The sequence below is a fragment of the Acetobacter aceti genome, assembly GCF_002005445.1.
Classification (GTDB): Bacteria; Pseudomonadota; Alphaproteobacteria; order Acetobacterales; family Acetobacteraceae; genus Acetobacter; species Acetobacter aceti_B.
The window spans coordinates 980,418-1,095,760 of sequence record NZ_CP014692.1; the positions used below are offsets into that span (position 1 = coordinate 980,418).

General features: G+C 57.9%; 98 protein-coding genes, 1 tRNA gene and 3 pseudogenes (2 of these 102 cut by a window edge). 57 read left to right on the forward strand and 45 right to left on the reverse strand.

The genetic code is table 11. The features are described 5' to 3' along the window. The 15 genes from A0U92_RS04500 to fghA form a co-directional block, all read left to right on the forward strand. Positions 1-182 carry the 3' portion of a RidA family protein gene (locus tag A0U92_RS04500; protein WP_077812187.1) on the forward strand. The gene continues 169 nt to the left of window position 1, outside the view, so 182 of the gene's 351 nt are visible here — the last part of the coding sequence; the start codon falls outside the window, past its left edge; it ends in the stop codon at positions 180-182. Between the two features lie 346 nt (positions 183-528). Further along, the gene (locus tag A0U92_RS04505) at positions 529-1,785 is read left to right on the forward strand and encodes a sarcosine oxidase subunit beta family protein (protein ID WP_077812188.1); all 1,257 of its coding nucleotides are present in this window, start codon (positions 529-531) and stop codon (positions 1,783-1,785) included. 87 nt (positions 1,786-1,872) lie between these two features. Then, positions 1,873-2,178, forward strand: coding sequence for a sarcosine oxidase subunit delta (locus A0U92_RS04510; protein ID WP_077812189.1), 306 nt, complete (start codon positions 1,873-1,875; stop codon positions 2,176-2,178). After that, on the forward strand, positions 2,175-5,195 hold the full coding sequence (locus A0U92_RS04515; RefSeq protein WP_077812190.1) for a sarcosine oxidase subunit alpha family protein: 3,021 nt from the start codon (positions 2,175-2,177) through the stop codon (positions 5,193-5,195). The genes A0U92_RS04510 and A0U92_RS04515 overlap by 4 nt, the downstream gene beginning before the upstream one ends. Next, positions 5,188-5,727 carry a sarcosine oxidase subunit gamma gene (locus tag A0U92_RS04520; RefSeq protein WP_077812191.1) on the forward strand — a complete coding sequence of 180 codons (540 nt, stop codon included), beginning with the start codon at positions 5,188-5,190 and terminating at the stop codon, positions 5,725-5,727. Before A0U92_RS04515 ends, A0U92_RS04520 begins: the two co-directional genes overlap by 8 nt. Before the next feature lie 234 nt (positions 5,728-5,961). Then, positions 5,962-7,332 carry an L-serine ammonia-lyase gene (locus A0U92_RS04525; protein ID WP_077812192.1) on the forward strand — a complete coding sequence of 457 codons (1,371 nt, stop codon included), beginning with the start codon at positions 5,962-5,964 and terminating at the stop codon, positions 7,330-7,332. Positions 7,333-7,535: 203 nt separating this feature from the next. Further along, positions 7,536-8,792 carry an aromatic ring-hydroxylating oxygenase subunit alpha gene (locus tag A0U92_RS04530; protein WP_077812193.1) on the forward strand — a complete coding sequence of 419 codons (1,257 nt, stop codon included), beginning with the start codon at positions 7,536-7,538 and terminating at the stop codon, positions 8,790-8,792. Next, positions 8,789-9,895: an FAD-binding oxidoreductase gene (locus tag A0U92_RS04535; RefSeq protein WP_077812194.1), complete on the forward strand. Its 1,107-nt coding sequence runs from the start codon at positions 8,789-8,791 to the stop codon at positions 9,893-9,895. Before A0U92_RS04530 ends, A0U92_RS04535 begins: the two co-directional genes overlap by 4 nt. Positions 9,896-9,897: 2 nt before the next feature. Then, positions 9,898-10,896, forward strand: coding sequence for a GlxA family transcriptional regulator (locus A0U92_RS04540; protein ID WP_077812195.1), 999 nt, complete (start codon positions 9,898-9,900; stop codon positions 10,894-10,896). Further along, entirely contained in the window at positions 10,893-12,944 is a 2,052-nt protein-coding gene (locus A0U92_RS04545; RefSeq protein ID WP_077812196.1) for an FAD-dependent oxidoreductase, read from the forward strand. The genes A0U92_RS04540 and A0U92_RS04545 overlap by 4 nt, the downstream gene beginning before the upstream one ends. Positions 12,945-12,946: 2 nt before the next feature. Beyond that, positions 12,947-14,842 (forward strand): DUF3483 domain-containing protein, encoded by a 1,896-nt coding sequence (locus tag A0U92_RS04550; RefSeq protein WP_149026376.1) that lies wholly within the window; start codon positions 12,947-12,949, stop codon positions 14,840-14,842. Continuing rightward, a complete protein-coding gene (locus A0U92_RS04555; RefSeq protein ID WP_077812198.1) occupies positions 14,839-16,059 on the forward strand; it encodes an electron transfer flavoprotein subunit alpha/FixB family protein in 1,221 nt (406 codons plus the stop codon). The genes A0U92_RS04550 and A0U92_RS04555 overlap by 4 nt, the downstream gene beginning before the upstream one ends. Further along, a complete protein-coding gene (locus A0U92_RS04560) occupies positions 16,056-16,817 on the forward strand; it encodes an adenine nucleotide alpha hydrolase family protein (protein ID WP_077812199.1) in 762 nt (253 codons plus the stop codon). Before A0U92_RS04555 ends, A0U92_RS04560 begins: the two co-directional genes overlap by 4 nt. 36 nt (positions 16,818-16,853) lie before the next feature. Next, complete coding sequence (locus A0U92_RS04565) at positions 16,854-17,966, forward strand: S-(hydroxymethyl)glutathione dehydrogenase/class III alcohol dehydrogenase (RefSeq protein ID WP_077812200.1); 1,113 nt, start codon at positions 16,854-16,856, stop codon at positions 17,964-17,966. A 10-nt stretch (positions 17,967-17,976) separates the two neighbouring features. Continuing rightward, positions 17,977-18,828, forward strand: coding sequence for an S-formylglutathione hydrolase (gene fghA, locus A0U92_RS04570; RefSeq protein ID WP_077812201.1), 852 nt, complete (start codon positions 17,977-17,979; stop codon positions 18,826-18,828). A 3-nt stretch (positions 18,829-18,831) separates the two neighbouring features. Here the strand turns inward: fghA and A0U92_RS04575 are convergent, their stop codons facing one another. From A0U92_RS04575 to A0U92_RS04590, 4 genes are read right to left on the reverse strand one after another with little or no spacing between them, the layout of a single operon-like run. Next, the gene (locus A0U92_RS04575; RefSeq protein WP_077812202.1) at positions 18,832-19,578 is read right to left on the reverse strand and encodes a pirin family protein; all 747 of its coding nucleotides are present in this window, start codon (positions 19,576-19,578) and stop codon (positions 18,832-18,834) included. After that, positions 19,575-21,116, reverse strand: a complete 1,542-nt coding sequence (locus A0U92_RS04580; RefSeq protein ID WP_408736097.1) for an efflux transporter outer membrane subunit — start codon at positions 21,114-21,116, stop codon at positions 19,575-19,577. Before A0U92_RS04580 ends, A0U92_RS04575 begins: the two co-directional genes overlap by 4 nt. Continuing rightward, positions 21,103-22,179 (reverse strand): HlyD family secretion protein, encoded by a 1,077-nt coding sequence (locus A0U92_RS04585; RefSeq protein ID WP_077812203.1) that lies wholly within the window; start codon positions 22,177-22,179, stop codon positions 21,103-21,105. The genes A0U92_RS04580 and A0U92_RS04585 overlap by 14 nt, the downstream gene beginning before the upstream one ends. 17 nt (positions 22,180-22,196) lie before the next feature. Further along, positions 22,197-23,834, reverse strand: a complete 1,638-nt coding sequence (locus tag A0U92_RS04590; protein ID WP_077814248.1) for an MFS transporter — start codon at positions 23,832-23,834, stop codon at positions 22,197-22,199. A 119-nt stretch (positions 23,835-23,953) separates the two neighbouring features. On the opposite strand from A0U92_RS04590, the gene A0U92_RS04595 reads away from it, so the two are divergent. Continuing rightward, entirely contained in the window at positions 23,954-24,907 is a 954-nt protein-coding gene (locus A0U92_RS04595; protein WP_077812204.1) for a LysR family transcriptional regulator, read from the forward strand. Between the two features lie 148 nt (positions 24,908-25,055). After that, positions 25,056-26,540 (forward strand): Si-specific NAD(P)(+) transhydrogenase, encoded by a 1,485-nt coding sequence (gene sthA / locus A0U92_RS04600; RefSeq protein ID WP_077812205.1) that lies wholly within the window; start codon positions 25,056-25,058, stop codon positions 26,538-26,540. Between the two features lie 323 nt (positions 26,541-26,863). Here sthA and A0U92_RS04605 read toward each other — a convergent pair whose 3' ends face one another. The 7 genes from A0U92_RS04605 to betB all read right to left on the reverse strand — a co-directional run bounded on the left by A0U92_RS04605 (position 26,864) and on the right by betB (position 35,365). Next, positions 26,864-27,952 (reverse strand): GlxA family transcriptional regulator, encoded by a 1,089-nt coding sequence (locus A0U92_RS04605; protein WP_077812206.1) that lies wholly within the window; start codon positions 27,950-27,952, stop codon positions 26,864-26,866. Positions 27,953-28,154: 202 nt separating this feature from the next. Further along, positions 28,155-28,565 (reverse strand): ketosteroid isomerase-related protein, encoded by a 411-nt coding sequence (locus A0U92_RS04610; protein ID WP_077812207.1) that lies wholly within the window; start codon positions 28,563-28,565, stop codon positions 28,155-28,157. A 37-nt stretch (positions 28,566-28,602) separates the two neighbouring features. Beyond that, complete coding sequence (gene glyA / locus A0U92_RS04615; protein WP_077812208.1) at positions 28,603-29,892, reverse strand: serine hydroxymethyltransferase; 1,290 nt, start codon at positions 29,890-29,892, stop codon at positions 28,603-28,605. Between the two features lie 150 nt (positions 29,893-30,042). Beyond that, positions 30,043-30,924 (reverse strand): carbon-nitrogen hydrolase family protein, encoded by an 882-nt coding sequence (locus A0U92_RS04620; RefSeq protein ID WP_077812209.1) that lies wholly within the window; start codon positions 30,922-30,924, stop codon positions 30,043-30,045. Then, on the reverse strand, positions 30,924-31,565 hold the full coding sequence (locus tag A0U92_RS04625) for a GNAT family N-acetyltransferase (RefSeq protein ID WP_077812210.1): 642 nt from the start codon (positions 31,563-31,565) through the stop codon (positions 30,924-30,926). Before A0U92_RS04625 ends, A0U92_RS04620 begins: the two co-directional genes overlap by 1 nt. Positions 31,566-31,598: 33 nt before the next feature. Further along, positions 31,599-33,257, reverse strand: a complete 1,659-nt coding sequence (betA, locus tag A0U92_RS04630) for a choline dehydrogenase (RefSeq protein ID WP_077812211.1) — start codon at positions 33,255-33,257, stop codon at positions 31,599-31,601. 11 nt (positions 33,258-33,268) lie between these two features. Next, complete coding sequence (gene betB / locus A0U92_RS04635) at positions 33,269-35,365, reverse strand: betaine-aldehyde dehydrogenase (RefSeq protein WP_077812212.1); 2,097 nt, start codon at positions 35,363-35,365, stop codon at positions 33,269-33,271. A gap of 501 nt (positions 35,366-35,866) precedes the next feature. On the opposite strand from betB, the gene choW reads away from it, so the two are divergent. The 3 genes from choW to choX all read left to right on the forward strand — a co-directional run bounded on the left by choW (position 35,867) and on the right by choX (position 39,065). Continuing rightward, positions 35,867-36,712, forward strand: a complete 846-nt coding sequence (choW, locus tag A0U92_RS04640; protein WP_077812213.1) for a choline ABC transporter permease subunit — start codon at positions 35,867-35,869, stop codon at positions 36,710-36,712. 13 nt (positions 36,713-36,725) lie between these two features. Then, positions 36,726-37,964, forward strand: coding sequence for a choline ABC transporter ATP-binding protein (choV, locus tag A0U92_RS04645; RefSeq protein ID WP_077812214.1), 1,239 nt, complete (start codon positions 36,726-36,728; stop codon positions 37,962-37,964). A 165-nt stretch (positions 37,965-38,129) separates the two neighbouring features. After that, positions 38,130-39,065, forward strand: a complete 936-nt coding sequence (gene choX, locus A0U92_RS04650; RefSeq protein WP_077812215.1) for a choline ABC transporter substrate-binding protein — start codon at positions 38,130-38,132, stop codon at positions 39,063-39,065. An 81-nt stretch (positions 39,066-39,146) separates the two neighbouring features. Here choX and A0U92_RS04655 read toward each other — a convergent pair whose 3' ends face one another. The 4 genes and pseudogenes from A0U92_RS04655 to A0U92_RS04670 form a co-directional block, all read right to left on the reverse strand. After that, positions 39,147-39,560 (reverse strand): Fur family transcriptional regulator, encoded by a 414-nt coding sequence (locus A0U92_RS04655; protein ID WP_408736098.1) that lies wholly within the window; start codon positions 39,558-39,560, stop codon positions 39,147-39,149. A gap of 150 nt (positions 39,561-39,710) precedes the next feature. Further along, positions 39,711-40,478: a TIGR03915 family putative DNA repair protein gene (locus A0U92_RS04660; protein ID WP_077812216.1), complete on the reverse strand. Its 768-nt coding sequence runs from the start codon at positions 40,476-40,478 to the stop codon at positions 39,711-39,713. After that, entirely contained in the window at positions 40,475-41,707 is a 1,233-nt protein-coding gene (locus A0U92_RS04665; protein ID WP_077812217.1) for a putative DNA modification/repair radical SAM protein, read from the reverse strand. The genes A0U92_RS04660 and A0U92_RS04665 overlap by 4 nt, the downstream gene beginning before the upstream one ends. A 209-nt stretch (positions 41,708-41,916) precedes the next feature. Further along, a pseudogene (locus tag A0U92_RS04670) lies at positions 41,917-42,828 on the reverse strand (TonB-dependent siderophore receptor); the annotation flags it as partial. Positions 42,829-42,886: 58 nt separating this feature from the next. Between A0U92_RS04670 and A0U92_RS04675 the strand changes: the two are divergent. Further along, positions 42,887-43,327: pseudogene (locus A0U92_RS04675) on the forward strand (transposase family protein); the annotation flags it as partial. Here A0U92_RS04675 and A0U92_RS18615 read toward each other — a convergent pair. Continuing rightward, a pseudogene (locus tag A0U92_RS18615) lies at positions 43,326-43,746 on the reverse strand (transposase); the annotation flags it as partial. The pseudogenes A0U92_RS04675 and A0U92_RS18615 sit on opposite strands and share 2 nt — an antisense overlap. A 296-nt stretch (positions 43,747-44,042) precedes the next feature. Here A0U92_RS18615 and A0U92_RS04685 point away from each other — a divergent pair. The 6 genes from A0U92_RS04685 to A0U92_RS04710 all read left to right on the forward strand — a co-directional run bounded on the left by A0U92_RS04685 (position 44,043) and on the right by A0U92_RS04710 (position 51,717). Then, positions 44,043-45,503 (forward strand): amino acid permease, encoded by a 1,461-nt coding sequence (locus tag A0U92_RS04685; protein ID WP_077812218.1) that lies wholly within the window; start codon positions 44,043-44,045, stop codon positions 45,501-45,503. Positions 45,504-45,766: 263 nt separating this feature from the next. Further along, positions 45,767-46,663: a fructose bisphosphate aldolase gene (locus A0U92_RS04690; protein ID WP_077812219.1), complete on the forward strand. Its 897-nt coding sequence runs from the start codon at positions 45,767-45,769 to the stop codon at positions 46,661-46,663. 168 nt (positions 46,664-46,831) lie between these two features. Continuing rightward, positions 46,832-48,514, forward strand: a complete 1,683-nt coding sequence (locus A0U92_RS04695) for an alpha-keto acid decarboxylase family protein (protein WP_077812220.1) — start codon at positions 46,832-46,834, stop codon at positions 48,512-48,514. A 307-nt stretch (positions 48,515-48,821) separates the two neighbouring features. Then, on the forward strand, positions 48,822-49,565 hold the full coding sequence (locus tag A0U92_RS04700) for a (Fe-S)-binding protein (RefSeq protein ID WP_077812221.1): 744 nt from the start codon (positions 48,822-48,824) through the stop codon (positions 49,563-49,565). Positions 49,566-49,660: 95 nt separating this feature from the next. Then, positions 49,661-51,100, forward strand: a complete 1,440-nt coding sequence (locus A0U92_RS04705; protein ID WP_222927868.1) for a lactate utilization protein B — start codon at positions 49,661-49,663, stop codon at positions 51,098-51,100. Next, positions 51,100-51,717 carry a LutC/YkgG family protein gene (locus tag A0U92_RS04710; protein WP_077812223.1) on the forward strand — a complete coding sequence of 206 codons (618 nt, stop codon included), beginning with the start codon at positions 51,100-51,102 and terminating at the stop codon, positions 51,715-51,717. Before A0U92_RS04705 ends, A0U92_RS04710 begins: the two co-directional genes overlap by 1 nt. A 226-nt stretch (positions 51,718-51,943) precedes the next feature. Here the strand turns inward: A0U92_RS04710 and A0U92_RS04715 are convergent, their stop codons facing one another. Together A0U92_RS04715 and A0U92_RS04720 are read right to left on the reverse strand one after the other, a co-directional pair. Beyond that, positions 51,944-52,486: a YceI family protein gene (locus tag A0U92_RS04715; protein ID WP_077812224.1), complete on the reverse strand. Its 543-nt coding sequence runs from the start codon at positions 52,484-52,486 to the stop codon at positions 51,944-51,946. A gap of 60 nt (positions 52,487-52,546) precedes the next feature. Then, on the reverse strand, positions 52,547-53,284 hold the full coding sequence (locus tag A0U92_RS04720) for a hypothetical protein (protein ID WP_149026377.1): 738 nt from the start codon (positions 53,282-53,284) through the stop codon (positions 52,547-52,549). Positions 53,285-53,421: 137 nt separating this feature from the next. Here A0U92_RS04720 and dnaE point away from each other — a divergent pair, with 137 nt between their 5' ends. The 6 genes from dnaE to recO all read left to right on the forward strand — a co-directional run bounded on the left by dnaE (position 53,422) and on the right by recO (position 61,437). Then, positions 53,422-56,841, forward strand: a complete 3,420-nt coding sequence (gene dnaE, locus A0U92_RS04725) for a DNA polymerase III subunit alpha (RefSeq protein WP_077812226.1) — start codon at positions 53,422-53,424, stop codon at positions 56,839-56,841. 80 nt (positions 56,842-56,921) lie between these two features. Beyond that, positions 56,922-57,203, forward strand: coding sequence for a hypothetical protein (locus tag A0U92_RS04730; protein WP_077812227.1), 282 nt, complete (start codon positions 56,922-56,924; stop codon positions 57,201-57,203). 258 nt (positions 57,204-57,461) lie between these two features. After that, entirely contained in the window at positions 57,462-58,553 is a 1,092-nt protein-coding gene (locus A0U92_RS04735; protein ID WP_077814250.1) for an aromatic ring-hydroxylating oxygenase subunit alpha, read from the forward strand. A gap of 284 nt (positions 58,554-58,837) precedes the next feature. Continuing rightward, positions 58,838-59,638, forward strand: coding sequence for a 30S ribosomal protein S2 (gene rpsB / locus A0U92_RS04740; RefSeq protein WP_077812228.1), 801 nt, complete (start codon positions 58,838-58,840; stop codon positions 59,636-59,638). Positions 59,639-59,743: 105 nt separating this feature from the next. Next, entirely contained in the window at positions 59,744-60,649 is a 906-nt protein-coding gene (gene tsf, locus A0U92_RS04745; RefSeq protein ID WP_077812229.1) for a translation elongation factor Ts, read from the forward strand. A gap of 17 nt (positions 60,650-60,666) precedes the next feature. Continuing rightward, positions 60,667-61,437: a DNA repair protein RecO gene (recO, locus tag A0U92_RS04750; RefSeq protein ID WP_077812230.1), complete on the forward strand. Its 771-nt coding sequence runs from the start codon at positions 60,667-60,669 to the stop codon at positions 61,435-61,437. 117 nt (positions 61,438-61,554) lie between these two features. Here recO and A0U92_RS04755 read toward each other — a convergent pair whose 3' ends face one another. Then, the gene (locus A0U92_RS04755; RefSeq protein WP_077812231.1) at positions 61,555-62,322 is read right to left on the reverse strand and encodes a 2-keto-4-pentenoate hydratase; all 768 of its coding nucleotides are present in this window, start codon (positions 62,320-62,322) and stop codon (positions 61,555-61,557) included. 204 nt (positions 62,323-62,526) lie between these two features. Then, positions 62,527-62,979 carry a hypothetical protein gene (locus A0U92_RS04760; RefSeq protein ID WP_077812232.1) on the reverse strand — a complete coding sequence of 151 codons (453 nt, stop codon included), beginning with the start codon at positions 62,977-62,979 and terminating at the stop codon, positions 62,527-62,529. Positions 62,980-63,024: 45 nt separating this feature from the next. Between A0U92_RS04760 and parC the strand changes: the two genes are divergently transcribed. From parC to A0U92_RS04795, 7 genes are all read left to right on the forward strand, one after another. After that, on the forward strand, positions 63,025-65,244 hold the full coding sequence (parC, locus tag A0U92_RS04765; protein ID WP_077812233.1) for a DNA topoisomerase IV subunit A: 2,220 nt from the start codon (positions 63,025-63,027) through the stop codon (positions 65,242-65,244). Positions 65,245-65,328: 84 nt separating this feature from the next. Further along, positions 65,329-67,104 carry a hypothetical protein gene (locus A0U92_RS04770; RefSeq protein ID WP_077812234.1) on the forward strand — a complete coding sequence of 592 codons (1,776 nt, stop codon included), beginning with the start codon at positions 65,329-65,331 and terminating at the stop codon, positions 67,102-67,104. Beyond that, positions 67,101-68,135 (forward strand): hypothetical protein, encoded by a 1,035-nt coding sequence (locus A0U92_RS04775; RefSeq protein ID WP_077812235.1) that lies wholly within the window; start codon positions 67,101-67,103, stop codon positions 68,133-68,135. Before A0U92_RS04770 ends, A0U92_RS04775 begins: the two co-directional genes overlap by 4 nt. After that, positions 68,132-68,746, forward strand: coding sequence for a hypothetical protein (locus A0U92_RS04780; RefSeq protein WP_077812236.1), 615 nt, complete (start codon positions 68,132-68,134; stop codon positions 68,744-68,746). Before A0U92_RS04775 ends, A0U92_RS04780 begins: the two co-directional genes overlap by 4 nt. Then, on the forward strand, positions 68,680-69,930 hold the full coding sequence (locus A0U92_RS04785) for a hypothetical protein (protein ID WP_236748272.1): 1,251 nt from the start codon (positions 68,680-68,682) through the stop codon (positions 69,928-69,930). The genes A0U92_RS04780 and A0U92_RS04785 overlap by 67 nt, the downstream gene beginning before the upstream one ends. Continuing rightward, the gene (locus A0U92_RS04790; protein WP_077812238.1) at positions 69,927-71,558 is read left to right on the forward strand and encodes an NADH-quinone oxidoreductase subunit D-related protein; all 1,632 of its coding nucleotides are present in this window, start codon (positions 69,927-69,929) and stop codon (positions 71,556-71,558) included. The genes A0U92_RS04785 and A0U92_RS04790 overlap by 4 nt, the downstream gene beginning before the upstream one ends. A 55-nt stretch (positions 71,559-71,613) precedes the next feature. Then, positions 71,614-72,102 carry an NADH-quinone oxidoreductase subunit B family protein gene (locus tag A0U92_RS04795; protein ID WP_077814251.1) on the forward strand — a complete coding sequence of 163 codons (489 nt, stop codon included), beginning with the start codon at positions 71,614-71,616 and terminating at the stop codon, positions 72,100-72,102. A gap of 59 nt (positions 72,103-72,161) precedes the next feature. Here A0U92_RS04795 and A0U92_RS04800 read toward each other — a convergent pair whose 3' ends face one another. Together A0U92_RS04800 and A0U92_RS04805 are read right to left on the reverse strand one after the other, a co-directional pair. Continuing rightward, entirely contained in the window at positions 72,162-73,055 is an 894-nt protein-coding gene (locus A0U92_RS04800) for a CDP-alcohol phosphatidyltransferase family protein (RefSeq protein WP_077812239.1), read from the reverse strand. Between the two features lie 48 nt (positions 73,056-73,103). Next, the gene (locus A0U92_RS04805) at positions 73,104-73,799 is read right to left on the reverse strand and encodes a phosphatidylserine decarboxylase (RefSeq protein ID WP_077812240.1); all 696 of its coding nucleotides are present in this window, start codon (positions 73,797-73,799) and stop codon (positions 73,104-73,106) included. Between the two features lie 172 nt (positions 73,800-73,971). Between A0U92_RS04805 and A0U92_RS04810 the strand changes: the two genes are divergently transcribed. Together A0U92_RS04810 and A0U92_RS04815 are read left to right on the forward strand one after the other, a co-directional pair. Continuing rightward, entirely contained in the window at positions 73,972-74,676 is a 705-nt protein-coding gene (locus A0U92_RS04810) for a lysophospholipid acyltransferase family protein (protein ID WP_077814252.1), read from the forward strand. A 329-nt stretch (positions 74,677-75,005) separates the two neighbouring features. After that, a complete protein-coding gene (locus A0U92_RS04815; RefSeq protein WP_236748273.1) occupies positions 75,006-76,178 on the forward strand; it encodes a DUF2125 domain-containing protein in 1,173 nt (390 codons plus the stop codon). A 50-nt stretch (positions 76,179-76,228) separates the two neighbouring features. Here the strand turns inward: A0U92_RS04815 and gloB are convergent, their stop codons facing one another. Beyond that, positions 76,229-76,954, reverse strand: a complete 726-nt coding sequence (gloB, locus tag A0U92_RS04820; RefSeq protein ID WP_077812242.1) for a hydroxyacylglutathione hydrolase — start codon at positions 76,952-76,954, stop codon at positions 76,229-76,231. Between the two features lie 52 nt (positions 76,955-77,006). Here gloB and A0U92_RS04825 point away from each other — a divergent pair, with 52 nt between their 5' ends. Then, positions 77,007-77,720 (forward strand): class I SAM-dependent methyltransferase, encoded by a 714-nt coding sequence (locus tag A0U92_RS04825; RefSeq protein ID WP_236748274.1) that lies wholly within the window; start codon positions 77,007-77,009, stop codon positions 77,718-77,720. Continuing rightward, a complete protein-coding gene (locus tag A0U92_RS04830; RefSeq protein ID WP_077812243.1) occupies positions 77,717-78,229 on the forward strand; it encodes a hypothetical protein in 513 nt (170 codons plus the stop codon). The genes A0U92_RS04825 and A0U92_RS04830 overlap by 4 nt, the downstream gene beginning before the upstream one ends. Before the next feature lie 27 nt (positions 78,230-78,256). Here the strand turns inward: A0U92_RS04830 and A0U92_RS04835 are convergent, their stop codons facing one another. From A0U92_RS04835 to A0U92_RS04845, 3 genes are read right to left on the reverse strand one after another with little or no spacing between them, the layout of a single operon-like run. After that, entirely contained in the window at positions 78,257-78,859 is a 603-nt protein-coding gene (locus A0U92_RS04835) for a YdcF family protein (protein WP_187668868.1), read from the reverse strand. Beyond that, positions 78,856-79,818 (reverse strand): cell division protein FtsX, encoded by a 963-nt coding sequence (locus tag A0U92_RS04840; protein ID WP_077812245.1) that lies wholly within the window; start codon positions 79,816-79,818, stop codon positions 78,856-78,858. The genes A0U92_RS04835 and A0U92_RS04840 overlap by 4 nt, the downstream gene beginning before the upstream one ends. Beyond that, on the reverse strand, positions 79,811-80,485 hold the full coding sequence (locus A0U92_RS04845; RefSeq protein WP_077814253.1) for a cell division ATP-binding protein FtsE: 675 nt from the start codon (positions 80,483-80,485) through the stop codon (positions 79,811-79,813). Before A0U92_RS04845 ends, A0U92_RS04840 begins: the two co-directional genes overlap by 8 nt. Before the next feature lie 224 nt (positions 80,486-80,709). Between A0U92_RS04845 and A0U92_RS04850 the strand changes: the two genes are divergently transcribed. Next, positions 80,710-82,482, forward strand: a complete 1,773-nt coding sequence (locus A0U92_RS04850; protein ID WP_077812246.1) for a zinc-ribbon domain-containing protein — start codon at positions 80,710-80,712, stop codon at positions 82,480-82,482. Between the two features lie 146 nt (positions 82,483-82,628). On the opposite strand, the gene A0U92_RS04855 is transcribed toward A0U92_RS04850, so the two are convergent. From A0U92_RS04855 to rplM, 5 genes are all read right to left on the reverse strand, one after another. After that, complete coding sequence (locus A0U92_RS04855) at positions 82,629-83,036, reverse strand: hypothetical protein (RefSeq protein WP_077812247.1); 408 nt, start codon at positions 83,034-83,036, stop codon at positions 82,629-82,631. A gap of 156 nt (positions 83,037-83,192) precedes the next feature. Next, positions 83,193-83,456, reverse strand: coding sequence for a hypothetical protein (locus A0U92_RS04860; protein ID WP_077812248.1), 264 nt, complete (start codon positions 83,454-83,456; stop codon positions 83,193-83,195). Positions 83,457-83,554: 98 nt separating this feature from the next. Beyond that, positions 83,555-84,751 (reverse strand): BaiN/RdsA family NAD(P)/FAD-dependent oxidoreductase, encoded by a 1,197-nt coding sequence (locus A0U92_RS04865; RefSeq protein ID WP_077812249.1) that lies wholly within the window; start codon positions 84,749-84,751, stop codon positions 83,555-83,557. Between the two features lie 93 nt (positions 84,752-84,844). After that, on the reverse strand, positions 84,845-85,336 hold the full coding sequence (gene rpsI / locus A0U92_RS04870) for a 30S ribosomal protein S9 (RefSeq protein WP_077812250.1): 492 nt from the start codon (positions 85,334-85,336) through the stop codon (positions 84,845-84,847). 5 nt (positions 85,337-85,341) lie between these two features. Beyond that, positions 85,342-85,821 carry a 50S ribosomal protein L13 gene (rplM, locus tag A0U92_RS04875; RefSeq protein ID WP_077812251.1) on the reverse strand — a complete coding sequence of 160 codons (480 nt, stop codon included), beginning with the start codon at positions 85,819-85,821 and terminating at the stop codon, positions 85,342-85,344. A gap of 273 nt (positions 85,822-86,094) precedes the next feature. Here rplM and A0U92_RS04880 point away from each other — a divergent pair, with 273 nt between their 5' ends. Further along, positions 86,095-87,630 (forward strand): 3-demethylubiquinone-9 3-methyltransferase, encoded by a 1,536-nt coding sequence (locus A0U92_RS04880; RefSeq protein WP_077814254.1) that lies wholly within the window; start codon positions 86,095-86,097, stop codon positions 87,628-87,630. 483 nt (positions 87,631-88,113) lie between these two features. Next, on the forward strand, positions 88,114-89,217 hold the full coding sequence (locus A0U92_RS04885) for an AI-2E family transporter (protein WP_236748275.1): 1,104 nt from the start codon (positions 88,114-88,116) through the stop codon (positions 89,215-89,217). Between the two features lie 129 nt (positions 89,218-89,346). Here A0U92_RS04885 and panC read toward each other — a convergent pair whose 3' ends face one another. Beyond that, a complete protein-coding gene (gene panC / locus A0U92_RS04890; protein ID WP_077812253.1) occupies positions 89,347-90,186 on the reverse strand; it encodes a pantoate--beta-alanine ligase in 840 nt (279 codons plus the stop codon). Position 90,187: 1 nt separating this feature from the next. Further along, a complete protein-coding gene (panB, locus tag A0U92_RS04895) occupies positions 90,188-91,033 on the reverse strand; it encodes a 3-methyl-2-oxobutanoate hydroxymethyltransferase (protein WP_077812254.1) in 846 nt (281 codons plus the stop codon). Positions 91,034-91,108: 75 nt separating this feature from the next. On the opposite strand from panB, the gene A0U92_RS04900 reads away from it, so the two are divergent. Continuing rightward, positions 91,109-91,717: a hypothetical protein gene (locus A0U92_RS04900; RefSeq protein ID WP_077812255.1), complete on the forward strand. Its 609-nt coding sequence runs from the start codon at positions 91,109-91,111 to the stop codon at positions 91,715-91,717. Between the two features lie 15 nt (positions 91,718-91,732). Here the strand turns inward: A0U92_RS04900 and A0U92_RS04905 are convergent. The 4 genes from A0U92_RS04905 to A0U92_RS04920 all read right to left on the reverse strand — a co-directional run bounded on the left by A0U92_RS04905 (position 91,733) and on the right by A0U92_RS04920 (position 94,700). Then, positions 91,733-91,807, reverse strand: a tRNA-Thr gene (locus A0U92_RS04905). Between the two features lie 36 nt (positions 91,808-91,843). Further along, positions 91,844-92,971 (reverse strand): anhydro-N-acetylmuramic acid kinase, encoded by a 1,128-nt coding sequence (locus tag A0U92_RS04910; RefSeq protein WP_077812256.1) that lies wholly within the window; start codon positions 92,969-92,971, stop codon positions 91,844-91,846. Between the two features lie 134 nt (positions 92,972-93,105). Further along, entirely contained in the window at positions 93,106-93,918 is an 813-nt protein-coding gene (locus tag A0U92_RS04915; protein WP_077812257.1) for an ABC transporter ATP-binding protein, read from the reverse strand. After that, positions 93,915-94,700 carry an MlaE family ABC transporter permease gene (locus A0U92_RS04920; protein ID WP_077812258.1) on the reverse strand — a complete coding sequence of 262 codons (786 nt, stop codon included), beginning with the start codon at positions 94,698-94,700 and terminating at the stop codon, positions 93,915-93,917. The genes A0U92_RS04915 and A0U92_RS04920 overlap by 4 nt, the downstream gene beginning before the upstream one ends. A 284-nt stretch (positions 94,701-94,984) precedes the next feature. Here A0U92_RS04920 and A0U92_RS04925 point away from each other — a divergent pair, with 284 nt between their 5' ends. Further along, the gene (locus tag A0U92_RS04925) at positions 94,985-96,298 is read left to right on the forward strand and encodes a UDP-glucose dehydrogenase family protein (protein ID WP_077812259.1); all 1,314 of its coding nucleotides are present in this window, start codon (positions 94,985-94,987) and stop codon (positions 96,296-96,298) included. 585 nt (positions 96,299-96,883) lie between these two features. Here the strand turns inward: A0U92_RS04925 and A0U92_RS17685 are convergent. After that, complete coding sequence (locus A0U92_RS17685; RefSeq protein WP_187668870.1) at positions 96,884-97,054, reverse strand: hypothetical protein; 171 nt, start codon at positions 97,052-97,054, stop codon at positions 96,884-96,886. 428 nt (positions 97,055-97,482) lie between these two features. Here A0U92_RS17685 and A0U92_RS04930 point away from each other — a divergent pair, with 428 nt between their 5' ends. From A0U92_RS04930 to arfB, 3 genes are all read left to right on the forward strand, one after another. After that, entirely contained in the window at positions 97,483-98,562 is a 1,080-nt protein-coding gene (locus A0U92_RS04930) for a glycosyltransferase family protein (RefSeq protein ID WP_077812260.1), read from the forward strand. Positions 98,563-98,679: 117 nt separating this feature from the next. Beyond that, a complete protein-coding gene (locus A0U92_RS04935; protein ID WP_077812261.1) occupies positions 98,680-99,066 on the forward strand; it encodes a hypothetical protein in 387 nt (128 codons plus the stop codon). A 62-nt stretch (positions 99,067-99,128) separates the two neighbouring features. After that, positions 99,129-99,551: an alternative ribosome rescue aminoacyl-tRNA hydrolase ArfB gene (gene arfB, locus A0U92_RS04940; protein WP_077814255.1), complete on the forward strand. Its 423-nt coding sequence runs from the start codon at positions 99,129-99,131 to the stop codon at positions 99,549-99,551. A 30-nt stretch (positions 99,552-99,581) separates the two neighbouring features. Here arfB and A0U92_RS04945 read toward each other — a convergent pair whose 3' ends face one another. Next, complete coding sequence (locus A0U92_RS04945; protein WP_077812262.1) at positions 99,582-101,084, reverse strand: purine-cytosine permease family protein; 1,503 nt, start codon at positions 101,082-101,084, stop codon at positions 99,582-99,584. Positions 101,085-101,210: 126 nt separating this feature from the next. Here A0U92_RS04945 and A0U92_RS04950 point away from each other — a divergent pair, with 126 nt between their 5' ends. Continuing rightward, on the forward strand, positions 101,211-102,152 hold the full coding sequence (locus tag A0U92_RS04950) for a LysR family transcriptional regulator (RefSeq protein ID WP_077814256.1): 942 nt from the start codon (positions 101,211-101,213) through the stop codon (positions 102,150-102,152). On the opposite strand, the gene A0U92_RS04955 is transcribed toward A0U92_RS04950, so the two are convergent. Continuing rightward, positions 102,153-104,198: a TonB-dependent receptor plug domain-containing protein gene (locus A0U92_RS04955; RefSeq protein WP_077812263.1), complete on the reverse strand. Its 2,046-nt coding sequence runs from the start codon at positions 104,196-104,198 to the stop codon at positions 102,153-102,155. Positions 104,199-104,376: 178 nt separating this feature from the next. Here A0U92_RS04955 and A0U92_RS04960 point away from each other — a divergent pair, with 178 nt between their 5' ends. Then, the gene (locus tag A0U92_RS04960; protein WP_149026378.1) at positions 104,377-104,688 is read left to right on the forward strand and encodes a hypothetical protein; all 312 of its coding nucleotides are present in this window, start codon (positions 104,377-104,379) and stop codon (positions 104,686-104,688) included. Positions 104,689-104,758: 70 nt separating this feature from the next. On the opposite strand, the gene A0U92_RS04965 is transcribed toward A0U92_RS04960, so the two are convergent. The 5 genes from A0U92_RS04965 to A0U92_RS04985 form a co-directional block, all read right to left on the reverse strand. Further along, entirely contained in the window at positions 104,759-105,520 is a 762-nt protein-coding gene (locus A0U92_RS04965) for a 2OG-Fe dioxygenase family protein (RefSeq protein WP_077812264.1), read from the reverse strand. After that, entirely contained in the window at positions 105,507-108,125 is a 2,619-nt protein-coding gene (locus A0U92_RS04970) for a mechanosensitive ion channel family protein (protein ID WP_077812265.1), read from the reverse strand. Before A0U92_RS04970 ends, A0U92_RS04965 begins: the two co-directional genes overlap by 14 nt. 89 nt (positions 108,126-108,214) lie before the next feature. Continuing rightward, positions 108,215-108,823 carry an RDD family protein gene (locus tag A0U92_RS04975; RefSeq protein WP_077812266.1) on the reverse strand — a complete coding sequence of 203 codons (609 nt, stop codon included), beginning with the start codon at positions 108,821-108,823 and terminating at the stop codon, positions 108,215-108,217. Positions 108,824-108,826: 3 nt separating this feature from the next. Beyond that, entirely contained in the window at positions 108,827-110,062 is a 1,236-nt protein-coding gene (argJ, locus tag A0U92_RS04980) for a bifunctional glutamate N-acetyltransferase/amino-acid acetyltransferase ArgJ (protein WP_077812267.1), read from the reverse strand. A gap of 157 nt (positions 110,063-110,219) precedes the next feature. Beyond that, a complete protein-coding gene (locus A0U92_RS04985) occupies positions 110,220-111,179 on the reverse strand; it encodes a peptidylprolyl isomerase (protein ID WP_077814258.1) in 960 nt (319 codons plus the stop codon). A gap of 258 nt (positions 111,180-111,437) precedes the next feature. Between A0U92_RS04985 and secA the strand changes: the two genes are divergently transcribed. The 3 genes from secA to A0U92_RS05000 form a co-directional block, all read left to right on the forward strand. Further along, positions 111,438-114,158, forward strand: a complete 2,721-nt coding sequence (gene secA, locus A0U92_RS04990) for a preprotein translocase subunit SecA (RefSeq protein ID WP_077812268.1) — start codon at positions 111,438-111,440, stop codon at positions 114,156-114,158. A 168-nt stretch (positions 114,159-114,326) separates the two neighbouring features. Continuing rightward, positions 114,327-115,076, forward strand: a complete 750-nt coding sequence (locus A0U92_RS04995) for a YebC/PmpR family DNA-binding transcriptional regulator (protein WP_077812269.1) — start codon at positions 114,327-114,329, stop codon at positions 115,074-115,076. 66 nt (positions 115,077-115,142) lie between these two features. Continuing rightward, a protein-coding gene (locus A0U92_RS05000) for a glycosyltransferase family 9 protein (protein ID WP_077812270.1) crosses the window boundary here: on the forward strand, positions 115,143-115,343 show its start. Its footprint extends 732 nt past the window's final position; the window shows 201 of its 933 coding nt (coding positions 1-201); it begins with the start codon at positions 115,143-115,145; its stop codon lies beyond the right edge, outside the window.

Sequence of the window (115,343 nt, forward strand, 5' to 3'; positions counted from 1 at the left end):
CGGACAAGACCCGTATCCTGCAGGCCCAGATCTGGCTGAAAGACATCAATGACCGCACAGCGCTGAACGAAGTCTGGAGCGCATGGCTGCCGGAGAACGGTGCTCCGGCCCGCGCCTGCGTGCAGGCTGTCATGGCTGACCCGAAGATGCTCGTTGAGATCATGCTGGTCACCACGAAATAAGAAGTCTCTCCCACCCGCCGGTTTTGTGCGGGTGGGAGGCTTTTTCTGCCGTATTTTGGATAATGTTCCTTATCCGAAGAGAGTTGTCAGGTGGCGCCGCGCCCGTTTCGGGAACTGAGGTTTTTCCGGTCTCGCTATATGTTCCTGTAATCAGAAGCATCATTTTATCAATTTATCTTTTTCGAGAACCTCTGCGGCGAGAGGTTTCTCGGTGCTATTCATTTCGAATGCGAAAAAAATTTTCACTGTGTCGTATTTATTCAAGTTTCCCGTCTGATCCGGAACAGCGATTCCTGCTTTCGGGGCGCATGGTCGTGTCATGAACCTGTTGTGATGCGGGACGGATATGGAACGATTTTCTGCTCTTTCCCTGGCCAGGAAGGCTCTCGGTGGCCATCTGGGCTGGAAGCCGCAATGGCGCTCCGTCGAGCAGCCAAAGAAGGCTTATGATATCATCATTGTCGGCGGCGGCGGCCACGGACTCGGTGCGGCGTATTACCTCGCCAAACAGCATGGGCTGCGCAACATCGCCGTGATTGAGCGTGGCTGGCTGGCGGGTGGCAATACTGCCCGTAACACCACCATCATCCGCTCGAATTACCTGTTCGACGAAAGCTCCTCCTATTATGAGCACTCGCTGAAACTGTGGGAAAATCTCTCGCAGGAACTGAACTATAACGTCATGTTCAGTCAGCGCGGATGCCTGATGGTGGCGCACACCGTACATGACGTGCAGGTGTTCAAGCGCCACGTTCATGCCAATCGCCTGAACGGAATCGACAATGAGTGGCTGTCGGCGGAGGAGGCGAAGGAGTTCTGTCCGCCGCTGAACATCTCGCCGAACATCCGTTATCCGGTCCTTGGCGCTTCGCTCCAGCGTCGCGCCGGCACGGCCCGTCATGACGCCGTGGCGTGGGGCTTCGCCCGCGCCGCCAGTGACATGGGCGTGGACATCATCGAGAATTGCGAAGTGACCGGCATCAATCGTGGTCCGGACGGCGCTGTGACCGGCGTCGAAACCACGAAAGGCACGGTCAACGCGAAGAAGGTCGCTGTCTCGGCGGCGGGTCACAGTTCTGTGGTCATGGCTATGGCGGGCATCCGCGTGCCTCTGCAGAGCAATCCGCTTCAGGCCCTTGTCTCCGAGCCGGTGAAGCCTGCTTTCCCCACCATCGTCATGTCCAACACCATTCACGCCTATATCAGCCAGTCTGACAAAGGCGAGATGGTGATCGGCGCGGGCACGGACTCCTATGTGTCCTATACCCAGCGGGGCGGGCTGCATATTCCGGCCGAGACGCTCGCGGCGATCTGTGAGCTGTTCCCGATGTTCCGCCGTCTGCGCATGATGCGTTCGTGGGGTGGAATCACGGACAACACTCCGGATCGCTCGCCGATCACGGCGAAGACGTCGGTGCCGGGGCTTTACGTCAACTGCGGCTGGGGAACGGGCGGCTTCAAGGCGACGCCGGGTGCGGCGAACCTGTTTGCCTGGACCATCGCGAAGAACGAGCCACATCCGATCAATGCGCCCTTCACCATTGAGCGTTTCCGTGACGGCGTGATGATCGACGAAGCGGCGGCGGCGGCGGTGGCGCACTGATATGGTGTCCCGCCTTATGCTTCATGAACCAACGCCGATAATGGCGCGAGTTTTCACATCCGGTCTGCTCCGAGGAGCGAGTGCATCATGCTGCTGATCCGCTGCCCGTATTGCGGGGAACGAGCCGAAGTCGAATTTTCAAACGGGGGCGAGGCTCATATCGACCGCCCGCTGGATCCCATGAGCCTGACCGATGAGGAATGGGCTCAGTTTCTCTACATGCGCGACAATCCGAAGGGGCTGATCGCCGAGCGGTGGCGTCATGCCCACGGCTGCAACCGCTTCTTCAACGCCATCCGTGACACACGGACGGACCGTTTCGTTGTCACCTATGAAATCGGACAGCCGCGTCCGGAAGTCACTCCGGAACAGGCTGCGGAGGCTGCACGATGAGCCGTTTGTCCCGCGCTTCTGGTCGCATTCCCGGTCGCGGTCGTGTCAATTCGCGTCGCCCGGTGCGCTTCACGTTTGATGGTCGCAGCTTTGAAGGATTCGAGGGCGATACGCTCGCCTCGGCTCTCTTGGCGAACGGCGTTCACCTGATGGGCCGATCCTTCAAATATCACCGTCCGCGTGGCCCGATCTCTGCCGGTTCCGATGAGCCGAACGCCATTGTCGCGATCGGTTCCGGCCCAGCGTTGCAGACACCAAACCTCGTCGCCACGCAGGTCGAAATCTATGACGGCCTGAAGGCGCAGAGCCAGAACCGTTTCCCCTGCCTTCAGTTCGACATGGGGGCGGTGAACAATCTGGCGTCTCCATTGCTGCCGTCGGGATTCTACTACAAGACCTTTATGTGGCCACGGAATTTCTGGACCAAGGTCTATGAACCGGTCATCCGTCGTTCAGCCGGTCTGGGTGTGGCCCCGACCGAACCCGATCCGGATCACTATGCCTTCCAGTACACGTTCTGTGACGTGCTGGTGGCCGGTGGCGGCGTATCCGGTCTGGCGGCAGCTCTTGCAGCGGCGAAGGCCGGTGCGGAAGTGATGATCGCTGACGAGACGGCGGAGTTTGGTGGCAGTCTGCTGTCTGACCGTACGTCCCGCATCGATGGTCTGCCTGTCGCCGAGTGGGTCGAGCGCACGGTCGCCGAACTGAAGAAGCTGCCTAACGTGCGGATGTTTACCCGCACCACGGTCTTCAACTACGGCCCGCATAACATGGTGGCGCTCAACGAGCGTATGACCGATCATCTGGGCGCGCCCAACCCGGCCACGCCGCGCGAGCGTCTGTGGCAGGTGCGCGCGAAGCAGGTGGTTATCGCATCCGGTGCGATCGAGCGTCCGCTGGTGTTCGAGGGCAATGACCGTCCCGGCGTCATGCTCGCTAGTGCGGCTCAGACCTATCTCAACCGGTATGGTGTTGCCTGTGGCCGTAAGGCGGTCATCGCCACGGCGGATGACAGCGCCTATCGCGTGGCGCTCGATCTGCTTGAGGCGGGCGTGAAGATCGCGGCCATCGTCGATATTCGTCCCAAGCCGGACTCCGAACTGTTCCGCAAGGCAAAGGCCGCGGGCGTCACGGTGCTGACCAACAGCACGGTTCAGCGCGCGCACGGTTCGCAGCGTATTCACAGCGTCGAACTCGCTCCGGTTCTGCCGGGCGGCGATGTAGGCGAGGGCAAAAACTACAGTTGCGACCTGCTGCTGATGGCGGGTGGCTGGACGCCGAGTCTGCATCTGTTCTCCCAGTCAAAGGGCAAGGTCATCTACAACGCTGATCTCGACACCTATCTGCCCGGCGAGTCCGCCCAGGCGGAGCGTTCGACCGGGTCCTGCCGGGGGATCTATGACCTTGGCGAAGTGCTGGCCGATGGTCTGAAAGCCGGTGCCGCAGCGGCGAAAGACGCAGGTTTCGAGGGTGAAGTTGATCTTCCCTTGTGGGAAGTGAGCAGTGACGCCATTGGTCGCGGTGGTTTCACCGGCGCTCTGCCTCGTCGTGGCAAAGGTCTGATGGCCATGGCGTTCGTCGATTATCAGAACGACGTGACGGCCAAGGATGTGAAACTGGCCGTGCGCGAGGGCTTCCAGTCGATCGAGCATATCAAGCGCTACACGACGACCGGCATGGCCACCGATCAGGGCAAGACCTCGAACCTCAACGCACTCGGCATCGCCTCCAATGCCCTTGGTCGTCCGAAGCAGCAGATCGGTCTCACCACGTTCCGCGCCCCTTATACGCCTGTCACGTTCGGTGCGTTCAGCGGTCATGAGCGGGGCAATCTGTTCGATCCGGATCGTCGCACGCCGATCGATCCCTGGGCGCGCAGCAAGGGCGCGGTCTTCGAGGATGTCAGCCTGTGGCGTCGCGCCCGCTACTTCCCGCAGCCGGGTGAGGACATGGACGCCGCCGTGGCCCGTGAGTGCCTCGCTGTCCGCAAGAGCGTCGGCATCTTTGACGCCACCACGCTGGGCAAGATCGAGGTCGTCGGACCTGACGCCGCCGAGTTCATGAACCGGATGTATGTCAACGCCTGGACCAAGCTGGGTGTCGGCAAATGCCGTTACGGTCTGATGTGTCGTGAAAACGGCTTCGTCTATGATGACGGTGTCGTCGGTCGCATCGCAACGGACCGCTTCCATGTCACCACCACGACAGGCGGCGCAGCGGGCGTTCTGAACATGATGGAGGATTACCTCCAGACCGAATGGCAGGATCTTGATGTGTGGCTGACTTCCACCTCGGAAGAGTGGGCGGTCATCGCCGTGCAGGGGCCGAAGGCGCGTGAGGTTCTCGCCCCGCTCGTGGACGGTCTCGACATCTCGCACGCCACGATGCCGCATATGAGCGTCGTGGAAGGCACCATCGGCGGTATTCCGATGCGTCTGTTCCGCGTCAGTTTCTCCGGTGAGCTTGGTTTCGAGGTGAACGTGCCGCCAAGCCGTGCGCTGGAAGTGTGGGAACGTATCTGGGAAGCAGGCAAAGCCTACGACATGACGCCTTACGGCACGGAGACGATGCACGTCCTGCGCGCCGAGAAAGGCTACATCATTGTCGGGCAGGAAACTGACGGCACGGCCACCCCGGACGACGCGGGTTGCGGCTGGGCGGTCAGCAAGCTGAAGAAGGACTTCGTGGGCAAGCGCTCGCTGGTTCTTCCGGCGATGCAGGACCCGGACCGCTACCAGCTTGTCGGACTCTACACGCAGGCGCCGCAGGAAGTGCTGGAAGAGGGCGCGCAGCTTGTCGCCAGCCCGGATGAGGTCATCCCGATGAGCAAGATCGGACATGTCACCTCGTCCTACCACAGCGCCACGCTGGGCCGGTCCATCGCGCTCGCCATGGTGTCCGGTGGTCGCGCCCGCATGGGCCAGACCCTCTATGTGCCGATGGAAGACAAGGTGATCCCGGTCACCGTGACCAGCCCGGTGTTTTATGACGCGGAAGGAGCCCGCCTCAATGTCTGACGCACTTGCCCCCAACTCACTGGCTGTCTCCCGCGCCGGGTTCACAGCCACCCCGCTCAAGGGAGGGCGTCGCTTCGCCCTTCAGGGACGGAAAGGCACACTCGAAGGTGCGGCGATGGCTTTCGGTCTGTCCGAAGTCCCGGCGATGCTGAAGTCCGTGACGGTTGGTGACTGTACGTTGCTGCGTCTCGCGCCGCAGGAGCTGTTTATCATTACAGGCGAGGCCGGATTGCCTGAAGCCGTCACGACTTATCTCGGCACGGTGCCGAACAGTCTGGTGGAGGTTTCAGAGCGTCAGATCGGCTGGACGCTGGAAGGTGAAAAGCTGCGCGACACGCTGGCGACATTGAGTCCGCTGGATATGCGGGAGCGGTCCTTCCCGGTCGGGATGGTCACGCGCACGCTGTTTGGCAAGGCGGACGGCATGATCTGGCGTACGGGTGAAAATACGTTTCATCTGGAGGTATGGCGATCCTTTGGACCGTATATGTCATCCATGATGGATGCAGCGGCGCTCGACGCGGCCTGGTAATGTCCTGAAGTTGCCGGTTTTCGAGGATTGTCTGGAAAAGCGTATAATATTGTGGTGTTTCTCTAAGTAAATAATCGAAGCCATGTTCATCTGTTGGAGCGTGGTTTCGAGGTTTATCAAGTCGTTTCACAAGATGCGTTTTGGGCGGGGAACGTTCTTTGCAGGGATGGTCCGCACGGCACTTTCGTCGTCTGTTCTGAACGGACCGCGTAAAAGTATATCGGAAAGTTCGCCATGATCAGTGTTTTTGAAATCTTCAAGATCGGCATTGGACCTTCCTCTTCTCACACGGTCGGTCCAATGAAGGCCGCTGCGGAATTCGTCACTGAACTGGCTATGCTGGCGGATGAGGCGGTTCACCCCCTGCACGTCCGCGCCACGCTTTATGGGTCCCTGGCCTGGACGGGAGTGGGTCATGCTACCGATCGGGCTGTTATTCTCGGCTTGGGCGGACTGCATCCCGATAGGGTCGACCCGGATGAGGCCGAGGCCGTTCTTGCGCGTGCGCGTGAAACGCATGAGCTTGGCCCGCGTGGCTGTATTTTCACCTTCGATCCTGACACGGACATCGTCTTTGACAAGGAAACGATCCCTCCCGTCCATCCGAACACGCTCCAGTTTCTCGCCACGGATGGGGAAGGAAAGGCTGTTCTGATCCGGCGTTACTGCTCGATTGGTGGTGGTTTCGTCGTGCCTGAAGACAAGAACGCGGAGGCAGTGCCACAGAACGTCAATGTGCCGTTCGATTTCCGCAGCGGCGCACAGCTGCTGGCCTGCGCGCGACGCAGTGGCCTCAGTATTCCCGAGATCGTGCTGGCCAATGAGAGCGTCCTGCGTCCCGCGGAAGAGGTTCTGGCCTATGTGGATCGCATCATTGACGTGATGATGGCGTGCATTGACCGTGGGATGATTACGGAGGGAGTGCTGCCCGGTCGTCTCGGCGTGCAGCGGCGCGCACCGGCCATCCGTGATCGTCTGGAGGCAGATCGGTTCCGCAATGTTCGCACGGCCCATGAGATCATGGACTGGGTCAGTCTCTTCGCCATTGCGGTCAATGAAGAGAACGCGGCGGGTGGGCGCATCGTCACCGCTCCGACAAATGGTGCGGCTGGTGTCGTCCCCGCTGTGCTCAGGTATTATCGTGAGTACAGCGCAGGGGCATCACGAGCCGGTGAACGTGATTTTCTGCTGACCGCCGTCGCTATCGGCGGCCTGTTCAAACGGAATGCCTCCATTTCCGGTGCGGAGGTAGGTTGTCAGGGGGAGGTGGGCGTTGCCTGTTCCATGGCGGCGGCGGGTCTGTCCGCTGCTTTGGGAGCCGGCGCGGCACAGGTTGAGAACGCGGCGGAGATCGGAATGGAGCATCACCTCGGCATGACGTGCGACCCTGTGGGGGGGCTGGTGCAGATTCCGTGCATCGAACGTAATGCTTTCGGAGCGATCAAGGCGATCAATGCGGCTTCGCTGGCCATGCGCGGAGATGGTTCGCATCACGTTTCTCTCGATGACGTGATCAAGACAATGTATGAGACCGGAAAAGATATGAGCAGCCGCTACAAGGAGACCTCGCTTGGCGGTCTGGCGGTCCGCTTTCCCGAGTGCTGATTCGTTTCTATTATCATTATGATATAAAACGATAAAATCGTAAGTAAGCCTGTAAGTTGAAGCCCTTTAATCTTTTGGGTTGGACAGTTTCACATCAAAGTCGTTACGATATAAAAATATGTCGTAATTCGGAAATTAAAATTTTCTAAAAGTCGCATACTGAGCGTGTTGAACCAGAGTCGGCTCGGGAAGGAAACACCGTCATGTCCGGTCAAACAGAAGAAATGCTCAAAACACTCCTTGCCCGACGCAAGCCGGGTTTCGCTCTTGAAGCACCGTTCTACACGGATGAGGACATCTTCAATGAAGACATGAAGCATATTTTCGGTCAGCACTGGATTTATGTCGCCGTCGAGCCGGATGTTGCCGAACCTGGTGACGCAATAGTCGTCAATATCGGAAAATCTTCCGTGATCATCACGCGCGACGATGATGATGCGATTCGGGCTTTCCATAATGTCTGCCGTCATCGTGGTGCCAGGATGATTCCCGAAGGCAAGACGATGATCGGAAACATCGTCTGTCCCTATCACTCATGGACCTACGGGATTGATGGCGCGCTGAAATTTGCCGAGCATATGGGGGAAGATTTCGACCCCAAATGTCGTGGCCTGAAAAAGGTGGCGGTGCGTTCTGTTGCCGGGCTGATCTTTATCTGTCTTGCTGAAAACCCGCCGGAAGATATCGAGGACATGGCCCGTGTCATGGAGCCGTATCTTGCGCCGCACGATCTGAAAAACACACGGGTGGCGTTCGAGTCCGATCTCATCGAGAAAGGAAACTGGAAGCTCACTCTGGAAAACAACCGCGAGTGCTATCACTGCGGTCCGAACCACCCTGAACTGACCATTCCGCTTTTTGCCTATGGCTTCGGCTATGCGCCCGGAACGCTGGATGAGGACAGTCAGCGCGACGCACAGCGTTATGCGGAACTGGCCACCACATGCCATGCGCGTTGGGAGGGTGAGGGGCTTCCGTCCCGTGAGGTCGAGCATCTTGATGATATGGTCACGGGTTTCCGGACCGAACGTCTGCCGATCGATCGCTCTGGTGAGAGCCAGACACTGGACACCAAAGCAGCCTGCAGCGTTCCGCTGGGTGATCTGAAGGACAAGGCGATCGGTGGTCTGTCTTTCTGGACGCAGCCGAATTCATGGCATCATTTCATGGGCGATCACATTGTCACCTTCGCCGTGTTTCCGCTGGACGCCAGCACGACGCTGGTGCGTACGAAGTGGCTCGTGCACAAAGATGCGGTCGAAGGCGTTGATTATGATCTGCAACGTCTGACGGAAGTCTGGCAGGCCACGAACCAGCAGGATGCGGATCTTGTCGAGATTTCCCAGCAGGGTGCGACTGATCCCGCCTTCGAGGCCGGACCTTATTCTCCTTATACGGAGGGTCTCGTTGAAAAATTCGCTGCGTGGTACATTGGTCGTATGAAAGCAGCTCTGGCATGACGGTAAACGGCGTGCTTGCGGAATTGAACGGTCTGGCTTCCGCTCCTTTATGGAATCCGGAGCGGGATGAAGTGCTTGTCTGTCGTCAGGTCATCGACGAAACGCACGATGTGAAGACATTCGTGTTTTCCGCTCCACAGGCGCGCCGTTTTTGCTATCTGCCCGGCCAGTTCATGACGTTTTCTCTTCCATGCGGCCCATCGGGAGAGGAGATAAACCGAAGCTATACACTTTCTTCCGCGCCAACCCGACCGGACCGCGTGTCGATTACCGTAAAGCGGGTGGAGAAAGGTCCAGTTTCGAACTGGCTGCACGATACTCTGCAACCGGGGATGGAAGTAAAGGTTGCGGGACCGGCTGGAGAGTTTACCTGCGCTGACAGTTCATCGAAAAAATTTCTTTTTTTGTCAGGGGGAAGCGGGATAACGCCGATGATGTCCATGTCCCGCACGCTGATGGATCTCGGTGGGGAGGCGGATGTGGTGTTTCTCCACAGCGCCCGTAGCCCCGATGATCTGATTTTCGCGCGGGAACTGGCGCTGATGGAGCAGCGCTGGTCCGGCTTTCGCGCTTCCACGGTCTGTGAGAGCGATACGCCCTCCGTTCGCTGGACGGGGCTGCGCGGACGGCTTGTCGCTCCAATGCTGCCATTGATCGCTCCTGATTTTCTGGAGCGCGAAGTCTATGTCTGCGGTCCTGCGCCCTATATGACGGCGGTTCGTACGCTGCTTGCAGACAGCGGTTTCGACATGACCCGCCATCACGAAGAGAGCTTCGATTTCGCCACGCTGATGCAGGGCGAACTTGAAGATGCTTTCGCGGCTCCGGAGCCAGGCGAGACGACATACAAGGTGAACTTTACAAAAAGCCGTCGTGAGATCGAATGCGGCGCGGACACCAATATCCTTTCCGCTGCCCGTGCAGAGGGGATGCGTGTTCCAGCCTCCTGCGGAAAAGGTCTGTGTGGCACCTGCAAGTGCAAGCTTGTGTCAGGTACGGTGGAAATGAAGCACGAGGGCGGTATCCGCCAGCGTGAAGTCGATATGGGCATGATCCTGATCTGCTGTTCAAAGCCCACCAGCGACGTGGTGATCGAACGCTGATCATGTCTGCTTCGCCTGATCTCAGCAGCTTCCGATGCTTCGGTTTCCTGACGCTGTCAGGCTATTCGATGATCGCCGTGAGTAACGCCATTGAGGCGCTGCGGATGGCCAACAGGCTGGCAGGCGAGGAAATCTATATCTGGTCCGTGCTGTCACTGGATGGGGATGCTGTTCTGTCCAGTAACGGTCTCTCGCTCACTCCGACCCACTCCGTAAAGGAAGTGTCCCGCCCGGATGTTGTCTTTGTCTGCGGCGGTGTAGATGTCCGTGCCGCGACAGGCCCGACATTGCTGACATGGCTGCGGCAGCAGGCCCGTCAGGGTGTTGCCCTCGGTGCGCTCTGCACCGGCACGTTCGCTCTTGCGGAAGCGGGGCTGCTTCGGGGCTATCGCAGCGCCATACACTGGGAAAACCTCTCTTCGATCCGCGAGGAATTTCCGGAAATCGACATCACCGACGATCTTTTCGTCATCGATCGCAACCGGTTGACCTGCACGGGCGGTCTCGCGCCACTCGATATGATGCTGAAAATCATCGCTTCCCGTTACGGTATGGCGCGGGTCAATGAAATCTCCACGCAGTTTCTTCTTGACCGCGACCGGTCGGGTGATGAGCGGCAGCCGATACCGGTACCTCCGGGAACACCGGAAGCGATGGCCAGAGCGCTCAGCCTGATCGAGCGGGAGAGTGACAGGCCGCTGCGGATCGAGGAGATCGCCGGGGCCGCCCATCTGTCGGTGCGGCAATTGGAGCGGATTTTTCGTCGCCACGCAGGCGTCACGCCGGCCGCCTATCTCGTCGGAGTGCGTCTGGAACGCGCCCGCCGTCTGCTCCGTCAGACGACGATGTCGGTCACCGATATCGGAACGGCCTGCGGCTTTGTGTCCAGCTCGCATTTCAGTTCAGCCTATCGCAGCCGCTTCGGTTGCCCGCCACGTGACGAACGGCGGCGGAAAGAAGGCTCCCCCAGACAGACTTCAACCATGGATATGTCCGCATGAGCTCCAATATCGAAGCCCTGTTCAAGCCTCTGCGGATCAGAAACATGGTGATCCGCAACCGTGTCATGAGCACGAGCCATGCGCCGGGCTATGGCAAGGACGGCAAGCCGCAGGAGCGCTATCAGCTCTATCACGCCGAGAAGGCGAAGGGCGGCATCGGCCTGACCATGTTCGGAGGCTCGTCTTCGGTCGACCATGACAGTCCGGCCACCCCCTGGAATCAGGTCTCCGTCGTTGATGACAGCGTGATTCCCTTCTTTCAGCAGTTCTCGGACCGCGTGCACGGGCACGGTGCGAAACTGATGATCCAGATCACCCATATGGGGCGGCGCACACGCTGGGACACCGATGCGTGGCTGCCGGTCATAGGCCCATCTCCGCGTCGTGAACCGGCTTCCCGTTCCATGCCGAAGGAAATGGAGATCGAGGATATCCGTCGTGTGGTCAGGTCTTTTGCCGATGCGGCCGTGCGCTGCAAGCAAGGCGGACTGGACGGGCTGGAAATCTCCGGCGCACATGGTCATCTGCTTGACCAGTTCTGGAGCCCGTCCGCCAACGATCGTGTCGATCAGTACGGTGGGTCGCTGGAAAACCGCATGCGGTTCGGCGTTGAGGTGCTCACGGCCATCCGTGAGGCGGTGGGCGAGGATTTTGTCGTCGGCATGCGGATGTCGGGCAACGAGATGCTGCAGAATGGCCTGTCCCAGCAGGATTGTCTGACAATCGCGACCGATTATGCGTCACGCGGGCTGGTGGATTTCGTCAATGTCATCGGTGGGCAGGCCCGTGACGAGATGTCGCACGCCGTCAGCCTGCCGAACATGTCATTCCCGGTTGCGCCGTTTCTGCATCTCGCCAGCGCCATCAAGCGTGAAGCCGATGTACCGGTGTTTCACGCCCAGCGCATCATGGACGTGGCGACGGCAGCCCGCGCCATAGCGGAAGGGCATATCGATATGGTCGCCATGACCCGCGCCCATATCGCGGACCCGCATATCGTGAACAAACTCGCGGCAGGGCGTGCGGACGATATCCGCCAGTGTGTCGGTGCGGGTTACTGCATTGATCGCATCTATGTCGGTGGTGACGCGCTCTGCCTGCAAAACGCCGCGACGGGACGTGAAGCGACCATGCCGCACGACGTTCAGCCGACGACGGGAACGAGGCACAGGGTCGCCATCATCGGTGGCGGTGTGGCCGGACTGGAAGCCGCCCGCGTCTGCGCCCTGCGCGGTCACAGTGTCGTGCTGTTCGAACGTGAGAACGAGACCGGCGGGCAGGTCAATCTTGCCGCGAAAGCGACATGGCGTGAGGCGCTGACAGGGATCGTGCGCTGGCTGGACGGGCAGGTGCGCAAGCTGGGTGTCGATGTGCGCACGGGCGCCGAGGCTACCGCCGAAATGGTGCGTCTGGAAAAACCGGATATTGTCATCGTCGCCACCGGCGGCAGCGCATGGCGGGGCGAGTTTGAAGGCGCTGACCTCATTCACACCACGGTGGATGTGCTATCCGGCGCCGTTAATCCTTCAGGCAGTGTTCTTCTGTTTGACGAAATGGGTCAGCACAATGCCGCTTCCGTGGCGGAGGTCATGGCGACGCGTGGATGCTTTGTGGAAATGGCGACACATGACCGTCTGATCGCGCAGGAAGTTGGCACGACCAACCAGCCGATCCATCTGAGGGAGATGTACAAACTCGGTATCGTCATGTCACCGAACATGGAACTGCGGGAAGTCACCCGGGAAGGCAACCGTCTGGTCGCTGTCCTGCGCAACACCATGACGGACACGGAAGAAGAGCGTCTTGTCGATCATGTCATCGTCGAGTGCGGCACCCTTCCGCGTGACGCGCTCTACATGGAACTGAAGGAAGGCTCCACCAACCACGGGCAGACCGATCTTCCGACGCTTTTGCAGGGACGGACGCAACCCGCCGTCGAGGGACTGAAAAGCGGCGAATACGCCCTGTTCCGCATTGGTGACGCCGTGGCCGGACGCAATATTCATGCGGCGCTTTATGACGCGCTCCGTCTCTGCAAGGATTTCTGAGCGTGGCCGGGAGGACAGGTCTCCTCGCATCCGGACTTGTCTGGGGTATGGCCGCCGCGCTTGCAGCCTCCGCTGTGCCGATGGTCCAGCGTTGGCGTAAAGGCACGTCCAGCCCGAAGGATATGATCCGAGGGCTCGCCGCCGTGCCGCGGCGCTATCTCGTGGACGTCCACCATGCCGTCGAGCGTCGCAAGGGTGCCGCTCCGATGCATGCGCTCGTCGCGGGTGGAACGCTGGCCGGTTCTGCGGCTCTCGCGGCCGGTGTGATTCCCGCGCTGCGTGAAAGCCGCCTCTACTGGTGCGGTGTCGCCGTATTCTTCGTCACGGCCATTGGCGGCACGTATCTGGTATGGAAACGCCGCAATCCGAAGAAGCCGTCCTGGCTCTCGGGAGGCAGGTTCCTGTGGTTGCCCAACGCTCTGCTGGCGTGGAATCTCGGTGGCGCTCTTGTCGCGCTGGTGCATGTCGCCATGCCGGGAAAAACAGGTGTTGCGTTCGTGCCGCTGGCCATGATGGCCGCCGGTGGTGCGGGACTGGTCGTACAGGTGGCGCGCGGTCCGATGCGGCATGCGTTCTCCGGTGTAACATGGCTGGCGGCCCACTCCCGACCGGAACGGTTCGGCGGCGGTCGCAGCACCGATCTGCGACCGCTGGCTCTCGCGGCTCCCACGCTCGGCACGCTTGTTCCCGGCGATTTTGCGTGGAATGTCCTCGCATCTTTCGATGCGTGCATTGAATGTGGACGGTGCGAACAGCATTGTCCCGCCTTCGCCGCCGGGCAGCGACTGAACCCGAAGGCGCTCATTCAGGGGCTGGCGCTGTCCGCCCGTGGTGAGGACGCCAGCGCCTATACCGGCTCGCCCGCGCCGCACGCGCCGCCGACGTCGGGCAAGGGGAGCATGACCGGCGCGATCATCGGCGCGGACGCGATGATCCATCCCGATACGCTGTGGGCCTGCACCACCTGCCGTTCATGCGTCGAGCAATGTCCGATGATGATCGAGCATGTGGACGCCATCGTCGATCTCCGGCGTGGCCAGACGCTGATGCTGGGTGAAGTGCGCCCCGGCGCCGCCGATGCGCTGCGTCGTCTGCGTGACACAGGTGAGTCCGGAGGACGTCCACTTTCCGCCCGTGCGGATGGGCTGGCGGGCGAGAATGTTCCGGTTCTCACCGAAGAGGACGAGACGGACGTGCTGCTGTGGCTCGGTGATGGCGCGTATGAACTGCGCTATGCCCGCACGCTGCGTGCACTCGTGAAGCTGCTGCGTCTGGCGGATGTGAAGTTCGCCATTCTGGGCGAGGCTGAACTGGACTGCGGCGATCTGGCGCGTCGTCTGGGCGATGAGGCGACCTTTCAGGATCTGGCCACGGAAGTGATCGGCACACTGAACAGCCGTCGTTTCCAGCGGATCGTCACCGCCGATCCGCACGCGCTGAACGTGTTGAAGAATGAATATCCGGCGCTCGGCGGCAAGTGGGAAGTGGTGCATCACACGACCTTCCTCGACGAACTGGTGAGTGCGGGTCGTCTGAAACTCAATGCGCGTGATCTGCCGTCCGTCGCCTATCACGATCCCTGCTATCTGGGTCGCTACAATGGCGAATTCGATGCGCCACGTCGCCTGCTGGCCGCAGCCTGCAAGACGACCGTCGAGATGGAGCGTCACGGCAGGCAGTCCATGTGCTGTGGCGGCGGCGGCGGCAATCCGGTCAGCGATGTCGATGCCGAACTGCGTATTCCCGACATCCGGATGGGGCAGGCTACCGAAGTCGGTGCTGCGATTGTCGCGGTCGGATGCCCCGGCTGCACGGCCATGCTGGAGGGTGTGCCGGAGCCGCGTCCCGAGGTGAAGGACATCGCCGAACTCGTGCTGGAAGCGGTGGTGCCCGCATGAGCGCGCTCCGTCTCCGTCGGGATCCGCGTGCCGAACGGGCGGCCCGCCTTGTGCCGGGAAACGGGCGGCTGCGTTATGACATGAGCGCCACGCCGGAGGGGCCGATGACCTCGCCTTCCGGTCGCCTGCGGCGTGATCCGCGTGCGGAGAGGCAGCGGCTTCTGACGACGGGGCGGGATGGGAGAGCGCGTCTGGTGCGGTCTGGTCTTGTCGGCCAGATGGCGGGAAGTGCGACGTCCACTGCGCCTGTCGTGAAGAAAATCCGTGTCGAACAGCCGGAGTTTTTCATCATCGTTGTGCCTGACCTGCCTGAGGGTCGGCTCGACCGGTCGGATCGTCAGGTGCTGGGCGCGGCCCGCAAGCTGGCGGATGCCGGAGGCGGCGCGGTCGTGGTCGTCGGTGAAACTGTCGATGAAGCGTCGCTTGGCGTGGCAGGGGCGGATCGTTTTGTGCCGCTTTCGGGTGAGACCGATCCTGATAGGCGGGTGGCGGAACTCGTCGCCGTGATGGATGCGCTGTCGCCACGTCACGTTCTCCTGGCGGAAAGCGAGGAAGGTGCGGACACGGCGCGGCGTCTTGCGGCCCGCACCGGTCTTGGTCTGCTGCCGGGCGTCGAGGTTCTGGGACCGAAACAGATAATTCGTCCCTGTGGCGCGGGACGTCAGGAATGGGTCGGTGGCCTCGCACCCCTGATGACGCTTGCGCCTGATCGTGTGCCCGCATGGGAAGGCGACGCGCACGAAATCCTGCCACTGGAAGAAACGGTGGAAAAGCCGGGACCGAGGTCTGCGCGCATGACGGTGGGCGCAGTCATTCCCGCCGATCCGGCCACCATGAATCTCGGGGATGCGCCGTTTGTCGTGTCGGCGGGACGGGGTGTGACGGATTTCGCAAGTTTTCGCGCCACTGTGAAAGCTTTGCACGCAACGCCGGGTGCGAGCCGCGTGGTGTGCGACAGTGGCGACATGCCGCGCTCCACGCAGGTTGGTGCGTCCGGCACGATCCTCGACGCGCTGTGCTATGTCGCGCTGGGCATTGCCGGAGCGCCGCAGCATCTTCAGGGACTCGGGCGTGTGGAACATGTCGTGGCGGTCAACACCGATCTTCACGCGGCGATGGTGGCCCGCGCCGGTCTGGCCATCATTGCTGACGCGCAGGTCGTCATGCCCGCGTTGTGTGACGTTCTCGCCGCCGAATATGGGGAGAAAGGCGCATGAAGGCTGTCATTCTTCTGTCCGGCGGGATTGATCCTGTGTCGGGGCGTCCTGCGCCCGTGCCGGGAGAAATCCGCGCCATTGGACTGGCCCGCGCGCTTGGCGTCACACAGATGATCGGCCTGCATGCCGGACCGGCCAGCCCGGTTCTGTCGGAATATGGCGGTTATGGCCTCACGCACATTCTCTGCCTGAAGGGGGGGGAGGCCAATCCTGTTCAGGCTCTGGCCGACGCGGTGAAAACCCATCCCCTGTTTGCTGATGGTGAGCCGGATCTCGTGCTGGCCGCTGCACGCGGTCGCGGTGGTAGTGACACGGGTCTGTTGCCCTATCAGCTTGCGCAGGCTCTTGGATGGCCAATCGCGTCGGATATTGGCGCGACCATGGAGCAACCGACTGTCGGTCAGCTTGCCCTTGCGCAGTTTCGTGCAAGAGGTGCGATCAAGCCTGTATCGGTTGCGCTGCCCTGTGTCGTCACCGTTCCGGAGACCGCCCGTTGCGTTCCCGCTTTCGTGTTTGCCCGTCAGCGGGAAACGTGGGTGGACGAGCAGGTCATTACGGTTCACCCTGCTTCTGCTGAGGAGGCAGGCATGCTTCGTGCCTATCGCAGGCGTCCGAAACTGATTTCGGGCGCATCGAAGGATAGCGGAGGCGGCCAGCTTATGGTCGATCCCGAGCCGTACGAGGCTGCGCGTGCGATTGTCGCGCATCTTCGTGCTCTGGGTGTTCTACCCAATGCCGGTCAGGCTCCCGAAGCCTGATCATTGAAGTAACAGAGAAAGAAAGAGAAAAGCGCAATGGACGTAAGAGCCGCGGTAGCGTTTGAAGCCGGCAAGCCACTGGAGATCGAGACGGTCCAGCTCGAAGGCCCGCGCGAGGGTGAAGTGCTGGTCGAGATCAAGGCGACCGGTCTGTGTCATACGGACAAGTTCACGCTGTCCGGCGCTGATCCGGAAGGTCTGTTTCCCGCCATTCTGGGGCATGAAGGCGCTGGCATCGTCCGTGAAGTCGGCGCAGGCGTGAAGCACCTGAAGCCGGGCGATCATGTCATTCCGCTTTACACGCCGGAATGCCGCGAGTGTAAATCCTGCCTGTCGCAGAAGACCAATCTCTGCACCTCGATCCGTTCGACGCAGGGAAAGGGGCTTATGCCAGACGGCACTTCCCGCTTCTCTTTCAAGGGACAGCCGATCCATCATTACATGGGTTGCTCGACCTTCGCGAACTTCACGGTTCTCCCTGAAATCGCGCTGGCGAAGGTGCGTGAGGACGCGCCGTTCGACAAGATCTGTTACATCGGCTGCGGCGTGACGACCGGCATCGGTGCTGTCCTGTTCACAGCCAAGGTCGAGCCGAACTCCACGGTCGCCGTGTTCGGTCTGGGTGGCATCGGCCTGAACGTGATTCAGGGTGCGAAGATGGTGGGCGCCGAGAAGATCATCGGTGTGGACATCAACCCGGCCCGCGAGGAAATGGCCCGCAAGTTCGGCATGACGCACTTCGTCAATCCGAAGGAACTGCCGGATGGCGATGTCGTTGGTCGCATCATTGAACTGACGGGCGGTGGCGCTGACTACACTTTTGAGTGTGTCGGCAACACCACCCTGATGCGTCAGGCCCTTGAATGCGCCCATCGTGGCTGGGGTGTTTCCACGGTGATCGGCGTTGCCGGCGCCGGGCAGGAGATCAGCACCCGTCCGTTCCAGCTTGTCACGGGCCGTCGCTGGATCGGCTCGGCGTTCGGCGGGGCGCGCGGTCGGACCGATGTGCCGAAAATTGTTGACTGGTACATGGAAAACCGCATCAATATCGATGACCTCATCACGCACAAGCTGCCGCTTGAGAAAATCAACGAAGGCTTCGACATGATGACGCGCGGTGAGAGCATCCGCACTGTCGTCGAATTCTGAGGAGCAGGACATGACCCTGACAACAGCATCCAAACACGTCTGCTGCGGGGGTGAACTCGGTTTCTACACGGTGCAGTCGGAAGCTCTCGGGCTTCCGACCACTTTCGGCGTCTTCATTCCTGAAGGCGCGAGCAAGGAAAAGCCGGTTCCCGTACTGTATCTGCTGGCGGGGCTGACCTGCACGCAGGATACATTCCTGATCAAATCGAACATCGTTCGCTTCGCGGCAAAGCACGGGATCGCTCTGGTGGCGTGCGATACGTCTCCGCGTGGCGCGAATGTGCCGGGTGAGACTGATAGCTGGGATCTGGGTGTAGGTGCGGGTTTCTATCTGGACGCCACGCAGACACCCTGGCGGGCGCATTACCGGATGGGCACGTTCATCAATGAGGAACTGCCGAAACTGATTGCCAGCCAGTTTCCGGTTGATCCGACACGACAGGGTATCTGCGGTCACTCGATGGGTGGTCACGGTGCGCTGGTCCATGCACTCCGTTCGCCTGAGAAATGGAAGTCCGTGTCGGCGTTCGCACCGATCGTGCATCCTGCCGCCGTGCCATGGGGTGAGAAGGCTTTCACCGCCTATCTCGGACCGGACAGGGCGGTATGGGCGAAGCATGACGCCACGCTGCTTCTCAAGGCTGGTCACACGCATCCGACCACGATCCTTGTGGATCAGGGTGATGGGGATCAGTTCCTTGAGCGTGAACTCCAGCCATGGCATCTGGATGAGGCTGCGAAAGCCGCAGGCCAGAAACTGACGCTGCGTCGCCATGCCGGATACGATCATTCCTACTGGTTCATTCAGACCTTTATCGAAGATCACATGGATCACCATGCGAAAATCCTGAAAGGGGCCTGACGTTCAGATCGCAGGAATATCCGTCAGCAACAGGACGGATTTTTCCTGCGCGATGACCGTGAAGGATTCACAGTTTTCAAAAGCGGCTGCATCTCCCTGCAACAGGACGGTGTTGTTGATCGTGACATGCCCCGAGACGACGATCAGATAAAGATCGCGCCCCGGCGTTGTCTGGTAGACAGCGCCTTCATTGGTCGGAAGAGTTGCTCTTAACAGACGGGCGCGGGTTTGCAGGGCAATCGGGGAGCCGTCCGCAACGGTCTCTCCTTCTTCGGGATCATCTTCCGGAAAACCGGAGGCGAGGATACGGAAAGCGCCGTTCTGTGTTTCGGGGAAGGCCCGCCGGACTTCCTGACTCGGCTCACTGTTGTCCTGATCCGGAAGCAGCCAGAACTGCAGGCAGTCCGCAGCATCCTGTTCAGCGCTCCAGTCGAGAGAGACGCATCCCTGGCCGGTGCTGGCAAGGTGCAGATCACCCGGTTTCAGATTTTCAGAAGAAAAATCATCAATTCTGGCGGTCAGTGATCCACGCTCGACCCATGTAAGGATCTCCACGTTGGATTCAGGTCCGGTCTGGTAATGCTCTCCGGAAGGCAGCGTCAGGAGGTTTACGGCCCGCAGACTCCCTTCATGAACATGCGCGGCGTCCCGCCAGTCCGCGAAAGCGAAATGACACCGGAGCGTTATGCCGCCGGAATGTGCTTTGCCTAGCGATTCAGACCGCCGGATCGTCATTCTGACCGCATTCATGAGGGCGTTTTCCTGTTGGCTGACGCCGGGTAGATGGTTTCCCAGCCGCCTCCAAGCGCACGGTAAAGCTGGGTGACAGAGACCGCCACGCGTGCTGTCGCATCAACCAGCGCGCTCTGGGAGGCCAGAAGGGCATTCTGAACGGTCAATACGTTCAGGAAGTCGGATGATCCCTGTACATACTGCGCTCTGGCTGTTTCCACGGCAATCTCGTTTTCGTGAACGGCTTCCGCCAGCCGGTCGCGCTGGTTCTGGGCGGCGGTGAAAGCAGCCATGGCGTCGTCGATTTCCTGCCATGCTTTCAGGGTGGTGCGCTGGAAGAGTGTGGCGGCTTCCTGCTGCTGCGCCTTTCTCAGACGAAGCTGTCCGGTCAGACGGCCGCCTTCAAAGATCGGCAGCGTGGCGGTCGGACCGAAGCCATATTGCCGGGACGCCCACGAGCCCAGTCCGCTGAACTGAAGCGCCTGCACATCCAGACTGCCGGACAGGGTGACACGTGGAAAGAAGTCGGCGATGGCGACGCCAATATTGGCCGTTGCCGCATGCAGACGTTCGGAGGCCATGCGAATATCAGGGCGTCGTTCGGCCAGTTCCGATGGCAGACCCGCCGGCACTTCCTCCGGCACAGGTGGGACAGCGGCAGGCTTGCCCAGTTCCGCATTCAGCGCGCCCGGTTCACGCGCTACAAGGAAACTCAGCGCGTTAAGCAGATGGATTTCCTGACTTTTCAACGGAGACAGGCGGGCTTCAAAACTGTGAAGCTGCCCGGTCGCCTCGGCCACATCCAGCCGGGTCGCCGCACCCTGTTCGAAGCGTAGCGTCGTCAGCTGCGTACTGTGACGGGCGATGTCGATATTGCGGTTCAGGATGCCAATCTGCGACTGGGTGGCGCGGAGGTCGATATAGTCCTGCGCCGTCTCAGCCATCAGCGAAACCAGCACGTCGCGCTGCATCTCCTGAGTGCCGTGCATGGCGGCCGTCGCGGCCTCGACCTGTCTGCGGACATGACCCCAGAGATCGACTTCCCACGAGGCGTTCAGACCGTATTGCGGCAGATTGAAGGACGGATTGCCGATACTGCCGGGGAGCGCAACAGGCCCGAAACCCTGTGTGCCGCTCGCAATGCTTCCGGCCTCTGCCCGCTCCATCGCGCCCATCAGACCGAGGATACCATTCGTGCTGGCGCGTTCGCGGGCATAGGAGCCGTTGGCTTCCATGTGCGGGAACTGCGCGGCGCTGGCGATGCGTCTTTCCGCCGTGCTTTCCGCCAGACGGAATGAGGCGGCTTTCAGGTCGAGGTTCGAGGCCGCGACGTCGTTTTCCAGACGGGTCAGGACCGGGTCGTTGAACAGAGTCCACCAGGCCGGATCGGCGGAGGCTGTCGTGACCCGGCTTTCGGCGACGGGCAACGGAGTACGCCATTTTTCCGGTGTGGCTACCTGCGGCTTGTGAAAGTCCGGTCCGACCGTGCATCCTGCCAGAGCCAGCAAGGCGAGCCCCGAATACAGAGCCTGCCGCAACGGATTAACGCCAGACATAGCGGTTATCTCCGGCATGCGGGCCTTCCGGCTTCGAGGCGGTGTCGATGTTCACCTCCACCGACATGCCGACACGCACCTTGGCGGCAAGCGGCTGGTCGGCGTCGAAGGTCAGCTTGACCGGGATACGCTGCACGACCTTGGTGAAGTTGCCGGTGGCGTTGTCAGGCTGGATCGGCGCGAAGGCCACGCCCGTCGCGGGGGCGAGGGAATCCACATGCGCTTTGAGCGGATGGTTGGGGAACGTATCGACCCAGATGGTCGCGCGCTGCCCGGTCCGGATTTTTGTCAACTGGGTTTCCTGAAAATTCGCCAGCACATAGGCCGCCTGAGTCGGCACCACGGCGAGGATGCCGGTGCCCGGATGGACGTAAGCGCCCACGCGCACGCCACGCTCGCCGACCACGCCGTCAACCGGGGCAGGGATGGTGCAGTAGGACAGGTTCAGTTCGGCCTGTTTCTCATCACCCTGCGCCCGGAGCAGGATGCCCCGCGCCCGCTCAAGCTGACCCTTGAGGACGGCGATCTGCCGGATGGCGGCGTCGACACCCGCCTGATCGCGGGCGATGGCGGCCTGTTCCTCCTTCTCATGCGCTTCGGAAGACTGTTTCTGCTCGACGGTGCCCGCACCGCCAGCCGACAGGTTGCGATAACGGGCGGTATTCTGGCGTGCGAACAGCAGGTTGGCCTGATCAGCGAGAACGGCCGCGCGGGTCTCGGCGATCACGGAGTCCTGCCGCGCCAGTTCTGCTTCCAGATTGGTCACGTCGCCCTGCGCGGCCATCACATTGCCCTTCGCCACGTCGAGGGCGGCGCGGTAGTCATCGTCCTCGATATGGGCCAGTTCCTCGCCCGCGTGGACCTGTTCGTTGTCCTGCGCGATCACGCGGTCGATGCGCCCGGCGACCTTGGGCGCGACAGTCGTGAAGTCGGCGGTCACATAGGCGTCGTTGGTGTACTGGTTGATCCCGTCGCCGTTGACGAGGCGTGCCCCGCCCCATGCGATGCAGGCCAGCACCAGAGCCGCGCATCCGGCATAGAGAAGAGGTTTTTTATAGATCATGACGACTGTTTCCGGATTCAGCGGGCTGGAGCGTTGGGTGAGGGTGCGCGTGGCGGATAGACGCGGTGCGGCAGGAGTAGATTCATGACGGCGTAACCGAGGCAGACCCAGATCAGCACGTAATAGATGTCGTTCAGCGCCAGTACGAGCGCCTGCTCATGCACATAGGTGTGGAAGACCTGAAGCGAATTGCGGGCGACATGGGCGCTGTCCGGCGACGTGACCGAAAGCTGCTGGTTGATCGGGTCACCCATGCCCTGCAGGGCGAGACCGTGCGTGCCGTGGTGATCGAGCAGCATGGTCGAGTGGTACTGCTCGCGGCGACGCGTGGCGGCGGAGAACAGCGCGAAGGCGACGGCGTTGGCCAGTCCCTTGAGCATGTTCACCATGCCGGAGATGAAAGGGCCGTCCGCCGGTCCCATGGCCATCGTCGCCAGCATCAGCGTGGGGATGACGGTCATGGGCTGGCCGAAGACCTGAAGGATCTGCGGCAGGTAGAAATTGTCCCGCACCCAGTCCACCGTCAGCCATGTGCCAAGATATGCGGAGCCCGCGAGGCAGAGCATCCCGCCCGCCAGCACGAAGCGGCAGTCCACCTTGCGGCTGTTACAGATGGCGGCGATCAGCGGCAGCATGATGAGCTGCGGCAGGGCCACGACCAGGGAGACGGGGGCTGCCTGAGTAGGCCGGTAGCCGCGCACGGCTTCCAGATAGGTCGCCGGGATTTCGGCCATGATGGAACAGATGGCGAGGATACCGACCAGCGACAGCAGTGCCGCCTGAATGTTGCGGGATTTCCAGTACTGGACGCGGAAATACGGGCTTGGGTGATACGCCTCGTTGATGACGAACACGATGAAGGCGGCCAGACCCCAGAAGGTCAGGTTGGTGATGATGGGAGAGCGGTACCAGTCCAGCCGGTCGCCCTGATACAGCACGATGACCAGTGAGCAGATGGCGGGCAGGCCGACCAGAATGCCGAACCAGTTGAAGCTTTCGAACCGTTCGAAATGCATCGGGTCTTTCGGCAGGCCGTAGGCCATCATGGCGATGGAGAGCGCCGCCGTGGGGATGATCTCCCAATACAGCCAGCGCCAGCCGACATGCTCGAACAGGAACGCCTCCAGCGGCAGGCCGAGATTCGGGCCGAAGGTCGCGGTCATGGCGTAGCCGCCGATGCCGAACACGCGGAGCGGTGGCGGCAGGTATTTCAGCATGACGGTCATCAGCACCGGCGGCAGGCAGCCGCTCGCGAGTCCCTGAAAGGCGCGCAGGATGCAGAGCGATGTGACGTCCGGCATGAACGGAGCCGGGATGGACAGCAGCGCGAGGATCGCCGTCATGAAGATGGAGAAGCGGTAGATCGAAAATGTCGTGTAGAACCAAGGCGTAAAGGCCATGGCGGCGATGTTGAACGCCTCGTAGATGGCGATGACCCACGTGCCTTCATCGTGACCGATATGCATCGCGCCACGAATGTCAGACAGGCCGATTTCGGTGACATGCTCGTTGAAACCCGCCACATGCACCGCGAGAAGCATGCCGAGGCAGCCGATCACGGTCCGCAGGCCGAACGGCGGGATGTAGGATGGCATCGGCGGTGCGGCGTGGATGATGGGGGCGCCGGTTGCCGGTGCGGGAGTTGCGCTGGTCATGGCAGTGATAATCAGCAGGAATCCGCCGGTGAAAACCCACACTTCGGATAGGTGATGATTCCACTTTATGGAATGGTTAGTGCTGGTCGCTGCGCGGAACGAAGTCTATATCTGGAAGGATGCGAGGTTATGATCTTGATTTGCTACGCTACCTTCAGGTCCTGATCGAGGAGGAAAGCGTCTCTGCCGCCGCACGTCGCCTCAGGGTGAGTGAGCCGGCAATGAGCCGTCATCTGGCCAAGCTGCGCACTGTCTTTTCCGATCCCATCCTTGTTCAGTCCGGACGGCGGATGACGGCGTCTTCCTTCGCCGCGGGTATTCTGGACCGTGTGCAGGAGGTCGTGCGGGCGGCTGACAGCCTGATCGAGACGCAGGTCATGGCCGATCTGGCCAACATGGAGCCGATCTTCACCATTCGCGCCAACGATCTGATCGTCGCCGCGCTCGGCCTGCCTTTGTTGCGCGCGCTGCGTCGGGAATGCCCGAAATGCGAGATCGTCTTCGCGCCGGAAGTTGATGATCCGGCGTCAGATCCCCTGCGCCACGACAGTATCGACCTTTATATTGGCGCGACCGACAGCATGAAGCCCGAAATCCGGAGGCAGACCCTGTTCCGTCACCAGATGTATGGACTCGTCCGGAAAGGCCATCCCATTCTGGCCGAGCCGGTCACGCCGCAGAGCATGGTGCTGTACGACTATATCAGCGTGTCCCGACGGGGCAGGGCGCGCGGTCCGATCGACTGGGCCTTGCGTGACCATTACGGACTGACGCGGCGTATCGTGATGGTGGTGCCGAACTATCATGCCATGGTCGAGAGCATGAAGGATACGGACCTTATCCTGGCGGTGCCTGATATGGTGTTGCAGCATATCTCCATGGACGCACTTGGTCTGGCGGCTTTCGCGTTCCCCCTGTCTCTACCCTATATCGAAGCGTTTCAGGCGTGGCACCCGAGGCGGGATACGGACCCGGTGCATCGGTGGATGCGCGAGACGCTGTTCCGGGTCTCGCGAGGCATTTTCACGAGTGAGTCGTCTGGCGGGCGGGTCAACGGTTTATCGCCCTCCTGAAAACGGTCGGAAGAGCGATTTACAGGGGCGATGACAGAGTGCGTCTCAACCTCTCACGATAACAGCTTACACCATCTGTTGATTTGGTAATGGCAACCCTTCATGCGGGTATACGTCATATTTTGTTAGAAACTTGTGGATAGAGCGAATGGCTGGATCGTTTGATTTTGACCTGATTGTTATCGGCAGCGGTCCTTCAGGTCGGCGTGCCGCCGTGCAGGCCTCTAAATTCGGGCGATCGGTATTGATCATCGACAGGCGCGGGCAGTTGGGCGGTGTTTCCGTCCACACCGGGACCATTCCGTCAAAAACCCTGCGAGAAACGGTGCTCAACCTGACCGGTTGGCGCGAGCGGGGGATTTACGGGATCAACTACCGGGTCAAACAGAACATCGGGGCGCAGGATCTTGGTATGCGCCTCGGCAAAACGCTCCAGGACGAGGTGGATATTCTGGAACATCAGTTTGTTCGGAATGGCATTGTCGTTGCCTATGGTGCCGCCAGATTTGTGGATGCTCATACAGTTGAAATTGAAGATGACGAAAAAAATCACAGAAGAGTGAGCGGTAAAGCGATTGTCGTGGCGGTGGGGTCGGTTCCTCACCGGCCTGAGAATATTCCGTTCGATGGAAAACGTGTCATCGACAGTGATGGCATGGTCAGTCTGGATCGTATCCCGCGTTCACTGACTGTCGTTGGAGCGGGTGTGATCGGCATCGAATACGCCACCATTTTCAGCGCACTGGATGTGCGTGTCACCATTATCGACCAACGGGAACATATTCTGGATTTCATTGATCATGAGGTAGTGGACGAGTTCGTTCACCAGTTACGTGACCAGAGCATCAATTTTCGTCTTGGCAGCGCACTTGAGTCCATTGTGATCGAAGCCGAACAGCCGGTCGCCATTCTGGAAGGAGGGCGACGCGTCCGTGCTGATGTGCTGCTTTATACCGGCGGGCGTCAGGGAGCGACGGGGGACCTCAATCTGGCGGCTGCAGGGCTTGAGGCAGACAGCCGGGGGCGTCTCAAGGTGGACCCCGTTACATTCCAGACCAGCGTGCCCAGCATCTATGCAACAGGAGATGTGATCGGCTTTCCTGCTCTCGCTTCCACGTCCATGGAGCAGGGGCGGATTGCCGCCTGCCACGCCTGTGGACAGTCCGTGCCTCCCGCACCAAAGTTTTTTCCATATGGAATCTACTCCGTTCCTGAAATTTCCATGGTCGGGATGACGGAGGAGGAGGTTCGGAAAAAGAAAATCCCTTACGAAACCGGTATTGCCCGTTTTCGCGAGACGTCCCGTGGCCAGATCATGGGAGAACGGGGCGGTTTCCTTAAAATCATCGTCTGCCTTGAAACTCACAGGCTTCTTGGGGTGCATATTGTCGGAGAGGCCGCAACAGAGTTAATTCATATTGGTCAGGCTGTTCTGAACTTTGATGGAAGTTTCGAGTATTTCATAGAGGCGACCTTCAACTATCCTACCTTTGCCGAAGCTTACAAAAGCGCGGCTCTGGATGTATGGAACCGCATTACGCCCCGTCATGAAGAGGGAGGGGAGGCGCCGCCGGTTTCTCCGGTTGAATCGGCGCCGCGCAGGGTGAAGAAAGTAACGGCGGAGAAGGAGTAGGCCGTGGTTTTATCTGCGAATACAGGAATAACTCCTTATGGTGTCAGCAAGTCATGAAAAAGGCTTTGATGAATATTTTTCGACAAGATCCGAGTGGAGTTTCCTTTTGAATGAAATGAAACCTGACGTTTTTTATTATCGATGTGCGGTTTGAAAGAAACTAGAGCAATTCCACTGAACTCTGACCCAGTGGAATTGCTCTAATTCATTGTTTATCGAGCATATTCACCAGTTCGAATGTGTCTATTCAAACTGGATATGCTCTAGACAGGATTACAAGGAACCGCATGAGAAATTATGGGAAACCATTCTGCTTTCCCATATCAGCCAGATTCAAACAACCTTACGCCCGCCCGTTCACGGGATCTGAGGTCCGTCAGAAGAGGAGAAAGGGAAAGCGGGAACTGTTCGCCGCGCCCTTTCACAGAACTTGGTGAATGACCGAACATGGTCTTGAACTGGCGTGAAAAATGCGCGCAATCGGAAAAGCCTGTTTCGATGGCCACCTGAGTGATCGACATTTCTCCCTGCGAAAGCAGAGACCGGGCGTAGCGCAACCTGATCATCCGGTAGAAAACCGCAGGGCGGATGCCGAGAACCGACTGGAAGAGCCTTTCGAGCTGCCGTGAGGAAATACCAAGCCGTTTTGCAACAAAGCTGATCGGGAGCGGATCGATCATATTCTGTTCCATTTCCATCATGGCGCGTCTGACACGCTGATCGACAACATGCTCAATGTCGTCACTGATCGGCGGATGAGGCTGAAGTGATGGTGTGTCACCACGACGAGGCCGGTCCAGCAGGAGAATATGGCTGGCTTTACGCGCCAGAGGTCTGCTCAGATGCTTTTCGATGAGGTGCAGTGCCAGTTCCGCCGTTCCGCCACCACCAGAGCAGGTGATGCGGTCTCCGTCTACCAGATACATCTGTTCGCTGGTGACGTGGTGATCGGGAAACTCTTCCAGAAAATCCTGACGATGATACCAGCTGACGCAGCATGTCCGCCCGTTCATCACACCGGCTCGGGCCAGTACAAAAGCACCGGTGCAGATACCGATCAGCGGTATGCCGAGGCTGGCGGCTTTCTGTAGATACCGCATGGCCACTTCGTCCACCTGCCGGCGTCCATGCAGCAGTCCGCCAACGACGGCGATATAGTCAAATTCGCTCGGGTTGATCAGGTCTGAAGTCCGGCTGACGGAAATCCCGCAACTGGCGCGAATTGATTCAGGGCGGCTGTTCATGATCTGCCAGCTGCACAGGATAGGACGACTTTTATCCTCTTTGTCGGCAGCAAGGCGAAGATGATCGATAAGCAGGGAGAAGGCCGACAACGTGAAATTCTCTGCCAGAATAATTCCGACACGAAGGCTTGGGGTTTCCGTTGGTAGCGACTGTTTCCGTTGCAACATACTGCACCTCCAGCCGTTCAAAGCCCGGACGACTGATTATCGTCGGTTTATTTGTTTTGACTTTAGAACGAATGAAGGGTCGTCAACAAATGCTTTTTCAAACTGCAGGATATCGCCGGACAGACTTGCGCAAAACCGACAGAGTGCATCTGAACCGCGACACGCATGCTCTTGGCGGAGTGCGTGTCGCCTTCATCTTGTGTCAGGCTGTGACCTGCCGCTCCCATTCCGGGAGATTGTAATAATTGGAGATTCTCGACACCTTCCCGTCACGCACGGAGAAGAATGCTCCGGCTGGCAGAAGATAGGTCTGACCCTTCGCCTCAGGCAGCCCGTCATCTGTCGAGAGATATTCTCCATGTACCATGAACTCTGCGGCGGCGCGCGTGCCGTCCTCGTTCACCATCACCGCGATGTCGGCAATGGTTTCCTTGTAGCAGCGGTCCATGCGCCCCAGAAAAGCGCGGAACGTCTCCTTCCCGACCTCTCTTCCGCCCTGATTGATGTCATGGATGACGTCGTCGGTGAGCAATGCGAGGAAGTCATCGCGGTTTCCGGCGTTGAAAGTTGCGTAGTAGGACTCGATCAGTGTCCGGGTCATAGCCTGTGTCATGGTAGATCCTGAAATCTTGTGAGAAAGCCGATGAGAGTCAATGTTTATAGATTGGGAACTGAGCACAGAGCGCCTTGACGCGTTCGTGGACGGCGTTCTCGACGGCGGCGTCCCCCTCGCCGCCGGACGCGGCCAGCGCGGTCAGAACCTCGTCGATCATCTCGCCCACCTGACGGAACTCGGCCTCGCGGAAACCACGCGCCGTCGCCGCCGGGCTGCCCAGACGGATGCCTGACGTGATCGCAGGTTTCTCCGGGTCGAACGGCACGGCGTTCTTGTTCGCCGTGATGCCCGCGCGCTCCAGAGCCTTCTCCGCGATCTTGCCCGTCACCTTCTTCGGACGCAGATCAACCAGCAGCAGATGGCTGTCCGTGCCGCCGGTCACGAGGTCGAAGCCACGCGCCACCAGCGTCTCGCCCAGCACCTTCGCGTTGGCGGCGACGGCCTTCTGATACTCGGCAAACTCCGGCTTCAGCGCCTCGCCGAACGCGACGGCCTTGGCGGCGATCACGTGCATCAGCGGGCCGCCCTGCAGGCCGGGGAACACGGCGGAGTTGATCTTCTTGGCCAGCGCCTCGTCGTTCGTCAGGATCAGGCCGCCGCGCGGACCGCGCAGGGTCTTGTGCGTCGTGGTCGTGACGATGTCGGCGTGCGGGATCGGGCTCGGATACAGGCCGGCCGCCACCAGACCGGCGAAGTGCGCCATATCGACCATCAGGAAAGCGCCGACCTCGTCAGCGATCCTGCGGAAGCGGGCGAAGTCGATGATCCGCGGATAGGCGGAGCTGCCGGCGACGATCAGCTTCGGCTTGTGCTCGCGGGCGAGGGATTCCATCTCTTCGTAGTCGAGATGGCCGTCCTGCTGGCGCACGCCATACTGCACGGCGTTGAACCATTTGCCGGAATAGTTCGGGGCCGCGCCGTGTGTGAGATGGCCACCGGCGGCGAGGCTCATGCCCAGCACCGTGTCGCCCGGCGCCACGACGGCCATGAAGGCCGCCTGGTTGGCGTTGGCGCCCGAGTGCGGCTGCACGTTGGCGAAGCCCGCGCCGAACATCTTCCTGGCGCGTTCGATGGCCAGCGTCTCGACCTTATCGACCTCGGAGCAGCCGCCATAGTAGCGGCGACCCGGGTAACCCTCGGCGTATTTGTTCGTCAGAACGCTGCCCTGAGCCTGAAGAACAGCCTCCGACACCATGTTCTCCGACGCAATCAGCTCGATCCCGTCGCGCTGACGCTCGAACTCGCTCGCAATCGCCGACGCAACTTCCGCGTCAACAGATGCCAGCGAAGATTGAAAAAAACTCTTCAATGTGTCGGTGCTCATGATCTTTGCCGTACCTTAAAAATGGAGTTCGGAAGTCAGGGAGTGCGATGCCACTCTTTGGCCTGCGTCATTTCATGAAAATATACGAGCATCGAGGGGTTCGAGACTTTTATATTTGCGACGTCTGTTTGCCCGGAAGCGCGGTAATCGTCAGACTTTCGAGAAAGGATTGCTTCCTGCTGGTGGCACGACACTTGGCCAGTCCCGGCAGTTGCGAACCGCCCCGTTTTCCCGCACTTCATCCAGCCTGTCAGGTGTCAGCGTGACAAAGATCCAGCCTCCCTGATCGAGTGCTCCTTCCGCAATGACACCATCATCGGGGAAACCCCGATCGACGGGTCCATAAACACCCGCGCAGCCATGATTCTCGTCCAGCGTGGCCAGCCATGGCGCATCACCAACAGTTGGTGAAACCGCCACGAAGCACTGGTTTTCCAGTGCGCGGGCCTGTGCGGAAATCTTCACGCGGTTGAAACCATGCATGGAATCCGTGCAGGTGGGCACAAGGATCAGCCACGCGCCGGCTTCAACCTGCGACCGCGCCAGCATTGGAAATTCCGAATCATAGCAGACGGAGGTTCCAATAAACCCCCATGGCGTTTCGAACACGCCGGGTGTATCGCCGGCTTTCACACCCCATGATTCGGTTTCGAACCGGGTCATGACGTGCTTGTCCTGAAACGCCACGGAGCCATCAGGTGCGATCAGCGGAGCACGATTCCGCACTCCGGCTGCTTCCGGACGAGGTAATGTGCCCGGCATCAGCCAGACCGAATGCTTTTTCGCGGCCTCACGCATGATGGCGAGAATGGCGTCACTGTGCGCACACATCGCATCCAGTTCGGCGGAGGGATCTGGTTCTTTCGTGACGGCGGCAGCGGCTTCCATGCAGGAATATTCAGGCATCAGCAGGAGGTCGGCCTGCGCAGCGCCTTCGGCCACCAGATGGTCAAGATGGCTGGCATAGTCGTCAAGAGAGCTGATTTTTGCGACTTTCCAGGCGAGAACACCTAGTCGAAGAGGTTTGTTCATCAATCCTCGTCCTGATCATTGTGCAGAAGCGCCGCTGGAATCGGGTCGCCTCTGAGTGATTTGATATGAAAATCGAGAAGATGGTCGCGTTGACCGGGCACACCCGGTTCCTTCCAGTCCAGATGGCAGAAAACACCAGGAAGAGGGGTAAAACCACGTTTCACCCAAAAATTTGCAAGTGATTTTGCATTCTCCGGACGACGGGGATCGGTTTTCCAACGTCGCACAGCACAGAATACCGCAAATGGTGCGTTGCTGGCGGAGCGTGCGTGACGTTCGCGCTCATCGAAAAAACGCACACCGATACCCTGCCCACGATAGGATTCCAGCAGGACGGATTCCCCGAAATAGAAGAAATCGTCTGTGGAAAGACTGCGTTCTTCAAAAGGCGCACGGATGCACGCCATCTCGTCTTTCAGGGGAAGGCAGGTCGAAGCCCCCACGACCCTGTCGCCATCCTTTGCCACGACAACCGCAGTGCCGGGGCTCTGTATGTAGGCGTGCAGATAATTCTCTTCATAGGCAAGATTCCCTTCATAGAGATAAGGCCATTCCCGGAAGATCGTGATCCGCAGGCGTGCGAGATCAGGGACAACTGAGAGAAGGTTTTCTCCGGTAAGGGTTTCAATAGTCACCGACATGACATTCGATTTCCCGTTTCCATTCCCGGCAGATCAGCGCTGCCCGGTTTCCCAGTGTGGCGCGACGTAATACGGCGCATACGATGGTGGCAGCATAGGCCGATTACGGATGTGATCGGCAGCTTTTTCTGCGATCATCGTCGTTGGTGCGTTGAGATTTCCATTGGTAACACATGGCATGACGGAAGAATCCACGACCCGTAGTCCTTCCACGCCGATGACCCGTGTTTCCGGATCGACGACCGCCATCGGATCATCAGAAGCGCCCATCTTGCAGGTGCAGGATGGATGGAGCGCGCTCTCAACTTTCTGACGAATAAACTCGTCAATCTGTTCGTCGGACGTGCAATCCTCGCCAGGTTGCAGTTCATGACCGTGGAAGGGCTGGAACGCCTCCTGATTGAACAGTTCGCGGGTCAGGCGTACGCAGGCGCGCATCTCTTCCCAGTCATCCGGGTGGCTCATATAGTTGAAGAGTATCTTCGGTTTATCCTCAGGATTTGCCGACTTGAGGCGTATATGACCCCGGCTTTTCGAACGCATCGGACCGACATGCGCCTGATAGCCGTGACCGGACGCCAGCCCCTTGCCGTCATAGGTGACAGCCAGCGGCAGGAAGTGAAACTGGATATCAGGGTAGGAGACGCCTGCCTTGCTGCGGATGAAGCCACAGCTTTCAAAATGGTTCGTGGCGCCCAGACCATCTTTCCGTAGAATCCACCGTAGCCCGATCTTCAGTTTCGCCAGCGGGCTCATGGCGGAATAGAGGGTGATAGGCTTCTTGCAGGCGATCTGGAAATAGAATTCGAGATGATCCTGCAAATTCTCGCCCACGCCCGGACGATCGGCGATTACCGGAATCCCGAGTGCTTTCAACTGTTCGGCAGGTCCGATTCCGGAAAGAAGCAGAAGCTGCGGCGAATTGATCGAGCCACCGGAGAGGATCACTTCTTTCCGGACCCGTGCGACACATTCTTTGCCCGCGCGGGTATAAGCAATACCAACAGCCCGCCTGCCTTCAAACAGGATCTTCGTTGCGCGGGCCTGTTGATGCACCTCAAGATTCTTCCGATGCATGACCGGTCGAAGATAGGCATTGGCCGTGTTCCAGCGCCGACCGTCCTTGACGGTCATGCTCATCTTGTCGAAGCCTTCCTGCTGATAGCCGTTATAATCATGCGTGACCGGATAACCGGCCTGATATCCGGCTTTCAGCCACGCAGCATGAAGCGGATTGTCCACAGTGCCATACTGGGTGTGCAGCGGCCCTGTGCGGCCCCGATAGGTGTCATCGCCTTCGGTGCAGGACTCGGCTTTTTTGAAATAGGGCAGAACATCGGCGTAAGACCAGCCGGCAGCGCCTTCCTTCACCCAGTCCTCGAAGTCGAGCGCATTGCCGCGCACATACACCATGCCGTTGATGGAAGAGGAGCCACCAAGCCCCTTGCCGCGCGGCGTGAACATGCGTCGCCCACCAAGATAAGGCTCCGGCTCGCTTTCATAAAACCAGTTGAACCGTTTGGAGTGCATCGGCATCGCCAGCGCTGTCGGCATCTGCACGATGATCGACTTGTCGCTGCCGCCGAACTCCAGCAGCAGCACATTATCCCTGCCGTCTTCCGTCAGGCGGTTGGCCAGAACACATCCGGCAGACCCGGCTCCGACGACGATATAATCAAATTCCCGTTCCATGGCCTGCCTCCTCAATAGGGGGATTCGACATTGCCGAGCGCCACATAGACGCTCTTGATCTGTGTATAATGATCCAGAGCAGCCTGACTGTTTTCACGACCCAGACCGGACTGCTTGTAGCCGCCGAACGGCATTTCGATCGGCGTGATATTGTATTGGTTGATCCAGCATGTGCCTGCTTCCAGGGCTGCGACCACACGGTGGCCACGTGCGAGATTGTTTGTGAACACGCCTGCCGCCAGACCGAACTCTGTCGCATTGGCGCGGGCGATCACTTCATCCTCGTGATGAAAATCGAGAACGGTCATGACGGGACCGAAGATTTCTTCACATGCGATCGTCATATCGTCATGGCAGCCGGTAAAGATGGTCGGCTGCATGAACGCCCCCTTGGCGAAGGGCCCATCGGTCAGACGCTGACCACCAGTCAGAAGTTGCGCCCCTTCGGCAAGGCCATTCTTTACGTACGTCATCACTTTTTCAAGATGCTGCACGCTGATGAGCGCGCCCACATCTGTATCCATCGCCAGTGGATCACCGATTTTCATCGCTTCGACACGCCGCTTCAGTTCGGCAAGGAAGCGGCCGCGGATTCCCGACTGTACGAAAACCCGCGTTCCGTTCGAGCAGATTTCGCCACCCGAGTAGAAGTTGCCGAGCAGTGCGGCGGAAACGGCATTGTCCACGTCAGCATCATCGAAGATGATGAGAGGAGATTTTCCACCGAGTTCCAGTGTGACATATTTCAGAGTATTGGCGGCCTCACGCATGACCGCCTTGCCCGTTGGAACGGACCCTGTGAGGCTGACCTTGCGAATATCAGGATCGGCGCAAAGGCGTCGGCCCACATCCCCGGCACCGTGCAGCACGTTGAAGACACCGTCGGGCACACCTGCCTCACGGTAGATCTCGGCGAGCCGCACCGATGTCAGCGGTGTCATCTCGGAACTCTTGAAGATCATCGCGTTGCCGCAGGCCAGCGCCGGAGCAGACTTCCAGCAGGCGATCTGGATCGGGTAGTTCCATGCGCCGATGCCTGCCGTCACACCAAGGGGTTCGCGGCGCGTATAGGCGAAGGCCTGCTCGCCAAGATCCATCGCCTCACCGTTAATCGTGCAGGCGACGGAGCCGAAATATTCGAGAGCGTCCGCACCAGAGAGAATGTCCACGGCTCTCGTTTCTGCGATCGGTTTGCCAGTGTCGAGCGTCTCGATGTGGGCCAGCATGTCGTTGTCACGGCGGAGAAGGTCAGCAGCCCGGCGCAGGATGCGACCGCGCTCGGTGCCGGTCATCCGCGCCCAGATCTTTTGGCCCCGTTTGGCGCTTTCCACGGCGATCTCATGTTCCCGTTCTCCGGCGCTTTCCACTTGCGCGATGACTTCGCCAGTGGCCGGATTCCGTGTTTCGAACCGTGCGCCTCCACTCGGCGTGGGGCGTCCGTTAATCCAGTTGGCACAGACATCGGTCTGCCTGACGTGAATGGCCAGTGTCGGCTGCTTGGCCTGATGCAGGGCGATCTGACTATCCAGAAAGGCTGTGACCTGGGCCCGGGCGGCGGCACTGTCCGCCTCCTCCCATTCCGACAGGGCTGCCCTCAACCATGTGCCGTCAATCAGAGCCGCTATCGAGGTGGCGAGGGAATGGATATCACGCCCCGGCAGCAGGGCTTTCAGATCATGAGAAAGATTGGACAGCATGCGTTTCTGGTAGATACGCTGAATGCGTTTCAGCGTCGACACATGAGGAACCTGTCCCCAGAAAGATAACCAGGTCGTGCCCTCCGCCTGTCGAAACTGGTCACGACCGAGTAGGGAATCGATCACAGCCTGCAAACGTTCACGCGGGGTGTGGGCCGCCTGAAACCGGCTCATGATTTCGTGACGCAATGATTCTGACAGATGCCAGAAGGCTGTCGCGAGCAGGGTATCCTTGTCGCCAAAATAGTGAACCAGAAGGCTGGGAGAGACTTCGGCGCGCTCAGCGATCCGGGCAAGTGTCGTGCCTACATATCCGTTGTCGGCGAGAACGGAGAGTGTTGCGGAAACGAAATTGCGACGACGTTCATCATCCAGTCGTGCCATCGCGGAAGGGACAGGGGGCTGCATCATGGACTCCGAAGATCTTTGAATGGCCGTTTAATATTGTATTTATGTCGAAATGAAAAAATAATGTCCATGGAAAACAAGCAAAAAATTTAAATTTATTCTTCTCGCCAGGAGAGCAATTTTTTCGAAAAACCAGATGGATTTTATGAAGTGCGTCTCGTTTGATCGTTGATTCAATAGATCTGGACCGGGACCGTCCTGAAAAGACCGTAAGGTGACGAATTTATCCAATGCCGCGTCGGAATAAATCAATTCCTTTCTGTTTCTTGAACGCAATGATAAAAGAGTCAATGAAGCGTAGTCAGTCTGATCGGTTTCAGGTGAAGTGTGTGAAGCCGGTTTTTGTTCTCGGGGCATGAAAAAATTTTATATCCTGAGTCTTTCTGTTACGGTATCGAACTGATGAAGGTGGGGTCCGGATGATGTGGTTCGAAGGATTACCCATTTGTGGCCTTTCGCTCGCCTTGGCCAGGCCTGAAATCTTCGGATTATGAAGCGAGATCAATGAGCAGGCTAGAAGACTGGATCACATCGCATAAAATACCTGTCGGTGAAGTAGCGTCGAATGCTGTCGACTGGATCAGGGATCATTGTCAGGGAGCTTTCGATCTCATCAGTGAGACGATCGGATCCTGTGCCGATGGCTTTACCAATCTTCTTATCGCCATTCCTCCTGTCCTGTTTGTGGCGCTTCTTACAGTTGCTGTCTGGTTCTGGAAACGTGCTATCGGAACCTGCATTCTTGTAGCGCTTGGTTTGCTGTTCATCATTAATCAGGGTTACTGGCAGGAAACGATGGCGACCCTGTCGCTCATCTTTTTTGCGACGATCACATGCATGGTTATCGGCGTGCCGATCGGGATTGCGTCGGCGCACCGGCCTTGGCTTGCGCGTGTTTTGCATCCGGTTCTTGATCTTATGCAGACGCTGCCGACTTTCGTTTATCTGATTCCGACTTTGATCCTTTTTGGTCTGGGAACAGTGCCCGGCACGATCTCCACCGTTGTTTTCGCTATTCCTGCTCCGATCCGTATGACGCAAATGGGGATTTTGTCCGTTCCTAAATCCTTGCTTGAGGCAGGCGATGCTTTTGGCGCCACTCCCAGACAGCGGTTGTGGAAAGTCGAAATGCCGGCGGCTCTCCCCATGATTCGCGAAGGTCTGAGTCAGTGTATCATGCTCAGCCTTTCCATGGTGGTGATAGCAGCGCTTGTCGGTGCGGGCGGACTGGGTGTGCCGGTCGTGCGGGCCCTGAACACGGTTCAGATCGACACCGGATTTGAATCCGGTCTGGCTATTGTGCTGGTCGCCATCATTCTTGACCGACTCTGCCGCAAGAAAACGCACTGAGGAGACAATCAGGATGGAAGCCGTGAGGACAGAATCCGAAGGTAAAACTGCTGCTCTCTCCTTCAGAGATGTAGATATTCTCTTTCATCGCACCAACTCTTCAAGTGCGATTGCGCAGGCCGTCAAACGTCTGGATGAAGGGGGCACCCGCGAGGAGATCGCCGCCGAACTGGGAGTAACTGTGGGCGTTGCAAATGCCAGTCTTGAGATCAGACGTGGCGAGATCAGCGTGCTTATGGGGTTGTCCGGTTCTGGCAAGTCCACATTGCTACGGGCTGCCAACAGGCTGAACAAAGTAACCCGTGGCAGTGTCGAGATTGGAAATGGTACGGCCTTTGTCGATATAGCCAGTTGCGATGATGAGACATTGCGGGATATGCGGCGCACCCGCGTTACCATGGTCTTTCAGCAGTTCGGTCTGTTGCCATGGAGGACAGTGCGTGAAAATGTTTCATTTGGTCTGGAACTTCGCGGTTTTACACCTAATGCACGGCGTCAAATTGCGGAGGAGAAACTGGAACTGGTTGGTCTCACCCGATGGGCCAACTCTTATGTTTCGGAACTCTCGGGTGGTATGCAGCAGCGCGTTGGGCTGGCGCGGGCTTTTGCAACGGATGCCGATATTCTTCTGATGGATGAGCCTTTTTCAGCGCTCGACCCTCTGATACGACGCAAGCTTCAGGATGAACTTCTTGATCTTCAGACCAGGCTTAAAAAAACCATCGTTTTTGTAAGTCATGATATTGATGAAGCGCTCCGGATTGGAAGTAATATCGCGATCATGCGGGAAGGGCGAATTATTCAGGCGGGTCCACCGCAGGAAATTATTTCCTCACCCGTCGATGATTATGTCCGTGATTTTGTAAGGCATATGAATCCGCTGCCGTTGCTGAATGCAGCAAGTGTCATGCGTCTTCTGGATGTTTGTCCCCGGTGGGATAATAATACCATTCAGCTCGATACAGCTGGATATTATGGGTTTAATCCCGTGACTGCCACAGTGTGGGACAAGGCAGGAGCGGAAATTGCTCTGGAATTTCATGAATCCGACGATATCTCAGAATTGCAGGTGATTTCCGGGTGTGTTTATTGTGTGCCTGTTACGGTTTCACTCAACACAGTGGCTCTTCTACGTCAGAAAAGCGGGATGCCTGTGCTGATTTCCGGTGATGGTCAGATTGTAGGATTGTGTGATGACGCAGATATGATTGGCGCTATTACGGGCGTTTCCCGTGCATCGAAAATCAATTGATCTTGATATAATAAGAAAATTTTACTTCTTATCTCAGGAATGGATATTCATCGAACGGTAGCGGCGTCACAACTTAACAAGGTTTAATTATTTCTGTTTCAGAATGTATGGTGGAGCGATCATACTTATGGCAACAGGCAGACAGGAAAAGGGTGAGTAATTGGTATGAAGAAGAAACTTCTTGCAACCATGGTTTTTCTTGGCATGGGACTGCGCGTTCTGCCAGCTCATGCTGCTGAGACTGAAGCCTGTCAGACAGTTCGTATCGGCGATGTGGGCTGGTCGGACGCCACCGTTACTAACGGTATTACAATGAACCTTCTCACCGGGCTGGGTTATAAAACCCGTGAAACGATGGTGACGCTGGCCGTCGCCTATCTTTCGCTTGAAAATCATCAGCTGGACATCTTTATGAGCGACTGGGAGCCTTCCGGCGCTTCCTATGTCGATCCGTATCTGAAGAGAGGCAAGGTTGAGCGGATCACAAAAAATCTTACCGGAGCGCATTATACTCTTGCCGTTCCGGATTATGTCGCAGCGCAGGGGCTGAAGGATTTCAAGGATATCGCTGGCTGGGCTGCAAAGCTCAACAGTACAATTTACGGCATCGAATCAGGCAATGACGGAAACAAGATCATTCTTGACATGATCAAGGCCAATGATTTTGGGCTTGGCAAGTTCCATCTCAACGAAAGTAGTGAACAGGGTATGCTGTCGCAGGTCTCACGCGCCATTCCTGCCCAGAAACCGATTGTATTCCTTGCATGGGAACCGCATCCCATGAACATGAACTTTCATCTCACCTATCTGACAGGTGGAGAAAAGCAGTTTGGTTCGTCAGCAGAAGTCAACACGGTTGTTAGCCGTGGGTATGTGGAAAAATGCCCGAATGTTGGCCATCTGTTGAAGCAACTGACTTTCACCATCTCCGCTGAAAACGAGATGATGAAAACCATTTCTGAAAGTCGCACCAAGCCAGCGCAGGTGACCAAAGACTGGATGAAAGCTCATCCGGAAGCCGTAGAAAAATGGCTTGACGGCGTGACAACGGTTGACGGCAAACCGGGCCTGGCGGCGGTTAAAACCTATCTTGATCAATAAAGCCCATTACAAAAGCCGGGGTATCAGCGCCCCGGCTTTATCGTCTGTATGAGAAACGCAGATTGATTTTGTCCTGCTGAACTACGCGGGAGCCACACATTTCGCACACAGCCCCTCAACCTCGACAGTTGTATGCTGAAGCCGGAAACCTGATTTTTTGGATGCGGCGGCAATTGATGCCAGAATAGTGGGATCTTCAAGTTCCGTGACGCTGGAGCAGTTGCGGCAGATCAGGAACTGGCTGGCATGAACGCAATCAGCATCGTGCTCGTGGCAGGGTGCGCGACCCAATGTGTGCGTGCAGGGCATGAAGGCTGACAGGCGTTCGATCTTGTGGATCAGCCCGAACTCCATCAGGAATTCCAGCGTCCGGTAAACTGTTGGAGGGGCGGCGTTCCCCTGCAACGCCTGCAGGCGCTGCAGGAGGTCATACGCGCCCAGTGGCACATTGGCTTCAAGCATCAATCCAAGAATCTGGCGACGCAAGGCTGTCAATCGAACGTTTCTGCGTACGCAAAGCTCATCCGCGCGCGCAAGAAGCGTCTCTACGGAGGATGAAAACAGGTGTGGTTCGGCGTCAGTTGTCATGGCAAACGACATGGTAGGCTATAACCGATGCGCTGCCCACCCATGCCACGTGCAGTCTTACCATCTCTGGCGGGCGGCCTGAGCCAGCATCTCGGGAATCAGTTCGGTTTCAGGAAGATTTTTCCAGTATTTGGGCGACATCTCGGACCGCATTGCCTTCACCTTGACCCGCGCAGGGTTGAAGATGGAGCGGTAATAGGTTTTCCATAATGCTTCCGCCTCATCCTCAAAGATGGTCCGTGCACAGGTTTCTCTGGTGACGACGCAGGTTTCTCCATCCCACCCGATAGAGCCTTTCGGCGTGAGAATCATCCAGTTCATATCGGTAAAACGTCGAGCAAAAAACGGAGCTGCTTTTTCGAGAATGTGGTGTTCGGGTTCAAACCAGGCGGCGAAATGGCGGGAATTGCTGCCTACCGGAGTTTTTTCCCTGAACCGTACAAACGCTTTCATCTTGTGCACTTCCCGGCTGATCTGGTGAGTCATCCTGCTGGCCATGACGACGTCGGAATCAGTTCCTGTTTTCAGAAGGGCTGGATCTCTCCTGCTGCGCCAGAGGATGCGATAGGCGAGCGAGAACTTTTCAGGATTGGCGTGGCATAAAAGAGTTTCAAGAAAATGTAGACAGTCCTTGCTGATTTTCTGAGAGAAGGAAGTGCTGGTTACAGGCTTCGGATCTGGTTGGGAAAACAGATCGTCCTGTTCGGATGAGCTTCGCCAGACGACATGATCGGGTGAAATCCCGGCTTCCAGAAGCGGTCGGGCATAGAGGCGCCAGAGAGCAAAAGGAGCGGCTTCGGGTAAAGATACGAGATGCTCTTTCACAACAGTGACAATTGTTGGGGTGGTGGAGCAAAGAGAGATTTGAGATTCAGTCGGTCAATCAGTTTGACAGGTCGCCAGTCAGGGGTGGTGATGAAGGGGCGTATTTTTCTCAGACTGACACGTAGCCGCTCCAGATCATCCAGACGGATGGTTTTGTGGCGGCGGGTCGCAAGAAGAATCTTCACGGAACGAGGCCCCAGACCCGGCACACGCAACAGCAGTTCATGTGGAGCCTGATTGATATCGACCGGGAAGGTGGCGCGGTTGTCCAGAGCCCAACTGAGTTTCGGGTCAACTTCCAGATCCAGCATGCCGTCGGGGCGGCTCTCAGTGATTTCCTGAAACTGAAAACCGTAAAAACGAAAGAGCCAGTCAGCCTGATAAAGACGATGCTCACGAAGAAGTGGCGGTTTCTGGATCGGAAGAGCCTGCGAGGCGTGAGGAATAGGACTGAAAGCGGAATAATAAACGCGCTTCAGCCGGTAATCGGAATAGAGCGCGGAACTGCTTGAAAGAATATCCTGATCTGTTGCGGCGTCTGCGCCGACAATCATCTGTGTGCTCTGGCCGCCGGGCGCAAATCGGGGAGGGCGTCGTCCGGCAAGAGTGTTTTCCTTCGTCGCTTCCATTTTTTTGCGGATATGTCCCATGGCGGAACGAATGCCGACAGCATTCTTCTCCGGCGCATATTGGGTCAGCCCGGTTTCGGTGGGCATTTCCACATTGATGGAGAGCCGATCGGCATACAGACCGGCTTCCGCCAGCAGATCGGGTGATGCATCCGGGATGGCTTTCAGGTGAATGTAACCCCGAAATCCCCTGTCAAGACGAAGAACTTTGGCGACGCGCACGAGCTCTTCCATGGTGTAATCGGAAGAGCGGATGATGCCGGAAGACAGAAAGAGTCCTTCGATATAGTTCCGTCGATAAAACTCCATTGTCAGCCAGACGATTTCTTCGACCGAGAAGCGGGCGCGCTCCACACCGGAAGAAACCCGGTTGATGCAGTAGGCGCAGTCGTAGATGCAGAAATTCGTCATCAGGATCTTGAGCAGCGAAACACAGCGGCCATCCGGCGTCCATGAATGACAGATGCCGCTGCGCTCCGTCGATCCCAGCCCTGCTTCTTTAGTTGACCCACGCCGATCCGAGCCGCTCGATGCACAGGATGCATCGTATTTTGCGGCGTCCGACAGAAGGGCGAGTCGTTCCGAGAAAGTGCGTTTCATAGCGTGTTCATGATATGTTCCATTTTGGGACGCGTCAAATATTTCTGATGGACTACGAGAAAGAGTTCTCCGATAAAATATGTATATTTTTTACATATATGAAGAGGTCTGAGAGCTTTGCTTCAAACCCGCAAAGAGTAGCGATCCTTTTGACCATGAGTCGTTAAAACGGGAAGAGAGGTGAACGGTGACTCTTCCCTTGATACGTTTTACCAGGTGTAGCCGATGCTGGCCTGTGCGTTGCGGCGCTCTCCGTAGTAGCAGAATTCCTGCCCGTAAGAGGCATAGGCCAGACAGTTGGCGACAAACCGCTTGTCGAAGATATTGCGAACGCTGGCTGCCGCCATCCATCCGTGCAGGGACGGAGAAAGTTGGGCGAGATCGTAACGCAGGGAGCCATCGAACAGCGCGTATTGTGGAACCCAGACGCTGCCGTATGAGGCTTCGCCGCCATAAGCTTTGGCGGTGTAACGCATGCCGCCGCCAAAGCCGAGGCCTTTGACTGGACCGGAAGGCAGTGTGTAGAACGCAAACAGGGAAGCGTTGCCTTTTCCTGACTGGATCAGTGGTTTTCCCGTTGAATCATTGTGGACTTTCTGCACGCTGATCGCTGCGGTGAGGACAAGGTTCTTGTAAGGTTCGGCATGCGCTTCAAACTCGAAGCCGTCGGAATGGACTTTTCCGCTTTCAGTGTTGAAACCCAGAGCAGAATTTGTCGCCACAAGCACATTGGTCTGTTCGATATGGAAGCCGGCGACGGTGAAAAGGACGGTTGTGCCGGGAATCTGATATTTCAGTCCACCTTCAAGCTGTTTGCCAAGGGACGGGTTAGCCTGACGCATGGTTCTGCCGCCGTCGTTCGAGACAATTCCCGACTGTGGCTGGAAGGACGTGGAATAGCTGATATAGGGAGCAAGTCCGAAATCAAAGTGATAGAGACCTGATGCGCGCCAGGTGATCTGGCTCGGGTCCTGATTACTGTCAGTGTGGGTCAGTGTTTCCATCTGATGGGACCGATACCAGTCATTGCGAATGCTGCCTGTCAGCACCAGACCGCGCCAGCGAATTTCGTCCTGCCCATACACGCCGACCTGATGCGAGTGGGTTTGATAAGCAACGTAGCTGTTTAGTCCCGTGTTTTGATGGTGCATTATTCAGTCAGGAATGGAGGGATGCACTGTGGGACAGATTTTACACGGGAGCGCCCGCACGACAGAGGCGGTCCGTCGAGCGATACACGATAGTCAAGAGAGCCTGAGGGTTCTGGCCAGGCGTTATGGGATCAACCCGAAGACGGTTGCGAAGTGGAAGAAGCGCACTGCGGTCGGTGATTTGCCGACCGGCCCCAAAGACGCGCATTCGACGGTGCTGAGCATTGAGGATGAGGCGATCATCGTTGCTTTCCGCCGTCACACGCTGCTGCCGCTGGACGACTGCCTCTACGCACTCCAGGCGACGATCCCGCACCTGACGCGATCATCCCTGCATCGCTGCCTGCAACGACACGGGATCAGCCGACTACCCGAGGTGACGGGAGACAAAAAACCCAGGCGCAAGTTCAAGGCTTATCCGATTGGCTATTTTCACATTGATATTGCTGAAGTGCAGACTGCGGAGGGTAGCCGGCGTTACGCAGGGTCGCGTCAAACCGATCAAACAGTCTTTCAATCGCACCAGCCTGGATCAGACGCTCACGAAACAGCCAGACCGTTTTGGCATCAGGCACACAATCCGACAGCCCAAGCCCCAGAAAGCGCATGAAGGAGAGACGGTCGTTGATCAGGTATTCTGTCCGCTCATCGGACAGGTTGTTCAACGTCTGGATCACCAGGATTTTGAACATCAGCACCGGATCAAACGGTGGATGCCCGCCTTTGCGCCCGTCTGAATAAGCCAGAGCCTGCTCCAGATCAGGGCCGGAAGACTTCAAAATCCACAGCCCGGGAAAAGGCTTCAAGCTGATCACCAAGACCGCTCAGACGGGCCAGCCGCTCCTCAACATCAAAGAAACCGGGCTGCTTCACCCTCCATCCTCCCATCATCACACCAGCGATGGAATCACAGCCAACAGTTCAGAGCCAGGGGTTCTTCGAACCCTCCAGGTCGGCTTTCCTCTGGAATGCGCGCCGGAGGATTATCGCGGGCTCAGCGGTTTGCTATGCGGGGCATAACACCGGCATAAAGGTATCTCCCCGGTTCGCCATCAATACGGTTTTCTGACAGCCTCTCCTGCCAGCTTCCTGAAACAGTCTGCTGTTTTTTCGATGGACAACATTCCGGGTTCGAACCAATCTGTTCCTGAATGCTCCTGCAGGAGAGACAGGATTGGAATGGAATGACTGAGTCGACGATCAGCCGGAACAGCACCAGTGAAGGCTATAAAAAGACTTTGGGGCGCAGGCAGATGCAGATGATCGCCATTGGCGGTTGTATCGGCACCGGTCTTTTTCTGGGTGCGGGAAATCGTCTTCAGCAGGGAGGTCCCTCGCTAGCCATTGTCTATGCGGTGTGCGGGCTGTTCAGCTTTTTCATTCTGCGGGCTCTTGGTGAACTGACCATGTATAGTCCGAGCAGCGGAAGCTTCGTGTCCCATGCCCGGCAGTTCCTGGGCGACAAGGCGGCCTATGTGGCGGGATGGGTGTCATTCCTTAACTGGGTGATGACCGGAATTGCCGACATCACAGCTGTGGCGCTTTACATGCATTTCTGGGGAGCGTTTGCGTCTCTCCCGCAATGGCTGCTGGCTCTGATTGCTCTGTGCATTGTCACAGGCATGAATATGATCGGCGTCAAATATTTTGGAGAAATGGAATTCTGGTTTTCCATGATCAAGGTGGCCGCTCTGATCGTCTTTCTGATCGCGGGCACGGTCATTCTTGGTTCCGGCATGCCGATAGCAGGTCATGAGACAGGGTTTCACCTCATCGCGGATAATGGTGGTTTCTTCCCGCACGGCATGCTGGCGGCGCTTGCACTGACGCAGGGCGTGGTTTTCGCCTATTCCGGCATTGAACTGATCGGCACGGCGGCGGGGGAATGTGACAATCCCCATGAGATACTGCCGCGAGCCATCAACAGCGTGATCTGGCGTATTGCTGTTTTCTATGTCGGGTCGGTGGTGTTGCTGGTCTGCCTGCTGCCATGGACGGCCTATCAGGCTGGCGAAAGTCCGTTCGTCACATTCTTCAATGCTCTGGGCGTGCCTTACGCAGACAGCGTGATGAATTTCATCGTGCTGACGGCGGCGCTGTCCAGCCTGAATTCCGGTGTTTATTCCACCAGTCGGGTCCTGCGCGCTCTTGCCCTGGGTGGCGCAGCTCCGCGATTCCTGGGGGCCATGAACAGTCACTCCGTGCCCTATGCGGGCATTTTATTGATTGCCGCCTTTTATCTTGTCGGTGTCGTTCTCAATTATATTGTGCCGCAGAGTGTTTTCGAGATTGTTCTCAGTTTTGCGGCAATCGGAATCATCTGCACATGGGGCATCATTATATTGAGCCAGCTCGTCTTCCGCAGGGCTGTCGCTCGTGGAGAAATTGTCGCTCCCACTTTCCGCATGCCGGGCGCGCCGTTCACGTCCTGGCTGACACTGGCTTTTCTGGTGGCTGTCGTTGTGCTGATGGCGTGCGATTATCCCGCCGGGACCATCACCGTTGGAGCGACACCCCTTCTGGCGATTGTTTTTGTGATCGGCTGGTATCTGACACCCAGCAAACCGCCTATGCTGATGCCGGAAACGCCGATGTCTCCAACACTCACCGATATGGTGATGCACGAACGACCGGAAATGCCCTGATAACGCCGCTTTGAGTTTTTTTTAATATTATCTTCTTTGCGGGGGAGGTGGCGCAGGCCACCACTCCGTGTAAATGTCATGCGGTCTGGATTGGGCCACTCGGATTTCAGTCCTTTTGGGTTTCGTCGGTGTGATGCAGGGAACCGGAAGGGTGTGGGGTCGATGTTTCTCCTGTCGCGGCATGGCTCGACTCTGAAAGGCAACATCGGCTGTTCGGGCGTTCCCAGGCACGCACCATACGTTAAGAATAAAGGGTAATAAGAATGTCCAACGACCGTATGAAAAGCCAGATTTCGGAAAAGGGCGGCTTTATCGCGGCACTCGACCAGAGCGGAGGCTCAACGCCGGGCGCTCTGAAAGCTTATGGCATTCCTGAGACGGCCTATTCTTCCGAAGAAGACATGTTCCGTCTTATCCACGACATGCGCGTGCGAATCATCACGGCTCCGAGCTTTTCGGGGGAGAAGGTGATTGGTGCGATCCTGTTCGAACGCACCATGGATGGCCTCGCCAACGGCAAGCCGGTTCCGGCTTATCTGTGGGAGGAGCGTGGCGTCGTTCCGTTCCTGAAGATCGACAAGGGTCTTGAGGACGAAGCCGACGGCGTACGTCTGATGAAGCCGAATCCGGGTCTCGATGGACTGCTGGAACGTGCCGCGAAACTGGGGGTCTACGGCACCAAAGAGCGCTCGGTCATCAATCTGCCGAATCAGGAAGGCATTGCCGCCGTTGTGAAGCAGCAGTTCGAGATTGCTCATCAGGTCGCGTCTCACGGTCTGGTTGCGATCATCGAGCCGGAAGTTCTGGTCAAAAGCCCCGACAAAAAGGGCGCTGAAGCCATCCTGCACGATGAGCTGCTCAAGGCGCTCAACGCCATGCCGGGCGACTACAAGGTCATGCTGAAGGTCACGATTCCCGAGGTTGCCGACCTGTATGAAGATGTTGGCAGGCATCCGCGCGTCGAGCGTGTGGTGGCGCTTTCAGGCGGTTACTCGCTCGATGAGTCCTGTGAGCGTCTGAAGAAGAATCACGGCATGATCGCCAGCTTCTCCCGCGCGCTGCTTGGTGGGCTCCAGGACGGCATGTCCGATGCTGAATTTGACGGCGCACTCGGCAAGACGATCGACAGGATTTATGACGCTTCAGTGAACAAGGTCTGACTGATCCGTCAAATCTGAGGTTTTCCGCCAGACAGCACGATCCATATTTTTTATATATGGATCGTGCTGTTTCCATATAGTGGTCATGAGGTAAGTCCCTCGTCAGAATGCTTTTCAAATGAGGGGTCGGGCATGAAAGCCCGGCAAATCCTGTAGAGGAGCATTTCCATGACCAAGCCATATACTGTTGGCCATTATCTTTCCGAGCGTCTGGGACAGATTGGTCTGAAGGACCATTTCGCGGTTGCGGGTGACTTCAACCTCGTCCTGCTCGACCAGCTGCTCGAAGAAGGCTCTACCAGGCAGCTTTACAGCTGTAACGAGCTGAACTGCGGTTACACGGCTGAAGGTTACGCCCGCGCCAACGGTGCTGCGGCCATGATCGTCACCTTCAATGTCGGTGCTCTTTCAGCCATCAACGCCATAGGCTCCGCCTATGCCGAGAGCCTTCCGGTGATCTTCGTGTCCGGTGGACCCAACACCAACGATCAGGGTTCCGGCCATATTCTCCATCACACGATCGGTAATTCGAACTACGGCTATCAGGCCGAGATCTTCCGTCAGGTCACCTGTGCGACGGAAGTGATCCTGTCCGCCGAGAACGCCCCATCACAGATTGATAACGCCATTCGCACCGCGCTGCGTATGCGCAAGCCCTGCTATATCGAGATCCCCTGCAACCTCGCGTCCGCAGAATGTGTCCGCCCGGGTCCGGTCGGCAGCCTGCTGGCCGAAACGGCGCCGGACAAGGTCAGTCTTGATGCTGCCGTGAAAGCGGCCTGCACATTCATCGAAACACGCAGGAACGTCGTCATCCTCGTTGGCAGCCGCGTCCGCACGCTTGGCTCGCTTGAACCGATCGTGGCGCTTGCGGACCGGATCGGCTGCGCCGTGACGGTCATGAGTGCGGCCAAGAGCTTCTTCCCGGAAGAGCACAAGGCGTTCCGTGGCGTTTACTGGGGTGAAGTCAGCTCTCCCGGTGCCCAGGAACTGGTCGAGAAGGCTGATGGCGTCATCTGCCTCGCCCCGATCTTTAACGACTATGCAACGGTCGGCTGGCAGTCCAAGCCACCCGCATCACAGGCTCTGATCGCTGACCTCGCTGAAGTCACGGTGGACGGCAGGAGCTTCGCCGGTTTCCATCTCGGTGCGTTCATCGCCGCCCTGAGCGAGAAAGCCCCGACCCGTCCGGCCACGGTTGAAAACACGACCTACACACCGGTCAGAATCCCGGAAACCGCCGCGACAGTACCGCTGACCAATGATGAAATGGCGCGTCAGATCAACGCCATGGTGGACAGCACAACCACCATCACGGCCGAGACAGGTGACAGCTGGTTCAACGCTGTCCGTATGCACCTGCCAAACGGCGCGCGCGTCGAGACGGAAATGCAGTGGGGGTCCATCGGCTGGTCGGTGCCTGCGGCTCTCGGTAACGCCATCGGTTCGCCTGACCGTCAGCACATCCTGATGGTCGGTGACGGCTCCTTCCAGCTCACTGCGCAGGAAGTCGCGCAGATGATCCGCTATGAAGTGCCGGTCATCGTGTTCCTGGTGAACAACCGTGGCTATGTCATCGAGATCAAGATCCATGACGGCCCTTACAACTACATCAAGAACTGGGATTATGCCGGTCTCATCAAGGCGTTTAACGCCGAGGACGGTCATGGCCTGGGGCTGCACGCTCACACCGGCGCGGAACTGGCGGAGGCTATCGAGAAGGCCAAGGCCAACAGGAAGGGTCCGACCTTCATCGAGTGTCATATCGCAACCGAGGACTGCACCGACATGCTGGTCCAGTGGGGCAAGAAGGTGGCCAAGGCCAACAGCCGTGCGCCTCAGAAGAGCTGAAGACGATACGTTTTCAGGAAGTCGTTGACTGCATCGCCCCGGCGCTTCCGTCGGGGCGATGTCGTCTGGAGGGCGGTGTCCCGAAACCCTGATCCGCCCCGGTTTACCTGTGGAGGCTCTGGCGTAAAAGTCACGATCGAATCAAATACTGTTTCATTTTCCGGACTGGCGGGTTCTTCTGTCTGAAACAGGCGGATATTTACTCGACAGGAGGATGCGAAAAGAGCATTTCCGGCGTCTGTAATACCTATCTAAGGTGACACCCCTTGCAGAGAAGAGCGGGTTCACCTCTTTGAGGAAGCGTTCCATGCGAGTTGGGTTGTTTGTTCCGTGTTACGTTGATGCGTTTCACCCCGAGGTCGGGCAGGCGACGCTCGAACTGCTGGAGCGCTTCGGGTGTGAGGTTGAGTATCCTTTTGACCAGACCTGCTGCGGTCAGCCGATGACCAATTCGGGCTGCCACAAGGAGTCGAAGGCGACGGAGGAACTCTTTGTCCGCAATTTCAAGGATTATGACTATATCGTCGCGCCGTCCGGCAGTTGTGTGAATCATATCCGCAATAACTTCGACGCTGTCGCGCAGACCGACGATGTGAAGCACGTCCGTGCGCGCACTTACGAACTGGTCGAATTTCTGCATGATGTGCTGAAGGTTGATGGTTTCCCGTGGGCCGAGTTCCCGCACAAGGTCACGCTGCACAATAACTGCAATGCCCTGCGCGGTCTCAACATCGCCAGCATGACCGAACTGCGTGCGGAGAAGTTCTCCAAGCCCCGTGATCTGCTCGGCATGGTGAAGGGGCTTGAACTGGTCGATATCACGCGCCCGGATGAATGCTGCGGCTTTGGCGGCACTTTCTCCGTGTTCGAGGAAGCCACGTCCGCCCGCATGGGGCAGGACAAGGCGCGCGATCAGGCGAAGTCCGGTGCGGAATATGTGACCTCGTCAGACAGTTCCTGCATGATGCATCAGGAAGGCTGCGCCAAACGCCTGGGTCTGCCGACGAAATACATCCACATCTCGCAGATCCTGAACGGGGAACGGGTATGACCATCGACAATCAGGCCGCGCCGACGACACCCGCTGGGCGCACCAGTGATGGCGCGCCCGCCAATCTGACGCATGGAGCCGGCGCGTCCGTCACCATGCCGGCCCGTGGCCCCGAGCCGCAGCCGCGCGGTGCGATCATTCGCGGCAATCGCCCTATCGATCAGCAGGAAGCCGCCCGCCGCTTCATGGATGCGCCTGAACATCTGGCCATGCATGATCAGCGTCTGTGGGATCTGCGCAAGAAGCGCGACGGTCAGAAAGAGATCATCGAGGAGTGGGAAGATCTCCGCCAGCTTGCATCCGACATCAAGACGCACACGCTGACGCATCTCGATACCTATCTTGAGCAGTTCGAGAAGAACGCCATTGCGAACGGTGTCAGGATTCACTGGGCCAAGGATGCCGCCGAGCATAACAGTATCGTTGCCGGAATCCTGCGCTCGAAGAACGCCAGAAGTCTCATCAAGAGCAAATCCATGCTCACCGAGGAATGCGGCTTCCGTGAAGCGATGGCGCATGAGGGGATCACGGTTGTCGAGACCGATCTCGGCGAGCGGATCCAGCAGCTCGACAATGAAAATCCCAGTCATGTCGTGGTGCCTGCCGTTCACAAGCTGCGGACGGATGTGGCGGAAGTCTTTGCAAAAACCATCGGTTCTGACCCGAATAATTCTGATGTCAGTTATCTGACCGAGCAGCAGCGCGAACACACCCGTCCGCTGATCCTGAAAGCGGACGCTGGCATGACGGGCTGCAACTTCGCAGTCGCGGAAACCGGCTCCGTTGTTGTCTGCACCAACGAAGGCAATGCGGACCTTTCGGCCAACACGACCGGCCTGCACATCGTCTCGATGGGTATCGAGAAGATCATCCCGAACCTGAACTCGCTTGCCGTCTTCGTCCGGATGCTGTCCCGCAGCGCCCTGGGTTCCCCGATCACGCAGTATACGTCGCATTTCCGTGGTCCTCGCCGTGGGGCCGAGATGCATATCGTGATCGTCGATAATGGCCGGACGGACCGTCTGGGTCTGGAGAAGTTCTGGACCTCACTGAAATGCATCCGCTGTGGCGCCTGCATGAACACCTGTCCGGTCTTCCGTCGCTCCGGTGGCCTCAGTTATGGTGCGACCTATGCCGGTCCGATCGGGCTGATTATCGATCCGACCTTCAACCGCCACAAATATTCGACGCTGCCGTTCTCTTCGACCATGAATGGAAGCTGCACCAATGTCTGTCCGGTGAAGATCAACATTCACGAGCAGATCGCCGACTGGCGGCAGGTTCTGGCCGAGAATCATGAAATCCCGGCATTCAAGAAGAGCATGATGAAAGCAGCCGGTGCGCTTCTGGCGTCACCAAAGCTGTATCGTGCAAGTCTGCCGATGGCCGACAGCGCCCTGCGCCATCTGCCGCGCTTTGTCCTGTATAACAGGCTGAACACCTGGACGCGCGGTCGTGAAATGCCGCATGTGCCAAAGGAAACATTCCATCAGTGGTACAAGAGAACCCGTGGTGTGGATGGAAAGAAGAAGTGATGAGCAGCACAGACAGTCGCGCGGCGATTTTCGCCGCCATTCGGGCCAATCGTCCGAACATTCAGCCTCCACTGCCGGAGGTGCCGCTGTTCGACGAGAAAGCGCCATCCGATCTTGTGACGGCTTTTTCCGAAATGCTCGTGAAGATGGGCGGAAAGGTGCTTGATCCTCAGGGGCAGGACCCTGTTTCAGCGCTACGCGCCGCGGTGGCGGGGCAGGGGATTATCGCCACATGCGTGCCGGAACTGCATGGGGATGCGTCGCTTCAGATCCGCCAGATTCTGCCTGAGATGGACCCGCATTCTCTCGCCGATGTGGAAATCGGTGTTGTGCGTGCGGCGTTTGGTGTGGCTGAGACAGGCTCGCTTTGCCTCACGGATGACGGGCTGATCGTCAATACAAGTGGCTATCTCCCGCAGCATCTGATCGTTCTGCTTGATCCTTCGCAGATCGTGGCCAATCTGCATAACGCCTATCGACGCCCGGAACTCAGCACGCACAGATACGCTGTTTTCCAGACAGGGCCGTCTGCGACAGCAGATATTGAAGGTGTGCTGATCCACGGTGCGCAGGGTGTACGATCATTGCGGGTTCTGTTCTGCCCGAAGCAGGGCTGAGAAATTGTTGTGGGGAGAAAGCTTCTCTCCTGCTACTCTTTGGTGAATGTGCTGCCGGCTGGCGCAGGATAAATGACGTATCTCCCTGTGCCAGCCGCTCTTGTGTGTAAATTCCCGAACTGTTTTCTGGTCGACGACCAGAACCGCAACGGCATCCGCTTCCGGATACATGCTTGCATTGGATGTCCGCCGCGTCGTCATTGAGCGTTGGTATCTTCTTCAGTCTTTATTTCAGGATGATGATCGCCTCCGTCTGAACGAGTGGATCAACCGTATCCAGCATCGTGCTCATACCCCATTGGCGCTGATCAAAGCTCGCTGTGCTGCTGATCTCTGTCAGTGTGTTACGTGAAAAATGCATCCCGACCCTGAAGGTCAGAGGAAGTGTCTGTCCACGCATGGTGAGTTTTCCGACCAGTAAGGTCTCCAGTTTCCCATTCGCAATTTTTGGCTGACAGTCACCAGCAAAATGCATTGAAGGATGACTGTCGCCATCCAGCATGAGGCCCGACAGCATGGCCGTGCGCAGGACTGCACTGCCGACTTTCAGGGAATGGACATCCATGCTCAGGTCAACGTGGCAGACCTGTGTTTCAGGATCGTAGGAAAGCGCGCCGGAAACCTTCTCGAATGTGCCGTCGACGGATGTCACCAGCGTCTTGGCATGAAGCCGGGATATCGTGTTGGCAGGTGTCAGCGTGACATGCTGTGTGGCCGCGTGCGCCAGGGTTGGCGTAACAAGCAATGCCATGAGAAGTGTGCGTTTCATCAGGGAATCTTCTTCCAGACAAGATTGAAAAGATGGTGTCGTAAAAATTAAACGAGCTTTTCAATGATGCTGGGAGCAGGTTTCAGGTGGAGGTTTCTGCCACATGGTGATCTCGGCCTGACATTTTTCTGCCTTGTCTGGATCTCCCGGTATGACGTCAGAAAAACAGTGCGGATACTGCTTATGCGCCTGCTCGATCCATCCGGCTGAGAAGGCTGCGGTGGCGATTGTAAAGCCCTGTAAGATTGTACAGAATCTCGCAAACCAGAAAATGACTCGAATATGATTCTGGTATCTGCATGCGCAATCGAGAGTCAGAGATGTTATGTTCGCCTGAACCTCTGTCTTTGCTGTATCGGGTTGCGGTTTGTTGTTTTGTATTTTCTTCCAAGTCTTTTGTAGTGATTTAATTGGATTCTGAATATTTATCTGATTGACCGTGTCGGCGGTAATGAATATTTTTGCCACCTCAAATCCGAAGAATATGATGAAGGAAATATTGAATGCCCATGAGAAAAGCGCAAATCCACTGATGTTTTTTGCGATTGAATAGAAGGGTGGAAACAGCGTCGACGGAGCTGTCGTGTAAAATAGCGTACCCATGCCTGCGACAAGAATGCCGGATGTAATGAGTTCGGGCGTTTTCAGGTTGCTGGTCAGTATACTTCTGTTCGTATCCGGGAGCGTCTGTATGTAGCTGTCAGTCAGAGCGCATGCTTCAGGGTAGTCCTTACGACAATCGTTGAGTGTCTTAGTGAGGCTGTTTGCAATAGAACCAAGCGGCTTTTTTCTTTTCATGATTTTTGTCATTCTTGTTTAATGCTTTTTGGTTGATATTGTTGCGATCACTATAGATCAACATTTTTGTGAACGTGGTGAGGGATGTTCAAGGTGCGCCTCCCCCTAATCGCTCTTGGTGTGTTATCCTCCGCTTTATGCCACACGCCGATTTCGTCCATCTCCGCGTTCATTCCGCTTACTCCCTCAGTCAGGGAGCCATCCGAATCCCCGAACTGGTTGCGCTGACCCGCGGCATGGACATGCCTGCCGTCGCCATCACCGACACCGGGAATCTGTTCGGTGGGCTGGAGTTCTCGCAATACTGTGCGGGGAAGGGCGTTCAGCCAATCATTGGCTGTCAGATTGGCCTGCCGCCACGTGATGACCGGCCCGGTGCCCCTTCGGAGCCGATCGTGCTGCTTGCGCGGGATGAGGAAGGGCTGTCGAATCTCCAGTTCCTGTCCTCGGCGGGATTTCTGGAAGGGGACACGACGGACCCCACTGTCACGCTCGATATGCTGTGTGAACGGAGCAAGGGGCTTTTCCTTCTGACAGGGGGCACCCGAGGGCCGCTCTATCAGATGTTGGCCGAAGGGCAGCAGGAACAGGCTGAAGCATGGCTGGCGCAACTGCATGAGGGGTTTGGCGATAATCTGATTGTAGAACTCAATCGTTTCGGTCTGCCGATAGAGGAAGCCGTCGAGCCGGGCGTGCTGGCGCTCGCTGACCGGATGCGTCTGCCGATTGTCGCGACCAACGAGTGTTTCTTTCCGCAGCCCAAGATGCACGAGGCGCATGATGCGCTGATCTGTATCGCGCAGGGGCGGACCATGGCGGAGAAAGACCGCTGGAAAGTCTCGCCCGAATGCTGGTTCAAGCCGCCGGCCGATATGCGAAAACTGTTCGCCGATCTGCCGGATGCCTGTGACAACACGCTGGCGATTGCGAAAAGCTGCGCCATCAAGGTCGAGACGCGCAAGCCGCTTTTGCCGATGTGTCCAAAAGTGCGAGAGGGGCAGACCGAGGACGAAACCGTCCGCGCCATGGCGCGGGAGGGACTGGAGCTACGTCTCTCGGCTATCAGCGCAGATGAGAAAACGGCTTCTGTTTACAGGGAACGTCTGGAGTTCGAGCTTGAGATCATCTCACGTATGGGATTTCCGGGTTACTTCCTGATTGTTGCGGACTTCATCCAGTGGGCGAAGGCCCATGATATTCCGGTTGGGCCGGGTCGTGGTTCCGGTGCAGGCTCGCTGGTGGCGTACGCGCTGACCATCACGGATATCGATCCGCTTCCGTTCAACCTGCTGTTCGAGCGCTTCCTGAATCCGGAACGTGTTTCGATGCCTGACTTCGATATCGATTTCTGTCAGGATCGCCGCGATGAAGTGATCTCCTACGTCCGCCGCGAATATGGCGGCGACCGTGTGGCGCAGATCATTACCTTCGGAAAATTGCAGGCGCGCGCGGCAGTGCGTGACGTCGGTCGTGTGCTTGGTCTGCCTTACGGCATGGTCAATCGTGTCGCGGAACTGATTCCCAACAATCCCGCCAAGCCAACCACCCTGAAGGAAGCCATAGACGGCGAACCCAAACTTCAGGAAATGCGCGATACGGACGAGGCCTTGCGTCGTCTGATGGAAATCGGGCAGCAACTTGAAGGGCTTTACCGTCACGCCTCGACCCATGCGGCTGGCGTGGTGATCGGTGATCGCAAGCTTGTTGAGCTGGTCCCGCTCTATCGCGATCCGAAGAGCGACATGCTCGTCACGCAGTTCAACATGAAATATGTCGAGCAGGCCGGTCTGGTTAAGTTCGACTTCCTCGGCCTGACCACGCTCACCATTCTCCAGCGGGGCGTGCAGTTCCTGAAGGGCCTCGGCATCGAGGTCGATCTCGCGAAAATACCGCTCGACGACAGGCTGACTTACGAAATGCTGTCACGCGGTGATACGGCCGGCGTGTTCCAGTTCGAAGGCGCGGGCATGAGGGATGTCCTCAAGCAGATGCGCCCGACCCGGCTGGAAGACCTCATCGCCGCAGTGGCGCTCTATCGTCCCGGTCCTATGGCCAACATTCCCGATTACTGTCGGCGCAAGCATGGCGAGGCATGGGAACCGCCGCACGAAGAAATCCGCGATATCCTTGAAGAGACCTATGGCATCATGGTCTATCAGGAACAGGTCATGCAGATCGCCCAGAAGATGGCGGGCTACAGCCTCGGTGCGGCTGACCTTCTGCGTCGCGCCATGGGCAAGAAGATCCGTGCGGAGATGGACACACAGCGCGAGATCTTCACCGAAGGCGCGACGGGGCGTGGCATCCCGAAGGACAAGGCTGTCGAGGTCTTTGACCTGATGGCGAAGTTCGCTGACTACGGCTTCAATAAATCCCATGCTGCGGCGTATGCGCTGGTGTCGTATCAGACGGCGTGGATGAAGGCGAACTATCCTGTCTCGTTCCTTGCCGCCTGCATGTCGCTGGCGCGGGAGCGGACGGAAAAGCTGGCGGCCCTGCGGCAGGAGGCTGAGCGTCTGGGTATTCGGGTCTTGCCGCCCAACATCAACAAGTCCGATGCTGACTTCAAGGTTGAGAAGCAGGACGATGGCACGCTCGCCATTCGTTATGCTTTGGCGGCAGTGAAGAAGGTCGGTTTTGTCGCCATGCAGGGACTCATGGAGGCGCGCGGAGGCAAACCGTTCCTTGACCTGGCGGATTTCTCTGCCCGTGTGGATCCGAAAAACCTTAACAAGATGCAGTTGGAAAATCTGGCTCGTGCGGGGGCTTTCGATTCCATGGAACCGAACCGCGCACGCGTGTTCACCGCTATCGAGATGATCCTCAAGCGCGCGCATGCGCGGGTTCAGGAGGTGAACAGCGGACAGGGCGGTCTGTTCGGTGGTCCCGCCGAGCCGGAGCCCCTGCATCTGTCAAAGGAGCAGGACTGGCCTGAGTTTGAAAAACTGTCATACGAAGCGGATGCGATCGGTTTTCATATGACCGGTCACCCGCTTGATTCCTATAAGGCGGTCATGCGCCGGCTGGGTGTTGTGCCCATGTCGCAGCTTCTGCCGACGGCAGAGGGCGGGATCACGCGGGTCAAGATTGCTGGATGTGTGGTGGATCGCAAGGAGCGTCCGACACGGAGCGGCAGCAAGATGGCGTGGCTGCGGCTCTCGGACGCAACTGGTAGTTGTGAGGTGACTCTCTTTTCAGAGGTGCTGGGGCGGGTAAGGGACGTGCTGGTGGCGGGTCGTGCCGTGCTTGTGACAGCCGATCTGAAGCTGGAAGGAGAAGCTCTTCGCATTACGGCGTCCGATCTCGTGGAACTGGAGGACATGGCGTCCCAGACTGGTGGGGAAATGCGGATATGGCTTGAGGACGCTGACGCCGTCAGTGATATTCAGGCGGTTCTGTCCCGGCAGCATGGTGGTAAAGGAAAGGTTGTTCTGCTGCCGCGTATTTCGGATACGCAGGAACTCGAGGTTCGCCTACGCAACGGTTACCGGCTGAGCCCGGTTGTCGGGCAGGCTCTGAAGATGATTTCTGGTATAACGGCTATCGAGATAAGGTGATGCAACTTTAAGTTGTATTTTTATCCAGAAAATGACACAGTGTGAGTCGTAATGAACTAAACTGTCCTCGGAGAAGCAGGATGGATATCTCGACAACTGCTGCCAGCACTGTGCAGGCGACGCTGGCATCTTCAGTTAATGAGGATGCGCCGCGCGGATCATCTGCAAGTAAAACCACGGCCTCAACGCCTTCGGTTTCGACTCTGAATGCGATGCCGGTAATCAATCCGTTATCGCATATTGATCCGGCACTCGGTATCGTGGTGGCCGAGACGTATAATACGACCGGAGTGGTCGTTGATCAGTATCCGACCCGCCATATGATGCTGCAATATTCACTGTATGGTCTGTCTGATGGCTGATTCTGTACTGAACTGACTGTGCATTATATTGATATCACTGTTGAAGCATAATCCAGTTATGCTGGTATGCATATCCATGGCTTGCCTTCTGTCTGGTCGAGGTTGATCCTGTCTCGATGTCATTGCACGTTGCTGAAGGGCGTAAAGCTGAAAATGCTGCGTCTGAAATGGTAGACGTGCGAGTGAGGCGAGGGAATGCAGGGCATGTTGACGCAGCAGGAAAGCCAGGAAAATCAGGCAGCCGAAGTTCAGGGTGACATGGGGCGAGGAACTGCCGCGGTTACGAGTGAGCTTTACGAGCGAACTGGTCCGGATCTCCGGCGCATAAGCCTTAATCCTGATTTCTGGTATCCGGTCGCATGGTCTCACAAGATCAAACCCGGCAAGGCGTTTGCAACGCGTTTCGCAGGCGAGCCGATTGTGATCGTTCGCCCTGATAATGGGGCTCCCATTTACGCACTGGAAGACCGTTGCGCGCACCGGCAGGTTCCCCTCAGTAAAGGCACTGTGGATGGCGATGTGGTGCGGTGCTGTTATCACGGTTGGTCGTTTGACCGAAAAGGTTCATGCGTCACCGTGCCTTACCTCAACAAGCCGGGCGTCGGGCGCGGTGTGAAGACTTATCCGTGTCATGAACGTAGTGGACTGGTCTTCATTTTCCCCGGTGATCCCGAACTGGCGAAGACAGTTCCGGTGCCGATCCCGTGTCAGGCTGACAATCCCGAGTTCAAGACGCGGCATTTCGATCCACTGGTGAACTGTCATTATTCATTCATGCACGAAAACCTGATGGACATGAATCATCAGTTTCTGCACCGCAAGCAGATGGGGCAGATCACGGCCCGTTTCATGGGGCAGAGCAAGGGTGAGAATTTTGTGGAGGCCAGCTACAGTTTCGCCCGGAAAGGGGGAGACCAGCCGCTGGCCGAGCGTCTCATCTTTGGCAGGCATGACAAGACCATCGATATCAAAGACCAGCCGGTCGATGAGATTGTCACCATCCGTACGACATATCCTTATCAGACACTCCAGATCAGAGATAAGGACGGTGACCTCGTCATGGATCTCTGGGTGGCCTATGTGCCGCTGGGCAAGGACGAGACGGCGACGCAGAGTTATGGCCTGCTCTCGGTCAAACGTCCGAAATGGAAGTTCCTGCTTGATCTGGCGTGGCCGGTGCTGGGCATCTTCACCAACCGTATCTTCATGGAAGACAAGGAGATCGTGGAGATGGAGCAGCAGGCTTGGAGGGATCTCGGAGGCGACCATAATGTCGAGGTCTTCCCGGTCGTGCGTAATCTGAGAGAATTGCTGATCCGTTCGGGCGTTCCGCTTCCGACAGAGCGTTGATGCTGGAATCAGGCTTCTGCGGCGCCGAGGTCTGACGCATCGAGAGTCTGTCCGCCTTCATTATGGCGCAGTCAGAAGGGCGGTCCTTCCGGTGGCGATTGGTCCGAAGATGACTGTTCCATTGCAGCCTGTGCTTCGGGGTTGATTTTTTCAGGGGAAATGGTCATACCGCCCCTGCCTGTGTCCAGTGACACGGGACTTCACACGCAGCGTCCGCACTGGTGTCCGTTCTTTCGGATTTGGTGCGCTGCGGAGGAACAACCGGAACGCAAGGATTTTGAATCATGGCGATGCCTGATTTCACACTGCGTCAGCTGCTTGAAGCTGGCGTTCACTTTGGTCACCACACCCGCCGCTGGAACCCGCGCATGGCGCCGTACCTGTTCGGTGTGCGTAACCAGGTTCACATCATCGACCTGCAGCAGACCGTTGTTCTGCTTGACCGCGCGCTGAAGGTCATTCGTGATACGGTCGCGAGCGGTGGCCGTGTTCTGTTCGTCGGCACCAAGCGCGCAGCGTCCGATCAGGTTGCTGAAGCGGCACAGCGTTGCGGTCAGTACTACGTCAATCACCGCTGGCTCGGCGGCATGCTGACCAACTGGAAGACCATCACGGGCTCCATCAAGCGTCTGCGCCAGATCGAAGACATGCTGGATGGTGAGACACAGGGTCTGACGAAAAAGGAAATCCTCGACATCACCCGCGACAAGGAAAAGCTTGAGCGCTCCCTCGGTGGTATCAAGGAAATGGGCGGCCTGCCTGATATCCTGTTCGTCATCGATACAACGAAAGAGAAGCTGGCGATCGAAGAAGCTAACAAGCTTGGCATTCCTGTCGTCGCCGTTCTCGACAGCAATTCGAATCCTGAAGGCGTGACCTATCCGATTCCGGGTAACGATGACGCCATCCGTGCGATCGAGCTGTATTGCAACCTGGTTTCCAGCGCTGTCCTCGACGGTATCTCCGCCGAGATGACCGCTTCCGGCCGTGACTTTGGCGCAGCTGAAGAGCTGCCTGTTTCCGAGGTTGCTGCTGTTGAAGGAACAGCGGAAGCTCCGGCTGCGGTCCCTGCTGAAGCAGGTTGATTGAAGGGCGGGAGTTCGTGGAGCATATCCACAGACTCCGCCGCTGAAAGATTGCAAGCACGTCCCGCATGGTGACGTGCTTGCTGCTATTGTGGAGAAAGAATCATGGCGGAAATCACTGCTGCCCTCGTGAAGGAACTGCGCGAGAAGACCGGTGCAGGCATGATGGACTGCAAAAAGGCGCTCAAGGAAGCTGCCGGTGAAATCGAAGGCGCCATTGACTGGCTGCGCACGAAGGGACTTGCTGCTGCTGCCAAGAAATCCGGTCGCGTAACTGCCGAGGGCCTCGTGGGCGTTGTCTCCGAAGGCAAGCGCGCAGCGATGGTTGAGGTGAATGCCGAGACCGACTTCGTCGCCCGTAACGAAGCATTCCAGGGCTTTGTCGAGGAAGTCGCCAAGGCTGCCCTGACGGCTGGTGAAGATATTGAGAACATCAAGAAGGCAACGGTTGCTTCTGGCCGTACGGTTGCTGACGAGCTGACTCACCTCATCGCCACGATCGGTGAGAATATGTCGATCCGTCGCGCCCGCGTTCTCGAAGTGCCGTCTGGTGTTGTCGCCACCTATATTCACGGTGCTCTGAAGCCGGGTCTCGGCAAGATCGGTGTGCTGGCTGCTATCGAAGCGCCGTCCGAAAGCGATGCCATCATTGCTCTGGGTCGTCAGGTCGGTATGCATGTCGCCGCAACGCGTCCGGCTGCCCTTGATGTGAGCAGCATTGATCCGGAATCTGTCGAGCGTGAGCGCACGGTTCTGAAGGAGCAGGCTCTGGCCTCCGGCAAGCCGGAAGCGATCGTCGAAAAGATGATCGACGGCCGTATCCGCAAGTTCTACGAAGAAGTTGTTCTTCTGGAGCAGGTCTGGGTTCATGACGGCGAGAGCCGCGTGAAAGACGTTCTTTCCAAGGCTGGCGTCAAGCTGGCTGGATTTGATCGTTATCAGCTCGGTGAAGGCATCGAGAAAGAAGAGAATGACTTCGCTGCTGAAGTAGCCAAGGCTGCTGGCAACTAAGATCAGGTCGTTCTGATATGAGCGGGGGCGGGGCATCTCTTGAGTGGGAAGCACCCGCCCTTGTTTTATCTGTGGCGCCGTTTGGAGAAGCCGATGCGCTGGTGCATCTCTTCTCACCGGCTCAGGGTGTCTCGCATGGGCTGGTTAAAGGTGGCCTTGGTCGCCGGAATGCTGCGACGTGGCAGAGTGGCAATCTTGTGCAGGTTCAGTGGCGGGCGCGCATTCCCGGGCAGCTCGGGACTGTAGTCGGTGAACTGGCGGGCCCCAATGCTGCCCGAGCGCTTTCTTCAAGGGCCAGCCTTGCCTGCCTGACCTCTCTGTGTGCTGTTGCAGATAGTGCGCTGGCGGAAGGCGAGCCTTATCCCGGACTGTGTCAGGACAGCGCGCAGGTGCTTGCGATGCTGGGTACGCAGGATCCCGAAACGGAAATTTCGACTCTCATCCGTTGGGAAACGGTCCTGCTGCGGGATCTTGGTTTTGCACTGGATCTGTTCTGTTGCGCTGTGACTGGACGGACGGACAGCCTGATTTATGTTTCGCCACGCACGGGACGCGCTGTGTCTGAGGAGGGAGCCGGAGAATGGGCTTCCCGTCTGCTGCCCTTGCCCGGATTTCTGCTTGATGACGCCGACTGTGGCACACCGGAGGACTGGCGGGATGGTCTGCGGCTGACGGGACATTTTCTGTCACGCGACGTCTTTGGTCCTCTTCATCGTTCACTGCCTGCAGCAAGAATCAGGCTGACAGATGTTGTGCAGTCTTTTGTGGTTGGTCCGGGTAGCTACTGATTTCAGCCAGAGTTCAGCACTCAGTGGCAAAAGATTCTTTCCGAATGCCGGATAGTGTACTTAAGCTTGGTCAGATTTTGTTGCGTTGAAAGATGCATAACTGGCGGACCTGCAGCATTATTCCAGAAAAGCAGTCACGGTGCCGAGTGTATTAAACTGCACGCTTACATGCGTCCGGTGCGGCACAAAAAATGCGCCTGACAGCGAACCTGTTGTTACAACTGTGCCCGCCTCGATAGGCAGTCCACGTTTGCTGGCATGATTGGCCAGCCAGACCAGCAACCGCGTCAGATCGTTTACCGCGTTTCCGCCAACTTTTTCGGAGACGCGGTGATGATCGATTCTCATCACGAACTTTTCCTGAGCTGGATCGAAATTCCGCCAGTCTGAATAAGCCGGGCCGAGAATAAGCGCGCCGTGATTCTGCTGATCGGCCATATGCGTCAGGCGCGACTGACAGCCCGGTTCGATAAACCGTGTGTCCACGACCTCAATGGCTGGATGCACGCTTCCAACAGCCGACAGAATAGCGTCTGCGGACAGATCCGGACCGACGGCCTTGTCGAAGCGGTAGGCGATTTCCGCTTCCACCCCGCGATGGTTAAAAAAATCCGCAGGCAGAATGACACCATCACTGAACAATGTTTCAGCGTGTAGCGGGGCGGCAGACGGTTCTGAAACGGAGCTTGAGGCTCCGACTTTCCAGCCGCGAACGGGACCGCCCAGAGATGCGAGATGATTCTGTACCTCATAAGCGGCCTCTTCGGAATCGGGGAGCAAATGAGGGGGCAGCGATATGATAGGAGGCGCATCGCCCTGACGGACGACATGCAGGGTACGCGCCAGTATAAGAGAACTGGTCGGGCTACTGTGGTTTTCGGCCATGAACCGTCTGTGTCCGGACATAAAATTTTGCTGTGGTTTATAAAGCCTTAATTTTGTCAGACGAAAGGCGATAGGAAAAAATACTCCGATTTTACCGTTTAACCGTTTTTCAGGACCGGATAAGGAGACATATCCTCCGGTTCATGTCGTTTTCAGAAATTGTAAAGTCCAGAGAGCCGCCGAGTCTGCTTGTACCAGAAGGGCTTACCATTCAGCTCCAATGACATGTTTGGGCTGATTGGGGCCGGGATCAGCGTTCTCTGACCAGATGCTCCAGTCCCAGCCGGGATGCTGGTTGATTTCCGCGGTCATGGCGGCCTGACTGTGCACTCCTTTCAGTGTTTTGTGTGAATAGTCTACAAACGCCGCCTGACTGCCCATATAGACACAGCCACAGCCGATGCGGTCAGCGTAAAGATAGACGGGGCCGGTACTGGTCGGACGGTAGGTCAGCATTCCGGTCGGGATAAGATTCATCATCTCATAGCGCGCTGTCGTATTGGCGGCATGAGCGGTGAAGCCACTGTAAGCAAGCTGTTCATCAGTCCTGAGGTAGCGATCCGCCGGTGAACAGGCGGCAAGACCGCCCAGAGCGGCGAACAGAGAGGCAAATCGAAATGCCGGACGGCGTGAAAAACCGGTCAGGACGTTGGCCAAAGCGTATCTCTCCGTTATGGGTGCGCACGACGGAGGACACAGGACATGAGTGACACGTTCGCAGGCCATATCGAGGATACCCGACTTACCGACGCCCTGAGCGAGCGGTATCTGGCTTACGCGCTGTCGACAATCATGTCCCGCTCGTTGCCGGACGTGCGGGACGGTCTCAAACCGGTGCACAGGCGACTCATCTTCGCCATGCACCAGCTTCGTCTTGATCCCGCATCCGGGTTTAAAAAGTGTGCACGTGTCGTCGGTGACGTGATCGGTAAATATCATCCGCACGGCGACGCCTCGGTTTACGAGGCGCTGGTGCGGCTCGCGCAGGACTTCGCGGTCCGATTCCCGCTCGTGGAAGGGCAGGGTAATTTCGGCTCCGTGGACGGCGATAACGCCGCCGCCATGCGATACACCGAAGCCCGTCTCACCAAGGTCGCGCAGGCGCTGCTCGAAGGCATCAATGACGACGCTGTCGATTTCCGCCCCACCTATGACGGCGAAGACGCCGAGCCGATCGTCCTGCCTGCCGCCTTCCCGAATCTGCTGGCCAATGGCGCGGCGGGAATCGCCGTCGGCATGGCGACCAGTATTCCACCGCACAACGCCGGTGAAATCTGCGCGGCTGCGGGCCTGCTGATCCGCAAGCCGGACGCGACTGTGGCCGAACTCCTTCAGCATATGCCCGGTCCGGACTTCCCGACAGGCGGCATCATCGTCGAGGATGCGGACGCCATTCTGAAGGCTTACGAAACCGGTCGTGGCGGTTTCCGTATCCGCTCCCGCTGGGAAGTCGAGCAGGGTCGTTTCGGGACGTGGCTGATCGTGGTCACCGAAATCCCCTATCAGGTGCAGAAATCGCGCCTGATCGAGCAGATCGCCGACCTGCTGGTGCAGAAGAAACTGCCTCTGCTGGCTGATATCCGTGATGAAAGCTCATCCGATATCCGTCTTGTGCTGGAACCGAAAAACCGCACCATCGAGCCGGAAGTGCTGATGGAGACGCTGTTCAGGGCGACCCAGCTTGAGAGCCGCTTTTCGCTCAACATGAACGTCATCGGCCCGGATCGTGCTCCCGGCGTGCTGGATCTCCGGTCCGTGTTGCAGGCGTGGCTCGACCACCGCCACGAAGTGCTGGAACGTCGCAGCTCCCATCGCCTCGCCGCCGTCGAGAAGCGCCTCGAAATCCTTGAAGGCTTCCTCGCCGTCTACCTCAATCTCGATGAGGTGATCCGCATCATCCGCGAGGAAGACGACGCCAAGGCCAGCCTGATGGCGACCTTCAGCCTGACGGACATGCAGGCCGAGGCCGTCCTCAACATGCGTCTGCGCAGCCTGCGGCGTCTGGAAGAGATCGAGATCCGTAAGGAGCACACCGCTCTTTCCGCCGAACGCGACGAACTCCACGCTCTGCTGGCCGACAGGACGCTCCGCTGGTCCCGTATCGCCGCCGAGGTGAAGGAAATCGGCAGGAACTTTGGTTCCGGAGCGCTGGGGGCACGCCGCAGCACGCTCGGCGCACCACCGCCACAGATCGACCTTTCCGCCGCCACTCTGGTCGAGCGCGAGCCGCTGACCATGATCCTGTCTGAAAAAGGCTGGGTCCGTGCGGTGAAAGGCCACGGTATCGACGCCAGCACCCAGAAGTTCAAGGAAGGCGACAGCCTCCTGCTCGCGCTGCCCTGCCAGAGCACGGACCGTATCTGCTTCTTCGCCACGGACGGTCGCGCCTTCACCGTCAACGCGGGTGATCTCCCGCGCGGTCGTGGCGACGGCCAGCCGGTCCGCCTGCTGATGGACCTCTCCAATGACGAGGAGATTCTCTCCGTGTTCGTCATTGAGGAAGGCAAGCAGCGTCTCGTCGCTTCCAGCGTCGGACGCGGCATGATCGTGGCTGACAGTGATTTCGCCGCTGAAAAACGTGGCGGGAAGCAGGTTCTCAACCTCAAGGACGATGAAAGCGCCCGTCTGTGCGTTCCGGCGCAGGGCGATCACGTCGCGGTCTATGGCGGCGACAAACGCCTGCTCGTCTTCCCCGTCGATCAGCTTCCGGTCATGGCGAAAGGGTTGGGAGTCACGCTCCAGAAGTATCCGGATGGAGGCGCGAAACTCGGTCTGCGACAGGCTGTGGTGTTCAGTGCGACGGAAGGGCTGCTCTGGCCTGGCGCTGTGCGGGTGCGGGGCTTTGCCGAGCTGGAGCCCTGGGTGAGCAAACGCGCCGCCACGGGCAAGGCGGCTCCGCCCTGGGCGATGAAAAAAGCCTGAGAGAGTCTGCGCGGGTGAAGACCCGCCTCATCGCGCGGTTCGCATCATGCAGGACATAATCCCATCCTGACGATCCTCATCCTGTTGCCGGTCATTCTCGCCAGCCTGCTTTCGGTAACGGCGGAGCGGTGGATCGGGCTTCCTCCGGGGCAGCAGCGGCTGGCCTGTCAGGGGATGTGGCTGATCGCGGCTCTGGGTGCGCTGTTCGTGCTGCCATGGAGCGCGGCTGACGCCCGGTCCGTATTGCCGGTTTTCACGCTGGACCCGCTCGGTTGCCTGTTTCTGATGGTGTTCGTCCTTCTCGGCTGCTGTGCGGAGCGCTGGATCAGGCCGGGAGGCCGCCTGCCTCTCGCCTGCGCTGTGGCGAGCCTTGCCGCCTTCGCCACCGATGCGGTTGCCCTGATGGTGACAGGGTGTCTGGCGCTGGTGCTGGCGCTTCCGGAACGGCAGAAGGCGTCGGCCGGTTGTTTGCGGATACTTCTCTTCGCCGCTGGCTGCGCACCCGGACCGGTCCATGGTGCTGAATGGATGGCGATCGTCGCGGCTCTGGCCTGTGCAGCCGGGGCAGGGCGGCGTCAGGCCGATTTCGCGGTAGCCCCCATGCTGGAGGCCGGCTGTGGTCTGCTTCTGCTGTGCCGTGTTCTCCTGAGGCCGGACAGTATCGTCACTCCCGCCATGACCGCGACTCTGGTTGCCGGAGGGATGACGCTGGCCTTCGTGCGGGTCTTCTCCGCCCTCACGACACGCAAAAGCAGTGTCGCGACTATGGGATTGGCCGGCCTTCCTGCCGCGCTCAGCATCACCTCCCTTGGTCTGCTGAGTCTCGCCAGTAATTCCGGCTCAGCACTGACGGCGCATGTGGCGGCCGGTACGCTGGTGCTGCAGTTGGTGACGCTCTGGCCCGTCGCCATTGCGTTTCTCAGGACTGGTGGTCTGGTGTCGGAAGGGGCCGGTTCGGATCATCTCGGGCGTCTGGGTGGGCTGATCCTGTTTGCTCCCCGGCTGGCGGGTCTGTTCGCCGCCACCCTGCTGGTTCTCACCTTCCTGCCGCCCGCTGGTGGTTTCACCATCCTGTGGTTGCAGGTTGAAACGGCTCTTGGGCTGCTGCCGGACGGGTTTACTGCCGCCTTGCCGTCGCTGGCTTTCCTGCTGGCTCTGGGTGCCTTGGTCGCGCTGACCGGGCTGTCGGCCCTGAGACTGGCCGGCCTCCTCCTGCTCGGTGGCGCACGCAGTCCCCGCATGGCTGCCTGTCCCGATGCAATATGGCCTGCTCTGGCGCCGGCGATGGGCGCGCTGCTGTTCGCCATTGTGACCGGTTTGGCGCCGGGTGGCGTCCTGCGGCTGGCCGAGCCGGTTCTGCAGCAACTGACGGGTGCATCGCGCCTGACGCCCCAACCTGTCTTTACGCTGGTGGCGCCCGATGGCCTGTCGTCATGGATGCCTTGCGGTGTCACCGCGCTTCTGTTGATGGTAGTGGTGATCATCCGGTTGGTGCAGCAGCAGGCTCTCCGTTCGCGAACCGGCGCCCTCACGCTGAAACGCGAGATTCTGCCGGATATTCATACCGGTGAAACGACGCCCTGGCTCGGTGGCCTGACAACCCGCGCACCGTGGTTGCCGTTCGGTGAGCCGCTGATCTGGCCGGGCGTCGATATGGCGCCGTCCTTGCTGCGCTCGGTGCTTTTTCCGCAGGGACGTCTCCGGTTCATGTCCCGATTGAGGATGCTGCGTTATGGCGCGCGCTGCCTGTGTCGTCTCCGGCGGATGCTGCGGACAGCGGCTCCCTTCGCCGACCATGCGACCGCTGTTGTGCTTGTTCTGGTCGCACTGGGAATTTCTCTGTCAGCGCTGATGTCATGACGATTCTTCAGATCATTCTTTCCGTTCTGCTGACGGTGTTGCAACTGGCGCTCGTGGTGCTTGTCGCACCCCTGCTGAGCGGATTCCGCAGCTTCATTTCGGCGCGGATGACCGGTGTTCCCGCATCCCCGGTGCTGCGCCGCTGGTTCGTCATCGGTCGTGAGTGGAGGGCTGCGCCACCTCTTAAGCAGAGCGATGCGCCGCCGCTGGTCGAAGGGACGATCACTGAAATCGCAGCACCGCTTTCCCTGGCCGCTGCCGTGTGCGCGGCGTTGCTTGTGCCGGCGTTCACTCAGGGACTTCTGACACACTCATGGTCTGATCTGTTGCTCGTGGGGCTGTTGCTGGTGCTGGCCCGTTTTATCGCGCTGCTGCCGGGACTGGCCCAGCCTGCGGAACGCGCCACGTTTGCGTTCGGGCGGGCTGCCGCCTTGGCTCTCGTGCTGCCCTGCCTGTTTCTGCTGGTGGCGCTCCTGTTCAGCGCTGGAGCGACGACCGGACTCGCCGCAGTGCTGACCGGGCTTGTCCATGCCAATCCGTTTGTGGAAGGCGCACCCTTTGTGCTGGCCGGCGCGGCCATTCTGGCGGCTGTCGATCCCGTGGAGAAGTCCGATATCGCAGGGCAGGGAAGTGATGGGGCGCTTCTGATGATGTCGCGGGACATCACGGCTCTGACATGGCTGACGCTGGCGGGGGACCTCATGTGGCCCGGATCGCTTGCTGCCGTCGCCAGCAGTCCGACTGTTCCGGGTGGTTGTGGCGCGTTGCTGCTTGGCGTTCTGTGCTGGCTTCTGCGCAGTTTTCTGCTGTCTGTCATTCTTGCGACCGGACGGGCTTTTGCGTTGGGTGATCTGGCCGGGGTGCGTCTGCGGGCAGCGTCGGCGCTGCTGCTGGCGGTGCTGGCGCTCCAGTTGATGACCGCCAGCCGTCTCATGCCGCCCATCGGCGTCATACCGGAGGAAAGCCGGGTTTCAGACAGAACACCTGCGGCGCATCCTGCTCCTCGCCGAACGGATATCGAAAAACGATGACGCTCGCACTTGCCCTTCTGCCTCTGCTGGCTTTGCTGACCCTTCCCGCCGGTCTGCTGGTGACCCCGGTGACGGGACTTTTGACCGCTCTCTCCATCCTGCTTCTGCGTCATGCGTCGGCGGATCCGTTTCCTGCCGTCATTCTGTTTGCGGCGATGAGCGCACTGATCCTGTCTGTCGCTCCGACATGGTGGCTGGGGCGTTATACGGATGAAACCGGGCCGTCGCAGGTGGCCGGGGCTGTCGTGCTGTCTCTGGTGTTGATGATTGCGGCGAGTCTGAGCCTTCCGTCAGAGGACATGCTGCAGAGTCCGGCGCTTCTTTCGGCTCCTTTCATTCCAATCGACGGCTCGGTGGTGACTGTGGCGCTCGGCGTAACCTTTATCGGTCTGGCCACGCTGTCGCTGCGTTCAGGCGCACGCTACCAACTGGCGGGTCTTCTGACGGCCTGCGACGGATTGCTGCTGACAGCGGCCAATATTCGCAATCCCTATGCGGGCTGGCTCATCGGTGTGTGCCTTCTGCTGCTCGCCGGAGCCGGGACGTGGCTGGTAAGACGTCTGTCTCTCCTGAGGATGAAATCCGCAGAGCGAGGGAAGGCCGGTTTCTGATGCTCATTGCCGCGGACATCATCCTGTTTCTCAGCCTCGTCTGGCCATTTCTGGCAGGCGCGATCATCGCCGCGTCTGGTCCTGAAAGCCGGACGGGCGATGAGGAGACGCAGAGCCGGTTCTCCCAGCTTGCCGCGAATTTTTCTTTCGTTGCAGTGGGGCTCGCCGCACTCAATGTGCCTCTTTCGATATATCTGGCCGCAACCGGACAGGGTGTTGAACTGGGATGGATGATCGAAGCGCCGTTGGCCACGGTCGGCTGCCTGATCCTGCATGTCAGTCTGGTGTCGCAGTGCTTTGCGCCGCCGCAGCCAGAGGAAGAGCGCGCGCTGGTCACCCGCGACGCCGTTCCGTTCTGGACCAGCGGCCTGCTGGCTCTGGCCATGATGCTTTCGGAACCAGTGGCCCGGGCGGTCATGCTGCTGTCGGCTCCCGTTCTGGCCGTCATTCTGCTCAACACAGGTGCGGGCCGTGCTCTGTCAGGCTGGAACACGCTCCGCCGAACCGCCACGGGAGCCCTGCTGGTCTGTAGCGGCTTCCTTCATCCTGATCCGATCATCGAGGGAATGCTTGCCGGGGGTGGCTTCTGTCTGCTCGCTAGCCTGTTTCCCTGCACGATCCCTATGAACGCGATGCGAACGGACCGGACAGGCAACGCTTCGGAAAGTCTGAGAGCCAATGCGGCAACGCTGGCTGTCGTGGCGTTGCTGGTGACCTTCCCTCTGCCACCAGTGACGGCCCTGAGCCTGCGGGCTCTGCTCTTTGCGTCCGGTCTCGCCACACTGGCGCTGGCGGCGGTACGCCTGAGACTGAAATCGGCGCAGTCTGCATTGCTTCTGACGCAGGCTTCGATGGGGCTCGCCGCCGTTTCTGCGGGCCTTGCCCATCCTCTTGTGGCGGATCTGGCTGTGTTCGGTCCTCTCGTCGCCACGCCCTGGCTCTCGCTGTCCGGAAAGCCGGCTTCCCGTATGGCGTTTCTGGCGGACAGGGCGTTTCTTCTGCCCGGATTCGGAGCGCTTCTTCTGGCAGTGATGCTGGTTGCGATGACTTCCCTGCCGCTCGCCCTGCTGCTGATTGCGGCTGTATGGCCGGCGCTAAGACCCGGTGTGCGGCTGTTCCCATCGAGCATCGTGCTTCCCAAAATCAGTGGTGCAAAATCCGGCGACAGGGAGGGGCGCTCATGAGCATTCCGCCTATCCAGTTTGGCAGCCGGGCTCTTGTGACCCAGGACCCGGCTACGCCTTCAGTCCGGGCACTCATCAGAAAGGGCCGAAAAACCGAAACGGCCTGGCGCTTTGAGTTGACCGAAGAGGCGTGGTTCGATCTGGCGGAATGCCTGCGTGACGACCCGGCGGTTCTGCTGGGGCTCTGGTGTGACGGCAAGGCGGTGCATGCTTTTTTCAATGACGGCGTGCCGGGCGGTGAAGTCGGGTTGAAACCGTTGATGGCGTCTCTGGTGCTGGATGGCCCCCGTTATCGCGGGTTTTCCACCATCCGTCGTCGTGTGGCCCCGTTCGAGCGCATGATCCGTGATCTCTGGGGCGTCGAGGCCATGGATGCGACGGATACACGACCTCTGGTGGATCGTGGTGCATGGGCGGTGACGGCGCCATTATCGGCGCGACCAGTGCCAGCCTCGGGCATCACCGACATGCCCGAATTTTCCACGCCGGACCCGTTGGTGGCGGCGCAGGGGATGGTTTTTTCGCGTGGTCCGGCATCGGGCGGTGCGGAGGGGCCTGTGCATTTCCGTCTCGGCGTCGCTCGCGGACAGATTCGTACGGTTGAGGCGCTCACCGGCTTCGCGCACCGGGGTATTGAAGCACGGATGGCGGGCGTCCGGCTCGCCGATGCGGCGGGTCTGAGCGGACGCATCCATGTGGGCGCGACGCTGGCCCACCAATGGGCTTTCAGCGCCGCGGTCGAACAGGCCGTGGGTGTGACGGTCGGGTCAATGGTCGGACATATCCGTGCAATGCTGTGTGAAATCGAACGGATTCACACGCATCTCACCTGTCTGGCGCGTACGGCGGATGCCGCTGGAGCGGACATGCTGGCGGGTCGGTTGTACAAGGCGCGGGATATCCTCTCCCGCGTCTGCCAGGCCGCCATCGGACGGCGGCTGTTGCTGGACTGTGTGGTGCCGGGTGGCGTGACGCTCGCCATTTCCGGGTATGAGCAGGTGCATGAGGACGTCGTTCTGGATGGCCTGAAGACCCTTTGTGAGGAAGTTTCTGTCTTCGGAACGGGAGATTTCCTTGATATTCAGGCGCTCTGGCAGGCAACCGGCGTTGTGATGTCCGGTCTGGCTGGCGAGGGGCAGGTTCCGCGATCTCTGGCCGATGATCTTGTGCTGGGCGGGGCCGTCGGTCGTAGCTGTGGGAGAGGGGCGGATCTGCGCCTGTCCATGGAAGCCTATTCGAGTGTGCGAATCCGCACACCCGTCACCATTGAAGGGGATGCGGCCGCCCGTTGCCGGATCCGTTTCGAGGATATTGCGGAAAGCCTGCGGATAATCGCCGCTTTCGGCGTCATGTTTACTACGGAAGGTGAGGCGGAGCGTCTGTCATTCCTTGTTCCGGTCGAAGTCCCTCATGAACGATGCGAGGGATATGCCGCTGTGGAAGGACCTGACGGGCTGGTCTGCCATGTCGTGATTTTACAGGGAGGCCGCGTGGAGCGCACGTTTATCGCGGAGCCGGCAGGCGTGCTTCAGACCGTGCAGGAGGCGGCTCTTCAGGGATGCAGCCCTTCTAAATGTGATGCCGTGCGGTGTTCGTTCGGTGTTTCTGCCGCAGCGGTTGATCTGTAAACATGGTCCGGTTACCGCCGCATTTCTGTATCAGACCAAGAGGGAGGCGGTTGCCGTGTCGACTGTTCTGATCCGCGCATTGTTCACGTCCCTGCTGGCGCCCGCCGGTCCTGCGCTGCCGCCGGTCGTGTCCCGCTCGCCACTGGTTTTCTTTCATGTGGACAGCGGCGGCTGTGAAGCCTGCAGCCTTGAGGTCGAAGCGCTCATGAAAGGCGATTACGGTCTGGCTGAAGCAGGAATCGTATTTACGGACGCGCCCCGGATTGCAGACATGCTGCTCGTGACAGGCGCCTGCACCCGCATGATGGCGCCCGTGGTCAAGGCTGCATGGGAAGCGATGCCGAAACCGAAAGGTCTGCTGGCTGTCGGAGCCTGCGCGATTGATGGAGGGCCATTTACCGAGAATTATGCCGTTCTCGGTGGTCTGGAGAAGCGGGCGTCCGTGGATTGCGCCATTCCGGGCTGTCCCCCGACGCCTGACGCCATCCTGCAGGGAATTATAAGCCTTCTTTCCCCGACACCCGCTCCTGTGCCGGAAGCGTAAATCCGGGCCATCCGTGTTTCAGCGGGGCTGACCGGAGGACCATTATGAAGTCGCCGCTGTTACGGGTGGGCGGCCCGTTGGGGAAGAGCTTTACGCTCCTCCGGGAACGGGGCTTCCTCCTCGTCTTCCTGCAAGGCTTCAGCGGCTTTCCGGAGTCTCTGGAAGCTCATTCTGCTGACAGGCAGCAGGGCGACGTATACAACGCCCATTGCAGCCAGCACGCCCCAGGGGTCAGCCACCAGAGCGACAAGATAGGCGCCGATACCCAGCATCATGGGCAGGACATATTTGGCGGGCACCTTGAAGTTCTTGAACGACCAGACCGGCAGGGTGGACACCAGAAGAAAGCCGGTTCCGATCAGGCTCATCACAGGCAGCCATGGCAGCCGGGTCATTTCGTAAAGGCTGGTGTAGCCGAGCTTTTCCGCTTCAAGCCCGAGAAAGAGCGGGAAGAGAGCCAGCCCGGCACCGGCTGGAGCCGGGACGCCGGTAAAGAAGTTGCTGGCGTATTTCGGACGCTCTTCCTCGCCGTCCAGACTGGCGTTGAAGCGGGCCAGACGGAGCGCCATGCAGACCGTGAACAGAATACAGGGCAAAAACGCATAACGGCCAGCATCTTTCATTGCCCAGATATACAGGACGAAAGAAGGGGCGACACCGAAGCAGAGAAAGTCGGAGAGGCTGTCGAACTCGGCGCCGAAGCGGGTCGATCCACGCAGAAGCCGCGCAATCCGCCCATCGAGTCCGTCAATGATGGCCGAGGCCAGAAGGGCGAGAGCGGCGTGATGGAAACGCCCATCAAGCGCGAAACGCATGCCCATCAGCCCGCTGCACAGGCCCAGCATGGTGAGCAGATTGGGGATAAGACGGTTGAAGGAGGGGCCTCGCACACGTGCCCGCGCAGACCGGCCCCCACGCAGACGGCGACGTCTGCGTCTTACGGTTTCAGCCATTAAACGAAATACTCCCGCGTCACGCGACAGAAACGACTCAGCACCGGATCAGGCGTCAAGCTTGGCCACGACCGTCTCGCCGCCGATCATGGTCTGACCGACTTGCACCAGGGGCTCGACACCGGGAGGGAGATAGACGTCCGTGCGCGAGCCGAAGCGGATCAGACCGAACCGCTCACCGGCTTCCAGACGCTCGCCAGCCTTGACGGAACAGACGATACGGCGGGCGATCAGTCCGGCGATCTGCACCACAGCCACCATGCGGCCATCCGGCAGCGTGATGCTCATGGCGTTACGTTCATTGTCGGTCGAAGCCTTGTCGAGGCTGGCGTTGAGGAATTTGCCCTCATGATAGGCGATGCGGGTGACGGTTCCGGCGACAGGCATGCGGTTCACATGCACGTCCAGAACGGACAGGAAGGTTGCGACGCGCCAGACGGGAGTCTCGCCCATACCGAGTTCGACAGGGGGCGCGATTTTTTCAATCGACACAATCCGTCCGTCAGCCGGAGCCAGAACCAGACCTTCCCGGGCGGGAGCCGTGCGTTCCGGGTCACGGAAGAAATAGAGACAGAATCCGAAGAACAGACCGCCTGCCGTGCCCGCAGCACGGAGAACCGGGCATTTGAAGCGCCAGCCGAGATAGCGGGCGGCTACCGTCACGGCGCCTGATGCACCGAGAAATGGATAGGCCTCGCGATGCGGGCGGGAAAGGACGAACTTGAGAGAGCCTAGGAGTGACATGCTACCGTTCTTGACCGTTCATCGATGAGGAATCAAGAGAAACTCGTGACATTCGGGTGTCGTCTTGCGTCATCCTGGCTTTTCTGGTCTCCATCCAGCCCGGTCCGGCCTGCAGGAAGCGTGTCGGAAATCCCGTGAATCCAGCCGTGAGGCCAAGCTTGGGAGACCTGTCATGAGAGTGATCCGCTCCGCCCTGTTCCGGATCTATATCGTCGCTATTTCCATCCTGATGGGCTGGGTGGCCATGCCTGTGCGCCTTTTCGCACCCGGCTATGCGATGCCGTACGCCAAACTCTGGGCACGATTCTATCTGGCTGGCGGGCGTTTCTGGTGTGGCATACACACGCGTATCGAGGGGCTGGAAAAATTACCCCGTGACAAGCCGTTTATCATCGCTTCACAGCATCAGTCTGCTTTCGACACGCTGGTCTGGATGAATCTCGTGCCCAGACCCACGTACGTCATGAAGGAGGAACTGCTGAAAGTGCCTCTTGTCGGCCCGATGCTGAAGCTCACCGGCATGATTCCCGTCCAGCGGACGGGAGGCGGCAAGGCGATGCGCAATCTGCTGAAGAAAACTGAGCAGGCGGCTGTCGAGGGCAGGCAGATGATCATTTTCCCGGAAGGGACCCGCATGGCTTATGGGGAGACCGTGCCCCTCAAGCCCGGCATCGTCGCCATGGCCAGACATACAGGCCTGCCGGTCTATCCGGTCGCGACCAATTCGGGGCTTTACTGGCCGAGCCGCGGCTTTCTCAAGCGGGCTGGAACCATCTCGATCATTATCGGAGATCCGGTAGAGGGCACGGGGCGGGGAGAGGTGCTTCAGGCCATTGAACAGTTCTGGAAGCAGGCCCGGCATCGCCTGAACGCCTGATGGGTTGTCTTTATCACCAGAAGAGGCACGCTTGTGGATAACTCTGTGGGATAAACTGGCGAGGGAAGGTGTTTGAGGCTGAATCCACAAAATCCCCTGCTTTTTCAAGGTTCCAATGAAGTCAAGCCGGTTTATTGCATAAAAATGAATATATGAGATTTTTTGGCGGAAAACTGCGGATTTTTTAAAAATTACACAAACTGATGAATTATTCCTTTTCGCGACAAACTGGGGAAAAGCGCTCTCCGGGAAACGTGGATACTTTAAGTGGTGAATTGTGGATAAGTTTTGTGAGTCCATGATGACCCTCATGCCTGCGGGGGATTTTATTGAGCGGGTTCCGCACTCTGGCTCCTGAAACTGACGTGGAGTACACACTGCATGGCAGAGGAAGAAAGCAGGGGGAGCGTAAGCTGAAATATCGCAGGTGCCTCCTTGTTGTTACCGGACTCGCTCTGGTGTCGGCGGTGACGGTCTGCTCAGGAATGATGCTGGCCCGACAGACCCTTGTCAGGACGGTTGATGCCGAACGTGAGACACTTCTGAGACAGGGTTGGAGTGTTTCCTGGCGGACGCCGGGATTCAGTCTGTTCTCATTGCCGTGGCGGATGACACTTCGTGATATTCGTCTGAGTGGTCCCTTCAAAAATTCGCATCTGGTGTATGGCGGTGACGCCATGACCCTGTCTCCTGCCGGACCGTTTTCCTCGGCCATCAGAATTGATTTCACCGGATCGCAGGCGCTTTTGCTGGGGCGCGACTCTCTTCATCCGGATCTCGCATTCAGACTGACAGGAACAGGAGTGAATGTTATTGCTTCGCGGTTTGCGAAAGATGGTGAGACTCACGCTGCTTTTAGAGTGAAGAACAGCCGCCTTGAGGTGTATGCGATTCCTTTTGCTCCCAGAGGGATTTCACTCCCGTTCAGTCTCGGTTTGAGCAGGGTTCAGGGTAGAACAGAATGGTATCTGAAGCAGACACAACGCGCCGATATTGCTGTCGATGTGACAGCCGCCGCCATCTCGTTACCTGTTGCGGTGCCGGGCAGTGGAAATCTGGTTGAAGCCCTGCATGTGGCGTTGTCTGCCGGCGAGATGGAAAGTGGAAACGGCGATCTTCCAACCGTCACACTGCATATCGGAGAAGCCCGGTTGGGACCGTCTTCTTTTGCTGTCGCCGGAAAACTCGCATGTCAGCCGGATGTGGTCGGTGATTTCAATCTGACGTTACGTGGTCTTGAGAAAATCGCTGACAGCATGGTTGTGGCGGGTGCGGCCCCTCCTGAAGTGCGTCGCCTGACAATGCTGATCGAGCGTTATAAGACACAGGGAAATCTGGAGCAGCCTTCCGAAAAAACCGGATATGGCGATGAATCGATGCCGGATACAGTTATCGATCTGCCGTTACGGTTAAGAAACGGCCAGTGGATGATCGGGGCTTTGCCGGTCGGCTCGTTGCTGGAAATATGGCGATCAGGAAAGGACAGATCTGCTTCTCCCTGAAAAACGGTTTGTGATGAAGGCGGAAATCAGCCCGCAAGTCTGTTTTTGCATCAGGCCATGTCCTTCTGTCGTCGCAATTTACCCAGTTCGGACGATGAGGCGGCGCGGAGAAACGGGTTGCATGACCGTTCCGATCCGAGAGTGGATGGGACCGTCGGCAGCCCCTTTGCACGCAGACGCAAGACGTCTTCCGCGCGGTGCTGGAGAGCCGTGTTGTCCGGCGTTACGGAAAGGGCAAAGCGCGCATTGGACGCTGTGTATTCATGACCACAGTAAACCAGTGTTTCGTCTGGAAGAGCGTCGAATTCATGCAGGCTGGCATACATCTGTTCGGGTGTGCCCTCGAACAGACGCCCGCATCCCAGGCTGAACAGGGTGTCGCCACAAAAAAGCGAGGCAGGGTCATCGAAATAGTACGCGATATGCCCCAGCGTATGCCCCGGCGTTTCCAGTACAAGCGCCTGACTGTCTCCAAATGAAATCCGATCCCCGGCTCTGACGGCCTGATCAAGGGAGGGGAGACGGGCCGCGTCGGCTGCTGCGCCGACAATGCGGGCGTCATACCGGTCCCGCAGGGTTTCAGCGCCTCCCGTGTGGTCCGCATGATGGTGCGTCAGAAAAATGGTGTCGAGCCGACCACCATGGGCCTCTATCGCGGCCCTGACCGGCGCGCATTCGCCGGGGTCGACCACGGCGACCATGCCGGTTTCCGTGTCCGTCAAAAGCCAGACGTAATTATCTGAAAGAGCCGGAATGGGCAGAACGGTAATCGGCATGACGGGACTCCGGTAGTGCTGCATCTGGGCGAGTTATGATACTGTACGCATCATGCTGGATGAAGTTCGTTCTGCTGACGTATTCTATGACACATCGGCGGGCGCGGGGGTGGTGCGCCTTCTCGGTCGGCGTCTGGCGGACTGCTGGCCGGATCTCCGGGGGCTGAATGTCCTGGGCCTCGGTCATACCACTCCTTTTCTTGCCGACTTGAAGGATCAGGCAGCCCTGACCGTGGCTGCTCATCTCGGAACGCTTCCGGATGTGGCGCTTTCCCATCGTCAGGCGGAATGTGTTGTCAGTGGCGGCTGTCTTCCTTTTCCCGACCTTTCCTTTGACCGGATCCTCATGGTCCATGCCCTGGAAACTGCCCCTTCAGGTCGCGAACTTCTGCGTTCGGCATGGAAAGTGCTGCGCGATAATGGAAAGCTTGTTCTCATCGTGCCCAACAGACGCGGTCTCTGGGCATGGAGCGATACAACGCCCTATGGTCAGGGAACCCCTTATTCACAGCGTCAGGTTTGTCGTCTGTTGCAGGAAGCCATGTTTCACGTCGAGATGTGTGAAACGGCTCTTTATCCACCGCTTTTCCCTCTTCTGCGTCATACACGTCTGAGCGCTGCCATTGAACGCTCCGGAGCGGCGGTATTGCCTGCCTGCGGCGGGGTCGTCATTCTGGAAGCCGTCAAAAACCTCTGGGGAGGCGTTCCGTTGGCTGCGGGGAAACGAGAATTCCGGTTGAGACGCCGCCTGGTTGAAACGGGATGACAGAATCTGTTCTGGATCGGATCGCCCTGCTGGACGCGGTGCTGCTCAATGCGTCCAGCGCCACGATTGCTCTGGAAAACTGGTGTGAACGACACGGTGTAGGTGCGCCGCCTTTCCGGCTGAGGGTGCATGTGGAGCAAAAGGATAACCCTTCACTTCCTGCTATCGCGACGGGTATTTTCGATGCGACCGAAGCCCTGCGCTACAGGCATGTCACGATGTTCTGCGGCGAACTGGCTGTGGCTCACGCGGGAAACTGGTATTCCCCCAGCCGATTGACGCCAGAGATGACCTTCAGGCTGGACACGACGACGGTGCCGTTCGGTCGTGTCGTGGGGCCGTTTTCCATCAGTCGGGACACGCTCGAGACCATTCGCCTATGGAATGAAGAGCGCCTTCCGCCGCCATCAGCCGCGGTGATTCGTCACACGGCGATCGTGAAAAGAGCTGACTGTCAGCCTGTAAGCGTGGTGGAAGAGACATTCACCGGCGTGCTGCTGGATTTCTGAACGGGCGGAACGCCTCGCGCATGGTGGTCAGGTCGCGTCCACCGTATGGCGGAACGCCTTGACCGGTCCGATGCAGGTCAGCAGAAACTTGCCATATTCCCGTACCAGCAGATGCCATGTTCCTCGGGTGAAAGGTCTTTTCATCGCGGGAGGCTGGACAGGGTAGGGATTGAGCTGAACGTCCGGCAGGGTTCGCGCAATTTCCAGCTCGGCGCGCCACATATGATAACCGGCGGTGACAATGATCAGGCTGTGCAGCCTGTTGGCTCTTACCCAGTGCTTCGTTTCTGTGGCGTTTCCGGCTGTGGAGGTGGCTTCCCGCCCCAGGGTTATACGCCCGGTCAGGGCTGCGGGAAGGTTGGGAGCCAATTCCTGAAGCGTGACTTTTGGGTCGACACCCGAGACGAGGAGCAGGCGTCCTCGTCCTTGCTCAAGCAGGGAAAGAGACGTTTCTACACGACCTGTGCCGCCTGTCAGGGCGACAATTCCATCAGAGAAAGGGGGAAGGTTTGGTGTTCGCAGTGCGCTTCGCAGAAACAGTCCGAAGCCGATGAGAAGCAGCGATGCGCAGGTTAGAAGACATACGCCAGCCCAGCGCCACCAGAAGATTTTCGAGAGTCTTTTCCTCATGGCAGGCGGCGCAGCCACACCCGCACGATGATCTGCGCAGTGCACCAGCCGATCAGTGTGACGACGAGGGGGATGCAGCCCAGCCCGATCAGAAGCGTTTGCGGAGCGGCTCCCTGTCCGAATGCGAGCAGGGAGTCCTTCAGGATCACAAGCCGGTTTTCACCGTCCTGCGTCATGGTCGGCATGGAACCGGAAAAAGGCGCCATCAGGCGGGTCAGGATGGCGATGGGCGGAAGAGAAACCAGCGTGCCTGCCAGACCTCCCAGAAAGGACAGGAAAGCCACGCGGGATGCAAAGCGTCTGGCGACATAACCGTCAGATGCTCCCAGTTCGTGGAGAATGGTCACGCTTTCCCGTCGGGAGCCCAATCCGAGCCGTGTCGCCATTCCGATAACCGCGGCCCCGATCGCGCCGACAAGAATGATGGCCAGTCCGGCGCAGAAAAGCAGGCTGCTGGCGACAGTGTGGAGCCGGGAGCGCCAGTCGTCATTTTTTTCGATAAGAGTGCCGGGCGCTCTGGTTGTGAGAAGCGAGGCAAGAGAATCCGACAAGGCCCCGCCCGGCGTCAGATCGACCTCGATCACGGCCGGCAGCGGAAGAGCCGCCGTCCCGGCATTGCCGAGCCAGGGTTTCAGAAGCGCGTCGAGTTCTTTCTCATCCAGCCTGTGAATCCGCATGATGTCCGGCATTGTTTTGAGGACATTCAGAACGGCTTCGATGCGGGTTCCGGCGGAGGTGTGGCTGTCTGTCACTGCCTGTCTGTCTGGGTCGGGAACCTGCACGGTGATCAGGTTGGCGGCCCCTCTGGCCCATCTTTCAGAGAGTGCCTGCGCACCCACTGCTGCTGTGAAAGTCAGTGCGATCAGCAGACTCATGGCGGCGACCATGGTGAGCAGACTGCGGTCCGGCAGCGCGCGGGACAGGGCGAGGCCGTCGCGGACCCGATTGGTCCTACTCATCGGCGAGCAACCGCCCCTGCCGGAGTTGAAGGGCTGGGGCGGGGAAACGCTGGACAAGCGTATCGTTATGCGTGGCGACAACAACAGTGGTGCCAAGGTCCGACAGTTCTCGCAGCATGCCGATAACCCGCGCGGCCTGACTGTCTTCCAGAGCGTTGGTGGGTTCATCCGCCAACAGAAGGCCGGGCCGCATGATCACGGCGCGCGCGATGGCCGTTCGCTGCTGCTCGCCTCCCGAGAGTTCGACGGGCCGGGCGCGCTTGCGTTCGACAAGTCCCAGCCAGCCCAGCAGGGCGTCCACTTCCTGGGAAATCTCACCTTCCATACGTTTCTGAAGTCGCAGGGGAAGAGCGACATTATCCGCAACGGAAAGCGTTGGCATCAACCGGAAATCCTGATGGATCATACCGATTCGCTGTCTCAGGCGGGAGAGGGTGGAACGTTTTGTACGCGATCCGACTTCCGTGCCGAGAATTTCCATATCGCCAGATCTCGGCAGCGCTTCCATGTGCAGGAGACGCAGCAAGGTCGATTTTCCGGCTCCCGAGGGACCAAGCAGCCAGCGGAATCCGCCTTGCGGGATCGCAAGGCTGATGTTCCTGAGTGTGGCCTGACCTTCATTCGGCATACTGCCGTGATGCCAGGTGACGTCACGGAGCCGGATCATGCGAAGCATACTCCCTGAGGGATGGGGTCAGTCATGGGAAACACGCGATAGCATAACGCGCTGACCGGGAAACTGTCGATCTTCACCCAATAGAGTTTTCTGTCTCTTTCGCCTTCGTCGGATCATGTTTAGAAATTGGGAACCGATTCCAAGGCATAGTGCTTAACGAGGATTGTTAGTGTCTGCGTCCAGAGTGGTTTTCGCAGCACCAGAGAGGAACCCGGATGCTGATTGTCTGCCCGTCCTGTGGCATCAAATATAATGTGCCTGCGTCTTACCTGACGAAGGACAGGACACTGAAGTGTGCGGGGTGCGGCACAAGCTGGGTTGTCAAGGCTATGGAGGCTCCCGCTGCTGAAGTCGTGGTTCCTTCGGCACCTCCTGCTGCCGTAGCGCAGACGCTGGAATCGCAGCCGGCGATCCCGCAGCCGCGTGAAGCATCGGTCGTAGCGAAGGCTGAATCGACCGAACAACCCGTGGAGCAGGCTCCTTCCGTCCCCGCGGTTGCAGATGTTCCTTCCCCTGCCGCTGTATCGCAGCCAGTAGAATCCCAACCGGAACCGCAGCCAGTAGTCGCCCGGCAGGATGAGCCTTCAGACGCTGCGAAAGAAGAGTCGATCGACGTTCAGTCAGACCAGCACTCTGCGCTGCCGGCTTCGGAGACTCATGAACAGCCTCTCCAGTTCAAGGCTCCTGTTCAGAGTGAAGAGCAGGGTATTCCACATAAACAGGGCGCGGAGCCTGAAGAAGCCCCACCGGTCAGGGCTGCCGTTGAAGATACTCCGGCAGGAGAAGTCTCTGACGAGTCTTCTCTGACGGAAGAGCACAAATCGCTGGATGAAGCGCAGGGCGAAGCGCCGACGTTCGAAATTCAGGAGGCAGTCCCGCCAGAGGCTTCTGCTGAACCGCAGCATGAGACGTTTTCCACTCTTTCGGAAATGCGCGCCAACGAGCATTTCTCCACACACATTACCTCCCGTCAGGACAACTCTTCACAGGCAGATCATTCGTCGGAAAGCAGTTACGAAAAGCCTTTCAGCTTTCTCGATCTGCCAGTTGAACCTTCCTCTTCTCCGTCTTCCTCGTTTGAGGAAGCTCCCAACGAGAGCAAAACGGTCTATCGCAGCATCTGGGATGATGAGCCTGAAGCGCCTCCGGCGCAGACCTCCGGGTTTGGAACGAAGCCTGAGGAGGAGCCCCATAAATGGCGTGAAAAAGATCTTGACGAACATTTCAGTGTGGAGAACCGGGATTTTGCCGGAGGCGCGCCTCAGGCCGAAAATCTTGTTGAAGAATCCGATCATGCTGAGCGCCTGAAAAGCGCCGGTACGGTGCAGTCGGAAGTTGCGCATTCAGAAAACCAGGCTGACGTTCCCTGGATGCGTTCAGAGGAGAAGGAGACACAATCGGTTCATGATGAGTCTCTGCCTGCACCTGCTTCGCAGGACGGCGCATTCGACGACGTCATCACGCGCCTGCGTGCCGCCCGAAACAATCCTGGTGCTCAGGAAAACCATACGCCACCGAGCAGTCCGCCTGCGCAGCATCAGGCTGACGAGGAGATATCGCTGGCTGAACCCTGGGTGCCAGCCTGGGATCGTGTCGAGGAGGATGAAGAGCCCGCGACCGAGCACGCTGGTGAGTCCCACGTTTCCGTCTGGCACACTACAGATGAAGCAGAGCCCGAGGACATATCGCCTTCCGAGTCTGTTGCGGCAGTAGAGCAGGCAGGGGCTTCGGAAACGTCTGAAGAAGAGACGGTGGAAGTCGCAGCCCGGCATGTCACGCCCGCCATTGACATCTCCAGTCGTCTGAGAAGCGACGTTCTCAAGCGTGTGGAGCACGCCGACGGAAACCGCAGATCTTTTCTGGAGAGTCCGATTTTCTGGCGGAAAGCGTGGATTGCCAGTGGTGTAGGAGCCGTTATTCTTCTGGCCGCATGCACGCACTGGTTCAGTGCGCTACGCCATCTTTGGCCAGCATTGAATCTGCTCTGAGGTTAAGGGAAGGCTTTTTCCTGATACGAGTCTTTTTCCGCTTCTTTATCGGCTTCAAGATTGTGGCTGATAAAGCAGGGAGAAGGTCTGCTTGCAGCATTTTCGCCTATCGACGCCAGAGAAGCCTGATGTCGGTAGGGGCAGGTTTACATGGACCGGGCGGCGACCGCAGACAGGGTGGCGCCAAAGGCAGCGACAGCCATAAGCAGGATACCGTCGAAGATCAGCCCGGAGGGCGTCAGCAGGTGTGAGCCCAGCATGATTTCATGGGGGATGGCTTCCGAGACATGGGACATCACATCATGGGCCTGCGCGTCGACATGGCTGGCGCTTGAAGACACTGCGTTCACAACATGAGGCAATGCAGCCCAGCCGACGCCTGCTATCAGAAGCAGCGGGGCCAGTAATTCTGCAATCTGCTGTGCCATATAGAACAGGAAATACAGCACAGACCAGATCGTCAGTCTGATCAGGGAAGACAGGCCATTCGAGCTTCCATTCTGACGCTCCGTCAGAGAGCGGGAAGGGGAATAGCGGTCGTCACTGAAGCTCATGCGTTACGGTCTCTCTCTGTTGTCCGACAGAAGACCGGTGACGATCTTCACAGCTTTACTCCAGACCGGCGCTCGCAGGACATGCTGACGGATTGTCCACCGGCGTGGCGAAAAGCCACTCAGGCCATGCCATGCCAGCGGTTCCTCTGCAATTTATTATTTGAGATAGACCTGCCCGTACGAGGCGGCACCCAGTCCCGGGCAACTGCATGGCGCGCCGACGGGTGACGCAAGCGGCAGCTGGCAGGTGTAGAGGCCGGCCTTGCATGTACCGCCTAGCGGCGTGCCGGGAGGATAGGTGCCCGGCGCAATGGGTGTCCCTGCCTGACCAGTGCAGGCGGCCAGTGAAACAGCCGCGACACCGAGAAACAGAACCCGTGAAGCACGGCGTTTTGCAGACCGGAAAACAGATACAGTCATCGGAGTTCTCCTCAAGGATGAAATGGTGAAGGCAGAATAGTCTGATTTCTCAAGGAAGTCAGTAAAAGCAAAGTGTTGCTGCTTTGAGAGATATAACATCACTCCGACAGGGCGGTTCCCGCAGCATGGCCGCTCGCCCAGGCCCACTGGAAATTATATCCCCCCAGCCAGCCTGTGACATCCACGGCCTCGCCGACGAAATAAAGCTGCGGCAGGGTTGTGCTGGCCATGGTGCGCGATGAAAGCGCCTTTGTATCCACGCCCCCCGTGGTGACTTCGGCCTTGGCATAGCCCTCGGTTCCTGAAGGAGAAAATTGCCAGTTCTTGAGGGTTTCCGCTGCTGCCCTGAGCATTTTGTCGGGCCACTCGCCGGCGGCTTTCCCGCCCAGCAGGCGAGGACCAAGCACTTCAGCGAGTCGCCTCGGCATCAGTTCGGCAAGGATGGCTACAGCATGGGCGCGCGATCGACCTGTGCGGGCATCTCTCAGGGTCTCGAAAGCATCCTTATCCGGAAGAAGGTCGATCCTGATGGACTGTCCGGGTTTCCAGAAAGATGAAATCTGAAGAATTGCCGGGCCTGACAGTCCTTTATGCGTGAACAGCATGGCCTCTTCGAAAGCGGTTCTGCCGTTCTGCACGCGTACAGGCAAGGAGACGCCGGAAAGCGCAGGCATCCATTCCAGATCCTCGATATTGGCCTGTAGAGGCACAAGACCGGGAGCCGGAGGCACGAGTGGAACGCCAAACTGACGGGCCAGCCGATGGGCAAAGCCGGTCGCTCCGAGTTTGGGGATGGACAGGCCGCCTGTTGCGAGAACAAGGGATCTGGCCGTCAGGGTATGCGTGTCAGTTTCCACCGTAAAGTGGCCTGAAAACTGAACATCCCTGACCGTCTCGCTGAGGCGGATGGTCACATCGCCATTGTCGCACTCATCCAGAAGCATCTCGAGAATCTGCCGGGCAGACCCATCACAGAAGAGCTGCCCGAGTGTCTTTTCGTGCCACGCGATGCGATGCTTTTCGACCAGCGCCAGAAAATCGGCGGGTTTATAGCGGGCGAGCGCGGAGCGGGCAAAATGCCGGTTCTGGGACAGAAAACGGTCCGGCATGGTGTGCAGGTTGGTAAAATTGCACCGTCCACCGCCGGAAATCAGGATCTTTCGACCCGGCTCGTCATTATGGTCGAGGACCAGCACCCGCCTGCCACGTTGCCCGGCTGTGAGGGCGGTCATCAGTCCGGCTGCTCCGGCTCCGATGACGATTGCGTCGAATGTTTCCTGCCGTCTGCCGCTCACGCTGTCTTCTCCAGATAAAGAAAAAGCCGCCAGCCCGAAGGCCGGCGGCTTCCCAAAACCCTCTTCCGCACAGGGCGGAAGGCGTGTTCCAGATCAGCGCTTGCTGAACTGGAAGGAACGACGGGCCTTGGCCTTACCGTATTTCTTGCGCTCGACCTGACGGGAGTCACGGGTCAGGAACCCGGCTGCCTTCAGAACGCCACGCAGTTCAGGCTCATAGTGCGTCAGCGCACGGCTGATGCCGTGACGGACAGCACCGGCCTGACCGGACAGACCACCACCAACGACGGTGCAGACAACGTCGAACTGGTTGTAACGGTCGGTCACGAGGAACGGCTGTGTCAGCAGCATACGCAGGACCGGACGGGCGAAGTAGGTGCCGATCGGGCGACCGTTCACCGTGACATCACCCTTGCCGGGCTTGATCCAGACGCGGGCGACGGATTCTTTACGACGGCCGGTGGCGTAGGAACGCCCCTGAGCGTCGCGCTTTACTTCGTAGACAGGAGCTTCTGAAGACACGACCTGAGGAGCGACGTCCTTGAGGTCGGCGAGCGTGCCTGTGCGTTCAATCGTTTCAGACATGGCGATCAGACCCCACTCTTCGCAATGGCGGTGTTCTTGCGGTTCATCGCGGCGACATCCAGCTTCACTGGCTGCTGGCCGTCATGCGGATGCTCGGAACCGGCATAGACATGCAGGTTACGCATCTGGGCGCGCTGCAGCGGGCCACGTGTGATCATGCGCTCGACAGCCTTCTCGACGACTTCACCGGGGTGCTTGCCGTTAAGACGCTGCGTGATCGTGCGCTGCTTGATGCCACCCGCATAACCGGTGTGGTAATGGAAAAGCTTCTGGTCAACTTTGTTGCCGGTCAGCTTCACTTTTTCAGCGTTGATGATGACGACATGGTCGCCGCAATCAACGTGCGGTGTGAACTGCGGCTTGTGCTTGCCGCGCAGACGCGCTGCAACAAGAGTGGCGAGACGACCAAGAACGAGCCCTTCGGCGTCGATCAGGATCCAGTTCTTCGTCACTTCCGCGGGCTTAAGCGAGCGGGTGGTTTTCATTGTTTCTATGTCCGTCCAGGAATCTTGAGCGGTTCGGGTGGGGCCTTATGCGTAAGCCGGGAAGGCGCGTCAAGCGAAAAGACAGAGGAAAAAGAGTCGATTTGATTTGTTTCTTTAAATATAAGAACTATTTTTATTTGGTAACATGATACCGCAATGGTGGATTGCCGAGAAACCGCAGAAATCCGGCGGGAGCGGTTTTTCCTGATGCTCTTGAGACGACGCCCTGATATGTAGAAGGAACCAAGGCTGATCAAAGGGTTGCTGTCTTTCATGAACCGAGAAACCACACGCCGTACCATATTCACCTTATCCGCTCTTGCGGTCATGGGACTCGGCTCTGCGGGTTGGATCTGGATTCACAGGGAAGCCAATCACGAACTGATCGAAGCGCTGGAAAATGCGAAAGCCCATCTGCCGCCGGGCGTCGAATTTACCTGGAGCAAGGCTATCGCTCTGCCCACCAGCCACGGGGCGCGGCTGACAGACGTTGTGCTGAAAGATCCCAATGGGACGATTTCCGCAGCGACAATCGAACTGATCGGGGCTGTTGCGGGCTCGGGAGAGACAAAAAGCACGCCAGATCACAGCTCCCTGCATTTTGACCACGTCATCGCCTACACACTTCAGGTGACAGGCGCAGATGGCACCATGCAGGTGAAACGGTTGTCGCTCGATGGAATCATGTTGCCTCCATCGACAGAAGATCAGGTCAGCAGCCTGATGATGGATCACGGCGAGGCGACGCAGGTTGCTGTCACCTCGGTGGACGGTCTGGAAAGCGCCAGAGCTGATCATGTCATTCTGGACCAGTATGGCACGGGGCGGATTTCGCGGCTGACAGTCAGCAAATTTCTGCTTCATTACGGTGAACATCCCGTCAGGGACGCCAGTATAGCGCAACTGGTGTCAGATGGGTCCGATCTGGCAGGATTGCTGCAATCTTATCTGAAGGGGAATGGCTTGCTGTTTCACGACGGCAATCAGTCCTTCACGGTCGAGGATTTTCTTCTCAGTGGAGAGGTGGACGGTCCGGGCAGTGCACAGGACCGTCTTGTCGGATTTGAAAAAGGTCGTCTCCATATCGATACGGACGGCAAGAAAAGCCGTGTGACCGAGAGTTTCACACATTTCAGAGTGTGGCCGACGGGTCCGCGCAGCATGGCCATCAAGACGCTTGGTTATCAGAAATTCGATGGAGCGGTGGTGCTGAATGCGATTGTGGATCGCGAGGCGGATGTCGCGCATGTCACGCAGTTTGACGTCAATGCTCCTGAATTCGGACATCTGAATATGGCGGGCGATTTTGTCCAGCTGGCAGCGCCGCAGGGGGCGTTGCCACAGCCACAGATCGCGCACCTTGATTTTTCCTGGCGTGATGATGGGCTGGTTTCCCGTATTATCAACAGCATGGCGGTCGCTCAGGGTATGGACCCCGATGCCTATGTCACCTTGCTGCGTCGCACATGGTCTCCGGCAGGGGCGGCGCCGGACAGTGTGGGTGCGCAACTTGCCAAGTATATTGCAAACCCGGAAGCTGGCCCTCTGACCGCCATGATTGCTCCTGAAAAGCCAGTTCCTGTGCTGACTCTGGTGACAATTCCCGCGATGATGACGCATCCGCAAGTTGTCGAAATGCTTGGCCTGACTGTGCAGTCTCCGGTAGCAGGCGCTGCAGCTGGCGATGATGCGCAGGCGCCTGATCCCAACATGACGACTGACGAACCGGTTGATCCCGAAGTGCTGGCTCCCGGTCCCTCTGCTGCGCCCAAGACAGGCGTAACGGCGCAACCGTCAGGCCAGAAATAAGGAAACAGAGCCGACGTTTTCCGGGTATCCGGCAAAGCAGAATCTGACGTCGCTTTTAAAGCGATGACTGTCTGATCATTCCGGTACGTGTCGCGGATGATAATCGAGCATCAACTGGGTTGCTGAGGAACTGTTTTTCCGGAGTGTTTTTGAAACAGCGGGACACAGGGCGGGAGTCTGTTCTCAGGCGTCTTTTGTCTCTATTGACCCCATGCTTTCCATATAAAGTTTGAACTTTTCTTTCTGAAATATGTTCAATCAGAAATAATGACTGAGTGAAGGGTATGAAGCTGTCAGGAGTGATTTGTTTCCTGAGTAACGCAGTCAGGACGAATGCCTGAAGGTGAATTGCGGCGAAACTGACCACTATTTTTATGTTTGAGAAACAGGTCACTGGTGAAAATGCTGTCCAAGATATCGTCATGGTGTAAACCGAAAAATACTTCTTCCCCTTTGCTTTTGCGTGAAGAGGACGTTGCCCTGTTGGAGGCCGTTAAACAATTGCCCGCAGAGCGGCCATCCTTCCAGTACTGGGCGCAAGGCATCCTTGCTGTTTGTATCGTCGCACTGGCAATTTTTACCTTGGGGCGATTTCGTCTTGCTCTGGTCTGGGGAGGAATTCTCGCCATCGTCTGCTGGCCGCTCATGCAGTGGCTGGGTCGTAAATGGTCCCCCCGACATGCGGAGACAATTCTGCCACTGGCTGTTGTCTCGGGCATCGCGCTGGTGTTTGTCATTCCTGTTTCTTTCCTGATTGCAGCGGCGGCAGGTGAAGCTCAGGAAGGAGGGAACTGGATCAGGCAGGCAGGGGAAACAGGCGTTCCCGAACCCGGCTGGCTGTCGAAATTACCATGGGGCAGGGCGCAGATTGAGCATTGGTGGCAAATCAATCTTTCCAGTCCGGAGGGAATGAAGGCTCTGGTGCATAAACTCAATCCGGAACAGGCCCTGACCACGCTCGAACATATTGGTCACGGTCTTGTCAATACTGTTGTGATCCTCTGTTTTTCTCTGCTCATCCTGTTCTTCCTGCTGCGCGGGGGGCACAGGCTGATCGAGCATCTCAATCTGTTCATTCTGCGTCTGCTTGGCGCCAGAGGACAAATGGCCCAGAAACAGCTTGTCGGTGCTGTTCGTGGAGCAATGGCCGGTCTGGTGCTTGTGGGGCTGGCTGAAGGGGTCATCATAGGCGTATCGTATATTATTGCTGGTGCGCCCCAGCCTTTGCTTCTTGGTCTCTTTACAGCATTTGCCTCGATGATTCCGATGGTTGGAGGAGTTGCTGTCGCCATCAGTGCGTTGCTGATCGCCATCAAGGGTTCTTTGGGAGCCGGAATTGCGGTTGGGGTTTTCGGTTTTGTTGTTCTGTTTCTCGCGGACCATTTTATCCGGCCTGTTCTGATCGGAGGATCAATTCGCCTGCCATTCGTGTGGGTGCTGCTTGGTATTCTGGGAGGGATCGAGACCTGGGGTCTGAGTGGTCTGTTTATTGGACCGGTCCTGATGGCGCTCGCACATCTGATCTGGCGTTTCGGCTCCACGCGCGCCAACGGTGCGGGCAGAATGGTGGGTCATCAACCTGAGTAATAGGGCCGGAGATATTTCAGAAGACAGCTTTGCAAAAAGGAATTTTACAAAGCTGTCTTTCAAATCCGGTTGAGGTCTTTGATAAAGCTGTTTGCAAACGGATTTGAGGATCGCCTGTTTTTTGTGAAATTACTTTCTTCTGACAAGAACGTTGTCGAGAAGGCGGGTATTGCCAACTCTGACAGCCAGCGAGATCAAGGCTTCACCGTCAACGCTGTCGAGTTCTGTCAGAGAGTAAGGATCAGCAACACTGATATAATCCACAGAAAACTCAGGGTCTTTTGACAGGATGTCGCCAATCAATCTCTTGATGGACGACGCATTCCACTCGCCTGCGGCAATGTGCTCCTGTGCTTTTCCGAGGCTTTCATGCAGCAGGAGTGCGCGGTCCTGTTCGCTGTCCGTCAGATAGGAATTGCGGCTGGAGAGCGCGAGACCTTTTTCGTTGCGAACGATATCGCAGATGACGATATCCACAGGAATATTCAGGTCCGCCACCAGTCTTTTGATCACGGCGCATTGCTGTGCGTCTTTCTGGCCAAAAAAAGCTTTCGCAGGCTGGATGATATTGAAAAGCTTGGTGACAACAGTAGCAACACCAGAAAAATGTCCTGGTCTTATTGCGCCTTCGAGTGGTTTTGAAACCTCCCCGACATCAATGCTCGTAGCAAAACCGGGAGGATAGATTTCACTCTCGTCAGGGGTGAAGACGAAAGATACACCGGCCTCCCTGAGAAGAGCCAGATCCTTTTCCAGGGCTTTCGGATAGCGGTTGAGATCTTCATCAGGAGAAAACTGTGTCGGATTCACAAAGATGCTGACAGCGACAGCATCGCATTCTTTCCGCGCACGACGGACAAGACTCAGGTGGCCTTCATGCAGAAAACCCATTGTCGGAACAAATCCCAGTGTTCCATTCAGTCGGGCTCGTGTCTCGCGTGCGGCGGCAATGGTGGAAACAATCTGCATATCAGTGATCTTTATGGTCCAGAGAGGCGATGGCGGTAGCGAGTTCGTCAGGGTCCATTGTGGAACTCTGCGCATCCGTCGGAAAAGAACCTGAGCGCACATCGTCGGCATAGGCGCGAACGGCCTGTTCCATGGCGGCTCCGATGTCGGCAAAGCGCTTTGCGTGACGTGGCGGACGGCCTTCAAACAGACCAAGCACGTCATGCCAGACCTGAACCTGTCCGTCACAGCCAGCACCGGCTCCAATGCCGATGACAGGAATGCTGACTCTTTCAGACACGGCGGCGGCCAATGGGGCAGGAACGACTTCCAGCACAAGCGCAAAAGCTCCGGCAGCTTCGAGCGCAAGAGCATCTTCAATCAACTGACGTGCTTCATCTTTATGTCGTGCCTGCACGCGCAAGCCGATCTGATGCTGCGATTGAGGCGTCAGTCCCAGATGCCCCATGACAGGCACTCCACAATCAACCAGACGGTGGATCTGCGGGGTGATGCTCTGTCCACCCTCCAGCTTGACGGCCTGCACACCAGACGACTGCATCAGGCGGCGTGCGGAAGAGACGGCATCTTCGATGGTGGCATAGCTCAGAAACGGAAGATCAGCGACGACAAGCGCTTTCTGGCTGACGCGCATGACAGCGGCAGCGTGTCGTTCCATATCGTCAAGCGTGACGGGCAGGGTCGTGCTGTGACCCAGCATGACCATGCCCAGTGAATCGCCGACCAGAAGAACAGGAACGCCTGCTCGTTCGGCAATAAGGGCAGACGAGGAGTCGTAAGCCGTAATCATGGCGATGCGTTCGCCATTCTGCTTCATCTTCTGCACATCAGCGACTGTAACCCGCATGTCCGCCTCCGTTGTTCGGCACGTTGGGGCGCTGTTGTGCCTTACTCCGGCGGGAAGACCAAGGGGCTATAGAAAATGCTCAAGGCTGGAGTGCAAGGAGAGGGACTACTTCATATTTTGAAGTGGAGATTATTAATGCAAATGTGTAAGCATAAAGTAGATTTTACGGCGATCAGCAATGGAAATGAAAATATTATGATTAAAGACGTAACTACTGATCTGAACGCTATTTTGATGCTGCATGCAGATGTGGGAAAGGCTCTGGTCTATATAGTTAATAGTCCATTATTGGGGCGAGAGACTCTCTCGGCAGCATTAGGCGAATTATCAGAACATTTGGTGGCCACATTTATCGGGGGTGCCCGGAAGGCGCGTGGAAATAACGGCTTTGATCTTGTTGGTCCAAACGAGGAGAAAATAGAGGTGAAATCTCGCCAGCTCAGTAAGTGGGGCGGATCTTTGCAATTTAATTTTGGCACGCATTCTGCCACAGCAAATGAGGCTTTTTGCATCGCTTGGGACGACACCGTGTCACCTCCGGTAATCTTTGCCGCATTTCGTGCACCAATTTCTTGGATGCTCGAAAAATGGGGCTGCACCGGACAAACGTCTTATTCAATACGTACAAAATTAAAAGCACTTCAACGTGAAGCACATTCTAATATGCTAAACACAAGTAGCTAAATTTTCAGGGAAAAATGGTGCCGGCGGAGAGATTCGAACTCCCGGCCTTCGGTTTACAAAACCGCTGCACTACCACTGTGCTACGCCGGCAACGTGGCGGGGTATATAGCGTCTCCACTCACACCGTCAAGAGTCTTCGTCTGCCAGTGAAATCCACCGGGGGAGAGTGGTCAGACCGGCGCAGGTGAAACGTCCGCCGGGTAAGAAATCAGGGGCTCCGGTAATGCCGGGTGCGGAAAGCGGAAGCTGGCGTAAAACCCGCACGGCGAGAAAGCCGAAGCATTCGGCTTCCAGAGCGTCTCCGTTCCAGCCAAGGCTGTCTCCCGATAAGACGGGGGCGTTCAGGGCCTTTTGCAGTCCTTCCATCAGCACGGGATTATGGCGTCCACCGCCGCAGACGTACCAGACGTGGGGCTCCGCCGGAAATTGTGTACGCGCCACGGCGGCAACCGTGAAAGCGGCGAGTGTTGCCGCGCCATCGGCGGGAGAGCAGCCGGAAACCGCATCGAGAGCGGTAATGAAACTCTGGCGATCAAGGGATTTCGGGGCCGGGCGCCTGAAGTAGGGATCGGCCAGAAGTGTATCGAGAAGGGCCTGATCGACCTGTCCCTTCCGGGCCAGTGCGCCGTTCGTGTCACAGGCTACGCCAGTGTGCCGGAACGCCCAGTCATCCATCAGCGCGTTGCCTGGGCCGGTGTCGCAGGCAATGATCTCGCCATCCCGTCCCAGGAAAGTGACATTAGCCACGCCACCGATATTGAGTATGGCGACAGGCCTTGGGGCGTCCTGCAAAAGCGCCGCATGATACCAGGGTGCAAGCGGTGCGCCTTCACCACCGGCAGCGACGTCAGCGCTTCGGAAATCATGCACCACCGGAAGCCGCGTTTCGTGTGACAGGCGCGCCGCGTCGCCAATCTGCCAGGTCCGGCGCAGAGCCGGAGCATGATGGATCGTCTGTCCGTGAAAGCCGATCAGATCGACGGGGTCTGTCTGAAGCCGCAACGCTTCGACGGCTTCGACATGGCGTTCTGTCAGGCGTCGTTCGACTTCCAGAACTTCAGGCGCGTCCGATGTGAGGTGCGCCGCATGATCGAGAAGCGCGCGGGCGCATCGGCGAAGATCAGCGTCGTAGGGCAGGGACAGGGAAGGGCCGCGTTCAGAAACCGTAACGCCATCCGTGCGGATGACTGCGGCATCCACACCGTCCAGCGAGGTGCCGCTCATCAGACCGATGACGTTGAGCGGACGGTTCATGGCGGTAAACTCCGGCTGGACATGAGTTGGCTCTAAAGCAATTCCACTGAACTCTGGCCAGTGGAATTGCCCTAATTCATTGTTTATCGAGCATATTCACCAGTTCGAATGTGTCCATTCAAACTGGATATGCTCTAGCGGCGGAGTTCCATGGAAATCGGACCTTCACGGCGGCCGTGGGTGAACTGATCCACCATGGCGTTGCCTGAATTCATGAGCGAAGTCGCCGGACCCCGCCATACCAGCTTGCCCTGATACAGCATGGCGGCTTCATCGCCGATCCGCTGGGCGGAGGCCATGTCATGGGTGATGGCGATGGCCGTTGATCCCATTGTTTTCACGCAGTCGACAATCAGTCCGTCGATGACCGCGCCCATAATGGGATCGAGACCGGTTGTCGGCTCATCGAAGAACAGGATTTCAGGTCGGTCGGCGATGGCGCGGGCGAGACCGACGCGTTTCTGCATGCCGCCGGACAGTTCTGAGGGAGACAGATCGCCGACCGATGGGTCGAGACCGACCTGCTCCAGCACGGCGTTTGCCCGGGCCCGCGCTTCCGTACGCGAAAGGCGCGGATGCTTTTCGGAGTGTCTGGTGGGTTCGGGGGCCAGTAGACCGAAGGCCACATTTTCCCAGACCGACAGACTGTCGAACAGTGCGGCGTTCTGGAACAGCATGCCGATCTCGCCGATCCGTTCTTCGCGCTCACGGCGGGGCGCGCGCAGCACGTCCACGCCGTCAATTTCAATAAGCCCTTCATCCGGCTGGATAAGCCCCAGAATGCAGCGAAGCAGGACGGATTTCCCCGAACCGGACCCTCCTATGATCACGAAAGAGCTTTCTGCCGGAACATCGAGATCAATACCATCGAGTACGATCTTCGAACCAAAGGCCTTGCGGAGCCCGCGGATACGGATTTTCGGAGCGGCGGATGTGTTGTCTGTCATTGCGCGAAGAACAGGTCTGTCAGGAGGTAATCGAAAGCCAGCACAAGGATCGACGCGGAGACAACGGCGGCGGTCGTGGCGCTGCCAACGCCTTCGGCTCCGCCCCGGCTTGTATAGCCGTAATAGCAGCCCATCAGGGTGATGAGAAAACCGAACACGGTGGCTTTTACCAGTCCGACCATGACATCCTGGGCCTTCAGGGCGTTCATGGTGGCGGCGATATAGTTGTCCGGCGCAAAACCGAGCTTGATTGTCGCAACCGTAAAGCCGCCTGCGACACCGAGAATATCGGCCACTACAACCAGCAGAGGCAGGGCGATCACACCCGCCGCAAGGCGGGGGGCCACGAGATATTTCATCGGATGGGTGCGCAGGGTCGTCAGGGCGTCAATCTGGTCCGTCACCCGCATGGTGCCGATCTGCGCCGCCATGGCCGCACCCACACGACCGGCGACCATGAGGCCCGCCATGACCGGTCCCAGTTCGCGTGTCACCGCCAGCACCACGATGTTCGCGATGGCGCTTTGGGCGTGGTACTGCGCGAAGCCGGTGTAGGACTGGAGTGCGATCACGCCGCCTGAAAACAGGGCGGTCAGGGCGACAACCGGCAGGGACAGGAAGCCGGTGTCCGTCAGCGACTGGAGAAAGACGCGCCAGTAGAAGGGTGGTCGGAAAAAGCAGGAAACCCCTTCCAGCGCAAACAGGGCAACGGAACCTGCCCCTCGTGTCACGACAAACACCGTTCGGCCCAGCAGGGCGACAAGATCAAGCAGGGTGTTCATCCGGTGCGGCTGGTCCTTGATTCCGAGATAGGCTGATTTCGTACAGCGATAATAATTACAGTCATATAGCCGTAGCCCGCCAGTCGGGTGGCGTCAAAATTCGCCTTTGCTCCGGATATGTCCTGCCGAGATGTGAGTCCCAAAATTGCTTTACGGAACTCTTTTTTTTCCTGTCTTGACCGCAAGGGACCGGACAGGTTCAAGTCTGAGCGATTTCGGGCGGGCGCCCTGTTCGTCTGATGACAGGCCCGGAAATTCGAGAGGAGACTTCGGTGCGTATTGCAATGATCGGGGGAGGCTACGTCGGCCTTGTTTCGGCTGCGTGTTTCGCGGAATTCGGAATAGAAGTGGCTGTGGTTGAAAACAGCCCGGCTCGACTGGCCGCTCTGCGGAAAGGCCAGATTCCTATCTATGAACCAGGTCTCGACAAGCTGGTCGAGTCGAATATGCAGGCGGGGCGTCTGTCTTTCGGTGATGACATTACGGCCGCTGTCAAAGACGCTGAAGCGGTGTTTATTGCTGTCGGCACGCCGCCACGGAATGGCGATGGCGCGGCGGACATGCAGTATGTCCATGCCGCCGCGCAGCAGATCGCTCGCTCGCTGACCAACTATGCGGTTGTCGTGACGAAATCGACAGTTCCGGCTGGCACCAGTCGCCGGATCGCCGAAATTATCCGGGCCACGCGTCCTGACGCCGATTTCGACGTCGCATCCAATCCCGAGTTCCTGCGTGAAGGCAGTGCGATCGGCGATTTCATGCGTCCGGATCGTGTGATCATTGGTCTCGACAAGACGGCGCCAGATGGCGGCGCGCGGGCTGAGGCCGTCATGCGCAAGGTCTATCGTCCGTTGTCATTGATCGAGGCGCCTCTGCTCTTCACCTCGCTGGAGACATCGGAACTCACGAAATACGCTTCCAACTCGTTCCTTGCGGTGAAGATTTCCTTCATCAACGAGATGGCGAGCCTGTGTGAGAAACTGGGTGCGGATGTGCATGATCTGGCCAAAGGGATGGGGCTCGATGGTCGTATCGGCCGCAAGTTCCTGCATCCGGGTCCGGGGTATGGCGGCTCCTGCTTCCCGAAAGACACTCTGGCCCTGTCACGCATTGGACAGGAAGCCGGAAGCCCCTGCCGTCTGGTCGAGACGACCGTACAGGTCAACGACGCCCGCAAGATCGGTATGGCCGGACGCATCATTGCAGCCTGTGGCGGTTCGGCCGAAGGCAAGACGATTGCGATTCTCGGACTGACCTTCAAGCCGGAAACCGATGATATGCGTGAGGCGCCGTCGATCCCCATTCTGCATCGTCTGGCTGAAGCCGGCGCGAAGCTGCGGGCGTTTGATCCGGTGGGCATGGAAGTGGCAGCGCCGATGATGCCGCCGACCACGACATACTGCACCGATGCGCTGGACGCGGCCAAAGGCGCGGATGCGCTGGTTGTGCTGACGGAGTGGAATGTCTTCCGCGCGCTTGCGCCAAAAGCTCTTGTGGAGACGATGAAGGGGAAAGTGGTCGTCGATCTTCGTAATATCTTCGACCCGGCAGCGATGCGGGCAGTAGGGCTGGAGTACCAGTCCGTTGGTCGTCCCTGAGCCAGACCATCAGTCTGTGGCTGCAAGGTGTCGGGGGGGAGAACTGCATGCTCTCCCCCCGAGGCTCTCAAAGAGGCAAATAAACTTGAGATGACACTGAGCCTGGTTTCCGCTAACCTGCCATGCTTCAGAGTTTGCGAGCGCGGAGTGGGGGCAGCATGGAATGGCAGGGTCTGATTTCCATACTCATTGCTGTGTTCATGTTTTTCATACTGCCGCTGATCATAGGCTTTGCGATTGTGATCAGGGATGCGCGCTGGCAGGCTGAACACTCTTCCTGCCGCAAACCGCAGCGGATCAGGACGAGAGAAGTCACCCTTTCAAGGTAAGGGGGCTGTTCTCTTCATGTGCGTCTTGAATTGAGAACAATTCGGTGTGCGCAAAGGAAGTGGGCCCGATCCAGCAGAGGCACCGTAAGGTTTTCGGCTGATTGAAAAGATTTTCTTGTAGATATTTTCCAGCAGACTTCAGGGAATGCCGTTTTTTTGAGGAAAGACGGTGATGAGTGATCTGCTTTTTTGGGTCCGTTTGCAGACCTGCGATGGTGTTTGGGAGCAGTCTCTGATGACTGCTCCCTGCACTGCGTTAGTTGGAAGTTGCGCGGTCTACCGCACGGCCTGCCTTCTCAATCGGACCTTTGGGCGGATCAACAGCGTCCCGCACTTTTTCACCAAAAGTCCGCTCGTGCGGCTTGCAGGCAGTCAGACCGGCGCAGGCGATCGAGAGTGCAAGAAGAGTAAAGAGAGTAGAACGCATGAAAAATCTCCTATAGATTTTTGCCAAGCGTGCCGAAGGGCATAAAGTTGCATTTTCCAAATGCTTTTTATGAAACGATGTATGAAAAGCAGTGCGGGACTTGATGTGGTGTTAATAAAACACCCTGATTTTTACAAATTTAAAAAAATCTTTCTGAGAAAAAGAGGCGCCGCGGATTACAAACGACGCGCCGTTTTTCGCATCGCCAGCCAGTTCTGAAGAAGGAATGACTCGGCGGGTTCGTAAGGGACAGTTATAGAAAACCGGATGATTTAGCTGCTCGTTCTATGCCTTTAAATCGTTCCTGATATATTTATTTAATTTCTAATATAAAGAATAATATTGATGATGGTTTTTCTTTCCGGGCTCTGGATAGGTGGTTTTATTGGTTTTTTCGTAAATTTAATTTTTAATAAGTCATAATATACATGAAAAATCGTCTTCTGTTTATTCTGAAGTCCCGTGAAGGCCATTGGGGCTACGGTTCCCGTGAATCTGGTCTCTCAAATTCTGTCCGTTTCATTGTGGACATGCTCAATTCAAATGGCATTGAAGCACAATCTGTCGAAGTTTCTGATAACAACAGTATTGATCGTGAGGTGACATCCTACAGGCCAACTCATGTGATCATCGAAGCGTTCTGGGTTGTACCGGATAAATTCGATGTTCTGAAGACACTGCATCCACAGGTGCAATGGATTGTCAGAGATCATTCGGAAACGCCGTTTCTGGCCAATGAAGGCATCGCTTTTGGCTGGACCGTGGATTATCTGAGTCGCGGTGTTGAAGTCATGTGTAACGCACCACGTGCCGTCTCGGATATGGCTGTCGTGGCGATGGGGTGTGGGCTGGACCCGTCAGGAATTACCTATGGACCGAATGTTTATCCGGTTCCGCGTCTGTGTGACATAAAGCCGCACGCCCGTCAGCGGGGTGTCGTCAATATTGGATGCTTTGGAGCCGTCCGGCCCCTGAAAAATCATATGACACAGGCGATTGCCGCCATCGCATTCGCCGAATCCATCGGCATGGTTTTGCGTTTCCACATCAATGCAACGCGTGTGGAGGGGCAGGGAAGCCCTGTCCTGAAAAATCTGCGTGAACTCTTCGCAAGATCAGATCATCAACTGGTCGAGCATGGATGGATGCCTCATGCAGAATTTCTGTCCGTGCTCTCTGATATCGATATTCTCATGCAGGTTTCCTTTACCGAAACATTCAACATCGTTGCGGCCGATGCGATGGCCATGAGTGTTCCGGTTCTGGTGTCTTCCGAACTGCCGTGGATTGGTCATTACGCGCATCGAAATCCGACTGACGCTGCTGACATGGCGCAGGGCCTGTATTCAATCTGGAATGAAAACGAGCATGAGCGTCTGGCGCGACTCCTGAAGCAGCGTCGCGACATGGAAGTCTATTGCGCCCGTTCTTCTGCAACGTGGCGGAGACGTTTCAGTGGGGGATTCCGATTGGCCGGCATGGCAGAGCAGGATATGGCGAATGCCTGACTGGGCTTTATTCTGCGGTCTGGGGGCGGTCAGTGCAACGCTCATTAATGCCGGACTGGTGACCTGTTTCATCTGGTTGAAGAAGAAACAGGACGAGACTTTCTGGGATCAAAGGAAGTGAAAAAATTCCTTTTGCTCGGTATCCTGTGTCTTGGATGTGAGGGGTGCTCGACAATCCCCGCAGAAGCGCAGCATGATTTGCTGGGGTTGTCTCGCTCAGATCTTGTGGCCTGTGCAGGGGTGCCTGACCAGGATGAAACAAGAGATGATCAGGAAGTGCTTGTCTGGAAGATTGAAAAATCCGGTAGAGGGTCATTCTCCATTTCTGCACCTCTTGATATTTCCATGACCATCAACACCAGCGGCGCCTGTCACGTCATTGCCAGTGTAAGGGATGGCAAAGTCGCGCGACTGGCTTATACCGGCCCTTCATCAACATGGCAGGGCAAGGATGCGGCCTGCGAGCCGGTCTTGAGGGCCTGTGTCATACCCGCGGTAAAGTAGATCCTGGCTCGGGAGAGTCTCAGACGGCTTCTATGCCCGGTAGAATTGGAAATGTTTACAACATGAAACAGACTATTCTGCCGGGCGTGATTCTCGATGAGGATGAACTGGAGATCACTTATATTCTGGCTTCGGGTCCCGGTGGTCAGAATGTGAATAAAGTCGCGACTGCTGCCCAGTTACGATTCAATGTGATCAATGCTCAGGGTATACCAGAGCGTATCCGTTTGAAGGTTCTGGAACTGGCCGGAGCGCGGGCGACACGGGATGGGTCAATCGTCATCACGGGAAGGCGATTCCGCAGTCAGCCGCGTAATCGGGAAGATGTCATCCAGCGTCTGGTTGATCTGATCCGACAGGCGGCGCATCGCCCGGCATTTCGTGTTGCGACAAGACCGGGTCGCGCCGCCAGGCAAAGACGTCTGGACGGAAAAGCCCACCGCGCTGGTATCAAGCAGAATCGCAGGGTGAGGTCTGACGACTGATGGTGCTTCAGTCGCCAGACACAGATACATTTATTTCCACACGTCATCCATGACAGGCACAGCCGATGATTCTGTCGGAGCCATTATCTGCATGGTCTTGAGATCAGCTTCACTTTTTGTAATGGCTGTCTCTTCCGCCTTGAGATCGAGAGATCTGCTCAGCAAGGCATAGACGCTGCCGGAGACAATGAGCCCGACAAGCCAGCCGATATCGACGCCACCCAGCATTTTCGCGATTGGACCGGTGTAGATTTCAGGCAGAACGGCGAATGGTATGGTGACGAGGAATCCGATTGCGTAGGCCAGCAGGCCACGAGATTGCCACATGCCGTAAATACCGCCACCGGGCATGAAGAGATTTGTGATGGCGTAACGGCCTTTGCGAACCAGAAAATAATCGACCAGGTTGACCGCTGTCCACGGCACGAGCAGATACAGCATGACCGTCAGGGTCGCGAAAAGCAGCCCGATGGCGTCGGAAGGACATTGCAGTGACAGTCCTGTCCAGATTGCTGCGACGATAATAACTGTCAGGATACGGGCGCTTCTGGTCGGATTGAGCGGGCGGAAGGAGTCTATCCCGGTCAGGATGGTCAGCATGCAGCTATAGGCATTGAGACCCATCGTGGCGATCAGCGCAATAACAGATGCCAGGGCAACAACCGATCCAAATCCCGGGAAGACAGTGTCTCCTGCCTGATGGAGGGCGACCAGTCCGTCGGAAGCACCGAGCCGGGTCGCAAGCCAGGCGCCGAGGGTGATGAGCCAGATGGCAGAGGAGGATGCCCCAAACATCACGGCCATGATGATCGACACCGGTCTGGTGTTCCGCGGCAGATAGCGGGAATAGTCGGAAACGTACGGTGCGTAGGTGATGTTGTAGCTGGCGCTGGCAGCGATCTGTCCGATGAAGGCTACCCAGCTGAACCCGACGATTGTTGGCGCGGAACCCCCCGCATGGCCCGTCAGGATCGCTCCTGTCAGGATGACGTACAGGGGGAGGGAGACATAGAAGCAGAGCTTGAAGATCGTGTGCAGGCAGTCATGGCCGTATATGGCGAACAGCGCGGCGATGATGGCCATGCCGATCGTGACGGCTGTGATGTTCCAGCCGAAGATCCCGTTCAGACCGGCGGAAAGCAGCACCGTGTCAACAACATTGAAGCCTATGAACGTGACCAGCGTGCCAATCAGGACGAGAGAGACGCCCCGGTAGCCGAACTGCGCCCGGGACTGGATCATCTGCGGCAGGCCGAGTTCCGCGCCCTGTGAGGCGTGAAACGCCATGAACAGCGTGCCGAACAGGATTCCGATGACACCAGCGAGGGCCGTATAACCCAGAGAGAGGCCCATGCTGGGCCCGACAAATCCGATGGCGATTGTAAAGAACTGGAAATTACCCAGGAACCAGAAGGGCCCCTGATCCGCAACGCGACCGTGACGCTCGTTCTCGGGCACGTAGTCGATGGAACGGGTTTCGATCCCTCCCTGTCGGGAGGAAGTGACCTGGGTGAGGGTAGGTGTGACTGACATCGAGTGCCCCTCTGAGAGATGTCCGGGGTAGAACGATTTGTATCCGTAATGATATGGCGTGTGTATTGACAGCGCCAATTCCAAATCTAAGATTCAAACATTGATTGAAATCGATGTTTGGGTGTCATGCTTGGTAGTCTCAGCGATCTGGACCTGCGTCTGATCCGCGTTTTCCTGGCGATTGTGGATGCGGGCGGAATTTCCACGGCGCAAGGCATCCTGAACGTCGGGCAGTCCACGATCAGCACCCAGTTGGCGACGCTGGAGACACGGCTGGGCTTTAGACTATGTGAACGCGGCCGGAGTGGATTTCGGCTGACTGCAAAAGGAGAGCGCTTCACGGAACTGGCGCGTCATCTGGTTGGGGCTGTTGAAGATTTCAGCGTTCAGGCCCGCAACATGGATCGTCGCCTCGTCGGCACGCTCCGGATCGGGATTATCGGGCATACCCCATTCAGTGAAAACATCCGCATCAGTCAGGCCATCGCGCGTTTCCGGCAGCGTGATGAAGCTGTCAGACTGGATATCCGCGTCTGTTCACCCGGTGAGCAGGAAGAGCGTTTGCTGAGTGGAACACTCGATATAGCGATGGGCTATTTCTGGCACAGGATTCCCAGTTTGCAGTTCACGCCGCTCTTCATCGAAAGGCAGATTGCTTACTGCGGACGGGGGCATCCTCTGTTTTTTCATGTCGGGCAGGTCTCGCAGGCCGAGGCCTGGGAGTATGACTGGGGGTGGAGAACATATCCTCTTCCACAGTCACTCTTTTCCGACAGTCCTAAATCCATCACGGCGACAGCTGACAATATGGAAGCCCTGGCCATGCTTGTCCTGTCGGGACATCATCTGGCATTCCTGCCTCAGCATTTTGCAAGATCCTATGAGGAGCAGGGGCTGATCGCCTCTCTTAATCCGCAGGTATTGCGCTATGATGTAACTTTTCACGCTGTGTCGCGACAAAGACAGAATCTGGGGGACATACCGAAAGCTTTTCTGGATGACCTTGCCAGCGTCCATCTTTCGTCTGTTGCGGAAGGGCTGGTCTCTACCGAAACAGAAAAGATCTGATCAGAACTCCGCAGTCAGACCCGCAATGATACGACGATCAATGAGCAAGCCGGATGTTTCCTTGAGCTGAGAAGCACCAAGCTGTTGCCCGCTCAGCGCCAGAAGAAAGTGCTTGTCGATTTTCCATGCAACGCGGGCGTTCAGGGTCACGAAATCCTTGACCTTGATGTTCCTGAGCCGAAACGTCGTGAAGTCAGCGGCAACATCCTGATAGTGTGACTGCCATCTGGCATGGGCGCTGAATTGCACCGGCCCCAGAGTGTAATCGAAGCCGCCAATGACACTGTTGACCGGGGTTTGCCGCTGAAAATTGATCATTGAAGATTTGTCAGGGTCGCGCACAGCCGTCATGGCGTAACTCAGATCCCAGTGAAAATTGAAATCTGTTTTGCCTTCCAGCCGGATTTCGCCTCCGGCGTCATCGACCCGGTTATAGTTTTTGGGGAACATCGTAAGGGATGCCGGAGGCGTGTAGGTATAGTTTGAGGCAAAAGGTGTTCCGAGCATTTCGCTGGTGCGCTGGGCGAAAAGTGCGACGGACAGGGTGGCGCTCAGCGGCTTGATGCTGCGTGAGTAGTTCAGGCCCACATTGATGGTTGTCGATGGTGAAAGTGATGGATTGTTGATCACCGTGACGGGGCCGAGCATTGTGGTCGGCGCAAAATCAAAGAGAGCGGGAAGCTGAATGCCACGGGCTGCATTCAGTCCGAATGTTCCCCATTGACCGGCGTCATAGCGGATACGGCTGTTGAAGCTTGGTTCGATATAGTGTTGTGCAGCAGAAGATGGCACGTCAGAAAAAAACGGACTTCTAACGGATGGAACTGTCAGGGAATCCACCCGAACAGCATTTGTTAAAGTGAGTTTTGGTAAAATACGATAATCCCACACAGCGGAGCCTGCGGCGAGCATATCATATTCGCTGCCTATTTTCGTGCCAGCCTGCGTGCCGGACAGTGTGGAGTAACGATATTCGAGGCCCAGCTTCAGATCATTCTGATTGTTGAGCGAAATGGTGTCAGAAATCTGCGCAACAGTCGTTTCCAGATCATATCCGAAGTCGATTGGAATAATAGTTCCAAAAACAGCAATATTCTCTGTTGTCGTGTTGGTGAATGAGTTCTGATAGGCTCTGAATTCAAATAATCCCCAGCCCGTGTCGGCGGCAAGGCGGCCCTCAAGGCTTTTTGACAGAGGGCGGGATGCAAAGTAACTGCCGACATCAAGCCAGAAAGGTGTGTGTTCCTGATCGATCGTGCCAGTCAGGCCCCATTCGACACGAGGAGAAAGCTGCCCGCGTAATTCCAGAACGGCATTGATGTTGCTGGTCTGGGCGGGGATGTCACGACGACTGTGACGGTTATATTCGTCTGACCGCAGACCGTTAAGTGACAGCTTGGTCGTGAAGGCGTCTGAGAATTTGTGAGAAAGGACCACTTCTCCGCCGAACCCGTTAAGGCTGCCTCCCTCAACATGTACGTAGCTCTTGTTTTCGTGAAGCGGATCCCGGGTGACGATATTGATCACGCCTCCGGAGGCGTTAAAGCCGTACACGGCTGAATTCGGTCCCCGAATGACTTCGATCTGCCGGATATCACGAATTGAAACAGGAAGAGCGCCCCAGTCCGTGTAGTTGTAGCCGTCGAGATAAACCTGTCGTCCATCAATCAGCACCAGTGTGCGTGAGCCGCCTGCCGCGTCATTGCCCCGGATAGAGACATTGGCGCTCAGTATGGAATAGCGCCGTACATCCACTCCCGGCACCATGCGCAAGACTTCGGGAAGGGTCTGGGCGCCGGAAGACTGAATCTGTTCGGCTGTGACAACCTGTATGTCTGTCGGGAGTTCGCTGGCGCGCTGGGGTTTGCCGGTTGCTGAGCTTGTGATGGGCTCATTGAAAAGCTTTTCGAACGTACTGTAGTCGAGATTCTGCGCGTGTGCCTGATGTCCCGAAAATATCAGGAAACTGGCTGCGAGCGCTGCGCTGCAAGGTAGGGCCACAGCAAAACGCGGATACAGAAGGTTATGGCGCTTGGTGATGGGCAATGACGTTTAACCTGCAGATCAGACTATCTCCGGATTATGCAGGCGACCCGATTACAGCTTGGTTAAAATATTTCCTGAAAAATAAGAGAAAGACTGCTTGCAGGATGTAATGGTAAACAGGATGCAATACACTTGTATCCAGATCATGATGCGATGAAGACACCGGAGAGGGAAACATATGGAAACCACGCCGTCAGGACCATCGGCGGAGCTGAATGAGACGCCACACGATGAACAGGAAGCCTCACCTGCTGTGACGGCTGCAACGTCGACGGCTCCGCAGAATGATCCCATTCTGGTTGTAAAACCGGGTCCGCCGAGTGCGGTCTCAACATCCGCGCCTGCATCAGACGATCCTGCCAGCCAGAACAGAATGGATGCGTCAGCTTTCAGGGAACTGGCCCAGATGGTCGGCGCCATGGTGTTTGTCGGACTGTTGACAGTCGCCGGGTGGCATGCGGCGCATTATTCCGGTGCGTGGCCTTACTGAGAGGCTGTCCTTTCTTTCAGATCCCGAGAGTTCTCCCGACGGCCGACCAGCACGAAAGACCTGAAACGGATCACTGGTGGCGCAGGGTGACCACGAGCACATCCCTAAAGGCGGGCAGGTTCGGGTCTATCGGTTGAATCGGCGTGACACCGTGATAGACCATGTGATCATTCACGAAGGCGGCATCCAGTGGACCCGTGAGGGTAAAGCTGCCGACCTCATTCCCCTGCAGATCATGGATGCTGGTGGTTCCGTTCTCCACGTTCTCGCGCCGCACCATCAAGACAAGCACCCAATCGACACCATCCCGATGAAGACCTTCGGGGGTCGGGTGGCCATTCATCTCCCTGCCGGCTTCGATCCTGAACTGATGCACTTCGGCATGCCATGTTTCCGGCCGTTCAGGCTCAGGCGTCAGATCGGTTGCCAGTCGATTGACCAGAGACAGCACCGCTCTCATCACCGGATGGTCGCCGATCCGTTTTTCAACCGGGTCAAACCAGCGTTCAATGCCGCCATTCAAGGTGTTGTAATCGCGGCTTTGATAATGGGGCTGATGCTTTTTCCGGACGATGCTGTTGTCCGACAGGGCAAATGTGGCATGACGACGCCTGCGATAGCGACCGCCGTCAGCCATATAGACATCGACACCCAGCCGCTGCCAGCTTGAGGCGAAGCTCTCCCAGTCCGCCATGCCGTACGAGTCCAGCAGGGTGTGCATCTGTTTTGCCGGAATGTGCGCGAAGAAACTGTCTCGTGTCGTCGCTTCAATCCCGGTGAGCGCGGCCCCGGTGAGCGCGGCTCTGGTCAGATCTTCTTCAGGTCTTGTCATGGTCAGGTTTTTCCGCAGAGTCCCCGACCGGCTTTTCTGACTCAGCCGTCGGCGAGAGTGATGTCGTGGTGTTCACTTCATGCCCGTCAGCCGGAGCGTGGAGCTCTCCGGAAATTGAGAGAGAAGTGCCCGGCGCAGACGCCGTGTAGGAAGTCGGGGTATAGAACTTGATGTTCGCAGCCGCCATACGATTGGCGATCCGTTTGTAGAATTCGCGCTGGACTTTCCATTTCATCATGGCGGCGGTCCGGATGGTGCCAATCGTGATAGCCCCGTTTGAATCGCTCTTGTTGACGCCAAGATCGTTGTAGTCAGAGTAAATGATTGTCTTGAATGCATCTTCCTGGCGCATTTCTGCGACCGTATCAGCCATGATTTTCACGACACGGGAAATGTCTTCGGACAGATCAACATTTTGATAGATGACAAGCTGATTGAAATCCCTGCCCGTATTGGCAATTGAGGTGACGGAAGAAAAGGGAATGATGTGCAGATCGCCATTGAAGGCGCGCACCCTTACGGTTCTGATTGAAAGATGCTCGACTGAACCTTCCACACCAGCAGCAGTCACCCAGTCTCCAACCTGAATGGCGTCTTCAACCAGCATAAAGAATCCGGTGATGAAGTCCTTCACCAGACTCTGGGAGCCGAACGCCACTGCGGCGCCCATGATACCCGCGCCGGTGAGCAGGGGCGCGACATTGATGCCGATCTGCGAGAGGCTGGTGACCAGCACGATGATGATGATCAGCGCCAGCATGACGGTACGGATGATCGGCAGCACCGTTTTCAGACGGGTCGCACGCATCCCCTGACCGGTCTTGCTGAACTTTTCAAGCTGACGGCTCAGGAGGGCATTGACCACTTCCCAGGTCGCCGCCGCCACAGAAAGGGCGACTGTCAATGTAATGACGGCGCTCAGCAGACGGGAGCCGAGAGGGCTGGAGAAGAAGAAGTGAACGCTGGCGAGCCCCCATGATTCAGTCAGACCAATGAAACCGATGAACACGATCAGTGCGGTCAGCGCGCCGCGCACGAAAGGGTAATATCTATCCGCCCGCTCCTGAACTTCGGGATGTTTCTGGATCACGGCCGGATCAATACGGAACAGTCGATCCTGCCAGCCGTAAGCCAGCACAGCCAGAAGCCGGGTCACTGCGACAATCAGAACTGTGAGGAAAATTGTGCGGAGAATCCAGTCATAGCCGCCCCGGAGATGGGCAGCCCATACGAGCCAGAGCGCCGCATCCAGAAAGAGCGCCGGAATCCACCAGAACTGCACCAGTGTCAGTATGAAGGACCAGAAACCGCTCTTCACCTTTGCCCGCTTGGGAGCGACGGTCCTCGCAACAATAGGACGAAGCCGCCAGATGAAGATGGCGATCATGATGTGTTCTATCAGAATCACAGCGCGGATCATTGCTTCCGTGCCGCGCTCGGAAAGGTCGAACTCTCCTCCCACAACCGAGAGGCAGACAACGAGGGAAGGCGCTGCGACGAGGAAATTCCACCAGCGTGTCAGCATATGCGCCGTACTGTCGGAAACCGGCGCCAGTCTGATCATTGGAGAACGTGGAGCCAGCGCCGATTCCAGAAGAACGAACAGGAAGCGGGCGACCGCGTAAGCCTCTGCCAGAGTCTCTGTGACGGTTTCCGCCTGTTGCGTGTCGGTGGCGAGAGAGGAGCCCGCCATGGCCACACCCAGAAACAGCAGAACAGGCAGCAGTTTGAGGCCGAAATGCCCCAGTGCATAAGGTACGCGGGACAGGAATTTCAGTGTTTCGATCTGGCGACGCTGGTCATCCGCACGCGTTTTCAGCGTGTTGATTTCTTCCTTATGGTCCCCGTTCGCCTTAGCCAGAGCGGCCGCCTTTATGTCGGCGTTCTGATCGGTTTCCTCTAGGGCAATGTCAGAGTCGGGCTCGTCCTGCGGCGATACTGCGGAATCGTTTTCCCGCTGTTCACGGCTTTCAGCCCGCCGGGTCACTGCCTGCAGCGGTTTGTGAAGCGCGAGAGATGCTCCCCACTCAATCAGCATGGCGACGACAATGACCAGTCCCGCGCGCCAGAATGTGCCGAGAAGCACGGCGCGGGTCTGGGGGTTGGAAATTTCTGCATCGAACCATTTTCCGACCGTTTTCAGGTCAGAGAACAATCCGAGAAAGTTATCCAGATAGCTGCGCAGGGTGAGTTTCAGAGAGGAAACACTGGAGATCAGGTCGGTGTGGAGCACTACGGCGTTCGGTGACACGACTGCGTTGGCCGGCTCTGCGGGAGCGGCTGCCTTTGCCGTTGCAGATGTCGAGGAAATGCCCTTCGCCATGAGCGAAAGTGTATGGGTGAAGCTGTCTCTCTGCTTCGGATCGTTCAGGACATTCAGCAGTTGCTGTGCTTCCTGGGGAGAAAGCGCAGCAGTGTTCCCCGAGGATGCAGTTACGGCCGCCGCCCCGGTGTCGGCCGCCAGCGCGTTGTGCATGGCGGGAAATAGCAGCAGGGTGGCTGTAAAGAGCCAGCAGGTCAGGATGCCCAGGGACCGGTGTCGTCGCGAGGATGACCGCTCAATGACCGGGGTGACGGAACGATGATCCGCGTTACTCACCTGCATCCTGTCTTCACCTCATCCGAGTTGTATTGTTTGCGATTGGGTACGAGCCTTCCTGATACGGATCAAGGGAAGGCCGGACCGAAGCGGTGTCAGCCGGGACTGTCGAAACGTACGACACGTTCCCGACGCAAAACCAGCGTGCGCGCGACCATATCATGCAGGCCCTGCTTGCGTGGTGTGAAGGCGACCATGATCACGCCAATGAACAGGACAGGAAAAGATATGAACATCTTGACCAGATTACGGACGAGGGATCGCAGCAGCGAGATGCGGCTTCCCGTCAGGTCGCAGACACGCAGCCCCAGAACCAGTTTTCCCAGTGAGGCGCGCAGAGGTGACGCTTCGAGCACGACAAAATAGACCAGCTGGAACAGCAGGAAATATGTGCCTGTGTCATGAATTTCCACATGCGGCCAGGGCATGTGGAAGCTGGTGGCGAAATCCGTGTTCCGGAAGGCGACCTGATAGGACGGCGTGTCACCCTGCCATTCTTCCAGACGGACGGTCGGCAGCGTGAAGATGCCGACGACAAGGCTGACGACGCTCAGCAGAACATAATCCAGAATGGCCGCGGCCGTGCGGACCCAGAAGCCAGCATAGGCCAGAACCCGTCCATCTGGTGTCAGACTGCCTGAACCACCGATAATGTCTGCCTGTGCAGGCGGCGCGCCCCAGCCGGGAGGGAGGAAGTCAGGCATGGATCAGCTCCTGTATGAGCCATTGATATCAATGTAACCGTGCGTCAGATCGCAGGTCCAGACGGTCGACTGACCGTCACCAAGTCCCAGATCAACGTCGATGTCGATATCCTGCCCCTTCATGTGTGCAACGACAGGCGTCTCGTCATAGCCTTCCACCACGGTCCCTTCGCTGGCGATGGTGACACCGCCGATCGCCACCGCCAGCAGGTCACGGTCGGCGGGTTCGCCGCATTTGCCGACCGCCATGACGACACGCCCCCAGTTGGCGTCCTCCCCGGCGATGGCCGTCTTGACCAGCGGGGAGTCGGCAATGGCTTTTGCCACGATGCGGGCTGACTGATCAGACACAGCGCCTGTCACACGGACGCGGATCTGCTTCGTAGCGCCTTCTCCGTCACGGACCACCATCAGCGCCAGATCAAGCAGCAGATCGTTAAGGGCTGTCCGGAACGAGGCGAGGCGAGGGTCATCAACGCTGCTAACGGCCTGGTTTCCAGCCTTGCCCGTCGCGAAAAGCAGAACCATGTCGGAGGTCGAGGTATCCGAGTCGACAGTGATGGCGTTAAAGCTGTGGATCGTGCCGGAGGACAGCATGGCCTGAACGACAGGGGCTGGTAACGCCGCATCTGTGGCGACGAAAGAGAGCATTGTCGCCATGTCGGGGGCGATCATCCCGCTTCCCTTGGCGATGCCCTGGATGGTGACCGCTACCCCGTCGATCTCGGTTTTTCTGACGGCTGCCTTGGGAAAGGTGTCGGTCGTCATGATGCCGCGCGCCGCTGCTTCCCATCCATTCTCGGTCAGTGAGGCGTGAAGAGCAGGGAGAGCTGCCGTAATCCGCTCGACCGGGAGCACTTCGCCAATGACGCCGGTAGACGCAAGGAAGACTTCCGTGGCGGGACACCCAGCCAGAGAGGCTTCGGACTCCGCTGTGGCCCGGCATGTTTCAATGCCTGCCTTGCCGGTGAAGACGTTGGCGTTACCGGCGTTGACAACAAGCGCCCGCGCCAGCCCGCCCTTGAGAGCCGTGCGTGACCAGTCCACCGGCGCTCCGGGGCATTTTGACCTGGTGAACACCCCGCCCACAGTCGTCCCGGCATCGAATTCGGCGACGACCAGATCCGTGCGTCCCTGGTAGCGGATCCCTGCGGCCACAGCGCCAAGGCGCACGCCCCGAACAGTGCCAAGAGCAGGCAGGGGCGAGGCGAGAGGGGAGACGGGCAGAGGCTTGGCCATTGATGACGAACCTTGATGCAGGAATGGGGAATGGCAGGAAAACTGTTCCTGAAGGCGGGGAGAGAAAGCGTAAACGAAAAAAGGAAGAACGCCGACGGGACGTTCTTCCTTTTCTTTAACGCAAGCCGTGAGGAGAGGCCATAAGGCCTCCCGCTCCTTATTTTGCTGGAGAGGCTGTCGGGTTGCCAGCGATGGCAGGCTGTGCGCCATCAGGAACCGGCTTTCCATCGGGTCCGAAGCGGACGATCTTCACTGCCGAGGTTGCCTTATCAACCGCGCCGCGAACGTCCTGCTGGATCAGCTGCTGACGGATCTTGTCCTTGACCTCGTCTTCCTTCGGCACAGGCACCGTGCGATCGGCCAGAACCTGAATCACATGATAGCCGAACTGGCTCTTCACCGGTGTCTGGCTGTAGGTGCCGGGCTTCATGGTGAAGGCGGCGTCGGAGAAAGCCGGAACCATGTCGCCTTTCTTGAACCAGCCGAGGTCGCCGCCATTGTTCTTGGCGCTGCCCTTGTCGGTCGAGAGGCTCTCGGCCAGCGTGCCAAAGTTGGCGCCGCCCTTGAGCTTCTTGATGATATCCTGCGCTTCAGCTTCGGTCTTCACGAGAATATGGCGCGCATGCACTTCTTTCTCGGGAGTCTTGCTGGCGTAGTTCTTGACGTAGAAGTCGTGGATCGCGGCGTCCGTGAGCTGCGGCACGACCTGCTTGGAGAGCCATGCGTTCTGGAGAGCCGTGTTTGCGGCGGTTTCCATCGCGGTTTTCACTTCAGGATCGTTCTGCAGACCGTCCTTGCGGGCGGCAATCTGGATCGCCTTCTGATCGACCGCCTGATTCACCAGCATCGGGAAAATCATGTTCTGCGGCATCTGACGCAGCTGCGGCGGCATGTTTGCGGCTGACTTGCGGATGTCGTCGAGCGTGATCTTCTCGCCATTGACTGTGGCGATCACACTGTTCGGATCCATCGGAGGCTGGGCCGGGGCAGAAGCGGCTGGCGCTGCAGGGGCTGCTGCATCAGCTGCGTGCGCAGCATGAACAGAAGCGGAGGAGAGGAGAGTGGAAGCAAACAGGGCGGTCGCTGCGAAAAACGTGCCCGAGCTGGAAAAACGCATCAGTAAAAAACCCAGTGTGAACAGATATGACCTCATCATGGCCGACCCGGGAGCCTCCCGCAAGGGCACGATGTAAGTCTGTTTTGTTAAGAAAGAGCCATTTTCCAGGGGGCATAACCGGGGCATCGGTTGACCCTGAGCAATGGCGGCTTTATCTGAGGGAGCGCACGCCGTCGGCTTTTCGGTCCCTGTCAGTGTATCAGATGCAGGGCAGGAACGGGGGGTCGGCTCCGGGCGTGCTGTTCCGGAAAGGTCTTCATGTTCGCCTCGCTCGCTCGCGCCCTCTTCGGCACTGCCAATGATCGTTCGCTCAAAGCGTTCCAGCGCCGCGTACCTGAAATCAATACGCTTGAGGCTGGCATTGCCCCGCTTGATGACGCCGCTCTTGCTCATAAAACAGTAGAGTTCCGGGAACGGCTGGCGCAGGGAGAAACGCTGGACGGCCTGTTGCCAGAAGCGTTCGCCGTGTGTCGTGAGGCGTCAAAACGCGTGCTCGGCATGCGCCATTTCGACGTGCAGCTCATCGGCGGTATGGTCCTGCATTCCGGAAAAATTGCTGAAATGCGGACTGGTGAGGGTAAGACCCTTGTTGCCACACTGGCCGTTTATCTTAATGCGCTCAGCGGCAAGGGCGTGCATGTCGTAACAGTCAACGACTATCTCGCGCGCCGTGATGCCGAGGAAATGAGCCGCCTTTACAGCTTCCTCGGGCTGACGACCGGCACGATCGTGCCGAACCTGCCGGACGAAGCCCGTCGCGAGGCATATGCCTGTGACATTACTTACGGCACGAACAACGAATTCGGTTTCGATTATCTCCGCGACAACATGAAATACCGGCTGGAAGAGATGGTCCAGCGGCCTTTCAATCATGCCATCGTGGATGAAGTCGATTCCATCCTTATCGACGAAGCCAGGACGCCGCTGATCATCTCCGGTCCCGCCGAAGACAGTTCGGAGCTTTACCGCGCTGTGGATGCGGTGATCGCGGAAATGGTCCGTGATCCGGCGACGTTCGACAAGGATGAAAAACTCCGCACCGCGATTCTGACGGAAGCCGGTTCTGACCGCGTGGAGGAGCTGCTGCGTAACGCGGATGTGCTGAACGACGGCGGTCTGTACGACGTGCAGAATGTGGCGGTCGTCCATCATGTGCTGCAATCCCTGCGCGCCCATACCCTGTTCTCACGAGACGTCGACTACATCGTCCGTGACGGCAAGGTGACCATCATTGATGAGTTCACCGGCCGTATGATGGATGGCCGCCGTTACTCGGATGGCCTGCATCAGGCGCTTGAGGCGAAGGAGCACGTGGAAGTCCAGCAGGAAAACCAGACGCTGGCGTCCATCACGTTCCAGAACTACTTCCGTCTCTATCCCAAGCTGTCCGGCATGACGGGCACGGCCATGACGGAAGCCGACGAATTCGCCGAAATCTACAAGCTGGACGTGGTTGAGATCCCGACCAATCTTCCGGTTGCCCGTAAGGATACCGACGATGAGATCTATCTTGATGAACGGCAGAAATTCGCAGCCGTCGTCAAGCTGGTTGAGGAAATCCATAAGGGTGGGCAGCCCATTCTTGTCGGCACCACGTCTGTTGAAAAGAGTGAAGCCCTCTCGGCGCTGCTGAAGCAGGACAATATTCCGCATCATGTGCTCAACGCCCGTTTCCATGAGATGGAAGCGGCGATTGTGGCGCAGGCGGGTGCTCCGGGCGCAATCACTATCGCCACGAACATGGCGGGCCGCGGCACGGACATCAAACTCGGCGGTAACGTCGAGATGCGGATTCAGCAGGAACTCGCACACATCACTGATCCTGCCGAACTTGCCGCCGCCGAGCAGGCCATCCGTGATGAAGTGTCGAAAAATCAGGCGATCGTGAAGGCGGCAGGCGGTCTGTATGTGATCGGCACCGAGCGTCACGAGAGTCGGCGTATCGACAACCAGCTTCGTGGTCGTGCGGGTCGTCAGGGCGATCCGGGTAATTCGCGCTTCTTTGTCTCGCTTCAGGATGACCTGATGCGAATTTTCGGGTCCGATCGCATGACCGGCATGCTCCAGAAAATGGGCATGCAGGACGGCGAGGCGATCGTGCATCCGTGGCTCAACAAGGCTCTTGAGCGCGCGCAGAAGAAGGTCGAAGCCCGCAACTTCGACATGCGCAAGAACACGCTCAAATACGATGACGTCATGAACGACCAGCGCAAGGAGGTTTATGCCCAGCGCCGTGAATTCATGATGCAGGACGATGTGGCCTCCCTGATCGTGGAAACGCGCGAGGAACTGATCCTTTCCCTCGTTGATCGCTATATCCCGGAGAAAGCGTTTGCCGAACAGTGGCGGACGGCTGAACTCACGGATGATGTAAAGCGTATCTTCAACCTTGATCTGCCGATTGCCGACTGGGCGACGGAAGACGGGATGGACAGGGAACAGGTTGCGGCCCGCATCGAGGATGCCGCGGCGCAGGCGCAGGCTGTCCGGACCACGAATTTTGGTCCCGACATCATGCGGTATCTGGAAAAGCAGATCCTGCTGACGACATTTGATTCGGTCTGGAAAGAGCATCTGCATGCGCTGGACCAGCTTCGTCAGGGTATCGGTCTGCGCGCCTATGGCCAGAAAGATCCACTGAACGAATACAAGCACGAAGCCTTCCAGCTCTTTACCTTCATGCTGGATGAGATGCGTGAGCGCGTGATCACTCTGCTGGCCCGTGTCGAAATGGCGCCTCCCCCGGAGCCACATCCTCTTGAAGGAATTGGCGAATTCCATCCTGATCCGCATGTCGAGGGATATGCGTCGGAACCGGCTCAGTATGTTGGCGCGCCAGCTGCCGTGACTGCGGAACCGCCGAGTGGTGGGGCTATTCTCCCGGACGATCCGTCCACATGGGGCGAGACGCCGCGTAACTCGCTTTGCCCGTGCGGTTCGGGGCTGAAATACAAACATTGTCACGGGCGTCATGTCTGAAGCCCGTTCAGGACATCCCCCGGGACGTTGAAGTCGCCGGATAGCAGGAATTTCCCCCGGGGCGTTCTGTGACCCGGGGAGTTTCCTGGCGGACGTCAGTCCCCATCGGCCCGGCCCCGTATAGCCGACATCCATCATGATACATTCAGTCAGAACGAGGACAGCGAGATGGCAGGCCATTCGCAATTCAAGAACATCATGCACCGCAAGGGGGCGCAGGACGCCAGGCGGGCCAAGCAGTTTGCCAAGGTGATTCGCGAAATCACGGTGGCTGCCCGTTCCGGCCTGCCTGATCCGTCATCCAATCCCCGTCTGCGTGCCGCGATTTCAGCAGCCCGTGAAGTGAACATGCCGAAAGATACCGTCGAGCGCGCCATCAAGAAGGCGACCGGCGCAGGCGGCGGCGATGATTATGTCGAGATCCGTTACGAAGGTTACGGCCCTGCCGGTGTCGCCGTGATTGTCGAGGCGCTGACCGACAACCGTAATCGTACGGCCAGTGAAGTTCGCGCGGCTTTCTCGAAATACGGTGGTTCACTGGGGGAAATGAACTCGGTGTCGTTCATGTTCAACCGTATGGGCGTCATCACCTATCCGGCCAGTGTCGCCGGTGAGGACGACATGCTGGAAGCGGCGATTGAAGCCGGAGCGGACAACGTGGTCTCGACCGATGAAACGCACGAGATCACCTGTGAGGTTGAGTCGTTTTTTGCGGTGCGTGACGTGCTGGAACCGAAGTTCGGAGAGCCTCTTTCTGCGAAACTCGACTGGCGTCCCGAGAATTCCATAGAACTGGATGAAGACAAGGCCCGCACTGTTCTGAAGCTTCTGGATGTTCTTGAGGACAGCGATGACGTTCAGAATGTCTACGCCAATTTCGATCTTTCCGAAGAAGTCGCGGAAGCCCTCTCTGCGTGATCCTGTCGCGTCGCGGTTCAGCCACCATGTCTCTGGTTGCTGAACCGCTGAATTGAGGACCGGTCCATGCGCATCCTTTTCATCACCGCAACACGCCTCGGGGATGCCGTCATTTCGACGGGACTGCTCAATTACCTGATTCAGGCTCACCCCGACGCCCGGTTCACGGTTGCCTGCGGTCCGGTCGCGGCGGGACTGTTTCAGCGCATGCCTCAGCTTGAGCGTCTGCTGGTGATGACCAAGAAGCCGTATGATCGGCACTGGCTC

Excerpts from the sequence above, each read along its gene's own strand:
- A0U92_RS04860 (WP_077812248.1), bottom strand. The coding sequence starts at position 83,456 with ATGACTGTATCTGTTTTCCGGTCTGCAAAACGCCGTGCTTCACGGGTT.
- A0U92_RS04565 (WP_077812200.1), top strand. The coding sequence starts at position 16,854 with ATGGACGTAAGAGCCGCGGTAGCGTTTGAAGCCGGCAAGCCACTGGAG.
- A0U92_RS04910 (WP_077812256.1), bottom strand. The coding sequence starts at position 92,971 with ATGAACCGTCCGCTCAACGTCATCGGTCTGATGAGCGGCACCTCGCTG.
- A0U92_RS04945 (WP_077812262.1), bottom strand. The coding sequence starts at position 101,084 with ATGTCAGTCACACCTACCCTCACCCAGGTCACTTCCTCCCGACAGGGA.
- A0U92_RS04520 (WP_077812191.1), top strand. The coding sequence starts at position 5,188 with ATGTCTGACGCACTTGCCCCCAACTCACTGGCTGTCTCCCGCGCCGGG.
- A0U92_RS04690 (WP_077812219.1), top strand. The coding sequence starts at position 45,767 with ATGTCCAACGACCGTATGAAAAGCCAGATTTCGGAAAAGGGCGGCTTT.
- A0U92_RS04585 (WP_077812203.1), bottom strand. The coding sequence starts at position 22,179 with ATGATCTATAAAAAACCTCTTCTCTATGCCGGATGCGCGGCTCTGGTG.
- A0U92_RS04840 (WP_077812245.1), bottom strand. The coding sequence starts at position 79,818 with ATGAGTAGGACCAATCGGGTCCGCGACGGCCTCGCCCTGTCCCGCGCG.
- argJ (WP_077812267.1), bottom strand. The coding sequence starts at position 110,062 with ATGGCCAAGCCTCTGCCCGTCTCCCCTCTCGCCTCGCCCCTGCCTGCT.
- A0U92_RS04625 (WP_077812210.1), bottom strand. The coding sequence starts at position 31,565 with ATGTCGGTGACTATTGAAACCCTTACCGGAGAAAACCTTCTCTCAGTT.
- A0U92_RS04685 (WP_077812218.1), top strand. The coding sequence starts at position 44,043 with ATGACTGAGTCGACGATCAGCCGGAACAGCACCAGTGAAGGCTATAAA.
- A0U92_RS04920 (WP_077812258.1), bottom strand. The coding sequence starts at position 94,700 with ATGAACACCCTGCTTGATCTTGTCGCCCTGCTGGGCCGAACGGTGTTT.
- A0U92_RS04705 (WP_222927868.1), top strand. The coding sequence starts at position 49,661 with ATGCCGGCCCGTGGCCCCGAGCCGCAGCCGCGCGGTGCGATCATTCGC.
- panB (WP_077812254.1), bottom strand. The coding sequence starts at position 91,033 with ATGCGGGTTACAGTCGCTGATGTGCAGAAGATGAAGCAGAATGGCGAA.
- A0U92_RS04710 (WP_077812223.1), top strand. The coding sequence starts at position 51,100 with ATGAGCAGCACAGACAGTCGCGCGGCGATTTTCGCCGCCATTCGGGCC.
- A0U92_RS04800 (WP_077812239.1), bottom strand. The coding sequence starts at position 73,055 with ATGGCTGAAACCGTAAGACGCAGACGTCGCCGTCTGCGTGGGGGCCGG.
- A0U92_RS04975 (WP_077812266.1), bottom strand. The coding sequence starts at position 108,823 with ATGCCTGACTTCCTCCCTCCCGGCTGGGGCGCGCCGCCTGCACAGGCA.
- secA (WP_077812268.1), top strand. The coding sequence starts at position 111,438 with ATGTTCGCCTCGCTCGCTCGCGCCCTCTTCGGCACTGCCAATGATCGT.
- A0U92_RS04540 (WP_077812195.1), top strand. The coding sequence starts at position 9,898 with ATGTCTGCTTCGCCTGATCTCAGCAGCTTCCGATGCTTCGGTTTCCTG.
- A0U92_RS04715 (WP_077812224.1), bottom strand. The coding sequence starts at position 52,486 with ATGAAACGCACACTTCTCATGGCATTGCTTGTTACGCCAACCCTGGCG.
- A0U92_RS04995 (WP_077812269.1), top strand. The coding sequence starts at position 114,327 with ATGGCAGGCCATTCGCAATTCAAGAACATCATGCACCGCAAGGGGGCG.
- A0U92_RS04730 (WP_077812227.1), top strand. The coding sequence starts at position 56,922 with ATGGATATCTCGACAACTGCTGCCAGCACTGTGCAGGCGACGCTGGCA.
- betB (WP_077812212.1), bottom strand. The coding sequence starts at position 35,365 with ATGATGCAGCCCCCTGTCCCTTCCGCGATGGCACGACTGGATGATGAA.
- parC (WP_077812233.1), top strand. The coding sequence starts at position 63,025 with ATGAGTGACACGTTCGCAGGCCATATCGAGGATACCCGACTTACCGAC.
- betA (WP_077812211.1), bottom strand. The coding sequence starts at position 33,257 with ATGGAACGGGAATTTGATTATATCGTCGTCGGAGCCGGGTCTGCCGGA.
- sthA (WP_077812205.1), top strand. The coding sequence starts at position 25,056 with ATGGCTGGATCGTTTGATTTTGACCTGATTGTTATCGGCAGCGGTCCT.
- A0U92_RS04810 (WP_077814252.1), top strand. The coding sequence starts at position 73,972 with ATGAGAGTGATCCGCTCCGCCCTGTTCCGGATCTATATCGTCGCTATT.
- A0U92_RS04695 (WP_077812220.1), top strand. The coding sequence starts at position 46,832 with ATGACCAAGCCATATACTGTTGGCCATTATCTTTCCGAGCGTCTGGGA.
- A0U92_RS04835 (WP_187668868.1), bottom strand. The coding sequence starts at position 78,859 with ATGAGGAAAAGACTCTCGAAAATCTTCTGGTGGCGCTGGGCTGGCGTA.
- A0U92_RS04845 (WP_077814253.1), bottom strand. The coding sequence starts at position 80,485 with ATGATCCGGCTCCGTGACGTCACCTGGCATCACGGCAGTATGCCGAAT.
- A0U92_RS04965 (WP_077812264.1), bottom strand. The coding sequence starts at position 105,520 with ATGACAAGACCTGAAGAAGATCTGACCAGAGCCGCGCTCACCGGGGCC.
- A0U92_RS04545 (WP_077812196.1), top strand. The coding sequence starts at position 10,893 with ATGAGCTCCAATATCGAAGCCCTGTTCAAGCCTCTGCGGATCAGAAAC.
- A0U92_RS04590 (WP_077814248.1), bottom strand. The coding sequence starts at position 23,834 with ATGACCAGCGCAACTCCCGCACCGGCAACCGGCGCCCCCATCATCCAC.
- A0U92_RS04620 (WP_077812209.1), bottom strand. The coding sequence starts at position 30,924 with ATGAACAAACCTCTTCGACTAGGTGTTCTCGCCTGGAAAGTCGCAAAA.
- A0U92_RS04505 (WP_077812188.1), top strand. The coding sequence starts at position 529 with ATGGAACGATTTTCTGCTCTTTCCCTGGCCAGGAAGGCTCTCGGTGGC.
- A0U92_RS04930 (WP_077812260.1), top strand. The coding sequence starts at position 97,483 with ATGAAAAATCGTCTTCTGTTTATTCTGAAGTCCCGTGAAGGCCATTGG.
- A0U92_RS04700 (WP_077812221.1), top strand. The coding sequence starts at position 48,822 with ATGCGAGTTGGGTTGTTTGTTCCGTGTTACGTTGATGCGTTTCACCCC.
- A0U92_RS04755 (WP_077812231.1), bottom strand. The coding sequence starts at position 62,322 with ATGGCCGAAAACCACAGTAGCCCGACCAGTTCTCTTATACTGGCGCGT.
- A0U92_RS04535 (WP_077812194.1), top strand. The coding sequence starts at position 8,789 with ATGACGGTAAACGGCGTGCTTGCGGAATTGAACGGTCTGGCTTCCGCT.
- A0U92_RS04515 (WP_077812190.1), top strand. The coding sequence starts at position 2,175 with ATGAGCCGTTTGTCCCGCGCTTCTGGTCGCATTCCCGGTCGCGGTCGT.
- A0U92_RS04575 (WP_077812202.1), bottom strand. The coding sequence starts at position 19,578 with ATGAATGCGGTCAGAATGACGATCCGGCGGTCTGAATCGCTAGGCAAA.
- rpsI (WP_077812250.1), bottom strand. The coding sequence starts at position 85,336 with ATGTCTGAAACGATTGAACGCACAGGCACGCTCGCCGACCTCAAGGAC.
- A0U92_RS04790 (WP_077812238.1), top strand. The coding sequence starts at position 69,927 with ATGAGCATTCCGCCTATCCAGTTTGGCAGCCGGGCTCTTGTGACCCAG.
- A0U92_RS04555 (WP_077812198.1), top strand. The coding sequence starts at position 14,839 with ATGAGCGCGCTCCGTCTCCGTCGGGATCCGCGTGCCGAACGGGCGGCC.
- A0U92_RS04915 (WP_077812257.1), bottom strand. The coding sequence starts at position 93,918 with ATGACAGACAACACATCCGCCGCTCCGAAAATCCGTATCCGCGGGCTC.
- A0U92_RS04775 (WP_077812235.1), top strand. The coding sequence starts at position 67,101 with ATGACGATTCTTCAGATCATTCTTTCCGTTCTGCTGACGGTGTTGCAA.
- A0U92_RS04510 (WP_077812189.1), top strand. The coding sequence starts at position 1,873 with ATGCTGCTGATCCGCTGCCCGTATTGCGGGGAACGAGCCGAAGTCGAA.
- rplM (WP_077812251.1), bottom strand. The coding sequence starts at position 85,821 with ATGAAAACCACCCGCTCGCTTAAGCCCGCGGAAGTGACGAAGAACTGG.
- choV (WP_077812214.1), top strand. The coding sequence starts at position 36,726 with ATGGAAGCCGTGAGGACAGAATCCGAAGGTAAAACTGCTGCTCTCTCC.
- rpsB (WP_077812228.1), top strand. The coding sequence starts at position 58,838 with ATGGCGATGCCTGATTTCACACTGCGTCAGCTGCTTGAAGCTGGCGTT.
- A0U92_RS04525 (WP_077812192.1), top strand. The coding sequence starts at position 5,962 with ATGATCAGTGTTTTTGAAATCTTCAAGATCGGCATTGGACCTTCCTCT.
- recO (WP_077812230.1), top strand. The coding sequence starts at position 60,667 with ATGAGCGGGGGCGGGGCATCTCTTGAGTGGGAAGCACCCGCCCTTGTT.
- A0U92_RS04605 (WP_077812206.1), bottom strand. The coding sequence starts at position 27,952 with ATGTTGCAACGGAAACAGTCGCTACCAACGGAAACCCCAAGCCTTCGT.
- A0U92_RS04720 (WP_149026377.1), bottom strand. The coding sequence starts at position 53,284 with ATGAAAAGAAAAAAGCCGCTTGGTTCTATTGCAAACAGCCTCACTAAG.
- glyA (WP_077812208.1), bottom strand. The coding sequence starts at position 29,892 with ATGAGCACCGACACATTGAAGAGTTTTTTTCAATCTTCGCTGGCATCT.
- A0U92_RS04735 (WP_077814250.1), top strand. The coding sequence starts at position 57,462 with ATGGGGCGAGGAACTGCCGCGGTTACGAGTGAGCTTTACGAGCGAACT.
- A0U92_RS04530 (WP_077812193.1), top strand. The coding sequence starts at position 7,536 with ATGTCCGGTCAAACAGAAGAAATGCTCAAAACACTCCTTGCCCGACGC.
- panC (WP_077812253.1), bottom strand. The coding sequence starts at position 90,186 with ATGCAGATTGTTTCCACCATTGCCGCCGCACGCGAGACACGAGCCCGA.
- A0U92_RS04960 (WP_149026378.1), top strand. The coding sequence starts at position 104,377 with ATGGAAACCACGCCGTCAGGACCATCGGCGGAGCTGAATGAGACGCCA.
- A0U92_RS04780 (WP_077812236.1), top strand. The coding sequence starts at position 68,132 with ATGACGCTCGCACTTGCCCTTCTGCCTCTGCTGGCTTTGCTGACCCTT.
- A0U92_RS04610 (WP_077812207.1), bottom strand. The coding sequence starts at position 28,565 with ATGACACAGGCTATGACCCGGACACTGATCGAGTCCTACTACGCAACT.
- A0U92_RS04560 (WP_077812199.1), top strand. The coding sequence starts at position 16,056 with ATGAAGGCTGTCATTCTTCTGTCCGGCGGGATTGATCCTGTGTCGGGG.
- A0U92_RS04925 (WP_077812259.1), top strand. The coding sequence starts at position 94,985 with ATGATCGGGGGAGGCTACGTCGGCCTTGTTTCGGCTGCGTGTTTCGCG.
- A0U92_RS04900 (WP_077812255.1), top strand. The coding sequence starts at position 91,109 with ATGCTCAAGGCTGGAGTGCAAGGAGAGGGACTACTTCATATTTTGAAG.
- dnaE (WP_077812226.1), top strand. The coding sequence starts at position 53,422 with ATGCCACACGCCGATTTCGTCCATCTCCGCGTTCATTCCGCTTACTCC.
- choX (WP_077812215.1), top strand. The coding sequence starts at position 38,130 with ATGAAGAAGAAACTTCTTGCAACCATGGTTTTTCTTGGCATGGGACTG.
- A0U92_RS04970 (WP_077812265.1), bottom strand. The coding sequence starts at position 108,125 with ATGCAGGTGAGTAACGCGGATCATCGTTCCGTCACCCCGGTCATTGAG.
- A0U92_RS04665 (WP_077812217.1), bottom strand. The coding sequence starts at position 41,707 with ATGAAACGCACTTTCTCGGAACGACTCGCCCTTCTGTCGGACGCCGCA.
- A0U92_RS04985 (WP_077814258.1), bottom strand. The coding sequence starts at position 111,179 with ATGCGTTTTTCCAGCTCGGGCACGTTTTTCGCAGCGACCGCCCTGTTT.
- A0U92_RS04950 (WP_077814256.1), top strand. The coding sequence starts at position 101,211 with ATGCTTGGTAGTCTCAGCGATCTGGACCTGCGTCTGATCCGCGTTTTC.
- fghA (WP_077812201.1), top strand. The coding sequence starts at position 17,977 with ATGACCCTGACAACAGCATCCAAACACGTCTGCTGCGGGGGTGAACTC.
- arfB (WP_077814255.1), top strand. The coding sequence starts at position 99,129 with ATGAAACAGACTATTCTGCCGGGCGTGATTCTCGATGAGGATGAACTG.
- A0U92_RS04805 (WP_077812240.1), bottom strand. The coding sequence starts at position 73,799 with ATGTCACTCCTAGGCTCTCTCAAGTTCGTCCTTTCCCGCCCGCATCGC.
- A0U92_RS04880 (WP_077814254.1), top strand. The coding sequence starts at position 86,095 with ATGAACCGAGAAACCACACGCCGTACCATATTCACCTTATCCGCTCTT.
- A0U92_RS04580 (WP_408736097.1), bottom strand. The coding sequence starts at position 21,116 with ATGTCTGGCGTTAATCCGTTGCGGCAGGCTCTGTATTCGGGGCTCGCC.
- choW (WP_077812213.1), top strand. The coding sequence starts at position 35,867 with ATGAGCAGGCTAGAAGACTGGATCACATCGCATAAAATACCTGTCGGT.
- A0U92_RS04595 (WP_077812204.1), top strand. The coding sequence starts at position 23,954 with ATGCGAGGTTATGATCTTGATTTGCTACGCTACCTTCAGGTCCTGATC.
- A0U92_RS04830 (WP_077812243.1), top strand. The coding sequence starts at position 77,717 with ATGACAGAATCTGTTCTGGATCGGATCGCCCTGCTGGACGCGGTGCTG.
- A0U92_RS17685 (WP_187668870.1), bottom strand. The coding sequence starts at position 97,054 with ATGCGTTCTACTCTCTTTACTCTTCTTGCACTCTCGATCGCCTGCGCC.
- A0U92_RS04855 (WP_077812247.1), bottom strand. The coding sequence starts at position 83,036 with ATGAGCTTCAGTGACGACCGCTATTCCCCTTCCCGCTCTCTGACGGAG.
- gloB (WP_077812242.1), bottom strand. The coding sequence starts at position 76,954 with ATGCCGATTACCGTTCTGCCCATTCCGGCTCTTTCAGATAATTACGTC.
- A0U92_RS04850 (WP_077812246.1), top strand. The coding sequence starts at position 80,710 with ATGCTGATTGTCTGCCCGTCCTGTGGCATCAAATATAATGTGCCTGCG.
- tsf (WP_077812229.1), top strand. The coding sequence starts at position 59,744 with ATGGCGGAAATCACTGCTGCCCTCGTGAAGGAACTGCGCGAGAAGACC.
- A0U92_RS04825 (WP_236748274.1), top strand. The coding sequence starts at position 77,007 with ATGCTGGATGAAGTTCGTTCTGCTGACGTATTCTATGACACATCGGCG.